The organism is Brevibacillus borstelensis, assembly GCF_036700025.1.
Classification (GTDB): Bacteria; Bacillota; Bacilli; order Brevibacillales; family Brevibacillaceae; genus Brevibacillus; species Brevibacillus borstelensis.
In genome coordinates, this window is record NZ_CP144922.1 from 1,644,559 (window position 1) to 1,759,901 (window position 115,343).

The 115,343-nt window shown below is 52.7% G+C and carries 103 protein-coding genes, 3 tRNA genes, 2 pseudogenes and 1 riboswitch (2 of these 109 only partly in view); of the genes and pseudogenes, 77 read left to right on the forward strand and 31 right to left on the reverse strand.

What is annotated here, in order from left to right; translation table 11 throughout:
* Positions 1 to 711, forward strand: the final stretch of a protein-coding gene (locus tag V5G20_RS07510; protein WP_338463318.1) for an S-layer homology domain-containing protein. The gene continues 807 nt to the left of window position 1, outside the view; only the last 711 of its 1,518 coding nucleotides appear in the window; its start codon lies off the left edge, out of view; the stop codon is at positions 709 to 711.
* Positions 712 to 898: 187 nt separating this feature from the next.
* Positions 899 to 1,882 carry an aromatic acid exporter family protein gene (locus V5G20_RS07515; protein WP_024983383.1) on the forward strand — a complete coding sequence of 328 codons (984 nt, stop codon included), beginning with the start codon at positions 899 to 901 and terminating at the stop codon, positions 1,880 to 1,882.
* Positions 1,883 to 1,984: 102 nt separating this feature from the next.
* On the opposite strand, the gene V5G20_RS07520 is transcribed toward V5G20_RS07515, so the two are convergent.
* Together V5G20_RS07520 and V5G20_RS07525 are read right to left on the reverse strand one after the other, a co-directional pair.
* Complete coding sequence (locus V5G20_RS07520; protein ID WP_122958518.1) at positions 1,985 to 2,245, reverse strand: hypothetical protein; 261 nt, start codon at positions 2,243 to 2,245, stop codon at positions 1,985 to 1,987.
* Positions 2,246 to 2,439: 194 nt separating this feature from the next.
* Positions 2,440 to 3,654: pseudogene (locus tag V5G20_RS07525) on the reverse strand (IS256 family transposase).
* A gap of 1,094 nt (positions 3,655 to 4,748) precedes the next feature.
* On the opposite strand from V5G20_RS07525, the gene V5G20_RS07530 reads away from it, so the two are divergent.
* The 7 genes from V5G20_RS07530 to V5G20_RS07560 all read left to right on the forward strand — a co-directional run bounded on the left by V5G20_RS07530 (position 4,749) and on the right by V5G20_RS07560 (position 12,808).
* Positions 4,749 to 5,804, forward strand: coding sequence for an ornithine cyclodeaminase family protein (locus V5G20_RS07530; RefSeq protein WP_327969803.1), 1,056 nt, complete (start codon positions 4,749 to 4,751; stop codon positions 5,802 to 5,804).
* Between the two features lie 23 nt (positions 5,805 to 5,827).
* On the forward strand, positions 5,828 to 6,949 hold the full coding sequence (locus V5G20_RS07535) for an aminotransferase (RefSeq protein ID WP_024983895.1): 1,122 nt from the start codon (positions 5,828 to 5,830) through the stop codon (positions 6,947 to 6,949).
* An 83-nt stretch (positions 6,950 to 7,032) separates the two neighbouring features.
* Positions 7,033 to 8,445, forward strand: a complete 1,413-nt coding sequence (locus tag V5G20_RS07540; RefSeq protein WP_172921170.1) for a YfcC family protein — start codon at positions 7,033 to 7,035, stop codon at positions 8,443 to 8,445.
* Between the two features lie 77 nt (positions 8,446 to 8,522).
* Entirely contained in the window at positions 8,523 to 9,680 is a 1,158-nt protein-coding gene (locus V5G20_RS07545; protein WP_039070497.1) for a M20 metallopeptidase family protein, read from the forward strand.
* A gap of 78 nt (positions 9,681 to 9,758) precedes the next feature.
* Positions 9,759 to 10,724 (forward strand): threonine ammonia-lyase, encoded by a 966-nt coding sequence (locus V5G20_RS07550; RefSeq protein WP_003388906.1) that lies wholly within the window; start codon positions 9,759 to 9,761, stop codon positions 10,722 to 10,724.
* Between the two features lies 1 nt (position 10,725).
* Positions 10,726 to 11,838, forward strand: a complete 1,113-nt coding sequence (locus V5G20_RS07555; RefSeq protein WP_003388907.1) for a mandelate racemase/muconate lactonizing enzyme family protein — start codon at positions 10,726 to 10,728, stop codon at positions 11,836 to 11,838.
* A gap of 85 nt (positions 11,839 to 11,923) precedes the next feature.
* Positions 11,924 to 12,808, forward strand: a complete 885-nt coding sequence (locus tag V5G20_RS07560; RefSeq protein ID WP_003388908.1) for a LysR family transcriptional regulator — start codon at positions 11,924 to 11,926, stop codon at positions 12,806 to 12,808.
* A 201-nt stretch (positions 12,809 to 13,009) separates the two neighbouring features.
* On the opposite strand, the gene V5G20_RS07565 is transcribed toward V5G20_RS07560, so the two are convergent.
* Positions 13,010 to 13,825: an alpha/beta fold hydrolase gene (locus V5G20_RS07565; RefSeq protein ID WP_003388909.1), complete on the reverse strand. Its 816-nt coding sequence runs from the start codon at positions 13,823 to 13,825 to the stop codon at positions 13,010 to 13,012.
* 305 nt (positions 13,826 to 14,130) lie between these two features.
* On the opposite strand from V5G20_RS07565, the gene V5G20_RS07570 reads away from it, so the two are divergent.
* The 9 genes from V5G20_RS07570 (at position 14,131) to V5G20_RS07610 (ending at position 26,370) form a co-directional block, all read left to right on the forward strand.
* Complete coding sequence (locus V5G20_RS07570; protein ID WP_003388910.1) at positions 14,131 to 15,309, forward strand: ROK family protein; 1,179 nt, start codon at positions 14,131 to 14,133, stop codon at positions 15,307 to 15,309.
* A gap of 56 nt (positions 15,310 to 15,365) precedes the next feature.
* Positions 15,366 to 16,457: an extracellular solute-binding protein gene (locus V5G20_RS07575; protein ID WP_171506452.1), complete on the forward strand. Its 1,092-nt coding sequence runs from the start codon at positions 15,366 to 15,368 to the stop codon at positions 16,455 to 16,457.
* Positions 16,458 to 16,580: 123 nt separating this feature from the next.
* Positions 16,581 to 17,657: an ABC transporter ATP-binding protein gene (locus V5G20_RS07580; RefSeq protein ID WP_003388912.1), complete on the forward strand. Its 1,077-nt coding sequence runs from the start codon at positions 16,581 to 16,583 to the stop codon at positions 17,655 to 17,657.
* A gap of 12 nt (positions 17,658 to 17,669) precedes the next feature.
* On the forward strand, positions 17,670 to 19,397 hold the full coding sequence (locus V5G20_RS07585; protein ID WP_003388914.1) for an ABC transporter permease: 1,728 nt from the start codon (positions 17,670 to 17,672) through the stop codon (positions 19,395 to 19,397).
* Between the two features lie 185 nt (positions 19,398 to 19,582).
* Positions 19,583 to 22,132 carry an NEW3 domain-containing protein gene (locus V5G20_RS07590; RefSeq protein WP_171506422.1) on the forward strand — a complete coding sequence of 850 codons (2,550 nt, stop codon included), beginning with the start codon at positions 19,583 to 19,585 and terminating at the stop codon, positions 22,130 to 22,132.
* 177 nt (positions 22,133 to 22,309) lie between these two features.
* Positions 22,310 to 23,818, forward strand: a complete 1,509-nt coding sequence (gene argH, locus V5G20_RS07595; RefSeq protein ID WP_003388917.1) for an argininosuccinate lyase — start codon at positions 22,310 to 22,312, stop codon at positions 23,816 to 23,818.
* Complete coding sequence (locus V5G20_RS07600) at positions 23,818 to 24,873, forward strand: N-acetylglucosamine kinase (protein ID WP_122957877.1); 1,056 nt, start codon at positions 23,818 to 23,820, stop codon at positions 24,871 to 24,873. The genes argH and V5G20_RS07600 overlap by 1 nt, the downstream gene beginning before the upstream one ends.
* 10 nt (positions 24,874 to 24,883) lie before the next feature.
* Positions 24,884 to 25,621 (forward strand): PIG-L deacetylase family protein, encoded by a 738-nt coding sequence (locus V5G20_RS07605; protein WP_024983902.1) that lies wholly within the window; start codon positions 24,884 to 24,886, stop codon positions 25,619 to 25,621.
* 44 nt (positions 25,622 to 25,665) lie between these two features.
* Entirely contained in the window at positions 25,666 to 26,370 is a 705-nt protein-coding gene (locus V5G20_RS07610; protein WP_003388920.1) for an aspartate/glutamate racemase family protein, read from the forward strand.
* 112 nt (positions 26,371 to 26,482) lie between these two features.
* On the opposite strand, the gene V5G20_RS07615 is transcribed toward V5G20_RS07610, so the two are convergent.
* Positions 26,483 to 27,400 carry a LysR family transcriptional regulator gene (locus V5G20_RS07615; protein ID WP_024983904.1) on the reverse strand — a complete coding sequence of 306 codons (918 nt, stop codon included), beginning with the start codon at positions 27,398 to 27,400 and terminating at the stop codon, positions 26,483 to 26,485.
* A gap of 144 nt (positions 27,401 to 27,544) precedes the next feature.
* Here V5G20_RS07615 and V5G20_RS07620 point away from each other — a divergent pair, with 144 nt between their 5' ends.
* On the forward strand, positions 27,545 to 28,018 hold the full coding sequence (locus V5G20_RS07620; RefSeq protein ID WP_003388922.1) for a DinB family protein: 474 nt from the start codon (positions 27,545 to 27,547) through the stop codon (positions 28,016 to 28,018).
* 80 nt (positions 28,019 to 28,098) lie between these two features.
* Here the strand turns inward: V5G20_RS07620 and V5G20_RS07625 are convergent, their stop codons facing one another.
* Entirely contained in the window at positions 28,099 to 28,482 is a 384-nt protein-coding gene (locus V5G20_RS07625; RefSeq protein ID WP_003388923.1) for a winged helix-turn-helix transcriptional regulator, read from the reverse strand.
* A gap of 141 nt (positions 28,483 to 28,623) precedes the next feature.
* Here V5G20_RS07625 and V5G20_RS07630 point away from each other — a divergent pair, with 141 nt between their 5' ends.
* From V5G20_RS07630 to V5G20_RS07730, 21 genes are all read left to right on the forward strand, one after another.
* Positions 28,624 to 29,142 (forward strand): DJ-1/PfpI family protein, encoded by a 519-nt coding sequence (locus tag V5G20_RS07630; protein ID WP_003388924.1) that lies wholly within the window; start codon positions 28,624 to 28,626, stop codon positions 29,140 to 29,142.
* A 270-nt stretch (positions 29,143 to 29,412) separates the two neighbouring features.
* Positions 29,413 to 30,501 (forward strand): putative 2-aminoethylphosphonate ABC transporter substrate-binding protein, encoded by a 1,089-nt coding sequence (locus V5G20_RS07635; RefSeq protein WP_024983905.1) that lies wholly within the window; start codon positions 29,413 to 29,415, stop codon positions 30,499 to 30,501.
* Between the two features lie 13 nt (positions 30,502 to 30,514).
* Positions 30,515 to 31,564: an ABC transporter ATP-binding protein gene (locus tag V5G20_RS07640; protein ID WP_172921169.1), complete on the forward strand. Its 1,050-nt coding sequence runs from the start codon at positions 30,515 to 30,517 to the stop codon at positions 31,562 to 31,564.
* A 77-nt stretch (positions 31,565 to 31,641) separates the two neighbouring features.
* The gene (locus V5G20_RS07645; RefSeq protein WP_422388000.1) at positions 31,642 to 33,402 is read left to right on the forward strand and encodes a putative 2-aminoethylphosphonate ABC transporter permease subunit; all 1,761 of its coding nucleotides are present in this window, start codon (positions 31,642 to 31,644) and stop codon (positions 33,400 to 33,402) included.
* A gap of 101 nt (positions 33,403 to 33,503) precedes the next feature.
* A complete protein-coding gene (phnX, locus tag V5G20_RS07650; protein WP_338463319.1) occupies positions 33,504 to 34,301 on the forward strand; it encodes a phosphonoacetaldehyde hydrolase in 798 nt (265 codons plus the stop codon).
* Positions 34,298 to 35,440, forward strand: coding sequence for a 2-aminoethylphosphonate--pyruvate transaminase (phnW, locus tag V5G20_RS07655; protein ID WP_338463320.1), 1,143 nt, complete (start codon positions 34,298 to 34,300; stop codon positions 35,438 to 35,440). Before phnX ends, phnW begins: the two co-directional genes overlap by 4 nt.
* Before the next feature lie 275 nt (positions 35,441 to 35,715).
* Entirely contained in the window at positions 35,716 to 36,501 is a 786-nt protein-coding gene (locus V5G20_RS07660; protein WP_024983910.1) for a DeoR/GlpR family DNA-binding transcription regulator, read from the forward strand.
* 91 nt (positions 36,502 to 36,592) lie between these two features.
* On the forward strand, positions 36,593 to 36,976 hold the full coding sequence (locus tag V5G20_RS07665; RefSeq protein ID WP_024983911.1) for a VOC family protein: 384 nt from the start codon (positions 36,593 to 36,595) through the stop codon (positions 36,974 to 36,976).
* A gap of 125 nt (positions 36,977 to 37,101) precedes the next feature.
* Entirely contained in the window at positions 37,102 to 37,764 is a 663-nt protein-coding gene (locus V5G20_RS07670) for an NUDIX hydrolase (RefSeq protein WP_172921168.1), read from the forward strand.
* Positions 37,765 to 37,784: 20 nt separating this feature from the next.
* On the forward strand, positions 37,785 to 38,852 hold the full coding sequence (locus V5G20_RS07675) for an NAD(P)H-dependent flavin oxidoreductase (RefSeq protein WP_024983913.1): 1,068 nt from the start codon (positions 37,785 to 37,787) through the stop codon (positions 38,850 to 38,852).
* A 385-nt stretch (positions 38,853 to 39,237) separates the two neighbouring features.
* Positions 39,238 to 39,888 carry a hypothetical protein gene (locus V5G20_RS07680; RefSeq protein WP_122957881.1) on the forward strand — a complete coding sequence of 217 codons (651 nt, stop codon included), beginning with the start codon at positions 39,238 to 39,240 and terminating at the stop codon, positions 39,886 to 39,888.
* Between the two features lie 105 nt (positions 39,889 to 39,993).
* Positions 39,994 to 41,376: an extracellular solute-binding protein gene (locus tag V5G20_RS07685; RefSeq protein WP_051925342.1), complete on the forward strand. Its 1,383-nt coding sequence runs from the start codon at positions 39,994 to 39,996 to the stop codon at positions 41,374 to 41,376.
* A 107-nt stretch (positions 41,377 to 41,483) separates the two neighbouring features.
* Positions 41,484 to 42,368, forward strand: a complete 885-nt coding sequence (locus V5G20_RS07690; protein WP_003388938.1) for a carbohydrate ABC transporter permease — start codon at positions 41,484 to 41,486, stop codon at positions 42,366 to 42,368.
* Positions 42,368 to 43,201 carry a carbohydrate ABC transporter permease gene (locus V5G20_RS07695; protein WP_003388939.1) on the forward strand — a complete coding sequence of 278 codons (834 nt, stop codon included), beginning with the start codon at positions 42,368 to 42,370 and terminating at the stop codon, positions 43,199 to 43,201. The genes V5G20_RS07690 and V5G20_RS07695 overlap by 1 nt, the downstream gene beginning before the upstream one ends.
* Positions 43,202 to 43,206: 5 nt before the next feature.
* Positions 43,207 to 45,075, forward strand: coding sequence for a cache domain-containing sensor histidine kinase (locus V5G20_RS07700; RefSeq protein ID WP_031931872.1), 1,869 nt, complete (start codon positions 43,207 to 43,209; stop codon positions 45,073 to 45,075).
* Entirely contained in the window at positions 45,047 to 46,645 is a 1,599-nt protein-coding gene (locus V5G20_RS07705; protein ID WP_338463321.1) for a response regulator, read from the forward strand. The genes V5G20_RS07700 and V5G20_RS07705 overlap by 29 nt, the downstream gene beginning before the upstream one ends.
* A gap of 14 nt (positions 46,646 to 46,659) precedes the next feature.
* Complete coding sequence (locus V5G20_RS07710; protein ID WP_031931870.1) at positions 46,660 to 48,276, forward strand: glycoside hydrolase family 3 protein; 1,617 nt, start codon at positions 46,660 to 46,662, stop codon at positions 48,274 to 48,276.
* A gap of 30 nt (positions 48,277 to 48,306) precedes the next feature.
* On the forward strand, positions 48,307 to 48,798 hold the full coding sequence (locus tag V5G20_RS07715; RefSeq protein WP_024983920.1) for a GNAT family N-acetyltransferase: 492 nt from the start codon (positions 48,307 to 48,309) through the stop codon (positions 48,796 to 48,798).
* A 175-nt stretch (positions 48,799 to 48,973) separates the two neighbouring features.
* On the forward strand, positions 48,974 to 50,143 hold the full coding sequence (gene nagA / locus V5G20_RS07720) for an N-acetylglucosamine-6-phosphate deacetylase (RefSeq protein WP_243014031.1): 1,170 nt from the start codon (positions 48,974 to 48,976) through the stop codon (positions 50,141 to 50,143).
* A 465-nt stretch (positions 50,144 to 50,608) separates the two neighbouring features.
* Entirely contained in the window at positions 50,609 to 51,106 is a 498-nt protein-coding gene (locus V5G20_RS07725; RefSeq protein ID WP_141334132.1) for a hypothetical protein, read from the forward strand.
* Between the two features lie 36 nt (positions 51,107 to 51,142).
* Positions 51,143 to 52,051 carry a hypothetical protein gene (locus tag V5G20_RS07730; protein ID WP_024983923.1) on the forward strand — a complete coding sequence of 303 codons (909 nt, stop codon included), beginning with the start codon at positions 51,143 to 51,145 and terminating at the stop codon, positions 52,049 to 52,051.
* Positions 52,052 to 52,195: 144 nt separating this feature from the next.
* Here the strand turns inward: V5G20_RS07730 and V5G20_RS07735 are convergent, their stop codons facing one another.
* The 8 genes from V5G20_RS07735 to V5G20_RS07770 all read right to left on the reverse strand — a co-directional run bounded on the left by V5G20_RS07735 (position 52,196) and on the right by V5G20_RS07770 (position 61,292).
* Positions 52,196 to 53,512, reverse strand: a complete 1,317-nt coding sequence (locus tag V5G20_RS07735) for a purine/pyrimidine permease (RefSeq protein ID WP_251247451.1) — start codon at positions 53,510 to 53,512, stop codon at positions 52,196 to 52,198.
* A 154-nt stretch (positions 53,513 to 53,666) separates the two neighbouring features.
* A complete protein-coding gene (locus V5G20_RS07740; protein WP_338463322.1) occupies positions 53,667 to 54,617 on the reverse strand; it encodes a nucleoside hydrolase in 951 nt (316 codons plus the stop codon).
* 57 nt (positions 54,618 to 54,674) lie between these two features.
* Complete coding sequence (locus V5G20_RS07745; protein ID WP_122957885.1) at positions 54,675 to 55,604, reverse strand: ABC transporter permease; 930 nt, start codon at positions 55,602 to 55,604, stop codon at positions 54,675 to 54,677.
* On the reverse strand, positions 55,594 to 56,664 hold the full coding sequence (locus V5G20_RS07750) for an ABC transporter permease (RefSeq protein ID WP_122957886.1): 1,071 nt from the start codon (positions 56,662 to 56,664) through the stop codon (positions 55,594 to 55,596). Before V5G20_RS07750 ends, V5G20_RS07745 begins: the two co-directional genes overlap by 11 nt.
* Positions 56,661 to 58,199 carry an ABC transporter ATP-binding protein gene (locus tag V5G20_RS07755; RefSeq protein WP_024983925.1) on the reverse strand — a complete coding sequence of 513 codons (1,539 nt, stop codon included), beginning with the start codon at positions 58,197 to 58,199 and terminating at the stop codon, positions 56,661 to 56,663. The genes V5G20_RS07750 and V5G20_RS07755 overlap by 4 nt, the downstream gene beginning before the upstream one ends.
* Before the next feature lie 24 nt (positions 58,200 to 58,223).
* Complete coding sequence (locus tag V5G20_RS07760) at positions 58,224 to 59,309, reverse strand: BMP family lipoprotein (RefSeq protein WP_338463323.1); 1,086 nt, start codon at positions 59,307 to 59,309, stop codon at positions 58,224 to 58,226.
* A gap of 46 nt (positions 59,310 to 59,355) precedes the next feature.
* Positions 59,356 to 60,288: a ribokinase gene (rbsK, locus tag V5G20_RS07765; protein WP_024983927.1), complete on the reverse strand. Its 933-nt coding sequence runs from the start codon at positions 60,286 to 60,288 to the stop codon at positions 59,356 to 59,358.
* The gene (locus tag V5G20_RS07770) at positions 60,285 to 61,292 is read right to left on the reverse strand and encodes a LacI family DNA-binding transcriptional regulator (protein WP_003388957.1); all 1,008 of its coding nucleotides are present in this window, start codon (positions 61,290 to 61,292) and stop codon (positions 60,285 to 60,287) included. The genes rbsK (V5G20_RS07765) and V5G20_RS07770 overlap by 4 nt, the downstream gene beginning before the upstream one ends.
* A gap of 355 nt (positions 61,293 to 61,647) precedes the next feature.
* On the opposite strand from V5G20_RS07770, the gene rbsK (V5G20_RS07775) reads away from it, so the two are divergent.
* Positions 61,648 to 62,553: a ribokinase gene (rbsK, locus tag V5G20_RS07775; protein ID WP_003388958.1), complete on the forward strand. Its 906-nt coding sequence runs from the start codon at positions 61,648 to 61,650 to the stop codon at positions 62,551 to 62,553.
* Positions 62,554 to 62,632: 79 nt separating this feature from the next.
* Here the strand turns inward: rbsK (V5G20_RS07775) and V5G20_RS07780 are convergent, their stop codons facing one another.
* Positions 62,633 to 63,175, reverse strand: coding sequence for a PadR family transcriptional regulator (locus tag V5G20_RS07780; RefSeq protein ID WP_003388959.1), 543 nt, complete (start codon positions 63,173 to 63,175; stop codon positions 62,633 to 62,635).
* A gap of 280 nt (positions 63,176 to 63,455) precedes the next feature.
* Here V5G20_RS07780 and sugE point away from each other — a divergent pair, with 280 nt between their 5' ends.
* From sugE to V5G20_RS07810, 6 genes are all read left to right on the forward strand, one after another.
* Positions 63,456 to 63,776, forward strand: a complete 321-nt coding sequence (gene sugE, locus V5G20_RS07785; RefSeq protein WP_003388960.1) for a quaternary ammonium compound efflux SMR transporter SugE — start codon at positions 63,456 to 63,458, stop codon at positions 63,774 to 63,776.
* A 162-nt stretch (positions 63,777 to 63,938) separates the two neighbouring features.
* Positions 63,939 to 64,922: an ABC transporter ATP-binding protein gene (locus tag V5G20_RS07790; RefSeq protein WP_003388961.1), complete on the forward strand. Its 984-nt coding sequence runs from the start codon at positions 63,939 to 63,941 to the stop codon at positions 64,920 to 64,922.
* On the forward strand, positions 64,889 to 65,773 hold the full coding sequence (locus V5G20_RS07795) for an ABC transporter permease (protein ID WP_171506418.1): 885 nt from the start codon (positions 64,889 to 64,891) through the stop codon (positions 65,771 to 65,773). Before V5G20_RS07790 ends, V5G20_RS07795 begins: the two co-directional genes overlap by 34 nt.
* Complete coding sequence (locus tag V5G20_RS07800) at positions 65,770 to 66,561, forward strand: ABC transporter permease (RefSeq protein WP_003388963.1); 792 nt, start codon at positions 65,770 to 65,772, stop codon at positions 66,559 to 66,561. Before V5G20_RS07795 ends, V5G20_RS07800 begins: the two co-directional genes overlap by 4 nt.
* A gap of 44 nt (positions 66,562 to 66,605) precedes the next feature.
* Entirely contained in the window at positions 66,606 to 67,661 is a 1,056-nt protein-coding gene (locus tag V5G20_RS07805) for a polyamine ABC transporter substrate-binding protein (RefSeq protein WP_003388964.1), read from the forward strand.
* 189 nt (positions 67,662 to 67,850) lie between these two features.
* The gene (locus V5G20_RS07810; protein ID WP_031931863.1) at positions 67,851 to 68,675 is read left to right on the forward strand and encodes an alpha/beta fold hydrolase; all 825 of its coding nucleotides are present in this window, start codon (positions 67,851 to 67,853) and stop codon (positions 68,673 to 68,675) included.
* A 74-nt stretch (positions 68,676 to 68,749) separates the two neighbouring features.
* Here V5G20_RS07810 and V5G20_RS07815 read toward each other — a convergent pair whose 3' ends face one another.
* Positions 68,750 to 69,640 (reverse strand): LysR family transcriptional regulator, encoded by an 891-nt coding sequence (locus V5G20_RS07815; protein WP_003388966.1) that lies wholly within the window; start codon positions 69,638 to 69,640, stop codon positions 68,750 to 68,752.
* A gap of 154 nt (positions 69,641 to 69,794) precedes the next feature.
* Here V5G20_RS07815 and dat point away from each other — a divergent pair, with 154 nt between their 5' ends.
* The 15 genes from dat (at position 69,795) to istB (ending at position 84,608) form a co-directional block, all read left to right on the forward strand.
* Positions 69,795 to 70,649: a D-amino-acid transaminase gene (dat, locus tag V5G20_RS07820; protein WP_003388967.1), complete on the forward strand. Its 855-nt coding sequence runs from the start codon at positions 69,795 to 69,797 to the stop codon at positions 70,647 to 70,649.
* 77 nt (positions 70,650 to 70,726) lie between these two features.
* A complete protein-coding gene (locus tag V5G20_RS07825) occupies positions 70,727 to 71,650 on the forward strand; it encodes a dipeptidase (RefSeq protein ID WP_003388968.1) in 924 nt (307 codons plus the stop codon).
* A 28-nt stretch (positions 71,651 to 71,678) separates the two neighbouring features.
* Positions 71,679 to 72,746: a P1 family peptidase gene (locus tag V5G20_RS07830; RefSeq protein WP_122957888.1), complete on the forward strand. Its 1,068-nt coding sequence runs from the start codon at positions 71,679 to 71,681 to the stop codon at positions 72,744 to 72,746.
* Positions 72,747 to 72,748: 2 nt separating this feature from the next.
* Positions 72,749 to 74,065 carry a serine hydrolase domain-containing protein gene (locus V5G20_RS07835; protein ID WP_031931862.1) on the forward strand — a complete coding sequence of 439 codons (1,317 nt, stop codon included), beginning with the start codon at positions 72,749 to 72,751 and terminating at the stop codon, positions 74,063 to 74,065.
* Between the two features lie 157 nt (positions 74,066 to 74,222).
* The gene (locus tag V5G20_RS07840; RefSeq protein WP_003388971.1) at positions 74,223 to 74,441 is read left to right on the forward strand and encodes a hypothetical protein; all 219 of its coding nucleotides are present in this window, start codon (positions 74,223 to 74,225) and stop codon (positions 74,439 to 74,441) included.
* Positions 74,442 to 74,611: 170 nt separating this feature from the next.
* Positions 74,612 to 74,941, forward strand: a complete 330-nt coding sequence (locus V5G20_RS07845; RefSeq protein WP_338463324.1) for a VOC family protein — start codon at positions 74,612 to 74,614, stop codon at positions 74,939 to 74,941.
* Positions 74,942 to 75,088: 147 nt separating this feature from the next.
* On the forward strand, positions 75,089 to 75,319 hold the full coding sequence (locus V5G20_RS07850; protein WP_003388974.1) for a hypothetical protein: 231 nt from the start codon (positions 75,089 to 75,091) through the stop codon (positions 75,317 to 75,319).
* A 271-nt stretch (positions 75,320 to 75,590) separates the two neighbouring features.
* Positions 75,591 to 76,661, forward strand: a complete 1,071-nt coding sequence (rsgA, locus tag V5G20_RS07855) for a ribosome small subunit-dependent GTPase A (RefSeq protein WP_338463325.1) — start codon at positions 75,591 to 75,593, stop codon at positions 76,659 to 76,661.
* A gap of 192 nt (positions 76,662 to 76,853) precedes the next feature.
* Positions 76,854 to 76,954: riboswitch (purine riboswitch) on the forward strand.
* Positions 76,955 to 77,140: 186 nt separating this feature from the next.
* Complete coding sequence (locus V5G20_RS07860) at positions 77,141 to 77,734, forward strand: xanthine phosphoribosyltransferase (protein WP_003388976.1); 594 nt, start codon at positions 77,141 to 77,143, stop codon at positions 77,732 to 77,734.
* Positions 77,735 to 77,840: 106 nt separating this feature from the next.
* Positions 77,841 to 79,148, forward strand: a complete 1,308-nt coding sequence (locus tag V5G20_RS07865; RefSeq protein WP_122957889.1) for a nucleobase:cation symporter-2 family protein — start codon at positions 77,841 to 77,843, stop codon at positions 79,146 to 79,148.
* 580 nt (positions 79,149 to 79,728) lie between these two features.
* A complete protein-coding gene (locus V5G20_RS07870) occupies positions 79,729 to 80,199 on the forward strand; it encodes a hypothetical protein (protein ID WP_338463326.1) in 471 nt (156 codons plus the stop codon).
* A 59-nt stretch (positions 80,200 to 80,258) separates the two neighbouring features.
* Positions 80,259 to 80,867 (forward strand): hypothetical protein, encoded by a 609-nt coding sequence (locus tag V5G20_RS07875; RefSeq protein ID WP_122957891.1) that lies wholly within the window; start codon positions 80,259 to 80,261, stop codon positions 80,865 to 80,867.
* Positions 80,868 to 80,954: 87 nt separating this feature from the next.
* Complete coding sequence (locus V5G20_RS07880) at positions 80,955 to 82,175, forward strand: IS256 family transposase (protein WP_025845625.1); 1,221 nt, start codon at positions 80,955 to 80,957, stop codon at positions 82,173 to 82,175.
* Positions 82,176 to 82,359: 184 nt separating this feature from the next.
* Positions 82,360 to 83,868 carry an IS21 family transposase gene (istA, locus tag V5G20_RS07885; protein ID WP_024985261.1) on the forward strand — a complete coding sequence of 503 codons (1,509 nt, stop codon included), beginning with the start codon at positions 82,360 to 82,362 and terminating at the stop codon, positions 83,866 to 83,868.
* A complete protein-coding gene (gene istB / locus V5G20_RS07890; RefSeq protein WP_227278642.1) occupies positions 83,865 to 84,608 on the forward strand; it encodes an IS21-like element helper ATPase IstB in 744 nt (247 codons plus the stop codon). The genes istA and istB overlap by 4 nt, the downstream gene beginning before the upstream one ends.
* A gap of 261 nt (positions 84,609 to 84,869) precedes the next feature.
* Here istB and V5G20_RS07895 read toward each other — a convergent pair whose 3' ends face one another.
* Positions 84,870 to 85,739, reverse strand: a complete 870-nt coding sequence (locus V5G20_RS07895) for a LysR family transcriptional regulator (protein WP_122957892.1) — start codon at positions 85,737 to 85,739, stop codon at positions 84,870 to 84,872.
* A 263-nt stretch (positions 85,740 to 86,002) separates the two neighbouring features.
* Between V5G20_RS07895 and V5G20_RS07900 the strand changes: the two genes are divergently transcribed.
* From V5G20_RS07900 to V5G20_RS07915, 4 genes are all read left to right on the forward strand, one after another.
* Entirely contained in the window at positions 86,003 to 87,175 is a 1,173-nt protein-coding gene (locus tag V5G20_RS07900) for a 2-methylaconitate cis-trans isomerase PrpF family protein (RefSeq protein WP_122957943.1), read from the forward strand.
* 155 nt (positions 87,176 to 87,330) lie between these two features.
* The gene (locus V5G20_RS07905; protein WP_170208330.1) at positions 87,331 to 88,332 is read left to right on the forward strand and encodes a Bug family tripartite tricarboxylate transporter substrate binding protein; all 1,002 of its coding nucleotides are present in this window, start codon (positions 87,331 to 87,333) and stop codon (positions 88,330 to 88,332) included.
* A gap of 41 nt (positions 88,333 to 88,373) precedes the next feature.
* The gene (locus V5G20_RS07910) at positions 88,374 to 88,850 is read left to right on the forward strand and encodes a tripartite tricarboxylate transporter TctB family protein (protein ID WP_327986160.1); all 477 of its coding nucleotides are present in this window, start codon (positions 88,374 to 88,376) and stop codon (positions 88,848 to 88,850) included.
* Between the two features lie 16 nt (positions 88,851 to 88,866).
* A complete protein-coding gene (locus V5G20_RS07915; protein WP_122957895.1) occupies positions 88,867 to 90,387 on the forward strand; it encodes a tripartite tricarboxylate transporter permease in 1,521 nt (506 codons plus the stop codon).
* 27 nt (positions 90,388 to 90,414) lie between these two features.
* Here the strand turns inward: V5G20_RS07915 and V5G20_RS07920 are convergent, their stop codons facing one another.
* The 3 genes from V5G20_RS07920 to V5G20_RS07930 all read right to left on the reverse strand — a co-directional run bounded on the left by V5G20_RS07920 (position 90,415) and on the right by V5G20_RS07930 (position 93,191).
* Complete coding sequence (locus tag V5G20_RS07920; RefSeq protein WP_327926059.1) at positions 90,415 to 92,145, reverse strand: protoglobin domain-containing protein; 1,731 nt, start codon at positions 92,143 to 92,145, stop codon at positions 90,415 to 90,417.
* A 210-nt stretch (positions 92,146 to 92,355) separates the two neighbouring features.
* On the reverse strand, positions 92,356 to 92,781 hold the full coding sequence (fosB, locus tag V5G20_RS07925; protein WP_035989751.1) for a metallothiol transferase FosB: 426 nt from the start codon (positions 92,779 to 92,781) through the stop codon (positions 92,356 to 92,358).
* 185 nt (positions 92,782 to 92,966) lie between these two features.
* Positions 92,967 to 93,191 (reverse strand): hypothetical protein, encoded by a 225-nt coding sequence (locus tag V5G20_RS07930; RefSeq protein ID WP_003388981.1) that lies wholly within the window; start codon positions 93,189 to 93,191, stop codon positions 92,967 to 92,969.
* 133 nt (positions 93,192 to 93,324) lie between these two features.
* Between V5G20_RS07930 and V5G20_RS07935 the strand changes: the two genes are divergently transcribed.
* The 4 genes from V5G20_RS07935 to V5G20_RS07950 all read left to right on the forward strand — a co-directional run bounded on the left by V5G20_RS07935 (position 93,325) and on the right by V5G20_RS07950 (position 94,301).
* Positions 93,325 to 93,801 (forward strand): hypothetical protein, encoded by a 477-nt coding sequence (locus V5G20_RS07935; RefSeq protein WP_003388983.1) that lies wholly within the window; start codon positions 93,325 to 93,327, stop codon positions 93,799 to 93,801.
* Positions 93,802 to 93,984: 183 nt separating this feature from the next.
* Positions 93,985 to 94,061 (forward strand) — tRNA-Arg (locus V5G20_RS07940).
* Positions 94,062 to 94,126: 65 nt separating this feature from the next.
* Positions 94,127 to 94,203 (forward strand) — tRNA-Pro (locus V5G20_RS07945).
* Between the two features lie 15 nt (positions 94,204 to 94,218).
* Positions 94,219 to 94,301 (forward strand) — tRNA-Leu (locus tag V5G20_RS07950).
* Positions 94,302 to 94,440: 139 nt separating this feature from the next.
* On the opposite strand, the gene V5G20_RS07955 is transcribed toward V5G20_RS07950, so the two are convergent.
* From V5G20_RS07955 to V5G20_RS07970, 4 genes are all read right to left on the reverse strand, one after another.
* Entirely contained in the window at positions 94,441 to 95,253 is an 813-nt protein-coding gene (locus V5G20_RS07955) for a HipA family kinase (RefSeq protein ID WP_024982838.1), read from the reverse strand.
* Positions 95,254 to 95,387: 134 nt separating this feature from the next.
* Positions 95,388 to 96,794, reverse strand: coding sequence for a nucleoside recognition domain-containing protein (locus V5G20_RS07960; RefSeq protein WP_039071064.1), 1,407 nt, complete (start codon positions 96,792 to 96,794; stop codon positions 95,388 to 95,390).
* Positions 96,772 to 97,500 carry a FeoB small GTPase domain-containing protein gene (locus V5G20_RS07965; RefSeq protein WP_003388986.1) on the reverse strand — a complete coding sequence of 243 codons (729 nt, stop codon included), beginning with the start codon at positions 97,498 to 97,500 and terminating at the stop codon, positions 96,772 to 96,774. Before V5G20_RS07965 ends, V5G20_RS07960 begins: the two co-directional genes overlap by 23 nt.
* 4 nt (positions 97,501 to 97,504) lie before the next feature.
* On the reverse strand, positions 97,505 to 97,747 hold the full coding sequence (locus V5G20_RS07970) for a FeoA family protein (RefSeq protein ID WP_003388987.1): 243 nt from the start codon (positions 97,745 to 97,747) through the stop codon (positions 97,505 to 97,507).
* A 286-nt stretch (positions 97,748 to 98,033) separates the two neighbouring features.
* Between V5G20_RS07970 and V5G20_RS07975 the strand changes: the two genes are divergently transcribed.
* Both V5G20_RS07975 and V5G20_RS07980 read left to right on the forward strand, forming a co-directional pair.
* The gene (locus V5G20_RS07975) at positions 98,034 to 98,405 is read left to right on the forward strand and encodes an ArsR/SmtB family transcription factor (protein WP_003388988.1); all 372 of its coding nucleotides are present in this window, start codon (positions 98,034 to 98,036) and stop codon (positions 98,403 to 98,405) included.
* Positions 98,406 to 98,866: 461 nt separating this feature from the next.
* On the forward strand, positions 98,867 to 100,954 hold the full coding sequence (locus V5G20_RS07980) for a heavy metal translocating P-type ATPase (protein WP_231504347.1): 2,088 nt from the start codon (positions 98,867 to 98,869) through the stop codon (positions 100,952 to 100,954).
* 164 nt (positions 100,955 to 101,118) lie between these two features.
* Here V5G20_RS07980 and V5G20_RS07985 read toward each other — a convergent pair whose 3' ends face one another.
* The 5 genes from V5G20_RS07985 to V5G20_RS08005 form a co-directional block, all read right to left on the reverse strand.
* On the reverse strand, positions 101,119 to 101,643 hold the full coding sequence (locus V5G20_RS07985) for a type 1 glutamine amidotransferase domain-containing protein (RefSeq protein WP_003388991.1): 525 nt from the start codon (positions 101,641 to 101,643) through the stop codon (positions 101,119 to 101,121).
* Positions 101,644 to 101,751: 108 nt separating this feature from the next.
* On the reverse strand, positions 101,752 to 101,913 hold the full coding sequence (locus V5G20_RS07990) for a hypothetical protein (protein ID WP_003388993.1): 162 nt from the start codon (positions 101,911 to 101,913) through the stop codon (positions 101,752 to 101,754).
* A 12-nt stretch (positions 101,914 to 101,925) separates the two neighbouring features.
* Positions 101,926 to 103,152, reverse strand: coding sequence for a Ger(x)C family spore germination protein (locus V5G20_RS07995; protein ID WP_327969796.1), 1,227 nt, complete (start codon positions 103,150 to 103,152; stop codon positions 101,926 to 101,928).
* On the reverse strand, positions 103,145 to 104,251 hold the full coding sequence (locus V5G20_RS08000) for a GerAB/ArcD/ProY family transporter (RefSeq protein WP_003388995.1): 1,107 nt from the start codon (positions 104,249 to 104,251) through the stop codon (positions 103,145 to 103,147). Before V5G20_RS08000 ends, V5G20_RS07995 begins: the two co-directional genes overlap by 8 nt.
* Positions 104,248 to 105,834, reverse strand: coding sequence for a spore germination protein (locus tag V5G20_RS08005; RefSeq protein WP_003388996.1), 1,587 nt, complete (start codon positions 105,832 to 105,834; stop codon positions 104,248 to 104,250). Before V5G20_RS08005 ends, V5G20_RS08000 begins: the two co-directional genes overlap by 4 nt.
* 209 nt (positions 105,835 to 106,043) lie before the next feature.
* Here V5G20_RS08005 and V5G20_RS08010 point away from each other — a divergent pair, with 209 nt between their 5' ends.
* The 3 genes from V5G20_RS08010 to V5G20_RS08020 all read left to right on the forward strand — a co-directional run bounded on the left by V5G20_RS08010 (position 106,044) and on the right by V5G20_RS08020 (position 110,599).
* Positions 106,044 to 107,690: a dynamin family protein gene (locus V5G20_RS08010; protein ID WP_338463327.1), complete on the forward strand. Its 1,647-nt coding sequence runs from the start codon at positions 106,044 to 106,046 to the stop codon at positions 107,688 to 107,690.
* A gap of 9 nt (positions 107,691 to 107,699) precedes the next feature.
* Positions 107,700 to 109,673, forward strand: coding sequence for a dynamin family protein (locus V5G20_RS08015; RefSeq protein WP_171506073.1), 1,974 nt, complete (start codon positions 107,700 to 107,702; stop codon positions 109,671 to 109,673).
* Between the two features lie 200 nt (positions 109,674 to 109,873).
* Positions 109,874 to 110,599 (forward strand): hypothetical protein, encoded by a 726-nt coding sequence (locus V5G20_RS08020; protein WP_003388999.1) that lies wholly within the window; start codon positions 109,874 to 109,876, stop codon positions 110,597 to 110,599.
* Between the two features lie 1,015 nt (positions 110,600 to 111,614).
* Here V5G20_RS08020 and V5G20_RS08025 read toward each other — a convergent pair.
* The 3 genes and pseudogenes from V5G20_RS08025 to V5G20_RS08035 form a co-directional block, all read right to left on the reverse strand.
* Positions 111,615 to 111,734, reverse strand: a pseudogene (locus V5G20_RS08025) (N-acetyltransferase); the annotation flags it as partial.
* Positions 111,735 to 111,807: 73 nt separating this feature from the next.
* A complete protein-coding gene (putP, locus tag V5G20_RS08030) occupies positions 111,808 to 113,274 on the reverse strand; it encodes a sodium/proline symporter PutP (RefSeq protein WP_003389001.1) in 1,467 nt (488 codons plus the stop codon).
* A gap of 360 nt (positions 113,275 to 113,634) precedes the next feature.
* Positions 113,635 to 114,117 (reverse strand): hypothetical protein, encoded by a 483-nt coding sequence (locus V5G20_RS08035; RefSeq protein ID WP_003389004.1) that lies wholly within the window; start codon positions 114,115 to 114,117, stop codon positions 113,635 to 113,637.
* A 265-nt stretch (positions 114,118 to 114,382) separates the two neighbouring features.
* Between V5G20_RS08035 and V5G20_RS08040 the strand changes: the two genes are divergently transcribed.
* Positions 114,383 to 114,592, forward strand: a complete 210-nt coding sequence (locus V5G20_RS08040; protein WP_003389005.1) for a cold shock domain-containing protein — start codon at positions 114,383 to 114,385, stop codon at positions 114,590 to 114,592.
* Between the two features lie 210 nt (positions 114,593 to 114,802).
* Positions 114,803 to 115,343 carry the 5' portion of a thymidylate synthase gene (locus tag V5G20_RS08045; protein ID WP_003389006.1) on the forward strand. The gene runs 254 nt beyond the window's last position, so the window shows 541 of its 795 coding nt (coding positions 1-541); its start codon is at positions 114,803 to 114,805; its stop codon lies off the right edge, out of view.

Consider the following 115,343-nt stretch of genomic DNA (forward strand, 5'->3'; position numbering starts at 1 on the left):
ACGTACAAAGGGAAACAGGCAGGCACATTTGAAGCCAATCCGGAGAAGCTTGCCCTCCGTTCGACCCAGCAGGTTACAAGCGACACGTTTGAAGTGGAATCCAGTCTCGAAGACGGCGTCACTGACTACGGAAACGTCATCGTAGCGTACCGCAACTCTCGCCCGAATCCGTTCGCTCTCGACGAGAACAACCAGTACAACGGAAAAACGTATGAAATTCTCTCCTCGATGCGGGATATATCCGTCACGATCACGCCAGAGGGCGGCGATCCGATCAGAGCGGGCTACGTTCCTTTCACGCAAGCAACCGATGGCCGCCAGGCGCCAAAGTTCCGACTGCCTGACGGACAGAAGCTGAAGCCGGGCACCACGTACACGGTGACAGCGGATTGGGCGACGCTGCAGAAAAACACGTTCGTCGCAACCGAGAAGGCGCCGCTGACGATTGAAGAAGTGAAGGCTGCGGATGAAAAAACGCTGTCTGTCACCTTGGCCGAAGATCCGAAGGACGAGCTTTTCGCCTTGCGCAGCATTACGCTGACAGCACCGGACGGCACCAAGCTCACTGCCGATTACAAGCTGACAAGCCGCAAGGGTCAGGTAGGGACATTTGAATTGAAAGACGGAGCGCTTGAAGCGGGCACGACATACGAGGTCGCTCCTGCAGGCGACTGGGCGATTGCTGATAGTGTCCGTGTAACGCTTGAATAGAATGTTAATCACCCGCACAAGTTTATGAATTCTATGCCGCGAGAGTCTCTCATGAAGAGAGACTCTCTTTGTTTTGCACGGCGTTTTTGATACTGTATTAGGAGGAAACAAGCTCTGCCGGACATGGCCGGGAAAAGGGACAAGAACAAAACAAAGATGACCAACCAAAGAAGGACGGAACAGCAATATGCCTTTAAAAATTGGATACCGAACGATAAAAACCGCAATTGGTACGGGAGCGGCGATTCTGATCGCTCAGCAGCTGGGCCTTTCTTTCTATGCCTCGGCCGGAATTATTGCGATTCTCTGCATTCAGGTGACGCGAAAACAGTCGTTTCGGACAGCGATCAACCGCATTCTCGCCTGCCTGCTGGGGTTGGTGGTCGGGGTTGCGCTGTTTGCCCTCCTCGGGTTTCAGCCTGTAGCGCTGACGCTGCTCATCCTCGTCTTCCTCCCGCTGGCTGTCCGCTTTGGCATTCAGGAGGGCTTCGTGACCAGCATGGTCGTCCTCTTGCATCTCTATTCTGCGGAGCGGATGGACGTGCCCGTCATTTTAAACGAGCTTGCCCTCGTTACGATCGGCGTTGGCGTTGCCTTGCTGGCCAACCTCTACATGCCCAGCCTGGAAAAGGAGCTGAAGGGCATGCAGGCGGCTGTGGAGCGGAATTTCGCGACGATTCTGCAGGAGTTTTGCTTTTACCTGCGCCACGGCCAAAGCGATTGGGACGGGCGCGAGATGATCGAGACCGAAAAAATGCTGGAGGAAGCAAAGCTGCTGGCCTGGCGCGATGTAGAGAACCGCATCGTCCGCAAAGAGGAAGACACCTACTACGAGTATTTCGTCATGCGGGAAAAGCAGTTTGAATACCTGGAGCGGATGCTGCCGATCGTATCGACACTTAGCGTGCAGGTGCCGCAGGGGCATCAAATCGCGGATTTTCTCGACCACCTGAGCCATTCCATCCATCCGGGCAATACGGCGTACCGCTTCCTCGACAAGCTGCAGGTGATGCGCGAAGAGATCCAAGAGGCGCCGCTGCCCCAGTCGAGAGAAGAATTCGAAACCCGCGCGTCGCTTTTTACCTTGCTGCGGGAGATCGAGCAATACTTGTATATCAAGCACAAGCTGGGCAGGAAAAGTCCGGTGAAGAGGAAACAAGATGGGTATTAAAGGGTGTAAACGACGTGCGCGTATGGAGTATTTTTCCGTATGCGCACGTCTGTTTATTTGTATTAGGATTTGCCATAACGCTTCAACCAGTTTCGAGTATTTTTACAGCGTTGACCAATACCATACGAAAACGATTAATCCCATAAGATCAAGAAATAGCGTTGCATACATAGATGCGTTGTTGGCTTTTCTCTTCATTTCGATCAAAGCTAATAGAAGAGACAAAAAATAGAGGACGATGAGGACATACATAAGCCATCCAGCAAGTAGCCAGTTTAAGTGAGTCCGTTCCAGCCAAAGATACGAAAGGAATCCTCCATTCGCCAGCAAAGCAAGAATAAATGAAAGATTGATTTTTTTCACGTATATTCTCCTCTCTATTGGGGGCTGTCAAGATTTTTGTGTAAACTCAATCAACCGATATATCAACAGGTTTCATCCCCCTAATTGGGACATCTTTTTCGGAGCCAATAGAGTCAAGGGCGTAAGGCGAAGCGAACCCTTGACGCGTTGGTGGAGAGAAGGATAATCCCTTCGGGGATGAAGCCTTTCATTTACTAACGGATGTACGGCTGTACCCGATCTTCAAAGAAAACGGATAGCTGTAAGAGAATCTGGCCCCAGTTCTGGACTCGTCCCGTCCATTTTCGCAGAACATCCATGGTTACGAGATATAACATCTTCAAAAGGGCATCGTCTGTGGGAAACATGGCTTTTCCCTTTGTCACCTTTCGAAGCTGTCGATGATAACTCTCGATGACGTTAGTTGTATAGATCAGCTTTCGAATCTCGGGAGGATATTTAAAGAAAGTGGCGATCTCGTCCCAGTTATTCCGCCAGGAACGAACCATCAAGGGATATTTACTGCCCCAGGTTTGTTCAAACTGCTCAAGCTCTTCCAACGCGGCTTGCTCCGTTGGAGCTTTATAGATGGGTTTTAGCTCGGACGTGATCTTTTTGAGATCCTTATAGGAAACATATTTGATGGAATTTCGGATTTGATGGATGACACACTTCTGAATCTCCGTTTTCGGATAACATGCTGAAATGGCTTCTGTAAAGCCACGAAGGTTATCGACGCTTGTAATAAGAATATCCTGGACCCCACGATTTTTCAGTTCATTGAGTACATGCAGCCAGAATTTTGCCGATTCATTCTCCCCAATCCAGATCCCAAGCACATCTTTATGACCGTCAAGGTCAATACCAATTACCATATAGGCGGCTTTATTGACGATAGCTCCGTCCTGTTTTACCTTAAAGTGAATGGCGTCAAGGAAAACAACAGCATAAACCGCTTGCAAGGGGCGATTTTGCCACTCTTTGATCATCGGTACAATCTTATTGGTTACATTCGATATGAGCGTTGGTGAGACTTCGATGCCATAGAGCTGCTGCAGATGGTCTTGGATATCGCGTGTGGATACGCCTTTGGCATAGAGGGCAAGAATTTGATCTTCGATCCCTGTCACGTTGGACTGATGTTTCTTTACAATGTTTGGCTCAAAATCACCCTCTCGATCTCGAGGGACTTGGATGTCAACATCCCCGTACTCAGAACGGACGGTTTTCTTGCTATACCCATTGCGGCTGTTGGTTGTCCGCTTGTTTTTCATGTCATGCTTGGCTTATCCAAGAGAAGACTCGATTTCAGCTTCCAGCATTTCTTGGATTGTGTCTGCGAATAGATCCTTTAACGCTGACTGTACGTCGTCCACTGACTTCATGTTTTTCTCTTTGATCCACTGCTTGATCTGCTCTTTTGACATCATAAAAATCTCCCAACCTTTCTACTCCTAATTGTAGTTTAGAGGTTGAGAGTTTACACAAAATATTTTACAGACTCTCGTGAAGCCAATGTGCAGAAAATTTGATCTACTGTACATCAACCCCAATTAGGCCTTCCAATTCCGTATCATATTATTTTACGAACGCCAGTATACCGGTCTTACGCTCCCCCAATGATACCGCCTATAAACGTTCACAAGACTGCCAGATTCCAGCACAACAAGAGGAAGTTTGATCGAGATGGTCGGAGATGGGAGCAATGATTGAACTTAACTAGGAACGCCTTCGGTTCGAGGAGTTTGGATTTCAACAAACCGCATTGATTCTGGATTAAGGAGTAAGTTAAAGACTGACTACATATCTTTCTGAAAATTAAGAGGTAACTAGAATTTTCTTCTTTATTATATCCCATCATGAGACAATACCTGAAGTGTAGCAACAAAAATCATTAGAGCCATTGGTTTTTTATTCAAAAGGGCGGACCAAACAGCGAATCGTAGTAGTTGTAAATGGATTGTAGTGGTATTTTTGGGAGATTCTATTATAAACTTTAGGACTAACTAATTAGGATTACAAAGGAGAGAAAACTGTGAAGAAAAGATATATGATAAGTTTTATTGCCTCTATTCTTATGATTATTTCTTCTTTAATAAGTTTGCTTCTAAGATTATCTATGTCTTTATCTATCGCTTTACCAACCCTTTTATTAGTGGGAGGAATCTGCTTCTTTATATCTGCCTTCGTATCCATGAAGAAAGAAAAGGAATAGACGAGTTTGATCGCGGAACAGAGAGTCGGAGAGCATTTGCCACAGTTCGATATACCCCCAGTCCACTTTGTCCCCCATATCCATATTTCACCAAGCATCCTCTCTGTACGGCTAGAATTGCCGCCAAGTATCCACAGGATCTGTGATTTCTTCTTTTGCAGCAATTACTCCCTACTTAATTGAGCCATCCACTTCCCCAAACCCCTAAATTTTCGCAATGGTTACCATTGCGATTTCTCATTTTTTCATAAATTTCAACTATGATACTGTAAAGCAAAGAACATCGAGAGAGGAAAGGAGTGCTGCGCGTTGTTGCCATTTCGCGTCATCAACCAGAAAACGACTGAACAAATTTTGGACATGGCCCGCGTCATCGAGACGGTGGAACAAGCCTATACGCTGAAAGCCCAAAAGGAGGCTACCCTGTTCCCCATGGTTTTCTACGAATTCGAGCCGGGCAAAGCGGATATGGACATCAAGTCCGGCCATCTGACAGGCGCCAACATTTTCGGATTGAAGCTGGTCTCCTGGTTTGGAGAAAACACGGAGAAGAATCTGCCTCAGCTGATCGGAATGGTCATGGTGCTGGACAGCCGGACAGGCGCTCCGCGGGGAATCCTCAGCGGCGAGCATATCACATGCATGCGCACGGGTGCAGCCGGGGGGATTGGCGCAAAATACTTGGCGAGACCTGAGTCTGAGCATCTGCTGATCGTCGGCAGCGGCCATCAAGCCCCTTTTCAAATTCTGGCCACGTTGATTGCCATGAAGCATGTAAAAAAGGTATCTGTATACAACGCCCGCTCCTACGAACGAGCCGCTGCGTTTTGCGAAAATATCCAGTCCAGGCTGCTCAATATGGTCGTCTCCCAGTTTAAAGGACAGGATGATCTCCTGAACGAGTACACCAAGCGCTGCCAGATCGAATTTGTTCCCGTAGAGAACATCGAGCAGACGACAAGAGAAGCGGACATCATCATCACCGCTACATCTGCCCGTCAGCCGTTGATCCGGAAAGAATGGGTAAAGCCGGGAACACATATCACCTGTGTCGGAGCGGACATGGAAGGCAAGCAGGAGATCGATGAGCATTTGTTTGCCGCAGCCCGCGTTTTTGTAGATGACGTCACGCAATCGGTGAACGTTGGAGAAATGGAGATTCCCGTAAAGAAAGGCGTCGTTACGAAAGAGACAATCGTAGCGGAAATCGGCGAAGTGATTCTGGGCCGGACAGCCGGACGGACGTCGCCTGAAGAGATTACGATCTTTGACAGCACCGGCATCGCCCTGCAGGATTTGCTGACCGCCAATCTTGTGCTTGAGGTGGCGGAAAAGACGGGTGCCGGTACGGTAGTCGAACTCTAGAAAAAGGGAGGAGTAAACAAAAGATGCAGGTAAAACCGTTTAAAGTCGAAGAGTGGATGAATGAATATGAAATGGACGCGGTCTACAACATCGCCGAGACATGCGTGGACTCTCTGACCGTGGAAGAATTGATCCGCCTGTCGGATGAGCCGGAGCGCTTTTTTGGCGAACTGGCAAAAATGAAGCTGACGTACGGGCATATCGAGGGATCGCCGGAGTTTCGCTCGCTGGTCGCCGGTTTGTACAAAACGATGAAGCCGGAAAATGTCATTTCGATGAACGGCGCCATCGGGGCCAACTTCCTGCTGCTTTACTCACTCGTGGAACCGGGGGACGAGGTCATTACCGTACATCCGACCTATCAGCAGCTGTACTCGGTGCCGGAATCGTTCGGGGCACAGGTAAAGCTCCTCGGGCTGCGTCCGGAAAACGGATTTTATCCCGATCTGGGTGAACTGAGAAGCATGGTTAGCCCGAAAACGAAGCTGATCTGCATCAACAATCCGAACAACCCGTCCGGCGCGCTCATGGGCGAAGAGATGCTGCGCGAAATCGTGGAAATCGCCCGCAGTGTGGATGCCTATCTGCTCTGCGACGAGGTGTATCGCGGACTGCATCAGGACCCCGAGGTCGTCGTTCCGTCCATTGCGGACCTGTACGAGAAAGGAATCAGCACAGGCAGCCTGTCCAAGGTGTTTTCGCTTGCCGGCCTGCGTCTCGGTTGGATTGCGGGACCGCTTGCCGTGATCAAGGAATGTGTCAAGCACCGCGATTACAATACGATCAGCTGCGGCATGATCGACGACGTCCTCGCCGTGCATGCATTGAAAAACTACGACAAGATCATGGACCGCAACCTCGGAATCGTCCGCACCAATCTGCAAATTCTGGACGACTGGGTGCAAAATGAACCGCTTATCTCGTATGTGAAGCCGCAGGCCGGGACGACAGCGATGCTGAAATACGAGCTGGACATCCCGTCCGAGGAGTTTTGCATCGACCTGTTCAAAACGACCGGGGCCTTCTTGACGCCGGGAAGCTGCTTTGACATGGAAGGCTATGTGCGGATCGGCTACGCGTGCGCCACAGACGTGCTGCGCGACGGTCTGGCAAAAGTATCAGAATATCTAAGGGCCCGCCGCTAAGTGCCGGCCCTATAAAAATACAATTGATTGCATAAATATAAAAATGTTATTATTAAAAAAAGTTTAGGGAGGGGAAACTGCTTATGGCGCAACCAGAAATGAACACCAAGCCTTCGCTTTCCAAGGTGAAAGAAATAAACGTCTTCGTCTTGCTCTTTGCCGTGCTGGCGATCGCGGTCGTCTTGACCTATCTGATCCCGGCGGGCGAATACGGACGCGTGGACGTAAACGGCAGAAGCGTCGTCGATCCGCAATCATTCCAATTTATCGAATCATCTCCGGTAAAGCCGCTTGGACTCGTTAACAGCGTCCATACCGGCATGGAGGAAGCGGCGGGCATTATCTTTTTTGTTTTGATTATCGGCGGAACCTTCGGTATTTTGACAGCAACCGGGGCGATTGAGGCTCTGATCGTCACGCTCTCACGAAAGCTGCAAAACCAGGAAAAATGGCTGATTCCGATCATGATGTTCTTCTTTGCCATGGGGGGATCATTGATGGGAATGGCGGAAGAAACGATTCCGTACATAGCCATTATGATACCGCTGGCAGTCGCTTTGGGATTTGACGCGATCACAGGGGCGGCGATTGTCCTGGTAGGCGCCTCCGTCGGCTTTACGTCGGCGATCATGAACCCGTTTACGGTCGGGGTAGCGCAAGGCATTGCCGAGCTTCCGACGTTTTCCGGGGCGGCGTACCGTATTGCCATTTTTGCCGTAATGTACATCGTCTCGGTCGGATTTGTCTACCGCTATGCGATGAAGGTGAAAAAGGACCGCTCACACGGGTTCTTCGGCAATTTTGAGGGGAAAGACGCCTCGGAGCTGCTGCGCGGCGATATTGTTCTTACGACGAGACACAAATGGATTCTCGGCTGTTTTGTGGTCAATTTTGTCGTTCTGGCCTTCGGCGTAATCAAATATGGCTGGTATATTACAGAAATTGCCGGACTGTTCCTACTCTTGGGAATTGTCATTGGGTTAATCGGGAAACTCTCGTCCAACACGATTGTAGAATCATTCATGAAAGGAGCCTCCGGCGTAATTGCAGGGGCGCTTGTGATCGGCGTTGCCCGCGCGGTCGTGGTCGTGCTGAACGAGGGCCACATTCTGGATACGATCCTCTACTATGCAGCAGCGTTGATCAATGAGATTCCGGCGACGCTGACCGCGTTTGGCATGCTTGTGCTGCAAACAATCATCAGCTTTATCGTGCCGTCCGGCAGCGGAATGGCCGCCTTGACGATGCCGATCATGACACCGCTCGCCGATCTGGTGGGCGTGACGAGACAAACCGCAGTGCTCGCGTACCAGTTTGGGGACGGGATTTCGAATATTTTCATCCCTACATCCGGGTACTTCATGGCGGGCCTGGCAATTGCCGGAATTCCGTGGATGCGCTGGATGAAGTGGATTCTGCCGTTGATCCTCCTTCAGTACGGCGTTGCCATCGCTGCAGTAGTCGTGGCCCAGCTGATCGGCTACGGGCCGTTTTAAGAAACATTGGAACAGGGGGATGTTTCGCGGACCAGCGAGCTTCCTGCCTGCATCATTTTTGCTAGGAGCGTGATTGCATGACTAGAGACTTGTGCACGCCAGAACTCGCCCAATGGGCTGTCGGCCACCGCCGCTACCTGCACCAAAATCCGGAGCTGTCCGGGGTGGAATTCGAGACTGGCGAATACATCAAAAAATGTCTGCAGGAGCTGGACATCGAAATTCTCGACTTTCCCGCACCGAGCGTCGTCGGCTTTTTGAAAGGAACCGAAGGGAAAAAGACGATTGCGCTGAGGGCTGACATCGACGCGCTGCCAGTCCTGGAGGAAGGCGAGAAGGATGGCTATATTTCCAAGCGCGAGGGCATCGCCCATGTCTGCGGCCATGACGGACATACGGCCGTGCTGCTCGCCGCCGCCAAATGGCTGTCGGAAAACCGGCAGGAAGTAAAGCCGAACGTGCTGTTTTTGTTCCAGTCCTCGGAGGAAATGCTGCCGAGCGGGGCGGAAAAACTGGTGGCCCAGGGAGCGGTCGACCAGGCGGATGCGGTCTTTGGCCTGCACCTCTGGCAGCCGCTGGAGAAAGGAAAGATCGGCATCACCTACGGCGCGATGATGGCGTCGGCGGACGATTACCGCATCGTCATCGAAGGAAAGGGCGGGCACGGCTCGATGCCGCATGAGACCATCGATCCGATCTACATCGCCAGCCATGTGATCGGCGCTTTGCAGGGAATTGTCGGACGCCGGATGAACGCCATCGAGCCGGCGGTCATCTCTGTGGGTAAAATCGAAGCGGGGACGACGTACAACATCATTCCCAACCAGGCGGTCATGTCCGGCACGTTCCGCTCGCATTCGGAAGCGACCCGCCGGGCTCTGGCGGAAGAAATGAAGCGGACCGTCGAGGGAATCTGCGCCGCTTTCGGAGCAAAGGGGACGCTGGAGGTCGACTGGGGCACGCCGCCGGTGGTCAATGACAAAGAGATGAGCCAGTTCGTGGAGCAGGTCGTGACAGAAAAGCTCGGAAGCGAGCTGCTTGTTCACGTCGATCCGGTCATGGGCGGCGAAGACTTCTCCCACTACTTGCTCAAAAAGCCGGGCGCCTTTGTGTTTGTCGGCATGAACGGCGAAAAGAGCGCCTATCCGCATCATCACCCTCGCTTCGATATCGACGAAGACGTGATGCCGACAGCGATCAATCTGTTCATTCAACTCGTCAAGCAGTTTGCATAAGGACTTGCCGACAAAGGTGACCTAATAGGCTCGCCCGGCCGTTTGCACAAGGAGTTTGCCTAAGGAGGTTTTTACAGGATGCTATCCGTTTCATTTTTCGATATTGTCAAAGCGCACAAGGATTTGCAGGGCCAAGTGACGAAGACGCCGCTGCTGCGTTCGGACGCTCTGTCCGGGGCAGCAGGCGCGGACGTGTGGCTCAAGCTGGAATGCTTGCAAAAAACAGGCTCGTTCAAAGTCAGGGGAGCGCTGAACAAAATCGCTTCCCTGAGCGAAGCAGAGCTGGCCAAAGGCGTTATCACCGCTTCTGCGGGAAACCATGCGCAGGGCGTAGCCTATGCCGCGTCCCTGAAAGGCGTATCCGCCCTGATCGTCGTGCCAAAGACGGCTCCGGAGACGAAAAAGGCCGGAATCAAGAAGTACGGAGCGGAACTGATCGTTCACGGAGACAACTACGATGAAGCAGAGGCGCATGCATACCAGCTAGCGGAGGAAACGGGCAGAACCTTCGTGCACGCATTTGAAGACGACCAAATCATCGCCGGTCAAGGGACGGTCGGACTGGAAGCGCTGCTGGAGGAGCCCGATTTCGATACGATCATCGTTCCGGCTGGCGGCGGAGGCCTGATCTGCGGGATCGCGACCGCAGCCAAGGCGATCAATCCCGCGGTGAAGGTGATCGGAATCCAGACCCATGCGTCGCCGCCGTGGTACTATTCGTTCCGGGAAGGACGCCTGGTCGATGTGGAGTACAGCGACTCGCTTGCTGACGGCCTGCACGGCGGCATTACCCAGGGCAACCTGGATCTGGCGCTGAAGATCGTGGACGACATACTCCTCGTCGAAGAAGAGCACGTCGCACAGGCCATGCACTGGCTGGCAAAAGAGCATCACCTGATGGTCGAAGGCTCGGGCGCAGTCGGCGTCGCAGCCCTGCTGCAAGGGGCCGTTTCGGGCATCGCGGGCAAAAAAGTGCTGACGATCGTCAGCGGCAGCAATGTGGACGCAGGCAAGCTGGCAAAGCTGATCGCGAGGTACGAATAGGATGACGCGGATTCGGTCCATCGACATTTACGCGATTGCGCTGCCGTTGATCCGCCCGTTTATCATCGCCTACGATACGTTCCGCGAGATGCCGACGATCCTGGTCCGGCTGGAGACAGACGAGGGAGTCGTAGGATACGGCGAGGCTACGCCGGACGAGCATGTGACAGGGGAGACCTACTGGAGCACAATCGAGGTCATCAAGCATCATCTGGGTCCGGCTGTGCTTGGAGAAAACCCGTTTTCCATCGAGCGGATTCACGACAGGATGAACCAGAAGGCAAAGGGAGTCCCGGCGGCCAAGGCAGCGATTGACATCGCCTGCCACGACCTGATGGGCAAGCTGGCGGGCCAGCCGCTCTACCGTTTGCTGGGCGGCCCTTCTCACGACGAGCTGGTCATTCCTTATGTCATGAGCATTCAGCCGCCGGAGGTCATGGCCCAAGAGGCCCAAGCGGCTGTCGCCGAAGGGTACGGAACCTTGAAGCTGAAGGTCGGGACGGACGTCGCCTCAGATGTTGCCCGGGTGCAGGCCGTACGCCAAGCAGTCGGGCCCGATATCAGGCTCCGGGTCGACGTCAACCAGGGCTGGGGGTACGCCGCCGAGACCTTGCAGGCGCTGAAGCATATGGAGGCGTTGGGCATCGACTGGATCGAGCAGCCGGTTCACGCCGACGACCTGGACGGCATGGCCGATATTCGCCGAAAGACGGCGATCCCCGTGATGGTTGACGAAGGACTTTTGGGAGACAAGGAGATGCGGCAGATCACCCAGAAAAATGCCGCAGACTGGATCAACATCAAGCTGATGAAATGCGGCGGTTTGTACCCGGCAGTGCGATTGAACCACCAGGCGGAAATGGCGGGAATCCGCGTGCAGATCGGTTCGATGGTGGAGTCGGCCGTCGCCACCGCGGCGGGAGCGCATCTTTCGCTGGCAAAGAAGAATATCTGGTCCAACGAGATGGTCGGCCCCCGGATGTTTGCCAAAGACGTGGCGGATTTCCCCGTTACCGGCGACCGCATCCGGCTTGGCGAATCACCGGGGCTGGGAATAGCAGTAAACGAAGAGACTGTTGCGTCTTTGATGCGCATTCACGTGAAATTGGCATAGCATAAATGAGCTCCATCGGGTACACTTTGGGGAATAAGGAATGAGCGTTTGACGCCTTCCAATTCGGACAAAGCGAGTGTAGACGATGGAGCTTCGTAATTTAAGGACCTTTCAGGTCGTCGCCGAACATTTGAATTTGACCAAGGCAGCCGAGCATCTGGGCTACAGCCAGCCGACCATTACCCTGCAAATCAAGGCGCTGGAGAGGGAGCTGGGCCATTCGCTGTTGAACCGGGTGGGAAAGAAAACATTCCTCACCCCGGCAGGCAAGGTGGTCAGGCAGTATACGGAGCAGTTGTTTTCCGTCATGCAGCTGATGGAAGAAGAGCTGAACCACCTGAACAACCCCTTTGGCAATCTGGTTGTCGCCGCTCCTGAATTTTACTGCACCCAGTACATGCCGCACATGCTGAAGTCATATCTGGAAATGCATCCGCAGGTGAATCTGCAGGTCATTTCCTGCAGCAGCCAGGAGGCGCTGCGCAGGGTGAACAACCATGAAGCCGACATCGGCATCATCGCCGGAACATGCGATCTTTCGGATATTTATGCAAGTGTGGTGGATCTGGAGGAGTTCGCGCTGGTCGCTACGCCGGAAATGATTGCCGGGCGCAGCTTCTCCGAGGTGCTGGAGCAGTATCCGTTCCTGTCCTACCAGGAGGGCTGCAACCTCGACGGGTTTATCAGCCAGTGCCTGGCGGAGATCAACTACTCTCCCCAATCCGTCATCAAGTGCACGAGCGAAGAGACGATCAAGCGGTCGGTGCTCAATCACACAGGGGTCGCCTTTCTCAGTACCGCGCTCATCCAGGCGGAGCTGCGTTCCGGAGCGGTAGAGGAGCTGCACCGTTTTTCCCGGCGTGCCGAGACGTCGATTATTTGCCTGAAGCGGCGAAAGGACGAGGCGGCGATTGAGACCTTCGCCGAGCTGGTGACCGATGTGTGGCAAAGCGTTCGGGAAAATCAGTAGGGCTTCGTATAACGTAAAAGAGCATCTCATCCAGAGATGCTCTTTTCAGCGTCTTTGGGAGTGGGTTTTGGGGCGGGGCAAGGTAAGATCAGGTCAGGTAAGGTAAGCTAAGTTAAGCTAAGCTAAGCTAAGTTAAGCTAAGTTAAGCTAAGCTAAGTTAAGCTAAGCTAAGCTAAGCTAAGCACTGACAGCTAGCCTGTTTTACCGTAGTCCATCGAGAAAATCCCGCACTGCCCGATAGAAGCCATTCGGGTCATCAGAGTGGACACCGTGACCGCATTCTTCAAAAACTTCAAGCTTTGTATTGGGCCTGCGGGAAACCATAAGCTTGGCCTGATGAATATCCATGACAAAGCTTTTTTTTCCGTGAATAAGCAAAATGGGGCAAGTAGAGGACAGCCAGTCTTCCCACCAGACACCATTTATGTTTTGTGTAGAAATATTCATCCCTCTTAAGTCGGAGCGAAATCCCCAGCCCTGTTCATCCTCAAACACGCTTTCCGAAAAGTAATCAATGGCTCTAACCCCTGCGCGCTCCAATGATGCTCTCAGTTCCTCCAGTGACGCGGAACGGCTGGGGAGCTTTTCGGCAAAGGACATGTCGGCATTGATCTCGACACCGATGTCTTCCACAATAACGGCTCTGACGAGTTCAGGATAACGTGCAGCAAATTGATAGCCGTTTACTCCGCCTAAAGAATGCCCCAGTATGGTGACAGGCTGTCCGCCAAGCTCCGTGTCAATAAGGCTAAAAATATCATTCAGGTAGCTTTCTCTGGAGTAATCCAGATCGGGAGAGTGCTCACTCCAGCCATGTCCGCGTTGGTCCAAACCGATCACCCGCCAACCCTCGATTTTGGAGGCGAAGTCTGAGTAGGTTCTGGCATCGTTCATATGTCCGTGCAGCATCAGTAAAATTTCTTCACCCTCACCCCCGAAATCAAGGTATGAGAGCTTCATCTTTCCCGATTGAAAGTACTTTCTTGTTGGCAATTGATTGTCTTTTGCGTGAAGCATTTCCTTTCCTCCCTTTCCCATCCGAATTGAACGAAATTTGATGGCAAGTCAACTGTAACGGATAATAGTGACAACTTTTGTCATGATTTAAAAATTTGTGTACAGCTATTTGGCATATCGCTTGACTCTGCTTGATAACGAGAAATGTGCGATAACGTAAGAGCTCTTCCCTGCGATCCAAGGAGCTGTTTTTGTCCCTACCGTCATATACATCTAAAGAGTTTGACTATTCAGCCTATAACAGGTATAATTTGGATAACTTTGTTAGTTAAATTAACTAACTCTTTGGTGGTGAATGGCAAAGCGTGCGTTCTTCAAAAAGAACAGGCAGCAGCAAGCTTGTCAAAAAGTGGAACAAGGAAGAGATATTGCAGCAGGTCATTTTGCATGGACAAATTTCCCGCGCCGACCTTTCCAAGGAGACGCAGCTCAGCCGTCCGTGTGTGTCGGCCCTCGTCGATGAAATGATTCAGGAAGGCCTCCTGCACGAGGTAGGCATGGGAGACTCGCGCGGCGGCCGCAAGCCGATTTTGCTCGAGTACAACTATCAGGCATACGCGATTGCCGGGGCTGTGTTCGAAGGCTCCACGCTGGATATGGCAGTAGCTGATCTGAAAGGACGGTTTTTGGGGCGTTATCAGAAGCGGCTGTCACAGCCTGGAAACGGGGAGCTGGTGATCGAGGATTTGGCCCAAGGGCTGGAGCGGCTGCTGGAGGAAAGCAGTCTTCCCGCTGACCGGCTGCTCGGGATCGGTGTCGGCCTGCCCGGCGTTACCCAGCGCGGGAGCGGTACGGTCAGCTTTTCGCCCAGCACAGGCTGGATGGGCTCGCCAATCCAGAAGACCATCGAGGAGCGCCTCGGGCTGCCTGTTATCATCGACAACGACGTAAACATGATGACCCTGGGTGAGTACGTCCGCGGCGTCGGGGTCGGCCACAGCACGGTCGTCTACATGTATGTAGGCACCGGGATCGGCTCCGGCATCATCCTGGACGGACAGTTTTACCGCGGGAGCCGGGAAGCGGCAGGGGAGATCGGCTTCATGATGATCGGTCCCGCCAATTCCAGAAAGGACGGAGCGTCGGGTGTTTTCGAGACGCATTATTCCGCTCCCGGCATCGCATGCAAGGCCAAGGGATTTCTCTCTGACCTTCAGGAAGGGTCGAGTGTCATAAAAGAGCTGATTCGGTACGCCGAGAAAGGACACGAGGAAGCCGTCCGACTTCTGGACGAAGTGTACCTCAACTGGGCATACGGAATAGCCAATATTGTCAGCATCCTGAACCCGGAGCTGTTGATCCTGAGCGGGGAGATGGTCCATATCGATGATAAAGGGGTGAAGCGGATTTCCGATTGGCTAAGTGAGTGGGTGCCCGTAGCGCCTCGTCTGGAAAAGGCTGCTCTTGGCGAACAGGCGGGCTTGATCGGTGCCGTCCACAGCGTTTTAGAGGCGTTCCCGTCCACGAGACTGCTGGACAGGTAACAGAAAAAAAGGGGGAGTTTGTTTTGAAACAGTCCAACAGCACACTGAAAAAATGGATGCGAGGCGTGTTTGCCAGCTCGCTGGCCCTGACGGTTGCGGCGTGCTCCGGCGGCGGACAGGAGGCGAAGCCGGCAGACAGCAACAATACTGGCGGGCAGCCGTCCGGCGAAGCGAAGCCTGCCGAACCGGAAGGCGACCAGAAGCTGATCATTTACACCGCACGCGACAAGAACATCTTCGAAATCGTCCTGCCCAAGTTCAATGAAAAGTATCCGAATATCGAAGTGGAGACGCTGGAGATGGGAGCGCAGCAGATTCTGGAACGCGTACGCGCCGAAAAAGCCAATCCGCAGGCCGATTTCTGGTGGGGCGGCACGCAGTCCGCTCTGAGCACGGCGGCGGATGAGGGCTTGCTGGAACCTTACAAGCCGACGTTTGCCGACAAGATTCCGGATTTGTACAAGGACCCGCAGGATCGCTGGTATGGAGAAATGCTGCTGCCGGAGGTCATCATGTACAACTCCGAGGCGCTCAAGCCGGAGGAAGTTCCGCAAGACTGGGATGAGCTGATCGATCCCAAGTACAAGGATAAAATCGTAATCCGCAACGTTCTGCCATCGGGAACGATGAGGACCATCTACTCTGCCATGATCTACCGACAAGGACCAGACACCCCGGAAAAAGGCTACGAGTGGCTTAAAAAGCTTGACGCCAACACCAAGGAATACACCCAGGACCCGACCAACCTCTACCTCAAGCTGGACCGCCAGGAAGGCGTCATCTCTCTGTGGAATCTGCAAGACGTACTGATTCAGAGCAAACAGAACAACCATCCATACGACTTCGTCTATCCAAAGAGCGGGGCACCGATCCTCGTAGACGGCGTCGGCTTGATCAAAGGCGCGAAAAACGCGGACGCGGCCAAGAAGTTTTACGAATTCCTGTTCAGTCCGGAAATTGCCGCCCAGCTTGCCAAGGAGCGCTTCCAGTTCCCGTCCCGCACGGACATCAACAAGGACGATCTGCCTGACTTCATGAAAAACCTCGAGCTGAAGCCGCTGGAGCTGGATTGGAAGGTCATGGCGGAAAAAGAAAAAGAATGGATGCAGCATTGGGACGAAAATATCAAAGGAAAAGGAAAGAAGTAACCGGTTTCACGGACAGCGACCAGACGGGGAGGCACACAAGTCGCTCCGTCTGGCTCTTGCATAGAGGTGGTCTTTATGCGATCACTTCCGGACCGGGCCCATTTTTTTTAGGGAGGACACCTGATGAGCAGCGTAACACTGGATCACGTACACAAGCGATTTGGAAAGGCCAAAGGGGTAGAAGATGTCCACATTCATATCGAATCAGGAGAATTCTTCACGTTTTTGGGCCCCAGCGGCTGCGGGAAAACGACTACCCTCAGAATGATCGCCGGCTTTTACTACCCGACGGAAGGGCGCATCTCGTTCGGCAGCCAGGATGTGACGATGCTACCGCCCAACAAGCGCAATACCGGGATGGTTTTCCAAAACTACGCCCTGTTTCCGCATATGACGGTGTTTGAAAATATTGCCTTTGGCTTGCAGGTTCGAAAAATGGCGAAAGCCGACATCAAAGAACGCGTGGAGAGGATCATGAAGCTGGTCCGTCTCGATGGGTACGGAGAACGCCGGATCGACCAATTGTCCGGCGGACAGCAGCAGCGTGTCGCTCTCGCCCGTGCCCTCGTCATCGAGCCGCAAATCCTGCTGCTCGACGAACCGCTGTCCAACCTGGACGCGAAGCTGCGGGAAGAGACCCGTTATGAAATCAAGCGCCTGCAAATGGAGCTGGGCATCACCACCATTTACGTGACGCACGACCAGGCGGAGGCGATGTCGATGTCAGACCGCATCATGGTCATGAACAGCGGAGTGGTGCAGCAAATCGGCACGCCGCACGAGATCTACCACCGGCCGGTGAACCGCTTCGTCGCGTCCTTTATCGGCGAAACCAATCTGTGGGAAGCGACAGTGACAGGAATTGAGGGCCAAAACGTCTATGTGCAGGTGACGCCCGACATCTCCCTGTGCGGCTCCTTGCAGCAGGCATCCCCGCAGGTTCGTTTGGCGGTCGGAGAAAAGGTAGCGCTTTCGATTCGTCCCGAAGCGGTTCGGGAAAGTGCGGGAGCGGACGGTGAGAACGTGGTGAGAGGAACCGTGGCGCTTGCCGAGTTTACCGGTGCATGCGTCAACTACGTGACCAGCGTCGGACCCCACCAGTTGAGGAGCATGTTTATCAATGAAGGAAGCGCTGTCAAACAGCCCGGGGAGGCCATTTCCCTGCACATTCCAAAGAACAGCATCTATTTTGCCGGATAAGGAGGAAAAGCGATGAGAGCAGAGCTGCAGCCAGGATCGGCACCCGCAAGGCGAATGTCGTTTACCTCTTCGCCGGCATTTGTGTATGTACTGGTTTCGCCGCTGTTTTTGATCTTGCTGGCGTACGTCATTTACCCGCTCTGGGAAACGTTTGTCGCCAGCGTCCACATCGATGGCGAGACGACGTGGAAAAACTACGTCCGCTTCTTCAGTCTGGAGCATACGGCCAATCTGGAGGCGTTGTGGACCAGCATTTATATATCCGTCCTGAGCGTCATCAGTTGCGGAATTGTCGGAGTGACGATGGCTTTTTTGCTGGAGCGCTACGAATTTCCGGGGCGAAAAATCCTGTCGGTGCTTGCCTTGGTGCCGATGGCCCTGCCGCCGCTGATCGGGGTGCTCTCGTTTACGTTTTTGTACGGTGAGAGCGGCATTTTCCCACGGGCGTTCAAGGAATTGTTCGGCCTGGCCCAAGTGCCGTTTTCCTTGAAAGGGATCTGGGGTGTTGTCGTCGTTCACACCTTTACGATGTACACGTATTTCTTCATGACCGCGTCGGCGGCGATCAAGGGGCTTGACCCGTCTCTGGAGGAAGCAGCCGCAAGCCTTGGGGCAGGGCGTTTTACCGTTTGGCGGAGAGTCATTTTGCCGATGCTCACCCCTGCGCTGGTCGCCTCGTCCCTGCTGGTGTTCATGATTTCGATGGCGTCCTACACGGCCCCGCTCATCTTCGGAATCGACCGGACGATGACGATGCAAATTTATCTCTCCCGAACGAATGGAGACCTGGACATGGCGGCGGCGCAATCGACGATTTTGTCGATCGTGTCGGTAGCCTTCCTCCTGTTGATGCGCTGGTATCAGGGAGCGCGGAATTATCAAAACCAGAGCAAGGGCGTCAGCGTGCACAGAACGGAAATCAAAAGCAAGACAGGCCGCTATATCTCGATCGTGCTGGCTTTTATCGGCATCGTCATCCTGATGCTGCCCATTTTGGTGCTCGTTTTGATTTCCTTCTCCGTGGACGGCACGTGGACGGTCCAGATATTGCCGCCAAAGTATACGGTGGATCATTATCTCGACTTGTTTACCGACAAGAAAACCTGGCGTCCGATCATGAACAGCTTGGAGCTGAGCGCGATTGCCACAATCGGGATCGTCCTGTTCGGGGTGGCGGCAGCCTATGCGATGGTAAGGCTGCGTTTTCGCGGAAAGACATTGCTGGACGTCCTGATTATGCTGCCCTGGGCACTGCCTGGGACGGTCGTGGCGGTCAACCTGATCGCAGCCTTCAGCGAGCCGACCGTGTTCAGCTTCAACCAGGTGTTGATCGGCACCTTCTGGATTATCCCGCTTGCCTACTTTGTCCGCCATCTGCCGCTCGTGTTCCGTTCGACGTCGGCTACGCTGATGCAGATGGACCCGTCTGTCGAAGAGGCAGCGCGAAACCTGGGGGCTACGTGGTGGTACAGCTTCCGGCGGGTTGTCTTTCCGATGGCGTTCGGCGGGATACTGGCCGGGACCTTGCTCGCGTTTGTCCAGTGTATCGGCGAGTTCGTGGCATCTATTCTGATCTTTACCCCGCGGACTACGCCTCTTTCCGTGGCGATTTTCCAAAAGATGTACTCCTTTGAATTCGGTACGGCATGTGCATACGGCGTCTTGCAAATCGTCGTGATCATCATCGTGCTGTTCGTCTCCAGAAAACTGACCGGCGACAAGGCGGGAACGGCGGTTTAAACAGGCAAGATGCCTAGCAAGTCCGCCGTCAACTGTTGGCGCTTTGATTACTCGTGCATTTCCGTTTTGCTTCTATGGGTCAATCCGTGGCGACAGCATGAACTCCCCTGCATGAAGGCCATGATTGATAATGCAGGAATTTCCTGCAGATAGATCATCTTACAGAGGAAATGGAGGAGGGTTCATTGAAAAAGGGGACTTTTGCCAAGCTGTTTTCCGTCACTACAGCCGTCGCGCTGGCCGGCAGTCTCGTCCTGCCGCTGGCGCCCCAGACCGCTCATGCCGACCGCGGTGTCGTCGACCTGTGGAAAGCGATCAAGCCGCTGACCACGATTGCCAGCGCCATGAACACAGGCGCGCATCCCGACGACGAGCACAGCGCAATGCTGGCGTACCTGTCGCTGGGCAAGGGAGTGGACACGTCCAGCATCATCGCCAATCGCGGCGAAGGCGGACAGAACGAGATCGGCAGCGAGCTGGGCAATGCGCTCGGCATCATCCGCACGAGGGAGCTGCAGGAGGCGTCCAAGGTCACCAATGTGACGCTGGGCATCCTCAGCGAACAGATTGATGATCCCGTCTACGATTTCGGCTTCTCCAAAAGCCCGGACGAGACCCTTTCCAAATGGGGAGAAGAGGAGGTCTATGAACGGCTGATCCGGAAAATCCGGGAGCTGAGACCTGACGTAGTCATTCCCGCTTTCCTGAACGAGCCTTCTACGCACGGACATCATCGCGCCATCAATGTCATCACGGTCAGAGCGTTTGAGGACGCAGCCGACCCGAGCGTGTTTCCCGAGCATCTGGCCCAGGGGCTTTCGCCGTGGCAGGTCAAAAAGCTGTACGTCCCGGCGTCGGCAAAGGACTATGACGTCAGAGTGCCTGTAGGCGAGTATGACGAGATTTACGGAGCCTCGTATCTGCAACTGGGCGAGGAATCCCGGTTTATGCACAAGAGCCAGGGGATGGGGCGGCACTATGATGAAGGCCCGAGCTACAATTACTACAAGCTGGAAAAGTCGGTCGTCCCGGAGAATAGAGGGAACACAGCAAAGGAAAAAGAACCCGATTTCTTTGAAGGCATTGCCTATACATTTGACGATCTTGCCGAGGAAGTGAAGAAAGCCGCAGGCGGTGGCAAGCTGGCAGCGGAGCTGTCCGCGCTGCAAAAGGATGCCGACCGGGTGATCGCCGCCTATCCGAGCTTCGCCAGGGTGGCAGAAGAAGTCCACGCGATGCTGGCCGACGTCAGGAAAACAAAGGCGGCTGTGGAGGCATCCGGTCTGGAGCGTGCAGTGAAGCAGGATGTGCTGCATCGGCTGGAGGTAAAAGAAAACCAGCTCAGCAAAGCGAGTGCGGAAGCGTTGTCGCTCGTAGCCAAGGTGCGCCCGGAGACGGGCGAGCTGGTCGCGGGACAGACGGCCAAAGTAACCGTAACGGCTTATAATGGCGGCCAGGTGAAATGGAGTCAGGTGAAGCTGAGCTTGCATGTCCCGGAAGGATGGAAGGCGCGGGCAACAGGTCCGACCAGCGTAAACGGTCTCGGATATAACCAGACGGCAAAAGCCGAATTCGAGGTGACGGTGCCAAGCAACGCGTCTTTGTTCCAGCCGTATCAAGAGCCTTTGATCACGGCGGATGTTGCGGTCACTGCCTTTGAAACGGCTTCTGTCACTCACGTCGTTCCTGCTGACGCGGTGGCCGTGCTGCCCGGCTTTGCCCTGTCGGTCAGCCCGGGCGCGACCGTGCTGAATACGCTCAAGCCGGAAGAGCCGATCTCGGTCAAGGTGACAGTCAAAAACTACAATCCGGGAGCAGCCAATTCCGCCATTTCGCTGGAGCTGCCGGATGGCTGGTCTGCTGAACCGAAGTCCGTGCCTGTTTCCTTCGCGGCCAAAGGTGAGACCAAATCGGCAGCGTTTACGGTGAAGCCGGGATCTTCGGTAAAGCCGGGCCAATACAAGGTAACGGCTGTCGCCCGCGGAAACGGAAAGGAAAGCCGCCAAGGCGCCCAGGTGATCCGCTATCCGCATATCGGCACCACATACTTTGTCCAACCGGCAGAGGTTGCGATCCAGGCCTTTGATCTGAACGTGCCGGAGGGCTTGAAGGTCGGGTACGTCTCCAGCGGCTTTGACAACATCGACCAATACTTGCGCCAAGTCGGGGTGGACGTCGTTTCGCTCAGCGCCAAAGACATCGAATCGGGCGATCTGAGTCAGTACGATTCGATCGTGCTGGGCATCCGCGCCTACGGATTCCGGCCGGAGCTGATTCCGAGCAATGCCCGCCTGCTCAAATACGTGGAGGACGGAGGCAACCTGGTGGTGCAGTACCACAAGCCGGAAGACAAATGGAAGCCGGAGCTGGCGCCGTATCCGATCACCATCGGGACGCCGCTGATCCAATGGCGCGTGACGGACGAGAATTCCAAAGTGACGATGCTGGCGCCTGAGCATCCGATCTTCAACACGCCCAACAAAATCACGGACGAAGACTGGAATCATTGGATTCAGGACCGTTCCGCCTACAATCCGTCCAAATGGGCGAAGGAATATGTGGAGCTGATCAAAAATGGCGATCCGGGCGAGAAGGAGTTTACCGGTACGTTCCTCACCGCCACATACGGAAAAGGGACGTATACGTACAGCTCGCTCGTCTGGTACCGTGAAATACCTGCGCTGGTGCCGGGGGCGATCCGGCTGTTTGTCAACATGGCCAGTCTGAAGCAATAAATATACAGCAAGCGATCGCAAAGAAAATGCGGGATACCCGACGCAGACAAGAAAGGCGAGAGAAGCGGGAGGCTGCCGTTTGCCGGCTGTCCTCCCTGTTTCCAGCCTTGGGGAAGCTTTAACCGAAGAACGTATATCCTCTAAAAAATAAAGAAATGGCCGGAAGGAGAAACACCGATGGATACCAAAGAACGGATCTTTCAGCAGGAGGGGGACCACTTCCCTGGAAAGACGTATGTCGAAGCAGTATTGGAGCCAGCCTTTACGGAAGCCAAAACCCATCTTTTGACGCCGATGATGGCGATCAACAAGGCCCATCTCATCATGCTTCGCGAGCAGGAGCTGATCACGGATGGAGAGGCCAAACAGATCGCCCGTTCGCTGCGCGGCATCGATCTGGAAGAGCTGCGTCGCTCCTCGTACACGGGACAATTTGAGGATTTGTTCTTTCAGGTGGAGAGCAAGCTTCTGGAGCTGGCGGGTGACGTCGCGGGCAATCTGCATCTGGCCCGCAGCCGCAATGACATGGGTGTCACCATTTATCGCATGGTACTGCGCGAGAAATTGCTGGTGACACTATCGTCAGCTATCGCCCTGAAAGAGCAATTGCTCCGGTTTGCAGATGAACACGCGGAAACGGTCATGATCGGGTATACGCATACACAGCAGGCTCAGCCGACGACCATGGCCCACTATATCATGGCCGTGGTCGATTCGCTGACGCGGGATATCCGCAGGCTGATCAGCGCGTATCGGACCTGCAACCGCAGCCCGATGGGGGCGGCAGCACTGACGACGTCCGGTTTCCCGATCAGCCGGGAGCGGGTGATGAAGCTGCTGGCCTTTGACGAGCTGGTAGAGAATGCATACGATGCGATCGGAGGCGCCGACTATTTGGGTGAAGTCGCTACGGCTGTGCAGCTGGCATCGATCAACCTGGGACGTACCGTTCAGGATATGCTGCAGTGGTGTACACAGGAGTTTGCCGTATTGAAAGTGGCAAGCCCCTATGTACAGATCAGTTCGATCATGCCGCAGAAGCGAAATCCCGTCTCTTTCGAACACATGCGGTCCCTGCTGTCGTCGGCGGCTGGCAACGCCAGTACCGTTTTGACGATGATGCACAACACTCCGTTCGGCGACATCGTCGATACGGAGGACGACATGCAGCCGTACGCATGGCGCAGCCTGTCTGTCCTCGATCAGATGTACCGGCTGATGGCCTGCGTGGTAGGGACGATGGACGTCAACAAACAGGGCTTGCTGGAGCGGGCCAAGGGCAGCTTTGCCACGGTAACGGAGCTGGCTGATACCCTTGTTCGGACGGACCGCCTGTCTTTCCGCACCTCCCACCACATCGTCAGCAGAGTGGTAAAAGAAGCGATGGCACGCGGACTTCGGGCCGATGAGATCGGGCTCGATCTCGTTCAGGAGGCGGCACAGGCCGTTATCGGAAGAAACATGAGTCTGACCGAGCAAGAGCTCAGGCAGGCGCTTGATCCCGTTCATTTTGTGGCGATCCGCAAGCTACCCGGGGGTCCCAGCCCAGATGAAATGAGACGCATGATCACCCATCGCAAGCAAGAAGGCCAAACCGACTCGGCCTGGCTTGCAGCGGAGAAGGAAACAGTTCGGCAAGCTATGAGCTATCTTGATCAGATCACGTCCGAATGGAGTGAAGCATGATGACCGTGACACGCATTCCCCTCTTGGCCGTAGACGGCGGGGGAACAAAGTGTCTGGCCGTATTGGTTGACGACTCGCAACAGATCGTGGCTACGGGTCGTGCGGGCTCCTGCAACTACCAGGGGATTGGCAAAGAGCTGGCAGCCCGGGAGCTGGAGGCGGCGATACGGGCAGCGCTGCAGGAAGCCGGAGTCCGGCAGGAGACAGCGAGCGCAGACGAACCTCCATCGACTCGCCGCTCCAGCGATCGCCAGACTCGGGAGAACAGCCCTGCGCTTGGGAAGGAAACGCTGGAAATTGAATGCGCGGTGTTTGGACTGGCCGGACTGGATACCGAATACGACCGGCGCGTAATTACGGAAATGGTGGTTGCCGTCTTGCAAAAGCTGCAAGTACATGTGCGCCATTTGCTGGTGGAAAACGACGGCTTCGCCGCCCTTTTGGGGGCCACAAACGGGGAGCCGGGAATTCTCGTCATTGCTGGTACCGGTTCGATCGCCTTCGGTGTCAACAAGGCTGGCGAAACGGCCCGATCAGGCGGTTGGGGCCATCGGGTCGGAGACGAAGGGAGCGGCTACTGGATCGGCAAACAGGCCGTTACGGCTGTGCTGAGGGCAGCGGATGGACGCGGAAGCCAGACTGTACTGACAGACCTGCTGCTGCCGCATATCGGTCTTGCTCACGTAGAAGAGCTGTTTAACTGGACATACGGTTCGGAATACTCCGTCGACAAGCTCGGGGAGCTCTCTCTTCTCGTCAGCCAGGCAGCCGACCGTGGAGACTCTGTTGCCCTCGGCATTTTGGAGAGGGCGGGAGAAGAGCTGTTTCTTGCGGCCAAAGCAGTGATGGAGCGGCTGGGCATGGGCAGAGAGCCGTTCAAAATGATCCTTCAGGGAGGCGTCTTGCAAAACGATGAGCGGGTCCGTTCGATCGTCATGCAGCGAATCCGCTCGGCGGCTCCCCAGGTTGTGATCGACAAGGCTCAAAACGAACCTATTTACGGTGTAATCGCCAAAGGATTGGCATATCTCAAAGGGAGAACCGAGAGACATTGAGGTGAAAAGCATGAAACGATGGATGTTTGTGTTTCCCCATCCCGACGACGAATCTTTTGCATGTGCCGGAACATTGGCAAGGTGCCGGGACGCTGGACATGAAACGTGTCTCGTTTGCGTCACGTCCGGCTGCAAGGGGCGTCCTGGTCCGTTTCCCATCAACTGCCGGGAAGAGCTGGCCCGGCATCGGGAGCAGGAGCTTGCGCGTGCAGCCGACGTTTTGGGGATCGGAAAGCTGGAGCTACTCCGTTATCCGGATGGCGGATTGTCAGCAGTGGAGCCGGAAGAGCTTGCAGAGCGCATTTGCCAGTTGATCGTGGATTGGAAACCAAACGTGGTAGTCACGTTTCCGCCGGACGGCGTGACCGGGCATCCCGATCATATCGCCGCCTCCAATGCTACCGTTGCCGCAGTGGAACGGGCGGAACAGCAACTGCAAAACGGGGAATACCCCTCGCTCTATTTCGTATCCATTCCGCATTACTACGACCATTGCCCCGACAAGGGACCGAGGCCGGCCGTCCCCATTACAGGAAAGGTGGACATCACGCTATACCGTGAACAAAAAGCGGAAGCGCTGCGTGCGCATCAAAGCCAGGAATACTCGGTCAATCGGGCTTATCCGGGCGTAATGAACGGAGACAGCAGCGTAATCGGTTGTTACGAATACTATACACTGGTGCGAGAGAGAGGCAGGGCCGTCACTCCGGTTTCCCCCGAGAAAGAGATTCCCTTGATCCACCTGTAGACTTATACTAAGGGAAAACAAATTGGTGAAGGGGGAGCGGGCTAATGAAGACGATTGGATTGATCGGCGGGATGAGCTGGGAGTCCTCCGCGGTGTATTATCGTTTGCTGAATGAGGCCGTAAAGGCGGAAAGAGGAAATTTGCATTCTGCCAAATGCCTGCTGTTCTCCGTTGATTTCGCAGAAATTGCGCATTTGCAGCATCAGGGAGAATGGGCGGAACTGGGCCGGGAAATGGTGCGTGCAGCCCAAAGACTGGAGGCCGCCGGTGCCGATATGATTGTGCTTTGCACAAATACGATGCACAAGGTCGCGGAGAAGATCGAGACACAGGTCCCGCTTCCCTTTATCCATATCGCTGACGCTACGGCTCACTCCATCAAGGCTGCCGGTTTAACGAGAGTGGGCCTGCTTGCCACCCGTTTTACGATGGAAGAGGAGTTTTACACGGGAAGGCTGAGGGACAAGCACGGCTTGGACGTGCTCATTCCTTCTGCGGAGGAACGGGAAGCCGTGCATGAAATTATTTACACGGAGCTATGCCAGGGAGTAATCCGGGAAGAGTCGAAAGGCAGGTATCTGGAAATAATCCGACGCCTGATCGAGCAGGGGGCCGAGGGAATCATCCTGGGCTGCACGGAAATCGGCCTTTTGATCGGGCAGCAAGACTGTGCCGTGCCCGTTTTTGACACCACCCGGATTCACGCGGAAGCCGCTGTCCGCTACGCTCTCGGGGACGATGCCGAATAAAAAGGAGGGGATGACGCAATCCCCTCCTTTTTTGTGGCAGCCGATTATGGAGAGTCCGCGTTTTCGACCTGTTCGAAAAGCGGCTCAGGCTTTGCTGACCTTATCCGGCAGCTTATGTAACCGATTTGGAGTGTTTTTTGGTATGGGCGATCGCTGTCTGGATATAGGCAGTCAACGTATCGATAAACGTTCGGGCTGCAAATCCCATGTATCTGTCCGAACGATGGACGATACAGATGTCCTGGCAAGGCGTCGGATCCAGAAGCGAGATGATCGCGATCTCTTTTCGGTTGAGATTTTCCAGCAGCAGTCGGGGCAGTACGCATGCACCGATCCCCTGCTCCACCAGTGTGAGCAGAGAGGACAGGGTGGTCGTTTCGATATGCGGCTGCAGACGGAAACCTTCCTGGAGACAATAACGGCTGATCACTTGCCTGACTTGATGATCCGGGGGAAACATCACCATTTTCAAGTGCTGCAGCCCGGCAAAGGGGATCGCTTTTTCCTTGGCGAGCGGGTGGTCTGCACGGATAGCCAAGGCAAATTCTTCGTGAAATAACGGCAGCACGGTCATTCGTTCAGCGGGGGGAGGCGTGGTCGTGACGCCAATGTCGATAGTGCCGCTGATGACCTGCTCCAAAACCTTCGTGGATTCGATGACGGATAAAGACAATTGCGGGTAGGTTCGGTGGAATTCCACAAGCAGAGCATCAAAGAGAAGATCCGCATCTCCGGGCAGAACCCCGATCGTGAGCGTTCCGCCTTGCACATTTTTCATTTCAGCAATGGCGTCGCGGGCATAGGCAAGATGGGAAAAAACATGGCGGCTTTGTTCCAGCAACACTTTCCCTGCTTCTGTCATCGCGATTCTTTTACCCATGCGATCAAAGAGCGGGACGCCTAACTCGCTCTCCAAAAGCTTGATCTGTTGGCTGAGATTGGACTGTGTGGTGCAAAGCTTCTCGGATGCCCTGGAAAAATGCATCTCCTCGCAAACAGCGATAAAGTACTCCAATTGTCGCAGCTCCATGTATCCCTCTCCCCGCAGTTATCATCACTTTCAGTAATCATTATAATCGGAAGCTGGCGATTGTAGAGTTTTTTTGAAAAGGGTACAGTTGTTTTGACAGGAAGCACACAGTCAATAACGGAGAATGAATGGAGGAATGGTCTTATGTCTCAAAACATTGTCAACACCGCAAAATCTGTTCGGCAAATCGTCCTGCACCAGGTTCAATCCATCCCCGAGGAGCTGTTCGATGCTCAACCTCCACAGTTTACCAATACGATCAGATGGAATGTCGGCCATATCGTCTTTTGCCTGGAATCCTTTCTCTCCCTGGGCTTCCCGGACACCTCACGCCTTCCAGAGTCGTATGCTGCCTTGTTCAATACGGGGACGAAGCCGTCCGATTGGACCGCTGAGCCTCCAACAAAAGAAGAGCTTGTCGAGCACTTGTCCGAGCAGCTTGCCCGCATCGCAGAGATAGCTCCCGGCAAGCTCGAGGAACCGCTGAAGTCGCCGGTGGAAATGGGACCGCTCCGTTTTACAACAGTCGGCGAGGTCGTGAACTTTGCCATCGTCCATGAAGCGATGCATTCCTCAACCATTTCCAGCTTGCTGAAAGTCGTGCAATACGGGAAATAAACGCAAGAAAACGCTTGGATGGTCTCCAAGCGTTTTTCCATGTCATGTTCATATGCTTCTATAACGAATGGACGTGTTGCCTAGACCTCGGAAGCATGGATCTGTTGCTTTAAATCCGCCATCCGCTTTTTTCCCCATTCATACATCATCTCGACGATCGGCAGCAGCGTCATGCCGAGCTCAGTCATGGAGTACTCGACCTTCGGGGGAACTTCCGGGTATACCTCTCTATGAACGATCCCGTCTTCCATCAGCTCGCGGAGTTGATTGGTCAACATTTTATGGGATATTTTCGGAAACAGCCTCTGGAGGTCGCTAAACCGATGCGGCCCCTCAACACCCAAGTGCCACAAAATGACGACCTTCCATTTTCCGCTGATGATGGACAGTGTAAGCTCCTTTTCACAATTGAAATCGCCATTTTTGAGCTTTTCCTGAATTTCTTTTCGCAATTTGTCTGACATCGCTTCCTACGCCTCCTTCTCCAATAGTAACATTTTTGTAACCATCGAACAAAAAAGTGCATGCTTCCCGCCATGGGCAAATGACGATAGGATGAGAGTATCTTTTGAACACTTGTTCACGATCAAGGAGGACATTATATCATGGCGAAAAAAGCATTGCTTATCATACCACCAGACCGTTTCAACGAGGATGAGCTGTTCAGACCGAAAGAAGAACTGCAAAAAGCCGGTATCGAAGTGACCGTTGCCAGTACAAAAACGGGTGTGATCACAGGAGACAACGCGGGAAAAGCGGAAGCCGAGGTCATCTTCTCGGAAGTGTCGGCAAGCGACTATGATGTCGTAGCGGTGATTGGCGGTTCCGGAACCATCGACCATCTGTGGGGAAACCAGGAGCTGATCAGCTATTTGAAACAAGCGTATGACCAGAACATTCTCGTTTCCGGCATCTGCGCAGGTTCGGTAGTGGTCGCAAAGACAGGCTTGCTTTCCGGGCGCAAAGGTACGTGCTACCCTGTTGACGTGATGATCTCCGAGCTGGCTGCAAACAACGTAGAGTACGTAGCCGAGCACGTTGTGGCACACAAAGACGTGATTACGAGCGACGGTCCAGACGGAGCTGTGGAATTTGGACAAAGCCTGGTGAAAGCATTGGCCTAAGCTGGCTAGTCCAGGTTTGTGTCGAAATCCGGTAAAAAACGTAAAGACTGTCTCTCGAAAACCAGATAAGGCAGCAAGCTATCGGCCAGCTTCAAACATGTTTGTGCATGTTTGGGGCTGGTCTTTCTTTAATTGGTCAACTAAGTTACAATAAAAAACAACAAAAACAAAGTAAAAACAATTTCTTAATACTTGATTCACACGTGATTTACAAACAGCCCGTATCATGAGAGGTGATGAAAGGTTCTGAAAAGAGAGGGAGAGGTTCATATGATGCGTTGGTTCCATCCTTTGCTTGCGTCCTTGTTGCTGCTTCCTGTCGCCGCAGGTTGCGGTCAGGCTTCAGGGACACAAACACAATCACAGCAATCCACAGTCTCTGCAGGAGGTGCAGCATCAGGCTCATCCGAGCTCACCGTCTACACGGCGTTAGAAGATGACCAGATCAAGTCGTATCTGGAATCCTTCAAGCAGAAGCACCCGGAGACAAAAATCAATATCGTCCGCGATTCTACCGGCGTGATTACCGCCAAGCTCTTGGCGGAAAAAGACAATCCGCAGGCTGACGTGATCTGGGGAGTAGCGGCTACCAGTCTGCTGGTGCTGGATCAGCATGGCATGCTGGAAGGGTACTCGCCGAAAGGAATCGAGCGGGTCGCTCCCGAGTTCAAAGACACGCAGGAGCCGGCCCATTGGGTAGGCATAGATGCCTGGGAGACTGCGTTTGCTGTGAATACGGTTGAGCTGGCGAAGAAGAACCTCCCCATTCCGCAGTCCTACGAAGACCTGATCAGGCCGGAGTACAAGGGAATGATCGTCATGCCCAATCCGGCATCGTCGGGCACCGGCTACCTGACTGTTTCCGCCTTGCTCCAATTGAAGGGCGAGGAAGAAGGCTGGGCCTATCTGGACAAATTGCATGAAAACATGGCTGTCTATACCCACTCCGGCTCCAAGCCGGCAAAAATGGCTGCTTCCGGCGAGTACCCGATCGGCATTTCGTTTGGCTACCGCTCCATTACCGAAAAGCAAAAGGGAGCGCCGGTCGAAGTCGTCTTCCCGAAAGAGGGCTCGGGCTGGGATGTGGAAGCAAACGCCCTGGTGAAAAAGCAAACGATCAAACCGGCAGCAAAGCAATTTCTGGACTGGGCGATTTCTGATGAAGCGATGAAGGAGTACAACAAGAACTTTGCCATCGTCAGCGTCAAAGGGGCAAGCAGCCAGATTCCGGAGGGCTATACGGTCGATCCGCTGCAGCAATTGATCAAAAACGACCTGAAAAAATCGGCTGAGAACCGCGACAAGGTGCTGGCTGAGTGGGAGAAGCGTTTCAACCAAAAAAGCGAGCCTGCGAACTAAGAGGAGTGCGAACATGACACAATCCTATTTATCCATCCAGGGCGTGAGCAAGCGTTTTGGATTGTACACCGCGCTCGAGCATGTTTCCTTTGCCATCAGCCAGCATGAATTTATCTGCCTGCTCGGCCCCAGCGGCTGCGGAAAATCAACGCTGCTGCGGATTTTGGCCGGACTGGAGCAGCCGACGACAGGCCGCATCGAACTGCACGGACAAGATATTACCACCCGCCCCCCGGCGGAGCGGGGAACCGCGATGATGTTTCAATCCTATGCCTTGTTCCCGAACCTGACCGTTGCCGAGAACGTCGCGTTTGGCTTGCGGGAGAAAAAATGGATGCGGACCGCCATCAAGGAAAAGGTGGCGGAGGTACTGGCGATGGTCGATCTGGAGCAGGCGGGAGGCAAATATCCGGCCCAGCTCTCTGGCGGTCAGCAGCAGCGAGTGGCTTTAGCCCGGGCCATTGCGCTCGCCCCCGATGTGCTGCTGCTGGACGAGCCGTTGTCCGCGCTGGACGCCAAGGTCCGTCAAAAGCTCCGCCGCGAGATTCGGCGTCTTCATGAAGAAACAGGCATGACTACGATCATGGTTACCCACGATCAGGATGAAGCTTTGACCATGGCCGATAAAATTGTCGTGATGGACCACGGGGAGGTGGTTCAGATCGGGACGCCGGAAGATGTGTACAATCGGCCGGGCAGCCCGTTTGTCGCCGATTTCATCGGAGCGATCAACTTTTTTGAGGGAACCCGTTTTGTCGGTCATCTCCCGGATGCAAACGCGCTTTTGGCGATTCGTCCCGAGCATGTTCGTCTGCTGGATCACGAGACGGAGTGCGGTATCCCTGCCGTCGTCGAAAGCGTAGAGTTCCGCGGTTCGTTTTACCGCTTGTTTTTGCAAGTGCAGGATGAGCAGGAAGCAACAATTCCTCTTCGCCTGACGATTGATTTGCCTGCCGCATCGGCGCAGCGAATGAGAGTAAAGCGTGATCAAAAGGTACTGCTGGAGCTTCCCCTGGAAAAGCTGCTGGTATTTGAACGGGACGCTTGGAAGGGTGCAGGGTGAGGAAAATGGAGACATTGCTGCACGCAAAAAGGGAAGCGGACAAGGCCAAGCAGGAGGGGACCCGTGAAGACCTGCGCATGGATGTGGACAGCAGCGCCCGCAATAGCGCCAGCAAGGAAACGATCTTCGATGCGGGGAGCCAGGGGAAAGCGATAAAGAGGGGCGGGATCGACAAAGCCTGGCAAAAGGGCGTCCTTGCCTTGCTCGTTATGGTCCTGGGGGTCGTTGTGCTGTGGCCCTTGCTGACATTGTTTGTCCGAGCCTTTTGGGACGAACAGGGACACTTTGCAGGCCTTTCCAATTTCATCGCCTATTTTTCCACACCGTCGCTCGTCCAGTCTTTTACCAATACGCTGTACATCTCATGCATGACGACGATTTTGGCGGTTGCGCTCGCTTTTTTGTTTGCCTACGCCTTGACACGCACCAGGATGAAGGGCAAGGCGTGGTTTCGTTCCATTGCTCTCTTGCCGCTGTTTGCCCCGACGATGATGCACGGGATCGGGCTTACCTATCTCTTTGGCAATCAAGGGTTGATCACGACCGGAATTTTCGGGCTGCTGCCGTTTTCCTGGGATATGGAGCTGTACGGTGCCACCGGGATCGTGCTCGCGGAAATCGTCTACGTGTTTCCGCAAGCCTACCTGATTTTGGCCGTCTCGCTGGCCTTTGCCGACTACCGCCTGTACGAGGCGGCCGATACCCTCGGAGCGCGAGGCTGGCGAAAGTTTTGGACAGTTACCATCCCCGGCGTCAAATACGGCTTGATCAGCTCGGCTTTTGTTTCGTTTACACTGTCATTCACCGATTTTGGGGCGCCCAAAGTCGTAGGCGGGCAGTATTCCGTATTGGCGACAGATGTGTACAAACAGGTGATCGGCCAGCAAAACATGACGATGGGAGCGACCGTCGGCCTTTTGTTGATCGCGCCTGCCCTGCTGGCCTTTGTCGTGGACCGGATCGTGCAGCGAAAGCAAAACGCTGCTGTCACGTCCAAGTCGCTGCCCTATCAGATCAAGGAAAACAAGCTTCGTGACACGCTATTCTTTCTCTATTGCCTGGGAGTCACCAGTCTGCTGCTGCTCTTGATGGGAGCGGTCGTCCTGGCGTCGTTTATCAAGGTATGGCCGTATAACCTGACCTTTACTCTCGGCCATTACGACTTCTCGCAGGCAGCGGGAGCGGGGATGGAAACCTTGTACAACAGTGTGAAAATCGCCCTCTGGACGGCCGGAATCGGGACAGTCTTCACCTTTGTCGCGGCTTACGTCCTGGAGAAAATGCAGGTATGGAACAGGCTTCGCCAGGCAGGCTACTTTTTGTCCGTGCTGCCGCTCGCTTTGCCGGGCCTGGTCATTGGGCTTGCGTACATTTTCTTTTTCAACAATCCGGCGAATCCTTTGCACAGTATGTACGGAACGATCTGGATACTGGTGCTGGCCAATGTCGTTCACTTTTTCTCCGTGGCCTTCATTACGGCCACGACTGCACTGAAAAAGCTGGACCCGGAATTCGAATCGGCTGCGGAATCGATGGGAATTCCCCAGTACAAAACGTTTTGGCGAGTTACTGTGCCGCTCTGCCTGCCCGCTATCATCGAGATGGCTGTCTACTTCTTTATAAATGCGATGGTCACGATCTCGGCGGTGGTCTTCCTCTACGCGGCAGACTTCAAGCTGGCCTCCGTGGCGATCGTCAATATGGACGATGCCGGAGACGTTGCCCCGGCTGCCGCCATGTCCGTCCTGATCGTCGTGACCAATATCATCGCCCGCGGCTGCGCAGAGTGGATTTCGTTTCTTCTGAAAAAGCGGACAAACAGATGGCAGGAAAGATAACGTGTAAAAACATGCTGTCCACTAAGGCATTGCATCCAGCAGCGCCGTTCCAGTTGACAGGACTTTTATGTACGAGATAACGCGAGAAAGCTGGTGAACATGTGTTGAAAGCAGTTGTGTTTGATTGGGCGGGAACAATGATTGACTACGGTTGTTTTGCACCGCTCGCCGTATTTATCGAGGTATTCAAGCGACAGGGGATCGATGTAACGCCGGAGGAGGCCCGCGAACCGATGGGCTTGCTGAAGCGCGATCACATCCGGGCGATCTGCGGGATGGAGCGGATTTGCACCCAGTGGGAAAAGCTCTATGGCAAGAAGCCGGAAGAGACGGATGTGGAAGCCTTATATGCAGAGTTTGAGCCGATGATGTTTACCGTCTTGGAAAAGTATTCGCTGCCGGTCCCGGGAGCGGTGGAATTGGCAGAGCGGCTGCGCGAGCGCGGCTTGAAGATAGGCTCAACGACCGGTTATACCGCAGAAATGATGAAGATTGTGGCAGCAGCAGCCGGGGAGCGCGGATATGCGCCAGATGCGATTGTCGCTTCCGACGAAGTGCCCGCCGGCCGGCCGGAGCCATGGATGTGTTATGAAAATGCAAAGCTGCTGGGAGTCTATCCGATGAGCGCAATGGTAAAGGTAGGCGACACCGTAAGCGATATACGAGAGGGAAAAAATGCCGGCATGTGGACGGTCGGAGTCGTGAAAGGCGGGAGCGAGCTGGGCTGGTCGCGTGAACAGGTGGCAGAAGCCGATCCGGTCTTGCTTGCACAAAAAGCCGCAGAAGCAGCAGAGCGATTCAAACAGGCGGGTGCACACTTCATCATTGATGAAATCGGCAAATTGGACGAGGTGCTGGATCAAATCGAAGACCGTCTGGCGCGTGGTGAAAAGCCATGACAGCTAGGAAAAGCGAGCTGCTCGCCATTAAAGAAAGCGGACCGGATAATCCATATCTGCTGCTGACGCCGGGACCGCTGTCCACCTCGCCGAGCGTCCGTGCCTCCATGCTCCGCGACTGGTGCACCTGGGACGACGATTACAACCAATTGGTCCAAAGCATCCGCTGCAGGCTTGTTTCTCTGGCTGCCGCGAAGCCGGACGGCTATACGTCTGTCCTGATTCAGGGCAGCGGAACCTTTTGCGTGGAAGCGGTGATCAGCTCGGCTGTCCCAAAGGACGGCAAGCTGCTTGTATTGACCAATGGCGCCTACGGAGACCGCATCGCCAAAATCGCAAACGTGCACGGGATTCCGATGGCGAGGATGGCCTTCGGGGAAATGGAGCCGGTGAACCCGGACAGCCTCGCGGAAAAGCTGGAACAAGATACGGCGATTACGCATGTAGCCGTCGTTCATTGCGAGACGACGACGGGGATGCTCAATCCGCTTGAACAAATGGCGCATGCCGTGAAGCGTTTCAACAAGATCCTGATCGTCGATGCGATGAGCAGCTTCGGCGGAATACCTCTCGACGCGGCAGAGCTGGGGGCTGATTTTCTCGTCAGCAGCGCTAACAAGTGCATCCAGGGCGTCCCCGGATTTGGCTTTGTCATCGCCAAAACGGCGTCGCTAGAGGCGTGCAAAGGACAGGCGCGCTCCCTCTCGCTCGATCTGTACGACCAGTGGGAAACGATGGAAAAGCAAGGCGGAAAGTGGCGGTTTACCTCTCCGACCCACACCGTTCGGGCTTTTTATCAGGCGCTCGTGGAGCTGGAGCAAGAGGGAGGCGTCGGAGCGAGAAACAAGCGCTATGCGGACAACCAGCGCCTGCTCGTTGAAGGAATGGAGGGCCTCGGCTTTTCCTGTCTGCTTCCGGCTCGCTGGCAGTCGCCGATCATCACCTCGTTTCGCTATCCCGATCACCCGGAGTTCCGCTTTGAAACGTTTTACGAACGCTTGAAACAGGCCGGGTTTGTCATCTATCCGGGGAAAATTTCGCAGGCGGAGACCTTCCGCATCGGGAATATCGGAGAAGTGTACGCCGAAGACATCGACAGATTGGTCCAGGCTGTTAAAGCCAGTATGTATTGGCGGTAAGAAGAGAGAGGCGGCCGTGGCCGCAATAAGGCAATGACTTGGCGAGGCTCCAGGAAATCGGCGGGACAGGGCCAGGAATCCTTGATTGTATCGCCCAATTCCTCTACAATTCTCAGAGAGGGGAAAAATGGAACTGAACGGGTACGATTCAATCGCGAGAGGGCCAAGGACGGAGAAAGGCTGTGCTGGCTTGTCTCGCAGAATCTGATAGAACGGGACAACATACAAAAAGAATTTCCGGATAAATGGTAGAGCGGGGCAGGGGGCGTAACGGCGTGTCGTTGAACGGAGAAGAACGGAAAAAAATCATACTTCAGCTGCTGGATGCACAGGGCAAGGTGCGCACCAACGATTTGGTGGAGGCGCTGCAGGTGTCTTCGGAGTCCATCCGTCGCTATCTGGAAGAGCTGGAGGCGGAAAAGAAGCTGAAGCGCGTGTACGGAGGGGCAGTGAAGCTGCGGCAGGAGAGGGCTGAGCCTTCCCATCTGTCGCGAGAGGTGCTCAGAGCCGAGGAAAAGAAGCGGATCGGACGAGCGGCGGCAGCTCTGGTGCAGGATCAGGATACGATCATTATCGATGAAGGAACGACGCCATTGCAGATGATCGAATTCCTCGTGGATAGAAAGGAGCTGGTCATTATCACCAGCTCGGTCACTGCTCTTTCCATGCTCGTAAGCTATCAAAATCAGGGACTTCTGTCCGCCGAGCTGTTTTTTCTCGGAGGCAAAGTGAACGCCAAGCACCACCGCGTTGCGGGCCCCTTCGCCGAGAGCATGATGAGCAATTTCTACGTGGACAAAGCCTTTTTGTCCGTTGACGGCATCATGATGGACAGGGGGATCACCTGCTACGAGCTGGAGAGGGCTTTGCTTGCCAAGCGGTATATCGAGCATGCCAGTGAAGTGATCGTCATGGCCGACCATTCCAAAATCGGTACGAGCACCCTGTGCCAGGTGTCCGATCTGTCTGCGATCGACATGGTGATCTGTGATGAAGCGGCGCCGGAGGAATGGCTGTCCGACCTTGAGATGAACCGTGTAGCATGGATAAAAGCGGAATAACAGGTAAACGAAATCAAAGAGACGTGGTATCCTGAAACTAGGAGACTTCGTCTTTTTCTTTGGGCCACGAACCGCGATGGGAGGAAGAGAGATGATAGACAGACTGGACCATCTTGTGCTTACCGTAGCAGATGTAGAGGCAACCTGTGCATTTTATGAAAAGGTGCTGGGCATGACGGTTGTGACGTTTGGCGGTGGGAGGTTTGCGTTGCAGTTTGGACGGCAAAAAATAAATCTGCATCAAGCCGGGCAAGAGTTTGAGCCCAAGGCCAACAAAGCTGTTCCGGGTTCTGCCGATCTTTGTTTGATCGCTTCTGTTCCGCTGGAGCAGGTCATGGCACATCTGGAGACGTGCGGAGTCCCGATATTGGAAGGGCCGGTAGACAGAACGGGTGCTGTCGGGAAGATCCGCTCGGTCTATTTGCGCGATCCCGATCAAAATTTAATTGAAATATCGGTTTACATAGAGGCCTAGCTGCAGGTCATTCCGATCACAGCAGGACAGACAGAAAGGAACGGCTTGTAACCGGGGTGGAGTATGATCGTCCCAGCTCTATTACCCATGTTTTTCAGGCTGCATGAAATGGAGGCTTGAATCAAATGGCGGACGGAACAAACAGGAATATGGACAAAACGATTGCCGAAGTGGAAGCGGTACTGGGCAAGCACAGGCCGGGAATTATGGGAGAACAGGATTTCTCCCGTTTCAGCGTACTGGTCCCGCTGGTCAGAGGGGAAGATGGGCAATTGTGTGTGCTGTTTGAAAAACGGGCTGCAACGATGCGCAGACAAGCCGGGGAAATCTGCTTTCCCGGCGGCCGGATCGACCCGGAGGATGCGTCCGAGTGGGATGCCGCACGCAGGGAGACGAGCGAGGAGCTGGGATTGCCTCTGGAACAAATTCATTTCGTCGGCATGCTCGATACGCTGGTCACCCCTGCATCCTGTATATACCCCTTCGTTGGATTTCTGGATTCCCTTGAGGAGCTGCATCCGAATCCTGCGGAAGTAGGCGAAGTGTTTTTGGTGCCGCTGGCAGAATTGCTTGCAACAAGCCCTGATATCTACCAGGCGAAAATACGGGTCGAGCCTGGCCCGGATTACCCCTACCACCTCATACCGGGCGGAGAAGACTACCCGTGGCGGTTTGGCTCTGTCTCCCACTACTTCTACCAGCTTAAGGGACGGGTCGTGTGGGGGATGACAGCACGGATTCTGACTCATTTTATCGATTTGCTGCGACGGGCAAAAGAGCAGGAATGACCAGAGAGGAGCGAGCATGTATGTGGACCGGCAACGAAGTGACAAGCAAACTCGGAATCAAACTGCCGATCATCCAGGCGGGGATGGCGGGAGGAACGACGACTCCGCAGCTGGTTGCAGCCGTCTCTCAGGCTGGCGGACTGGGCACGCTGGGAGCGGGCTATATGAGCGGCGAGCAGATTCGCACAGCGATTCGGGCCATTCGCGAACTGACCGACAAGCCATTTGGCGTCAATCTGTTCATTCCGGAAGAAGAGACAGGCAAAACAGTCCCGGGCGAAGCAGTCCGGCAGATTATGAATGAAACGAGGCGCCGTCTGGGCATCCCCGAGGACCCGGAGCTGGGAAAGGTAGCAGAGCCGTTTGAAGAGCAGATGGCCGCTGTGCTGGAAGAGCGGGTGCCTGTGTTCAGCTTTACCTTTGGCCTTTTGGACAAAAGATGGATGGCTGCGTGCAAGCAGCGCGGAATCGTCGTCATCGGCACAGCCACGACAGTACGGGAGGGCGTGGCCCTGGAAGCGAGCGGCGTGGACATGGTGGTTGCCCAGGGAAGCGAAGCAGGCGGGCACCGCGGCTCGTTTTTGCCGGATTCGCCGGACAATCTCGTCGGATTGATGGCGTTGGTTCCGCAAATGGCAGACCGGCTTTCCATTCCGGTCATTGCCGCTGGCGGCATTATGGACGGCAGAGGAATCGCCGCTGCCTTCATGCTGGGAGCGCAGGCCGCTCAGCTGGGAACTGCGTTTCTCCTTACGGAAGAGAGCGGCGCCCATCGCTTGCACAAGCAGGCGGTGCTGTCGGCCAGTGACGAGGCAACGGTCCTGACCACGGCCTTTTCCGGAAAGGCGGCCCGCGGCGTAACCAATGAGTTCATGCAGCTGCTCGCCCCGTACACGGAAGAAATCCCGGCGTATCCGGTGCAAAACGCTTTGACCCGCGATATCCGCCAGGCGGCATCCAAGCAGGAGAGAAGCGAATTTCTCTCGATGTGGGCCGGGCAGGCCGGGGCGCTGGGCAGAGCGATGAGTGCGGAAGAGCTGGTGCGCAAGCTGGTGGAAGAGACGGAAGAATTGTTGGGGAAGCGGTGAGCCACCCTTTTTTGAGCTGTCAGCCGGCGGCGGATGCAAAATTGTAAGGATGGTGGCCGGTGTCCCGAAAGTCTCTCGGGTTCTCACTGTTGGACCTATCGGGCAAGGATTTATCGGACAACGAATACACGAATGGCTTCGCCGATTGACCAGGCGAAGCTTTTTTCTACTTTGTAAAAGTCTAATTTCGCTAACGCGATAGAGGGTGAAAGTATAAGTGCAACTAAGACCACGCCAAAAAGCTTGGCGTAGCCAAGTTTTCTAATTCCCTGCCGGCAAATCCGACATACTCTCAGCCATCGGTCAATTGTTTCGCGGATGGTTATTGGTTACAATGGATTCGTTCTTGTGGACAGATTTACGGGAGACAAAGGAGACAAAGTCGATGAAAAAATGGCTCGGACTTATTCTTGTAGCTGGATTGGCCGTTTCGGCAGCGGCTTGCACGCCGGTAGAGAAGGCACCGGAGGCAGCCATGCAAGTGAAGCCGGTCGATTTATTTGCAGGCGATGCGCAAAAATTCAAACCGTTCTTGGGACTGATGTCCGGCGCGGTTCAAGTAAAATATCGCGGAAAGAGCAACGAGATCAAAACTACGCTGGAAGTATGGGAATACGGCAAAAAGACGCAGACCCTCGGAGAGCTTGGGGAAAGCATCAGGGACAAAGATGGAAAAGAGGGCAAAGAAGAGCAATACAGCTTTGACGGGGAAGCGATCTTTTCCGTAAAGGGCAGCCAGGGAGAGGACCCGAACAAGACGCATTATGAAATCACGGTTGCCCTCATCGATAAAAACGGCTCAACCAGCAGTCAGCTTGATTGGGTCGTGGATGCCAAGCAGGTCGCCAGCAGTCCGATCGAGCTGGCAGAAGAGCTGAATTTGCAGGAAGGCGAGCGTGCCGCGGTATGGGGCATGCAGGCGACTGATGAACAAGTCATCAAGACCGTTGATTTTACACCGGAATCATTAAAAAATGCGAAATGGGCATTGCTCGTTTTCATGTCGGCCGGGTCTGAGGAAACACCAGCGCCGTAGAGTTTTTTCCCCCTGTTTGTAAAGAAATTTCGACCTACCTGCCAAAAATTTTCAAATCTATAATGATCGTACAAAGGCAAAATCAGGAAAAAAGGGGGGTCTGAAATGAAACAGGCAATGAAACATGCATGGAAACAGGCGGGAGCCCTGTTGTTGATGTCATCGATGCTGGTCGTCGCCGCCTGTAGCAGCGGCGGCGGTGCCAGCACAAGCACACAGCCGCAGGCGCCGGCAGGTTCGACGACACCTGCCGACAATTCTGGAAGCGCTGTCAAAAAGGAAGTCACCCTTTCGCTCAGACATACGCAAATCAAGGAGACCAGCAAAACGAGACTGAAGATTCTGGAAGATGTCGTCAAAAAGACAGAAGAAAAAAATCCGGGTCTGAAAATCGAGCTGGAAGGCATGGATGAAAACGTCAACCGCGATCAAAAGCTGAAGGCGGAGATGGCGGCAGGGAATCCGCCGAAAATCTTCGAGATGTTTGGCGGAGCCGATACGAAGCTGTACGTCAAGGCAGGAAGACTGCTTGATTTGACTGACTTTCTGGTCGAATCGGGCTTGAAAGACAAGTTTGTCAACCTCGAAGAGTTCACGGTCGACGGCCGCGTCTACGGTCTGCCGATAGGCGGGTACGCCGAAGGATTTTTCTACAACAAAAAGCTGTTTGCCGAGCTGGGTCTCAGCGTCCCGAAGACATGGGATGAATTTATCGCTGTAAATGAAAAGCTGAAGGCAGCGGGAAAAGTGCCGCTTGCCCTGGCGGCCAAGGACGGCTGGGTCAACGCGATGCTGTTCAACACGATATTGGAACGAAATGCCGGGATGCCGGCCATCGAAGGGCTGGTCAGCGGCACCCACAAGTGGACTGATCCGGAAATGGTGAAGGCACTTTCCGACTATGCCTCCCTGGTGAATGCCGACTACTTTACCAAAGGGGCGCTCGGCTTGCCATACTCCGATCAGGGAGCCCAGTTCCTGCGCGGAGAGGCCGGCATGGTCTTCACCGGAAGCTGGGATGCCACTCGCTACAGCGGCGACGAGGCGGGCGATCTGAAAGGGCAGATCGGTTTCTTCCCCTTCCCGGCGGTCAGCGGAGGAAAGGGCGACCAGACCTCGATCAACGCTGGTTACTCCAACGGCTTCGGCTTCTCCAAAGACCTGACCGAGGAGCAAAAACAGATGGTCTATGCCTTTATCAAGGAGCATTTCAACGAAGAGGTGCAAAAACGGATGCTGGTCGAGGATCGGGTGCTCCCGTCGATGAAGCTGAGCGATCTGTCCGGTGCCGATCCATTGATTACCGAGGTCATCCAGACGATCAACAACGCCAGCAGCACCTGGAGAGCGTATGATGCTGTCGTGCAGCCGCCGGTCAAGCTTGCCGTGGAAAATTCCCTGCAGGAGCTGATCGGCAAGGTGAAAACGCCGGAGCAGGTAGCAGAGCGCCTGCAAAAAGAGCAGGACAAGGCCAATCAGAGCAAATAAGCATTCCAAAAGGCCATAAATCAGCATGAAAAGAGGAGCCACTTCGCCCAGTCAAGTGGCTCCCTCTCTTACCCGATCATGCTTACTGGTGAATATGGAGGCATAAAATGAACAACGTGTTGACAAGGCCGTGGCTTTTTCTTATGTTTTTGCTACCAGCAATTGGGTTGTACGTTGTATTTATGGGAATTCCGCTGGTACAGTCTCTCTATTACGCCTTTTTCCAATGGGACGGCGTAACGGAGATGACCTTTGTCGGACTGGACAACTTCGCCGGGCTGCTCGAAGATGAAGTATTTCGCCGCTCATTTTTCAACAACGTGTCCTTTATCCTGTTCAGCACCTTCATCTCCATGCCGATCATCGTGGCTGTCGCTCTGCTCTTGAGCCAGGTGAGACGGTTTCAAACCTTTTACCGTACCGGCGTCTTTCTCCCGACCGTCCTCTCCACGGCGGTGGTAGGGGTCCTGTGGCTTTACATTTACCATCCGGACGCAGGGCTGCTGAACAATTTTCTGCGCCTGCTGAAGCTCGACTCCCTGACCCAGTATTGGCTGTCGGATCCCAAGTGGGCGATGATCAGCGTTTTGGTCGCCAATGCCTGGCAATGGACCGGTTTTTACGTCGTGCTGGTGCTGGCGGCGATACTGGGAGTGCCGCGTGAGCTGACGGAGGCGGCGGAGATTGACGGGGCCAATGTATGGCAAAAAACGTGGTTTATCACGCTGCCGCTGATCCGGCCCGTCCTGGTGGTCATCTTCTTGCTCAATGTTTCCGGCTCGATGAAGGCGCTCGACATCATCATGGTGATGACAGAAGGCGGACCGTTCCAGACGACCGATGTGCTCGCCACCTACATGGTCACGAAGGCATTCCGCGAATACGAATACGGCTATGGAAGCGCGATTGCCGTCGTGATCTTTCTGCTCACGCTGCTGTTTGCCTGGATCATCCAGCGGGCCAACAAAAAAGAGCAGGAGGTGGAGCTCTGATGCGCACCTGGCTGTACCGCCGGAATGTCATTCCCCACATGCTTTTGACTGTATACGTCCTCGTCACCTTGTATCCGCTCGTCTGGCTGGCGATCTCGTCATTGAAGACGCAGCGGGAAATTACAGAAAGCCCCTGGGGACTGCCGTCGAGCTTTCAGTGGCAAAACTACGTGGAAGCGTGGAAGACGGCGAAAGTGAGCACGTATTTCTTCAACAGTCTCTACATCAGCACAGTCTCCTGCATCTTGATCGTCATCATCGGCTCGGCGGCGGCGTTTGCCATCACGCGGATGAATTTCCCCCGGTTGAGCAACTGGGTCTATCAGTTTTTTCTGCTCGGTCTGGTCGTTCCGGGCGGGGCGCTGCTCATCCCGCTCTACCGGCTGCTGCAGGAGATGAAGCTGATCGACACGCACTTGTCCCTGATTTTGATCAACGCCACATTCGCTCTGCCCGTCACGATCTTTATCCTGTCGGCTTTTATGAAGGCCATCCCGAGGGAGCTGGAGGAAGCGGCGATTGTAGACGGCTTGGGCGCGTTCGGCTTGTTTGTGCGGATCATCCTTCCAGTGACGATGCCGGCGATCGTGACCGTATTTATTCTCAACTTTATCAATGTGTGGAACGAATTCATCATGGCACTGCTGTTTCTCTCCAAGGAAACGCTGCGGACCCTCCCTGTCGGCATGTCCGTGTTCAAGGATGCGTTTCAGACAAACTACGCGCTGCTGTCCGCGGCGGTCATGTACAGTGTTGTGCCCGTCGTGATCGTGTACCTCTTTTTGCAGCGAAAAATCATTGAGGGGGTAACGGCGGGCAGCGTGAAAGGATAAGCCGTATGCTGCGTAACCTGCGCCATAAATTGATTGTCGCGTTTATCGGATTTATCATCATCCCGCTCTGCCTGCTCGGGGCAGTCACGTATGTTCTCTCGCAAAACGCCATTCAGCAGCGCTACGGCGAGCATACGGAAGAGACGCTGAAGGCTTTGGGCAGAAATCTCCAGTACGTTTTATCGGAGATTGGCAATGTCTCCGATGCCGGGATCACCAGCCCTGCCCTCCAGCCGTTTCTCACGGCCAACTCAACCTCGCAGGCCAACGAGCTTCTGGAGACGAACGAGGCGGAGATGGCACTGCGCCGCGTTTTTTTCATCCACCCGGCTGTGCAGTACGTAGCGTTGTACCGGCTCGATGGGCGCATGTTCAAAACGTTTCGCCCGCAGGGGCAGACGATTCCGTACGAGACATTTATCCATCATCCGATTGTCGGGCAGGTCATCGAGAAAAACGGCCACCCCGTGTGGATAGGTCCGTATGAACAGCCTGATCTGAGCGCAAACGACAAGGTATTTACGCAGGTGCGTCTCGTCAAGGACATGAACAACTTTGACGACAGGGCCATTCTTCTGATGGAAGTGAAAATAAACGAGCTGCACCGGATGTTTTCCCAGACGCCGCTGTCCTATCGGCAGAACGGCCGCTATCTGATCGCGAACAAGCAGGGGGCGGTTCTGTACGATTCGCGAACGGAGCTGGGCGGCACCAACCTCTTGAGGTCAGCTCCGTTTCAGCCGGATCTGGAGTATCAGAGCTATCGGGGCATGCTGCAGGACGAGGACAGCCTCTTTTCTGTCTACAAGCTGCCCGCGAGCGAATGGTACCTCGTTTCCGTCGCTTCCTGGGCGACTGTCTCCCATGACAGTACGACGATTGCCCGCTGGGTCGGCGGGGTCTTGCTGCTTTCCCTGATCGCCGCACTCCTTTTCAACATGCTGTTCGTCAACAGAATCACCCAGACGATCATTCAGATCGTGCGTTTGATGAAGCGGGCCGAGCGGGGGGACCTCACCGTTCGGGCAAAGCCGTCCGGGGACGACGAGCTGACGAGGCTGGCCGGAGGGTTCAACAGCATGGTCGGAACGATCCAGCATCTGCTGGAGGAGGTGAAGCGGGAGCAGGAGCGAAAAAAGCGGGCGGAGCTTGCACTGCTTCAGGCACAGATTCACCCGCATTTCCTGTTTAACACGCTGGAGTCGATCAATGTACTGGCGATCCAGAATGAAGGGCACAGGGTAAGCCAGATGATTTACCGGCTGGGCAATATTCTCCGCATCAGCATCAGCGACCGGGAGCACATCCCGATCAGGCGCGAGCTGGAGCATTTGCGCAGCTATCTGGAAATTCAATCGTTCCGGTTTGAAAATCTGTTCTCCTACGAAATTCAGATACCTGTTCATTTGTATGAGTACTCGATCCTCAAGCTAACCCTGCAGCCGCTCGTAGAAAACAGCATCCAGCACGGCTTCGAGGGAATCAGCCGGCCCGGATTCATCTCCATTACAGCGGAAGAGAGACAGGACTCGATTGTTCTCACTGTCCGCGACAACGGCAAGGGAATGACCGCAGACCAACTGGCCCTGCTGGCTGAGTCCGGCATGAGGAAGCAAGCGGAAGGGCAGGCAAAGGGGGCTACAGACGGCCGTCTGGCGAGGGACCGGAACGCGGAAAATGTCTCTTTGCAGGGACGCTCGGACCGCCGGGGCCTGGGCGTGGCCAACGTCGCTGACCGGATACGGATTTCCTATGGAAGGGCGTACGGACTCTTTCTGTGCAGCATGCCGGGCGAAGGGACGACGGTGCGGTGCGTGATTCCGAAGTACAGTCAGGAGGAGTTGCATGAGGCTGAACGTCATGCTGGTGGATGATGAGATTCATATTCTGAAAAATTTGAACATGGTCATCCCGTGGGAGATGCTGGATATGCAGGTCGTCTCCCTGGCGCAAAACGGGGCCGAAGCATGGGCCGCCTTTCAGGAGCACCGGCCTGATCTGATTTTGTCCGACATTCGCATGCCGATCATGGACGGAGTCTCTTTGGTCAAGGAAATTCGCGACGCGGGAGAGGCGTGCGAGGTGATCATGCTGACGGGCTTCACCGATTTTGAGTACACCCGCTCGGCGATCCGCTACGGTGTCAAGGACTACATCGTCAAACCGATCAACTATCAGGAGCTGCATGAGGTGATCGAGAGGGTAGGCGGGGAAATCCGCCAGCGCAAGCAGGCCCGCTTGCTGGAGGAAAAAGTGTGGCGGGAGTTTACCGAGCTGGCCAAGCAAAAGTACTTGTTCGATGCGCTGATGGGGCAAGCGGCAGGGCATAGCCATTACACAATCACGGGGAAAACGCAAGCGTGGGGGGAGAAGTATGCAGTGTTCGTCGCCGATCTGGACGATTACCCGCAGCTCGCTCGTCACTGGAGCCATGAGGAACGCAACCTGTGGAATTTTTCCGTGCAAAACGTGCTCCGCGACAGCTTTTCCTCGGTTGTGGGAAAAGAGAGTGCCTTGGTCCTGACAATGCGCGAGGGCGAATGGTGTTTGCTGGCGTTGAGAGAAAGTCCACTGGAGGAAGCGGAGATACGCTCCTGGGCAAGCCGCCTGCAAAAGGCCGTCTCCCAACACCTCGCTTTCTCGATCAGCGTCGGCTACTATACGGAAATTGTTGCCGTGCCGGAGCTTTCCGCTGTCTACCAGCAGGTGAAAAAAGCGATTCACTTCGATCTCGCACGTCACGAGAAGGCGATTTTTGCTGTAGAGCCGGAGACATCGCAAGAAAGCGCCACCGGGTATAACTGGTGGAGTCTTCTCGAAGAGCTGCTGTCCGGTTTGAAGCGGCATGACCTGGCCTCGATCAAGCGGACGCTTTCCCGCATGCGAGATGACCTGCAGCCTACGTCCAGATATTCGCTGACGCGGACGGAGCAAATCCTGCGCTATTATCTGCTCCATCTGGTGCGGGAGATGAAGGACATGCAGATTATCACCGGACAGCTTGAGGAGCTGGTCTGGATGAAGCTGGAGCGGGCGCAGGGGATCAGGGAGCTTTTGCAGGTCATTCATCAGGTCCTGGAGGACAGCATCCGGGAAAGCGTAAAAAAGAAGACCGGCGACGTGCTGATGATCAGGGCGATGGAATACATCCAAAAGCACCTCACCCGGGATTTGGGCGTAGAAGAGGTGGCCGGGCATCTCGGCATCAGCTCCAGCTACTTCAGCCTTTTGTTCAAGCAGCATACGCGGCTCACTTTTGTCGAGTATTTGACACAGCAGCGAATGGAGCGTGCCCGTTTTCTCCTGTCCATGAGCGGAAAAACCATTCATGAAATCAGCCGGGAAGTGGGCTATCCGGACCGGCGGTATTTTTCCAAAGTATTTCAAAGGAACATCGGACTTACGCCGTCGGAATACCGCGAGCAGGCAGCACAAAAAGAATGAGGGAGTGGAGCGAAATGAGAACGATCGGAGATTTGAGCTTGCGAGAAAAAATCGGACAAATGCTGGTGTGCGGCTTTGACGGCCACCAACCGACGGACGGGATTCGCGACTTGATCCGGCAATACGGGCTGGGCAACATCATCTACTTTAGCCGCAATGCCGGCTCGGTAGAACAAGTGCACAGGCTTTCAAGCGAGCTAAAGCAGTGGGCGGCAGAGCACAGCGACATTCCGCTGGGCATCGCAATTGATCAGGAGGGCGGGATGGTAACCCGTGTGACGAACGGAGTCACGCCCTTGCCGGGAAATATGGCCATTGGAGCTACCCGGGATGAGTCTGCCGCTTTTGAATTGGCCAGGATTAGCGGAAGTGAACTTCGTTTATTAGGCATAAATATAAACTTTGCTCCCGCAGTGGATATCAACAATAACCCGCTCAATCCCGTGATCGGCGTCCGCTCCTACGGGGAAACGCCGGAGCTGGTGAGCAGGATGGGGGTTGCGGCGGTTCGCGGCTTCCAGTCGGCGGGGATCGCGGCGACGGTGAAGCACTTCCCCGGACATGGGGATACGAGCGTGGACTCGCATTTTGACATACCAGTTCTCCCGCTTGATCGCAAGCGCTTGGAGCAGCTGGAGCTGGTGCCGTTCAAAAAGGCGGTGGAAGCGGGAGTAGACATGGTGATGACAGCGCATATCGTGCTGCCTGAAATCGAGCCGAAGAAGCTGCCGAGCACGTTGTCTCCCGCAGTCATTACCGGTATTTTGAGAGAAGAATGGGGCTATGACGGCATCGTGATTACCGATTGCCTGGAGATGGACGCGATCGCCGCTCATTACGGTGTGGGGCCGGCTGCCGTCATGGCAGTCGAAGCAGGAGTCGACCTGATCATGGTCAGCCACCGGTACGACCGTCAGCGGGAAGCGTTTGAGGCCCTGCTGCAAGCCGTTATAGACGGCAGAATCTCTGAGGAGCGCATCGACCGATCCGTCACGAGAATCTTGCGGCTCAAGCAGCAGCGAAAGATGGAGGAGGCCATGCTTCCCTGGGAAGCTGTCGAACCCCGGCTGGAAGCAGCGGAAGAGCGGCGGACTGCCGAGCGGATCAGCGAGCAAAGCATCACGGTCGTAAAGGATGAAGGGAAGAACCTGCCGCTGCGGAGAGGAGCGGACACATGCGTCATCTGGCCGGTGGTCAGGGCGGCCAACGACGCGGACGAACGCTACGCGGACAAGGAGACGCTCGCTTCTTACCTGAGCAGTATGGGGATGCAGATTGTTGAAAACGTCGTAGCGACGAACCCGACACCCGAAGAGATCGCACAGGCAGTCGCCTCCAGCAAAGGCTTCGGGCAGGTCATCGTCGCCACGTACAATGCCGCCTTTTTCCCCGGGCAATCCAAGCTGGTCGACGAGCTGCTCGCCGTCCACGGAAAACGGCTGATCGTCGCAGCCATTCGCAATCCGTTTGATTACTCCCTCTTTCCCGAGGCGGGGACGTATGTATGCAGTTATGAAAGCAGACCGCTCGCCATGCAATCGCTGGCACGGGTGCTCACGGGCCGCGTTTCGCCGACGGGAAAGCTGCCGGTCACGCTGTCGACAAACTTTGCCTTCGGCTGGAGAGGGTAGTTGCGTTACAATAGAGGAGGACAAGGATCGATGAACGAATTTCAAGTCAGAGCGATTACACCGGAAGACAGGGGATGGCTGGCGGGCTTTTTGGAACAGCAGTGGGGCAGTCCGCAGATGGTCTACGGGGATCAAGTGTACCATTGCGACCAGCTTCCTGGTTTTGTCGCCCTGTACGGGGAAAAGACAGCGGGCTTGGTTACGTATACAGAGACAGGGGATGGTTGGCAGATCGTCTCCTTGGACAGCCTCCGCGAGGGAATGGGGATCGGCAGTGCCCTCATGCTCGCGGTAGAGCGGGCGGCTATGCAAAATGGAATAAAGCGGATATGGCTTTTGACGACCAATGACAATCTGAACGCGCTGCGTTTTTATCAAAAGCGCGGCTACGAATTGGTCGAGGTACGGCGAAACGCTGTGGAGCAGGCGAGAAGGCTGAAGCCCTCTATTCCCGTGATGGGCACGGACGGCATCCCTTTGCGAGACGAGATCGAGCTGGAGAAGCCGTTGAAGCTGGAATAACTGGTAAAGCTGGAACAGCTAATGAAGCTGGAGGAACCGTTTAAGCCGGAACAGCTGATGAAGCTGGAATACCCGGCGAGGCTAGGGCAAACCGTTTGCTTCCCCGTCAGGCGCAAGTCGCTCACAAGGCAGAAATCGTCTCAACACTAGCAGCATACGCATGGAGGGATACACAATGTCAGATAGATTTGCCCTGCGGGGAAGGGTGGTAGCGAACGGACAGGACATCCTGGACGGACTGGTCGTGGTGAATGGTACTGCCGTTGAGTATGCCGGAACGGCAGACGGGTACGGAAAGGAATGGCCGGAGCAAGTGGAGCGGGTGGAGAACGGCTTTATTTGTCCGGGGTTTGTGGATATGCATATGCACGGGATTGCCGGCAGCGACACGATGGACGGGACTCCTGAAGCGCTGCAGACGATTTCCCGTGCGCTGGCGGGCTATGGCGTCACTTCGTTTTTGGCGACCACGATGACCGCTCCTTATGCTGATTTGGAAAAGGCGATCCGCAATGTGGTGGCAGTATCTCGGCAGGGAATGGACGGAGCATCCATCGTCGGAATTCATCTGGAGGGGCCGTGGATCAACCCGAGGTACAAAGGAGCGCAAAAAGAGGAAAATATCGCAGTCCCCAAGCTGGAAGATGTTCGTCGTTTGCACGAGCTGGCCGATGGTCTTATGAAAGTAGTGACGATCGCACCGGAACAGCCCGAGGCGACCGAAGCGATTCAATGGCTGAAGGAGCAGGGGGTCGTCGTTTCCGCCGGGCATACCGGCGCCAGCTTCGACCAGGCAGGGAAAGCCGTGGAGAGCGGCGTCTGCCACTTCACCCACTGCTTCAATGCGATGACGGGTCTGCATCACCGTGAGCCGGGAGTCGTCGGCGCCGCCATGTATCACGAGCAGCTGAGCACCGAGCTGATCGCCGACGGCGTGCATGTGCATCCAGCCGTCATGCGGATTTTGTACCGCGTCAAATCGGCGGCGCGGCTCGCGCTGGTCAGCGACTCCATGCGCGCGGCCGCATTGGGCGAGGGCACGTACGATCTCGGCGGACAGGAAGTGCATGTCCGCGGTGCGGAAGCCCAACTGGCAGACGGTACCCTGGCCGGGAGCATCCTGACGCTGAACCGCGCCGTGCAAAACATGGTCGTGCTGTCGGGAGTGCCGCTTGCAGAAGCAGTGGCGATGGCATCGGAAACGCCTGCCAACATCCTTGGGCTTGGCACGCAGAAAGGAAAGCTGCAAGCCGGGTTTGACGCAGATCTGGTCGTGCTTGGGGACGATTTTGAAGTGCAATCTACTTATGTAAGCGGAAGGCTTGTTTATCGGGTGCAAAAGTAGAGTGACTGGGCGCTGTTTCCCTTTCTGCTTGGTAAGAGATTGCAGTCCAGTGATTAGCTTAATAGATAACAGTGAAAGACCGCCTAACTTATTAAGCTAAAGGCGGTCTGTTTTTGGGTAAAAATAAACTTTTAGATTTATATATTAACATTAGTCCAATATAGCCTAACTTCGAATGAGTGAAAAAAACAAGACTTGTGCATTCTTGATTAAGGCTCTATTTCGTTTTCAGACGTAAATTGCAGTAGTGTCTGGGCAAAGGTTTCAAAAATCTTATAAAGGCTACTTTATACTCGGAGGGATGCGCGAAACGACTGAAATTGCAAAATAATGACCAAATATGGATTATTATGTAACATTCTCTCTTTTGCAACGTTAATGTAAATAGGAGGTGGTATCTACTATGTAATAACAATATGTTAGAGAATTAAAAAATATTAATTACGAAAGGTGGTAGCAAGATTAATGAAAAAATTTTTATCGTTAGGTTTAGCTCTCTCACTTGCGGTTGTTGGTAATTTTACTTTAATTGAAGGTGCATCTGCTAAAATATGTGACAACGACCCTACGTCAAGTTCAGGTTGCACCCATAATTACGATGGTTCTTGGACCTATAAAAGTGGCCAGTCAGGTAGTTATAACAAGGATCATCGCGTAATTTCAGAGCGAGGAGGTACTTGGTATGAATGGGGGATGGGGAGTCTACCAGCAGGACGTGCAACATTAGAAGTATACTTAGCAAATGCTGATTTCACAAATAGGGAAGCTATGTACTATATATTGCACCAAGGTTTGACATATGAGGAATATGTTGGTTCAGTCAATCAATATTCAGCTAGATCGGGTTGGAATGAAGTGGGGACCATGAGGCTAGATTCGGGTAAGACATGGGTTATTTTATATGGTAAGGATGAGAGTGGAAGATCAAATACCCAAACAGGTGCTGACGCTGTTTCTCTGTGATAAAAACGAATATAAATGAAAGGGAGGTTTTAACAGATGAAAAAGAAATTTGTAGCCATTCTTGCAACTTCCTTAGTAGGTCTTGGATTGACTGGATTTTATACACTGAAAGGGACTGCAGCGGAATCTACATCAAACGAAAGTAGTCAACAATACTCTTCACTTGAGGCGAACTCCACTAGTCATTCCTTGGTTTCCGTTCAAAATAAAATGCTGAATGCAATTGATCATTATCAAAGTGCTACAGGTTCTTACAGGGCTATACTGACGCCAATTGGCGTGGATGAGATAGTAGATTTTGAGGTTTATCGGGGAGCAAATCCTCGAAGCCATGTCAAAGTAATGGACAACAAGAGCAAAGTACTTAAGGAAACAGCTTTTGACGGAAACATGTTCATGTCGATTAATCATACCAATAAAACATATTTACAAAACAAAACAGCAACTCAACAGCAGACTGTGGCACTCGGCCAAAACACTCCTCGCTCATATAAAAATGATCAAGGAGAATTGGTATTCGTAAAAAGGCAGGACCCCGCTTTCTCAGGGGTGGCAAATGATGTATTATTCCCTCAAGACTATGCGTTTTGGTTAACACCTGACAATCATAAAGTAGTAGGAGAAGAAAAACTGTTAAATCGTACTTCAATCGTCATTGAAGGGGAGCATGACGATCCAATTTTGGCTGAAAAACATCAATCTACCCATTTTAAAATGTGGATAGATAAAGAAACGGGAGTATTGCTAAAATTAGTAGAGACAAATAGTAAAGATGAAGTTACGAACTCCATAGAAGTCCTTTCTATCGAGTTTGATAAACAGCAAGATGTTTCATCCTTGTCCAAAATGCAAGCTGTTCCTTCTGACTATAAAGATGTTTCGAAAAAGTTGAGGGATCGTGAAAATAGAGAGCAGAAAAAATCCGAGAAGGAAAATGAAAATTGAGTACGGAGATCATTTAGTAGGGCAGTTCCAAAAGTCTATCTGATGTAGACGAAAGGGACTGCCCTTTCTTCAGTGCGTAGGAGCTAGGCTTCCCTAAGAGTAGTTAGCCAGTTTTTTAAATCAAAACTACATACAAAAACACTTTTAATCCACGCTTTGTTTTTTCGTTGATTCACTACTCCTCTCCCTCCAAACCTGCTCCAGCCCCATCACAATCATCGTCCCAAACAACAGCCCGTTGCCCAGCGTATACCGGATGACCGACGGCAGCTCCTGAAAGACAGACGGCGGGAAAAACATCGAGCCTACACCAAAGAGCAGGCCGATCCCGATGATGGTCAGGCGGCGCTGGTCGAGCTGTGTCTGGACGAGCGATTGCAGGCCGATGCCGACCATCTGGACAAAGGAGGCGAGTACCGCCGCATACGCGACCGGGCCGGGAAGCATGGTCAGCAGCCGGATCACGCCGGGGAAGAAGGCAGCAGCAGCCATGATCAGGCAGGCCAGGAGAAACGGAATGCTGCTCCTTTGACCAGTGAGCCGAACGAAGCCGGCCGAGCCGGATAGAGGCACCATTCCAACTGTCGAGAAAAGGGCGGACAGCAGATGGGAAAAACCGCCGACTACCGAGCTGCGGGAAAGCTCCGCAGGCTCCAGTCCGGGCGTTCCCGTTTGCACCTGCTTCATCGCCGCGATGCTGGCGAAGGTGTTGGACAGCAGGATCATGACGATCAATATACTCGATGCGGCCATGCCCGGATCCCACAGCGGAGCTCCCCAGGCGAGCGCTTCGGGAACCTGGAGCAAGGTCTCGGCAGGGGCCGGATGCTTCCATATGCCCGCTATGTAGAAGGCCACGCAGCCCGTCAGGATGCCGATCAGAACCGCATAGCTTTTCACCCAGCCCTTTCCGCGAAAAGAGAGAACGAGGACTGTGGAAAAAACGAGAAGAGCGAGCAGTGCCGACGTCCAATTCGCTTTCGCCGGATTGCCGCTCACACCGGCCATTCCCTGCAAAAACGTTCCGCTTACCTGCAGGGCAAGCAGAAGCAGGTATACCCCCGATACGAGCGGAGTAAACAAGGGAAGCATGCGGCGCACCAGTCCGGTCACCCCGAACAGGATGAGCAGTACGCCTGCCGCGATCATGCCGGATTCCAATAGCTGGAGCGTTTCGGATACGTTGGCGCCGGTGCGTACAGCGGTCTCTCCCATGATGATAAAGACGACGAGCCAGGTGCCGGCCGGTCCGTCCACGATGGGGAACCTGTGGCCGAGCCAGCCCTGCAAAAAAGAACTGATCCCGACGATAAAAAAGGTCCGCTGCATCAGTCCGGCAATGTCCGGGTCGGGCAGATGAAAGACCTGGCCGATAACGATAGGAAGGGCGACTGCATTGGCCAGTAAAAATACCAGCCATTGCAGCGCCCCGATCCCGTGGTTTAATCCTTGTTTGTTCATGTTCACTTTAGCTTATCTCCGTTTAGTCGAATTTGATTATTCGAATCGTTCGGTATGTGATTCAGGTGATCGGGTGACAAAGAGGGTCCGACGTTATTTGCGATCCGTGAACTTCTCATGAAACACGCGATCGCTTAAAAGGAAGCGTCTCTTGTTAAAAGACGGACAGCAGATGATGAGGAATCTTCTCCGCATCCACGTCTACGCAAACTTCGATTTCATGGCCTTCGCTCGGCTTGGTGCGCAGATCGGCCACAACCGAACCGGCGCAGTACACACCCTCGGTCTCGATACTGACTTTCATCGTTTGCGTGCGAACCACCCATGGCATACGCGCTACGAGAACCGTAAGCGGATCATGCGTCGGGCAAGCGTCCATCAGGTTGTCTACTTGCCAATAGAAGCGGAAATAATGCTGCAGGGCGTCGTTCATGTACTGCACGATCGGCTTGTTTTCCGGGCGGCAGTAGCCTGCGGCTGCATCGAGGTGCTGCTGTGTCAGTCTGACCTTCATCGTAACGTCCAGTCCGACCATGGTGATTTTCAGGCCGGATTTCATAACAGCCGCGACTGCCTCAGGATCGCCGCGGAAGTTGGCTTCCGCTTTCGGCGTCACATTGCCGGGAGCAAAGACCGTTCCGCCCATGATATAGACGCGCTTCACTTTTTTCGGAAGCTCCGGATCGATCTCGAGCGCTTCCGCCAGGTTGGTCAATCGGCCGAGGGTGACCAAGGTCAATTCCCCGCCCAATTCATTTGCCTTGCGGACGATAAACTGAGCTGCCGACTCGGAGAGTGCCTGCTGCTCGGAAGCGGGCAGGTCCACGTCTCCGATCCCGTTGTTCCCGTGAACGTGGGAGACCGGGCCGGCCCATTCGCGGGTGAGCGGCTTGGCAGCTCCCATGGCTACCGGGACTTCATAGCCGGGATTGGCCAGCTTGATCAAGCGCAGAGTGTTGTCAGTTGCCTGCGCCACACTGGCGTTGCCAAATACCGTAGTGATGCCTTCTACTTTGACATCTGGCGCTTTCAATGCGTGAAGGATCGCGAGAGAATCATCAATACCGGTGTCTGCGTCGATGAGCATTCTGATTACGTCTGTCATGGAATACCTCCAAAAAGTTCATTCCCCGATCAAAAGGCGATGGGGAATGGAATGAATTTACGTAAATAAAGTTTTGCGATGCTTGCGGATGGCGTAAACAACGAGCGCGACGATTGTTACGATGTACGGCACCATCTTGATGAATTGGCTCGGAATGACATTTCCGGGTGTCGTTTCGATAATCATCGTCATCGCTGTTGCCAGCGCAAACACGGCGGAACCGGCTAAAATTCCAAACGGATTGCGGTTTCCGAAAATCACGACGGCAAGCGCCAAAAATCCGGTACCGGCTGTCATGTCGCGTACGAACATGCTGGTCATCCCCATCGAGAGATAAGACCCTGCCAAGCCAGCGAAAAAACCGCTCCAAACGAGAGCCGAGTACTGAATCCGCACGACCGGAATCCCGAGAGAGCGAGCAGCGCCCGGTTCTTCCCCGGTGGCACGCAAATGGGTTCCATAAGGAGTGTGGTACAAAAGGTAGTAGCAAAAAACAACTGCGAGAATAGAAACCCAGACCATCAAGTTATGTCCGCTCAACAGCTTCCCGATGAATGGAATTTGATCCAGAAACGGAATCACGACATTGGGAATGGACACTGGATTCTCTGGTACATAGCTTCCGTGGGAATCGTACAAAATGCTCATCATCAATACTGTAATGCCGGCACCGAAAATATTGACGGCAAATCCGGTGACGATGATGTCCACGTTCATTTTCAGCGAGAAGAACGCCATCGCGTAGCTGACAATCATTGCGGCAAGCACGCCGGCAGCCATCCCGATGATCCAACTGCCTGTAGCAGAACCTGCAGCGACCGAAGTAAATGCGGATACGAGCATCAGTCCTTCGATCCCGATGTTGATTACACCGGCACGGTCGGTCATCAGACCGCCCAATGCCCCGAGCAGAATAGGGGGCATCATCCGCAGGAGGATGACAAACAGCGTTAAGTTAATGGTTTGTTCCCACAGACTACTTAGCAACGCGCTCACCTCCACGGGACGACATCAGTTTGCGCTGTTTCAGGTAAGCGAAGATCGCTTGAGAAGAGACGAAAATCACCAACAATGCTTGAATAATGATTGCCAAATCTCGAGGAACGTCGCTGTTTGCCTGCATGATCTGGCCGCCTACCTGCAAATAGGCATAGAAGAAGGCCGACAGCAAAACAGCGATAGGGTGGTTGCGAGCCAAAAGAGAGACGATGATTCCGTCAAATCCGAGGCCGGCAGAAAAGTTGTCTTTCAACGTTCCGTGAAGGCCGATCACTTCGACGGTACCGCCCAGACCGGCAAGTGCGCCGCTGATGGCGATACTGAGAATCAGCACTTTTTTCGGCTTGATGCCGCCGTACTCCGCAAACAGCGGGTTTTTCCCTACTGTGCGAAGCTCATAACCGGTTTTGGTCTTGTAGAGCAGCAGGTATACAGCCAACGCTGCCAGCAGCGCAAGCAGAAAGCCCGCGTGTGTAGGGAATCCGTCAAAAATGGGTCCCAGCTTCGCGCTCTCCTGTACGAACGGGAGACGGGCAAAGCCGCCGCTGTCCGGTGCCTTGAAAACGTAGTTCAGCAAATACGAAACAAACAGCGTGGCGATAAAGTTAAACATCAACGTAGATACGATCTCGTCGGCTTTGAAATAGGCCTTAAGCACACCGGGCAAAAAGCCGTACAAAGCGCCTCCGATCAGTGACGCCAAAACTACGAGCGGAATGTGTATCCATGGAGACATTTCCGGCAGATAGACGGCCACCAAAGCACCGGTCAACGCACCGATATACAACTGACCTTCTGCCCCCATGCTGAACACGCCGCTTTGAAAGACGACGACAATCGCCAGACCAGTGAAGACGAGAGGAATCATCCGGTTGAGAATCGAACCAAAGCTGAACAGCGTCGTGAACGGTTCGATCAGCAATGCTTGCAGCGCCGCGACAGGCTCATCGCTCACGAGAAAGATGACGAAGATACCGATGACCAGCGCCGCGACAATAGCCAATAAGATACCGAGGAGATCGAGGTATACTGCACTTCGCTGATTCATGTGGCACTCGCCCTCTTTTCTTGCTTTTTAACGCCCAACATGTAGAAGCCGATTTCTTCTTCGGTCAGGCTCTCTGAATTTTCCAAAATAACGGCCAGCTCTCCATTGTAGAGAACCCCGATCCGGTCGCTCAGGCTCATCACTTCTGACAGGTCGGCAGAGACGAGCAGGACCGCTGCTCCTTCGTCGCGCTTTTTGACGATCTCCTTGTGGATGAACTCGATGGAGCCGATGTCGACGCCTCGCGTCGGCTGGGCGGCGATCAGCAGCTTGGGATTTTTGGAAATCTCCCGGGCGACGACGATTTTTTGAATGTTTCCGCCTGACAGTGCCCCCGCCAGCGTATCGCGGCTCTGGGTGCGAATATCAAATTCCTGGATCAGCTTGTCCGCATGCTCATTGATTTTCTTTTGATTGAGAAAGAGACCGCGTCGAAACGATTTGTCACGATACAAATCCAGGATCAAATTTTCCTTGATAGAGGAAGTCAGGCAGGCACCTCTGGTCTGTCGATCTTCCGGAATGTGGCCAATCCCGATGTTGCGAATTTCTTCGATGCTTTTTCCTGCCAAATCTTGGCTGAGAAAGGTAATGCGGCCCTTGAAGTTTTTGCGGAAGCCGGTAATGACTTCGATCAATTCAGTCTGGCCGTTTCCTTCCACACCGGCGATGCCGAAGATTTCACCAGCTCGCACCTGGAAGGAAATATCGTTCAACACCTGCTTGCCCGTTTCTGATACATAGCTGACCTCATCGAGTGAGAGAACGGTCTCTTTGGGCTTGGCGGGCTGCTTTTCGACCCGCAACAGCACATCCCGTCCTACCATCAAGCGCGAAATCTCTTCTTTGGAGGTTTCGGAGGTAATCAGGGTAGAGATGGTTTTTCCTGCACGCAAAACCGTGATTCGGTCGGAAATTTCCATGACTTCATTCAGCTTGTGCGTGATAAAGATGATCGTATAGCCTTGTGACACCAGCTTCTTCAAAGATTGGAACAGTTCATCCGTTTCCTGAGGGGTGAGGACCGCGGTCGGCTCATCGAGAATGATGAGCCGCGCTCCACGGTACAAAACCTTCAAGATTTCTACGCGCTGCTTCAGGCCTACGGAAATGTTCTCTACTTTGGCATTCGGATCGACCTTGAGGCCGAACTCTTGAATCAGACGTTGCGTTTCCGCGATGGCTTTTTGATGGTCGGACAGGACACCCTTTGTCGGCTCGGAGCCGAGCACGATGTTTTGGGCGACAGTGAAGGAGGGGACCAGCATAAAATGCTGGTGCACCATCCCGATTTCGTATTTGATCGCATCTTTTGGACTCTTCAGAACGACTTTGTCGCCCCGGTAAAAAATATCCCCTTCGGTAGGGCTCTCAAGACCGAACAAAATCTTCATCAGTGTCGATTTTCCTGCACCGTTTTCGCCTACAAGTGCATGGATTTCGCCTTGTCGGACGGAGAACGAAACGCCTTGATTGGCTTTTGTGCCATTCGGATACACCTTGTGTATATTGCGCATTTCCAGCAGGTCAGCCATGGCGTACCTCCTAATTCATCTTGATTAATCTTGTTTAATCTTGATTTCTCCGCTGACTACTTTTACTTGAAGCTCGTCCATCTTGTCGCGGATTGCTTGCGGAACATGCTCGTTGTACAGATCGTCCTTCGCCAGGCCTACACCTTCTTCGTAAATACCGAGAGACTCGTTTTGGCCGAATGGCAGGTCGCCTTTTTTGTACAAATCGACGGCGCGGTAGATCGAGTTTCCAACGTTTTTCAGCATAGAGGTAAGAACGTGACCCGGTTGTACCATGTTTTGGTTGCTGTTGACACCGATTGCATATTTGCCGGATTCTTTAGCCGCTTCCAGACCGCCGATACCTGCAGGACCAGCAACGGTGAAGATGATGTCAACGTTTTGGGAGTTGTATTGGGCCAGGGACAGCTCTTTGCCTTTTGGCGCATTGTTGAAGTCGCCGACAAAGGAAGAGATGACTTTTACTTCAGGATCGATAAACTGTGCGCCTTGCTCATAACCAGCTTTAAAGTCGTTGATGATCGGAATGTCCATACCGCCGAGGAAGCCGATGGTTTTATCCGGGTTGGCCGCTTTCAAATCTGTGCTCGTAGTTACCATCGCGGCAAAAGCGCCAGCCAGGAAGGAGCCTTCGCGTTGGTTGTATCTCACAGAGTAGATGTTTGGCACATCGGTAATGGTTTCATCAAAATAGATGAACTTTTGCTCAGGATAACGCTTGGCCAGATCGATCGTCGTTTCTTTCATTTGGCTTGTCCCAACGACAATGACCTCGTATTTTTTGCTTGCGACCATGGATTCCAGACCGGTAGGCCAGTCGGATTGGTTAGCTCCGCCTTGAACGGTTTTTACTTCGATGCCCAGCTCTTTTTCCGCTTTGTCCAGTCCTTCTTTCGCGGAGTCGAAGAACCCGCTGTCTCCCAGGTTTCCGCTTACATAGTAGCCGACAGACAATTTCTTTTCTGCCGATGCATCTGTTTTTGCATCGCCTTTGCTCGCCTCTTTCGGCTTCGCAGCGTTGTCAGCTCCGGAACCTCCGCCGCAGCCGGTCAAGGCCATGGACAGAATCAAAAGACTTGCTCCAATTTTTCCCAACAGACTTTTCTTCATGTTGTTTCCCCCATTTTTTATATGAAAATTAGTGAAACCGATGGAATTATTCCGGCTGCAGGAGCTGCAATGCGAACGCTTTCACTTCATCCAGCGTTGGCATTCCAGCCTGTGCGCCAAATCGGGTAACGGCAAGTGCCGATACTTTTCCGGCAAAGCGGACGGCCTTGTCCAGTTCGTAGCCGATTGACAGGGCGTAGCCAAGGCCAGCGTTGAAAGCATCGCCGGCGCCGGTCGTATCCATGACCTGCACATGATGGGCCGGGACGGATACGAGATTTTTCCCCGACTCCTTGTACACAGAGCCTGCTGCGCCAAGTGTAGTGACCACACAGCGGGGACCCATTTCCAGGAGGGCATCGATTGCTTTTTCGAGGCCGTCTCCATAAGGGTCAATACCGGTGAGCAGGTAAAGCTCGGAGCGGTTTGGCGTCATGTAGTCGACAGACTGCATCAGGCCCAAAGGAAGCTTTTGAGCAGGTGCTGGATTCAAAATGACGGTTTTCCCGTGCCGCTTCGCCAGCTGTGCCGAAGCGACTACTGTCTCCAACGGTATCTCCAGCTGGAGGAGGACCAGATCGGCAGCGGCAATTGTCTCCTCGAGTCCTTCGATATTCTCGGGCAGGCAAAGTGCGTTTGCCCCAGGAACGACGACAATGTGATTGTCATCGTGAGCAATCATGATAGAAGCAAGACCAGTAGGAGCATCGGAAGTCTTGGTCACGCGCTTGGTGACGACCTGGTTGTCTGCAAGCGACTGTGTCAGCGCTCCTCCGAAAGCGTCGTCACCAACCATTCCGACCATGACGGTATGTGCTCCCAGCCTGGAAGCGGCTACGGCCTGATTCCCGCCTTTGCCGCCGGGGATGAAGTGAGCCCTGGTGCCTGTAATGGTCTCTCCCACTTGTGGAAAACGGGGAGCTTCGACGACGATGTCCATATTCAGACTCCCGATGACCACAATGTTTGGTTGTCTCATGGTGTTTTCATGTCCTTTCTCGTAGAGCCTCTTGCGATCAATTCCACATCGAATTCATAGATTTGATTGTCAACAGCCACTCCCTCGATTTTTTGAATCAATAAGCGGGTCGACAATGCTCCCATGTCATAAATCGGCTGAGAGATGGTCGTCAACTCCGGCTCGGTAATTACGGTCAGCTCGATGCCGTCAAAGCCGCACAGGGCGACTTGATTCGGAACGGACAAGCCCATTTGCTGCAATTTTTTCAAAGCCCCGAGCGCCATCAGGTCATTGCCGGCAAAGATGCCGTCCACGTCGGGATGACGGGCCAGCAGATGTTCGACGGCCTCCATCCCTCCGTTGATCCGGAAGTGGCCGGGGACCATCAGGCTCGGGGTAAACCACTCAAAATGACGGACGGAGTCCTCGTAGCCGAGCAGTCGCTCTTTTCCTGTCGCCGTTTCCTGCGGTCCGTAGATGTGGGCGATTTTTTTGCACCCGATCTCCAGCAGATGGCGGACAGCCAGGGTCGCTCCCTCGTAATTCTTGGAGCGGACGACATAACAGGAGGCTTTTGAAGGAGCACGATCGAGAAGGACGAGTGGAATGCCGGCTTCGTTCATGGCGCTGATATCGGCCGCCTTCAATGAATGCGTGGCAAACAGAATGCCGTCAACATACCGTTTTTTCAGCACGTTGATATACGTTTGCTCTTTGCCGGAATCGTTGTCGGAGTTGCAGATCAGTACGGTATACCCGTACAAACGAGCGACGTCTTCCACTGCACGGGCCAGCTCGGAAAAAAACGGGTTGGAAATATCGGGCATGATGAGTGCGATCGTTTCCGTTTTTTTGCTGGCCAAGCCTCTCGCCACTTTGTTCGGTTCGTAGTTCAACATTTTGATGGCCTGCTGCACGGCCTGTTCCGTTTCTTTGTTGACGTAACCGTTCTTGTTGATGACACGGGAGACAGTTGCTACCGAGACACCGGCGAGCTTAGCCACATCTCTAATCGTTGCCAATCAGCACCATCCTCTTTGTAATCAGGATTGCAATGAAAAACCGATTACATATTGATGAAAAAGGGTGAAAACCTAGATTTTTCAGGCGTTTGCGAGTGTTTTTGATCATTGTGTGTAACCGGTTACATATCGGATAGGTCTAATAGTAAGCGATTAAGGATAATCTTGTCAAACATAAGATTCAGAATTTTTTGTTTCCATTATTTAGAAAATTTATGTAAATCTCTCCTCTGGCAAGGATGGAGTCCGACAGGGAAAACGATCGGACTGATCGGAATCAAAGGAAACGAAGGGATGAGAAGCGAAAATGGAGAGAATGAGAAACAGGCGATGTTAGAAAGCGGGGAAATCAGAGATGAATATTGTTGTTGTCGGCAGTCTCAATATGGATCTCGTATCGCACGTCCCTCGCTTGCCGAAAGCGGGGGAAACGATTACGAGCACATCGTTTCAAACCATTCCGGGAGGGAAGGGCGCCAATCAGGCTGTAGCCGCGGCAAGGCTGGGCGCTAACGTGCATATGATCGGAAAGGTGGGCTGCGATACATATGGGGACATGCTGCTGGAAAGCTTGGCTGATTCACTCGTAAATACAGGAGGCATCGGGAGGGAGGGGACGACGGGAATGGCCTTGATCAACGTCAGCGGCCGCGGCGAGAACAATATTGTGCTTGTTCCGGGCGCCAATGGCATGATGGGAAAGGCGGACATTGATCGGCACATACGGCTGCTGGAGGGCTGTGACGTTCTGTTGGTTCAACTGGAAATCCCGCTTGCAGTCGTGGAATATGCAGTCAAACTGGCGCATGATAGGGGCAAACTGGTTGTTTTGAATCCGGCTCCCGCCCAATCGCTGTCGCCTTCGTTTTTGCGGCATGTCGATACGGTCACTCCCAATGAAACGGAGCTTGAGCTTTTGTCGGGAATGCCCGTAGAGACGCTGTCCGAAATCGAAGCGGCTGCGGAAAAGCTGCTCGGACTAGGTCCGAAGCGTATCGTTGTGACGATGGGAGAGAAGGGGGCGCTCATCGTCAATGCGGATGGAGCGACACACATCCCCGCCCTTAAAGTGCAGGCGGTGGATACGACGGCTGCGGGGGATTCCTTTACGGCAGCCTTTACCGTCGGAATGGCAAAGGGGATGACCGACGAAGAGGCGGGCACATTCGCCAGCAGGGTTGCGGCGATTGCCGTGACCAGGCACGGAGCGCAGCCTTCCCTGCCGACCCTCGCGGAGGTGGATGCCCTGCAGGCAGAATAAACATGAAAGACAGGGAACGGCTGCAGCGGCGCCACCACAATGGAACGCTGCAGCCAGGTCCAAGGACAGGCAGCGTAAATTAAGCCTGCTGATCCAGCAGCTCCATCACCCAGCGGCACCAGTTCAGCTCCTCGCGCATACTGCTAACTCCCCTGCTCAAGAGGATGTATTCGCCGAAATACGGTGAACCGTGGTCTTGAGGCGTACCGTCGCAAGCAAGCTTCAGCTCTTCCAAAAAGGTTTCATACATGTTCAGTTGTTCCAGGCAATGGGCTTCTCTTTCTTCAAACAGCTTTCGAGCGGTGTTGCGGTCAGTCAGCCAGAGGCAATACGTTTTCAGAAACAGCTCGTCGCGCAGGACCGGCTCGGAGGTGGACTGGGTCAGCCACTCGCGAAGTGCAGTCCGCCCTTTTTCTGTAATGGAATACACTTTCTTGTCTGGCCGATCTGTCTGCGGAACCCGCGTAAATTCCAAATAGCCCTCCTGCTCCATCTTGGCCAGCAGAGGATAGATTTGACTGTGTTTGGCCTGCCAGAACGGTTGCAGTTGGAGCATCAGGTCATAGCCGGAGCTGGGTGTACGCGCTACCAGTCCAAGCAATCCATACGCCAGAGTGTTCAAGGGTGTACCCTCCTGATTCCTATTAATAGCGTAATTATATAAAGAGAGGACAGGGGTTTCAACCGAGCCTTGAGCTGTTGAAAGCCTCTTTTTTTGACGTTTCGCTAAATTGCTGGTAGTAGTGTGTGTAAAGAATGGATAGGTTATTTTCAGCAGGTGGGCCGCAAAGGTCACTGAGCATGCTCTCTCGCGTTCTTGCAGGCCGAAATATAACCCTGGCCGGGTATCAGTTCCTTCGGTGTTTGAAACAATAAGGGGGAACATCAGGAGGGATGGCAGCATGGCTTGGGTTTATTTGGTGATTGCGGGATTGTTTGAAGTCGTTTGGGCGATCGGGTTGAAATACAGCGAAGGGTGGAGCAAGCTGGTGCCGAGTGCAATTACTGTAGTTGGCATGGGCATCAGCTTTTACTTTTTGTCTATGGCACTCAAAGCGCTTCCAATCGGGACGGCATATGCGATTTGGACGGGCATTGGCGCGCTTGGAACGGTCGTTGTCGGCATGATCGCATTTGGGGAGCCGAGCAATATCATGCGGATCGTCTTCTTGCTTTGCATCATTGCGGGGATTGTCGGATTGAAGCTGACAGCCGGAGGGTGATTGAACGGTCGGGAAGCATTTTTCTTCAGGAGCAGCAAGGTTTTCTCCTGTCGGCAAAAAAAGTTTGCGCAACCTTTCGAAACTGTTTACAAAACGTGTCATACACGATATATTTACCTAGATTGGTATGAGCAAATAGACATATTGTGAGAAGATGACCGAATGAAAACGATGATAAATCTGGAATCAATTGAAAAACACTTTTCCGGTTCTGTCGTGGTTCCGCCACTCTCCCTTTCCATCCAGGAAGGGGAATTTCTAACGCTTTTGGGGCCAAGCGGCTGCGGGAAGACGACACTGCTCCGCATGATTGCCGGCTTTGAGCAGCCGACAGCGGGGGAAATTTACCTGGACGGCAAGGCGCTGACCAGCATTCCTCCCTATCAGCGGGACATGAACATGGTTTTCCAGCAATACGCCCTGTTCCCCCACATGAATGTCGAACAGAACATTCTGTTTGGACTGAAGATGAAGAAAGTAGAGGCGGCGGAGCAACAGCGGAGGCTGGAGGAAGTGCTGCAGTACACGCAGCTTGTCGAGCTGCGCAAGCGTACGCCGAAGCAGCTCTCCGGAGGGCAACAGCAGCGGGTGGCGATCGCGCGGGCGATCGTGAACAACCCGAAAGTGCTGCTGCTTGACGAACCGCTGGGAGCACTGGATTACCAGTTGCGAAAAAGCTTGCAGCTTGAGTTGAAAAATTTGCAGAAAAATTTGGGCATTACATTTATTTACGTAACGCACGATCAAGAAGAAGCGATGGCTATGTCTGATCGCATCGCCGTCATGAACAAAGGGCGGATCGAGCAAATTGCCACGCCGGCAGAAATCTACAATCATCCCAAGACGCTGTTCGTCGCTACCTTTATCGGGGAGAACAATATTTTCAGAAGCGGCGATGCCAGCATTGCGGTCAGACCGGAGAAGATCAAGATCTATCCGAAAGATTCCGAGCTGGACAAGCATCGCAAAAACGGCACGATCACCGATATGGTTTTCCTCGGCAACATGAGCAAGCTGTTTATCCGCCTCGAGAGCGAGGAGATGACGGTGCTGGCTCATGAGTACGCGACAGAGAGCCGGGGCTGGCAGGCAGGGGATCAGGTGGCGATCGGATGGTCGCAGGCAGACGAGGTGATGCTCACTTGAAAAACGGAAAGCAGTTGAAGATTTTGGCGCTGCCGGCTTTCGTTTGGCTGGGGGCGCTCTTCGTCTTGCCGATGTTGATGATTACTGCGCTGTCTTTTATGAAGCGCGGAACATACGGGCAGGTCGTCTATGAGTTTACGCTGAACAACTACGCCCGGATGATCGATCCGCTCTACATTCAGATTTTTTTTGACACCTTTCTCGTAGCGGTGCTGACAACGGCCATTTCTCTCGTGTGCGCCTACCCGATGGCTTACTACATTTCCCGCATGGATCGGTCTGCCCAGAAGATCTGGCTGCTGCTCGTCATGATCCCGTTTTGGATCAACTTTCTGGTCCGTTCCTACGCCTGGGTCATCATCCTGCGTTCGCAGGGAGTGATCAACACGTTCCTGCTCTCGACCGGATTGATTCAAGAGCCTTTGCCCTTGCTGTACAATTTCGGCTCGGTGATGGTAGGGATGGTGTACACGCTGCTGCCGTTCATGGTCCTGCCGATTTACGTTTCGCTGGAGCAGCTCGACAGGCGGAAGCTGGAAGCCGCCTACGATCTGGGCGCAACGCCGTGGAAGACGTTTTGGCACGTAACCCTTCCCTTGACGAAATCGGGTGTCATTACCGGCTCGATTCTGGTCTTCGTCTCCTCGATCGGGATGTTCGTCGTGCCCGACGTGATGGGCGGAGCGAAGTCCGCGCTGATGGGAAACGTCATCCAAAATCAGTTCTTGTCAGCTCGTGACTGGCCGTTCGGGTCTGCTCTCTCGATCGTCCTGATGCTGCTGTCCATGGTGTTGATCTACCTCTACTACCGCGCGGTCAACGCCGCCGAGGCAAAGGAGGGGACGGCATGAAAGCGCTGAGACATCGTACAATGGCCGGATATTCCTGGGCCATGCTCGTCTTTTTATACTTGCCGATCGCTGTATTGATGCTGTATTCGTTCAACGACTCGCGGATCAATGCTGTCTGGTCGGGCTTTACCTGGAAATGGTACGTATCTTTGTTTGACAACAGGCAGGTCATGGAGGCTTTGTGGAACAGCCTGAGCATCGCCTTGATCAGCAGTGTGCTGGCGACTGTGTTTGGCACCGCTGCCGCGCTTGCGATGAAGCACTACTCGCTCAGATGGAGAAGCGTGTTCAACGGGCTGACCTACTTGCCCATCGTTATCCCGGAAATCATGATGGGTCTGTCTCTGCTGGTCTTGTTCAGCCAGATTCATCTCGAGCTGGGCAAACTGACGCTGATCATGGCTCACGTCACCTTCAGTCTGCCGTACGTGATCGTCATCATCAACACGCGGCTGGCCGACATGGGCAAGGAGCTGGAAGAAGCGGCGCAGGATCTGGGCGCGACTGCGTGGGAGACCTTGCGTCACATCACGCTGCCTTTGATTTCACCCAGTATTATCGCCGGGTTTCTGATGTCCTTTACCTTGTCGCTGGACGATTTTGTTATCTCGTTTTTCGTAGCGGGTCCCAATTCGACGACCTTGCCGCTGTACATCTACGGACTGGTCAAACGCGGTGTATCTCCTGAGGTAAACGCCCTGTCGACGCTGCTGATCGTCTTTACTGTACTGCTCGTTGTTGCGGCTGAGTTGTTCCGCCGCAAAGATTCCAAGTCGCTCACTTTTTAAGTGGACATACACCCAAACAAAAGACTGGAGGTTGAAAAAGAAAGATGAAAAAGTGGAAATCCCTGATGATTGGCGCCGTGGCCGCCGCTCTTGCCGTTACTGCCGCAGGCTGTTCTTCTTCTTCTACCGAAGAGGAGCAGGTGCTGAATATCTACAGCTGGGCAGACAACTTCAATCCTGACGTGATCAAGGACTTTGAACAGAAGTACAACGTCAAGGTAAACTACGATATTTACGGCAGCAACGAAGAAATGCTGGCGAAAATCCAGGCGGGCGCATCCGGCTACGACCTGATCCAGCCGTCGGATTACATGGTAGCCACCATGATCAAGCTGGGGCTTCTGGAAGAACTGAACAAAGAAAATATCCCGAACGAAAAAAATATTGTTTCTACCTTCCAAACGCCGCCGTTCGACCCGGGCAACAAGCATTCGCTCGTCTACACCTGGGGAATTACGGGAATCGCGTACAACAAAAAGTACGTGAAAGGCGAGATCACCAGCTGGCAGGACCTGTGGAATCCGGAGTACAAAGGCCGTGTCATCATGCTCAACGACCCGCGTGAGGTCATGGGCGTCGGGCTGATCAAAAACGGGTTTTCCAACAGCACCAAGGACAAGGGCGAGCTGGAAAAAGCATTTGCAGACCTAAAAACGCTTTTGCCGAGCGTAGTCGCTTTTGACACGGACAACATCAAGCAAAAAATGATCGCAGAGGAAGCGTGGATCGGTACAGTCTGGTCCGGCGACGCAGCGATCATCAACGGCGAGAACCCGGATGTCGAATACGTCGTGCCGAAAGAGGGCGCAACGATCTGGGCAGACACCCTGGCAATTCCGAAAGGCGCCAAGCACAAGGAGCTGGCGGAGAAGTTCATCAACTACCTGATGGACCCGGAAGTAAGCGTGAAAAACTACGAGTGGATCGGCTACAGCAATCCGAACGAAAAGGCCTATCCGCTGCACAGCGAAGAATACCGCGCAAACAAGATGATCTTCCTGGATAAAGAGGACATGGCTCGCGCAGAGTGGCTCGTTGACGTAGGGGATACCCTCCAGGAGTACGACCGCTACTGGACAGAGATGAAGAGCGGCCGCTAAGAGACGAGTGGCTTCGTTGTACAGGATGGGACATAAGGTTTGACAACAGCAGCAGCCGAGCAGAAAATTTGTTTTCTGCTCAGGCTGCTTTTTTCGTTGCGCGATAAAATTGTGAAAAATATATGTTCCTTCGATATTTTCTGGATATTTAACGGCATCTGTGAGATAGTGAAAGGGAGGTGACAAAAAATGGGAAAAACTTCAGGGAGAGCAGCGGGGTTTATAGAAGCAAACGGCACGTCTTTTTACTATGAAGCGTGTGGCGAAGGAGAGCCTCTTCTATTGATTCACGGTCTCAATTTGGACACGCGGATGTGGGCCGAGCAGCTTTCCGCCTTTTCCGAGCGGTATCGGGTCATCAGCTTTGACCTGCGAGGGATGGGACAGACACCGAATGCAGAAGAGCCGTTTACCCTCTACGATGATGCCAGAGCAGTGCTGCAAGGACTCGGGATAGCCGCGGCTCACATTGTCGGCCACTCCTTTGGCAGTGTAGTCGCACAGGAGCTTGTCCTGGCCTACCCGGAGATGGTGAAAAGCCTTGTGCTCGTATCTCCGACCTTGACAGGGTATCCGCGGTCTGAGCGAAGGATGCAGGATTTTGCCCGCTTTGTCGAAATCTATGAAACAGGTACAAAGGAAGAGACCGTAGAAATGTCGGCCCGGATGTGGTTTGACGGGCCAGGACAAGCAGCACGGGATGAAAGCCAGCAGGCGAGAGCAAAGTACCTCCAAATGACAGCGCACGCTTACGATCTGCCGCAGCTGAAAAACCCGCCGCTCTGGCTTGCGCCTCCTCCGATTGAGCGACTTGAAGAGATCGCTGTGCCTACGCTGGTGATCGCTGGGCAGAAAGATTACGAAGACTTCCAAAAGATGGCGGAGGAGCTTGAAGCGCGGATTCCAAACGCTGAAAAAATCCTTCTTCCAGACTCGGCCCATCTCCCGCCAATGGATCAAGCCCCTGTATTTAACCGGATTGTCCTGTCGTTTTTGGAACAGGCACGACAGTAATGAGCTGTTTCAATCGGCCTATCTGCAGCGTTTTGCAGGCGGACAAGCATGCAGTCAGGCAGTCAAGCATGCCGTCATCCTTTGGTCCGGTTGGCAATCAAAAAGTCAATAAATGTCTTTGTAATTCCGTTTATCGTCGCGTCTTTGTGGTAAATCAGCTCAAAATTCCGATTGATATGCGGCAGGCTCAGCACTTCCACTTCCTTTAAGTCAGCCGCTGCTACTTCCTCCTGAATCGAGAAACGCGGCAAGAAGGCGATTCCCAGTCTCTGCTTCACCATGCGTTTGACCACTTCGATATTGTCCGCTTCCATCACAACATTGTTCTCTAGCTGATAATGGCTGAACGCTCCATTGACCAGCGTCCAGTCCAGAGATCCCCTGTTAAACAAAATCAGCTTTTCTCGCGACACGTCCTCAAGCGTAACTTGTGTTTTGTTTTGAAACGGGTGATCCGGATAGACAGCCAGCACCATTTCGTCAGGCATGAGCTGGACCCGCTTGATTTGGGGATGATTCACTGCTCGCGCGATCCCGAACGACACCTCATGGCGCAGCACCATCTCCAGGACTTGATGGGAGTGACCCGTGAAAATTGTCAGCTTGATCTTGGGGTAGAGCTGCGTAAATTTTTCCACCAGCTCTGGCAAAATGTAAAAAGCGGCCACGAATACAGCGGAGATGACCAGCTCGCCTTCCAGACGGCCGAATGAACGCTGGATCGCCATCTGCCCGTCCTGCAGCGATTGCAGTACGCTCTTGGCGTATGGGAGAAAAACATCCCCCTCCCGCGTGAGAAAAACGGTATTGCCGGAACGCTGGAACAACTTGCAGCCCAGTGTGTTCTCCAGCGCTTTGATCCGCATGCTGACGGTCGGCTGTGACAAGTACAAAAGATCGGCTGTTTTGCTGAAGCTGCCGGTTAGTGCGACAAAAATAAAAGCTTCGATTTGTTCCGCATTCATGTTGAACCCCTCATTGAAAATGTTAATAACGCATATGGCATTATTCTATTGGATTCGTGCGAAAAAATACATTACTTTGAAAGGGAGGATGGCTGCTTGCCGCAAGCGGCCAGGGAAACACCGTTACTTATCTAACTGAAGGAGGATAATTGAGATGAGCGTAGCTTATTTTAACGGTACATTTGTTGATTCAAACGATCCGGTGGTTCCAATAGATGAGAGAGGACATCAATTTGGCGATGGCGTCTACGAGCTTATAAGGATCTATAATAGCAAGCCGTTTATGCTGGAAGAGCATCTCGACCGGCTGTATATGAGTGCAAAAGCGATCGCATTGCCGTTTGACCAGGAGCGCGAGAGCTTCAAGGAGATCATCTTTCAGTTGATCGAGCGAAGCGGTCTGGACAATTTGGATGTCTATATGCAAATTACAAGAGGCATGGCTCCGCGCAATCACCTCTTCCCGGATGCGCCTGTTTCAATTTCGATGACAGCCAAGCCTTTTCGCAGCATCCCGCCAGAGCTGAGGGAGAAGGGAGCAAAGGCAATCCTGCATCCAGACGAACGCTGGATGAATTGCTATATCAAATCGCTCAACCTTTTGCCGAATATTTTGGCGAAGCAGGAGGCGCACAAGGCAGGCTGCCTGGAGGCGATCCTCCATCGGGATGGAAAGCTGACCGAAGGAACCAGCACCAATGTATATGTCATCAAGGATTCCCGTATCCAGACCACGCCGCTGTCCCGCCATATTCTCGCAGGGATTACGCGAATGGCTGTTCAGAAAATCGCTATGGAGGCCGCAATACCCTTTGAGGAGAAGCACGTGGACATCGAGGAGCTGTACGAGGCAGATGAAGTGTTCATCACCAGTACAACCAACGAGGTGATGCCAATCGTCCAGGTTGGCGACAAGCTTATTGGAGATGGACAGCCAGGGCCGATGACCCGGTTGCTCCAGCGGCACTTCCAGGAATTGACGACGACAACGGTGTCTGCTGACGCATAACGATCTAAACGAAGCACTCCGGATGGTCGATTTGTTGAAAGAGCCTGATATACCTGCTCGGAAAGGAACGATAAGCGATGAACATCGTAGATTTTCACTGTGATGCCCTTTATAAAATGTGGAAAAGCAAGGAACCTCTTTCATTCAGGGATTCTGCTGAGCTGCACACCAATCTGGAGCGTTTGAAGCAAGGGAGGGTAAAGCTTCAATGCTTTGCCCTCTACGTGCCGCCGCAATTGAAATCCGAGCAGCAATTTCAAGCAGTGCTGGACCAGATCGACTACTTTTACGAGGAGGTCCTGAAGCAGCCCGAGATGAAGCACGTCAAGGAATGGGCCGACCTCGACACTCTGGGGGACGGCGAGATCGGGGCGATGCTGACGCTGGAGGGCGTGGATGCGATCGGCAATGATTTGAAAAAGCTTCGCATCCTGTTCCAACTCGGCGTGCGTTCTGTCGGGCTGACCTGGAATTTTGCCAACCTGGCCGCCGATGGCGCATTGGAAAAGCGAAATGCCGGCTTGACAGCGTTCGGTAAGGAAATCGTCCGCTTAAACAACGAGCACAAGGTGCTGACCGACGTTTCCCATCTGTGCGAGCAGAGCTTTTGGGATGTCATGGAGCTGGCGGACTATCCGATCGCCAGCCACTCCAACGCCAGGGCGATTTGCGACCATCCGCGCAACCTGTACGATGAGCAGGCCAAAGCGATGTTTGACAAGGGCGGGATGATCCATATCGTCTACTACCCGCATTTTGTCAAGAAGGGCGGGCAGGCGACGATCGACGACCTGATCCGCCATATCGACCACTTTTGTTCGCTGGGCGGTGTCCGCCAGATCGGCCTTGGCTCCGACTTTGACGGGATTGAAAGCTTTGTGGAGGGGCTGGAGCATGCAGGGATGATTGACAACCTGCTCAACGAACTATTGAAGCGGTATTCAGAAAGCGAAGTGCGGGGCTTTGCCAGCGAAAACTTCCTGCAGCGGCGCCCGCGTTAACGAAGAGCAGACAGAGGGGCTTTTGGATATGAATCGGAAAAAAATTCGCGATCGCGGCATCGTCATCGGGAAGCTGCCGACCGGCAGGAAAAATTGCTTGACGGATGTGGAGGGCGTCCTGGTAGGACATGTGACGCTTGATTATCCGCTGGAATCGGGCGAAGGGGAGTACATCTGTACAGGAGTGACAGCGATCCTTCCGCACAGCGGCAGCCTCTTTCGCGAAAAGGTGACAGCAGCAAGCTATGTGTTCAACGGCTTCGGGAAGACGACCGGACTGGTTCAGGTAAACGAGCTGGGGGTACTGGAGTCGCCGATCATGCTGACCAATACGTTTTCCGTACCGGCTGTCACCCAGGGGACGCTCAGCTACATGCTGGAGCAAAACAGCGAAATCGGCGATACCACGGGGACGGTCAACATCGTCGTGGGAGAATGCAACGACGGCCATCTCAATTCGATCAGGGCGTGTGCAGTAAAGCCGGAGCATGCGATCGAAGCGATCAGACGGGCGTCGGCGGAGCCAGCGGAGGAAGGGGCCGTCGGCGCTGGAAAAGGAATGGTCTGCTTTGGACACAAAGGCGGGATCGGAACCTCCTCGCGGCTTATCCGGACGCAAGAGGGGGAGTACACGGTAGGCGTACTCGTGCTGAGCAACTTCGGCAAGCCCGAAGACTTCCAGTCTGAGCGGTACGAGTGGCTCCGTTCGTCAGGGGTCCGCCCGCTGGACAACCCGCCGGACGGATCGATCATCATCGTGCTGGGCACGGACGCGCCGCTCAGCGACCGCCAACTGCTCCGCGTGGCCAAGCGGACGGGCATCGGACTGGGCCGGACGGGCAGCCATTACAGTCACGGCAGCGGCGACATTTGCATCGCCTTTTCAACAGCGCATAAAATCCCCCATGCAGCGGAGCAGATAACGGAAGCGAGGACCCAGCTTCGCGAGGACCACCCGGTAATGAATCAACTGTTCGCCGCAGCCAGTGAAGCGACGGAGGAAGCGATCCTCAATTCTCTTTCTCAGGCCGTCACGACGACAGGGAGAGGCGGCCGGACGATTTATGCGCATCCATTCGCCGAACAGGGGGAATAGCCGTGAGTGCAGGCCAGTGGCCGCTTTTTGAGGAGTATATGTCCCGCAAAATGGAAGAGGAGAGAATCGCAGGGGCGGCGGTTGCCGTCTCCCGGCATGGAGAGCTGCTGTTTCAAAAAGGCTTCGGCGTGCGCGATCTGGAAACGAAGGAACCGGTCACGCCGGATACGGTATTTGGCATCGCATCCGTGACGAAGTCCTTTACGGCGATGGCGGTCATGCAGCTGGCAGAGGAAGGGAAGCTGTCCATCGAAGATCCGGTCAACGCTTATTTGCCGGAATTTTCTCTGGCATCGCTAGAGGACACCTCCAGCGTCTGCATTCATCATTTGCTGAGCCACACGACCGGCCTTGCGCCGATTCGCCGCAGAGAGGAATTGTGCAGGCTGTCGGACCATCTGGAGTACCTGGCCGGGGAGCCGCACGAGCTGCTGGGCAGACCGGGCGAGTATTTCAGCTACTGCAACGACACTTTTTTGCTGCTGGGGCTGATTGTCGAGAGAGTGACAGGGCGCCTGTTCCGCAGGCATGTGACCAGCAGGCTGCTTGACCCTTTGGAGATGAACCGCTCCACCTTTAGCCTGGAAGAGGTGAAACGGCTGTCCGACGTATCGGTTCCTTATGTCAAGGATTCGGACGGCAATGGCCTGAAGAGGGCGGACTGGCCCCTGCTGGGCAATTATGAGGTAGGGGGAGGCATCCGCTCCAATGTCCGGGATTTGCTCAAATACGGTCAGCTTTACATAAACGGCGGATATTGCCAGGGGGAAAACATCGTCAGCGAGGCTTCGCTCAGACGGATGTGGCACCCGGTCCACAAGATCGGCAGAAACACGTACTACGGGTACGCGCTGAAGTCGACTCTAGGCCGGGAAGGAATGACGCTTGTCGAGCACGGGGGCTCGCAGCCGGGCGTTTCGTCCCACTTCGGCTTTGTGCCCGAAGAGGGAATTGTCGCGGTCGTCTTGACCAATGTCGCGGATGTGCCCGTCCGGGATTTGTGGCTCGCTGCTGTCCGCAACGCCCTGGGCCTTCCGTTGGAGCAGCAGGAGAAAGAGCCGGAATACGAGGCATCTGTCGAGGAGCTGGAGCGCTTTGTGGGCACCTATGCCTGCGCGGAAGGCAGCAGCGTACGTATAACCTTTGCAGGCGGAATGCTGCAAGCGGAAATGGCCGGCGAACAGTTCGCGCTTCGGGCGAGTGACAGCCGTACGTTGGTCATCCGGAAGCACGAGATGCCGCTTCCGTTTTTCTGGAAAGAGGGAGAAAAAGCATGGGCTGTTCTCCTTGGTTCTCGGATGTTGACGAGAAAGAAATAGCGGTTCGCATGGGCTTGTTCGCATGCGGAAACAAGACCTCTTTGGAGGGCGAATGCAGGCACGAATGCTCTGTAGTCCGCTCTTTGAAGGGGTTTCTTGCTTTTATCAGGCGTGTTCGTTATAATGGGAACAAATGTTCTTGTGTGGTGGTGACATCATGAGAAGCGAATTGGAGCGATATTGCCAGCGGCAGCAGACGGTCGAGCTGATCTACTTGAGCCGCTCCGGCGAGACGACCAAGCGAGCTGTAAAAATTATTGCGGTAAACGGAGACCGGATAAAGGCGTACTGCTATACCCGCCGCGCATACCGGGTGTTTTGTCTGGCCAACATCCTGGCAGTTGCACCTCGCGACGATCAGGCAGCGGGCATGTGAGGAGGCCTGTCTGTTTATTCTGGGGAACCTATGCGTAGGCACGGTCATCCGTGTGCAGAATGTATGGTATATGGTATGGTAAATACGGCTACATTCATCTTTGCGACTACATTCATTTACTACAGGAGGCACATCGTTATGATTAAAAAATTGCTACAGTGGCTGTTTACGTGGAGGATCAGGCGAAGGCTCGCGAGTTTTGGACCGAGAAGGTGGGGTTTGTCGTACATCGAGACGAGCCGATGACCCCCAATGCCTCGTGGCTGGAAGTCGGTCCAGAGGGAGCCGAGTCGCATCTCGTCATCTATCCCAAAGCGATGATGCCCGGATCTGAGCAGATGAAGGCCTCGATCGTATTCGAATGCGAAGACATCGACAAAGCCTATCAGGAAATGAGCCAAAGGGGCGTAATCTTTTTGGAGGAGCCAAAGAAAATGGCCTGGGGCAGCTTCGCCCGGTTCAAGGATGCGGATGGAAACGAATTTCTCTTGAAAGGCTGATACCACTGTTGCTCTATCGTTCTGTGACTTGCGGCAGCATGGCGGGTGCGGGCATTGCGTAAACCAGCATTGCGTGAACCAGAACTGCAACTCGTGCTATACTGTTAGGACAGGTAGAAAATAACAGAACGGAAGGAGAGCGATGGAGTGGAGATCTTTATTGGCGTACTTGTCGCATTTGTGCTGCTCATCGGATTTATGTCGCTAGCCTTTAAGAAAGAAGGACCTGGAAGACGTCATGCCTCCGGAGGAGACTCAGGCGGAGCCACGTCGTTTTACAATGACAACGACAGAACCCGCGATTCCGACAGCTCCTGGGGAGACGGAGGGTCCAGCGACAGCGGCGGGGGAGATGGCGGCGGCGGTGGTGGCGACTAGGCCGTTTTAAAAAATTTCATGCCGCCGATGGAAGCTGTCAGGCATCCGTGTTACAATGATTGGGAAATCATGACGTACGGATCGGGGAACCGGTCTGAAAGGAGAGATGTTTTATGGTGTGCATGATGATTGTCGAGAAGAGCATTGCAGCAAGGGTCACAGGAAAGATCCTCCTTTCAGTCGGGCAGTAACCGTTCTTTAAGTGAGGATTTCCTGTGGCCGGTTTTGGAAAGACATCCAAATCAAAACCGAATGCAGGAGGAATCCGCACGTGAACCAATATCTAAAGTCTTTGGGTTGGAACGATTTTCTTGCCGGCCATGTTTCCCCTTTTATCGAGCAGGGATTTGAAGTAGGGCGTATCGCTCTTGAACATAAAAGGCTGTATCGGATTTTAACCGAACACGGCGAGCTGTTGGGCGAGGTTTCCGGAAAGCTTCGCTATGAAGCCGCTGGCCGAGAAGACTACCCCGCTGTGGGCGACTGGGTAGTGATCAGCGCCCGGCCTCATGAACAAAAGGCCACGATTCACGCGATTCTGCCGCGCAAAAGCAAGTTTTCCCGAAAGGCTGCCGGCGAAGGCGTCGAAGAACAGATCGTCGCTACCAACGTGGATACCGTTTTTCTCGTGAACGCTCTAAACAACGACTACAATTTGCGCCGCTTGGAACGCTATCTGATTTTGGCTTGGGAAAGCGGAGCCAGTCCCGTGATTGTACTGAGCAAATCCGATCTGTGCGACGACCTGGAAAACAAGATCGCCGAGGTAGAGTCAGTGGCAGTCGGAGTGCCGGTCCATGCGATCAGCTCGGAGCAGGGAGAGGGGCTCGATGCCTTGGCACCGTATTTGGGAGAGGGGAAGACAGTCGCTCTTCTCGGCTCTTCAGGTGTGGGGAAATCCACCTTGATCAACCGCCTGTCCGGAAGGAATGTCCAGCTCGTCAAAGAAGTACGCGAGGGAGATGACCGCGGGCGGCATACGACGACCCATCGCGAGCTGTTTCAGCTGCCTGGCGGCGGCCTGATGATCGATACGCCGGGGATGCGCGAGCTGCAGCTCTGGGAGGGAGACGAAGGCTTTCGCGATGCCTTCGACGACATCGAGACGCTGGCCGCCCAGTGCCGCTTCAGCGATTGCCTCCACGCCAAGGAGCCCGGCTGTGCGATTCGGCTGGCGATCGAAGAAGGCACACTGGATCGTTCCCGTTTTGACAGCTACCGAAAATTGCAGCGAGAGCTGGCCCATCAGGCGCGCAAAGAGGATGCCAGGATGCGGGCAGCCGAAAAAGACAAATGGAAAAAGATCAACATGGCTCTCCGGCAAACGAAGCCGAAGCGGTAGTTGTCTGCCGCGTCTGCAATCACAATCGGATCGGTGCCTTTTACACACCGGATCACATTGGCCCCCTTTGCAAGGCAAGGGGGTTTTTTCTATGTATGGCCGTTTCATTTTCAGCACGGGCTCGTGCTTTTCCTGAATCCAAAAAAATACGCTTGCCCCTTTCATAGCGGATATGATAGATTTGTCAGTATCAATTGAACATAGCTGATGACTCGTATAATTTTGGGAATTGGCCCATGAGTTTCTACCGGGTGACCGTAAATCGCCTGACTACGAGTGAACGAGCGACCAGGAGTTAGTCCTTTACCCGTAGCGGGAAACAGCCTCCTGCTGTCGCTTGCACGTTTTCGTGACCCCTGAAGGGATGTGCCCGGAGGGACAGGTTTCACTTGGAGTCGGTTTGAAAGACCGGCGAGTGGACTGTCTCGTCTGGGCTTTTTTGTTTCCATATAGATGAAAAATGGATAGGAGGAAATCGTGTGAAAGAATTGCAAGAGCGAATCATTCGGGACGGGCGAGCGCTGTCCGAAACTGTATTAAAGGTGGATGCTTTTCTTAATCATCAGGTTGATGCGGAGCTGACGATGAAAATTGGGCAAGCATTTGCGGATCTTTTCCGTTCGGAGAAAGTGACCAAGGTCCTGACGGTGGAGGCGAGCGGTATTCATTTTGCTCTTGCAACGGCGTATGCGCTGGGGGTTCCATTCGTTTACGCGAAAAAGAAAAAAGCGGTGACACTCTCCGATGACGTGTACTCTGCGCCTGTCTATTCCTTTACCCGGAAGGAGAACTACCAGATCAGCATCGCCAAGCAATACCTCAGCGCAGAAGAGCGCGTCCTGATCGTGGATGATTTTCTGGCGACAGGAGCAGCTTTGGTTGGACTGACACAAATCGTCGCAGATGCCGGCGCTCACCTCGTCGGCGTGGGTGCTGTCGTAGAAAAAAGCTTCCAGGAAGGAAGAGGATTGCTGGAGAAAGCAGGCGTCCGGGTGGAATCGCTGGCACGGATCAAGTCGATGAAGCCGGGAGAAATTCATTTCGTAGAGACAACGCCGGTTCACACATCCTAAAAGCACCACATGATACATGCTGCTGTCGTGATCAATCGCGATTTACAGGTACTGTATAGCAAATCAACATATCCTGCGCAGTCAATAAAGGAGAGGAGTTACGTTCATGTTGTCCAAACAAAAAACGCTCACGCTGGGCATGCAGCATGTGCTGGCGATGTACGCCGGAGCGGTCATCGTTCCTCTGATCATCGGGGATGCGCTGAATTTGACCCCGACGCAGATTGCATACCTGATCGCCGCCGATTTGTTTACCAGCGGGATTGCGACACTGCTGCAGGTGATCGGTACGCGCTATACCGGCATCAAGCTTCCTGTCGTTCTGGGCTGTACCTTCACAGCGGTCGGACCGATTATCGCCATTGCGTCGTCCAGTAACCTGGCCACGGCCTATGGAGCCATTATTTTATCCGGATTATTTGTCGTGCTGGCCGCTCCGCTGTTCGGCAAGCTGCTTCGGTTCTTTCCTACCGTTGTACAAGGTTCCGTGGTTACGATTATCGGGTTGTCGCTGATTCCTGTGGCAATGAACAATGTGGCCGGAGGAGCGGGCAATCCCGATTTTGGACATCCGCGCAATCTTCTCTTGGCACTGGGGACACTGGTTGTCATCCTGCTTGTCAATCGCCTGTTTAGTGGCTTTATTCGCGCTATTTCAGTGCTGATCGGACTTGCAGCAGGCACGCTGGCCGCGTACTTCATGGGAATGGTCAGCTTTGAAAGCGTGGCATCCGCTTCCTGGGTGAGCGTCGTTCAGCCGTTTTATTTCGGCGTACCTGAATTCAATATCGTTGCCATCGTGACGATGATTCTCGTCAACATTATCAGCATGGCGGAATCAACAGGAGTTTACTTCGCATTGGGCAAGGTGACCGATAAAGAAGTGACGAAGCAAGATGTCGTCAAAGGGCTGCGCGGGGAAGGCGTGGCGATTGCGCTCGGCGGTATTTTCAATGCGTTCCCGTATACGGCCTTCTCGCAAAACGTAGGGCTCGTCTCGCTGACCGGCATCAAAAGCCGCGACGTCATGATCGGTGCTGGCGGAATCCTCGTCGTGCTGGGACTTTTGCCGAAGCTGGCCGCCCTGACGACGATCATTCCCGACCCGGTGCTCGGAGGAGCGATGATCGCGATGTTCGGGATGGTTGTAGCGTCCGGCATCAACATCCTGTCCCGCGTGGACCTGCGCCAAAACGAAAACCTCCTCATCGCGGCCTGCAGCATTGCTGTAGGACTCGGTTCCGCAGCAGTTCCAACGATGTTTGACCAATTGCCGAACATGCTGAAAATGCTGATGCAAAACGGCATTGTCACCGGTTCGTTGACCGCGGTTATTTTAAATATCGTGCTCATTCATACGAAGAAAGAGAACAGGCAGCCTGTTCCGGCAGCCTCGACTGTTCCAGAGGTGTGAATTTATTTTCGTTTCAAGAAAAAAAGATGCTCCCATGGTTTTACCAATGAGGAGCATCTTTTTTTCTTGGGACAGAAGAACGTGTGAAATTGGGAAATTACCCAAAAAGGGAATTCTTGGAGGTGAATTTAGGGCTAAATAAGTTCGACATTTTTTGTTCATTGCTCGAAAACCCAAACAGAAATAAATACCGTAGCATATTATCTTCTTAATAACAAATAACCCGTAAAGTAGCACTGTTTTTGATTGCCTTAAAATCAATGATAATTTAGTCAATTTCCATTAATGTTACTTTTTTGTAACCAAACATTACCTTTATTTTACTATTATGGGTTTTGGATATAGCTCACAAAGAATTGTCGAAGTGGCTTACTTCTTAGGTTATTACATCAGCTTATTAAATACAAATGGTAAGGAGGTGGCCATCTGGAAATATATCTAGTTAGGTTTTCTTGTTTTTAGATATCACCAAGTGAAACTAATGGCAAAAAAGTAAGGGACCATCGATCAAGACTTTTTAGTAGGTTATTTGTGTAAATAGGTAATTGCCTTAGGGTTAAGTAGAAAGGGGATTGTTAAAATGAAAATTGGAAAAATTAGTTTGACGATACTACTTACCTCATTTTTTGTCTTAATATTTAGTTCATCAAGTTTTGCCAAAACAAAAGAAGGCGGAGATTCTTTTCTATCACACTTTTACCATCCAGACTGGGGGTACAAAAATATCTATTATACAGTACATACTATTGAGGAATATTATGTCTATACAAAATATGATGAAGTTGAGTTGGATCATCATCATGCAGTAGCTATCGGCAAAACTAGCGGATACCCCTATAGTCTGGAACTTTATGTTTCAGGAGTATACAAAGATGACGCTGGAACAATTGGAAAAATTAATGCTTCTGATTGGAGATGGAGAGATCGGTTAACAGATTATATAACCGATCGTGGTGAAACAGTATATGGCGGGGGGAATACAAAAACTTTTTATAGTACCGTAACCGACAGGCCAAAAGTTACTTTTACCAGTGGTGCTGTTGCAGACTGAATCTATTATGGCAGTACAGATGAAATAAGAATGTCGTTATATTAAAAGGAGTGACAAGTATGAAAAAGACGTGGGTTTTGCTCTCTGTGGTTGCCGTTGTGTCGCTAGGCAGTATCTCATATTCATTAGCAAACATTGAATTAAATGACCATGATAAAGGAACTGAATTCGCCAAGTATTACAAAAAAGCTTTGGAGAAAAATAATGATAACAAAATCACTATAGATACCGAATCCGAAAAAATCAGCCAAGATGAACTAACAGATAAACTAGCAAGGTACCAAGCATATTCAAAAGCTTTTGGCATCAAGCTAACTGAAGAAGACGCTATGAAGAAATTAGAAGAAAGAACAGTTCTTGCGGAATATGCAAGAGAACATGATATTTACCCTACAGAAGAAGAAATTAAAAAGCATATCAAGGAAATGGCTGATTCCTATAAAGAGCATAAATATGATGTTGTTGCTGGTATCATTGAAGGACTGGATATTACCGAGGATGAGTTCTTCTTTGAATTCTCAAGAGACGGTTATGAAGAGGAGTTGGTACGGTTGAACATACTCAACAAAATAAAGTCGGAGAATGAAATGTTAGATGGGGAGGATGAAATCGAGTATCACAAAAGGATGTTAAGTAAACTTAATGATTTGATAGAAGAATTAAAATAGATCATAATGCGGGACTGTAAAATATTCTGTGTAAACTCTCAAAACCTATTACAATAAGAGAAAGGTTGGTTTGAGAGGATGACACCTATGGCGAGATTTAGTAAGGAACAAGTGAAGGCGTTTGTGAAGGAAAACAACCTCAAGACGATGGACGATGTGCAGTCGGCACTGAAGGAACTGTTTGCAGAAACGCTGCAGTCGATGCTAGAGGCGGAGCTTGACACGGAACTCGGCTATGAAAAGCACGATGTGAAGCGAAAGAAAACAACAAACAGCCGTAACGGGAAGACAAAGAAGACGGTGACAAGCGAATACGGCGAGGTGGAGATCGCGGTGCCACGTGACCGTAATGGCGAATTTGAGCCCGTTATCGTGAAAAAGCATCAGTCTACCGTTACCGGCATTGAGGACCAAATTATCGCCATGTATGCCAAAGGTGTCAGCACACGGGATATTCAGGACCATCTGAACCATCTGTATGGAATTGACGTTTCTCCTACCATGATCTCCAATGTGACGAATAAGATCGTGCCACTCATCAAAGAATGGCAGAACCGACCGCTACAAAGCATCTATGCGGTTGTATTTATGGACGCCATTCACTACAAAGTCAAGCAAGACGGTGCTATTGTGAACAAAGCGGCTTATATGGTCATTGGCATTGATTTGGACGGCAACAAGGACGTATTAGGCATGTGGATTGGAGAGAATGAATCCTCAAAGTTCTGGCTGAGCGTACTGAACGACTTACGGAACCGTGGGGTTCAGGACATTCTCATCACCTGCGTGGATAACCTAACGGGCTTCTCTCAGGCCATCTCTGCCTGCTATCCGAATACGGAGATCCAAAAGTGCATCATTCATCAAATCCGCAACTCGACCCGTTATGTTTCTTACAAGGATCTTAAGAAAGTGACGGCGGATTTAAAGCCAATCTACAAAGCGGCAACAGAAGAGGCTGCCTTACTGGAATTGGATCGTTTTGAGGAAACATGGGGTAACAAATATCCCCTCATCGTTCGCTCTTGGCGTACCAACTGGGACGAGCTAGCTACTTTTTTCAAGTATCCACCAGAGATTCGTAAATTGATCTATACGACCAATATGATTGAGAGTTACCATCGGCAACTCCGAAAGGTGACGAAGGGCAAGAGCATTTTCCCCACCGATGAAGCCCTGCTCAAAATGCTCTATTTGGCTACCATGGACGTCACCAGGAAGTGGACTGGACGAGTGCAGAACTGGGGGCAAATGCTCCTCCAGCTCTCCGTTTTCTTCCCGGATCGGATCGGCCAATACTTACGCTAGTTTTTTATTCCAAAAGGGTTTACACAAAATACTGGACAGACCCCATAATGCGAAGCCCCTTATGTGAATGCTAATCTAATAATTGACCACCTAGTGGTACATTGCTCATAAAAAAGTTGACCACCTGAGCACCTCTTTCCTGTATCTTGAAGTTGTCGGACCACAAGATATAGGAGGAAAGGAAATGCTTCAGATGGCTAATTACGAGTTTATCAGGAAACAACACATTCTGCTAGGAAAGTCGATTCGCCAAATTTCTCGAGAGACCGGCTATTCCCGTCAAGTGATACGAAAGGCTTTGAAATCCTCTGAGATTCCTGTGTATCAGCTTTCAAAACCGAAGCCAAAGCCAGTCATTGATTCTGTCAAGCCCATCATCTTGGAGTGGCTGCATCAAGATGAACAAGCTCCCCCGAAGCAGCGTCATACTGCCAAACGCATTTACCAGAGACTCGTTGACGAACATGGATTCACCGGCGGTGAATCTACTGTACGACGCTACGTCAGAGAGTTGCGGGTTTCTCCCCCTAAAGCATTTGTCCCTCTCGATTTCCCGCCAGGGCGCTTTGCTCAATTTGACTGGGGTGAGGTTACGGTTCATTTACAAGGGAAACAAGTAAAGGTTCAAGTCTTTTGTATGCGTTGCACATACAGCAGAAAGATTTTTATCAAAACATTTGCTCATCAGAAGCAAGAGGCTCTTCTCCAAGGTCATGTAGATGCTTTTGAATTTTTCGGTGCTGTTCCCCAAGTCATCACATACGACAACCTGACAACAGCCGTTAAGAAGGTATTGGAGGGTAAAAATCGCGAGGAACAAGAGCGATTTACTCAGCTACGTGCCCACTACCTGTTTGAAAGCTATTTCTGTGATCCCGGAAAAGGGCATCAAAAAGGCCAGGTGGAAAACCTCGTACAGTTTGCTCAGAGGCAATTTTTTACCCCTGTACCCAGTGTTTCTTCTCTGGAGGAGCTCAATCAAATCCTCCTCGAAAAATGTATCTCTTACGAGAATACAACCGTTCCAAGGTCTTCACTAACGGTTGGAGAAGCATTTGCTCAAGAGTTGCCTATCATGCTTCCATTGCCTCCACGGCCATTGGATTGTTTCCGTGTTGTACCCGTGAAAAGCAATACGCTATCCATGATCCACATTGAGAAAAATGCCTATTCCGTCCCCGTTTCCTATGCATCGACCCAGCTTACTTGCCGAGTGTTTGCTGAAAAAGTTGAGGTGTATCACGGAAAAAGCCTGATTGCGACGCATGAGCGGTGTTTGGAAAAGGGAAAGGAGATTTTGCAATACGATCATTATCTGGATTTACTTCTTATTCGTCCAGGAGCAGTTCTTTATGCTAGACCATTGCATCAGGCAGGATTACCCGCCATTTACCAAAAGTTCTTGGACAAGTGCCGCAACCGACCAGGAGGGATGAAGGAGTTCGTTCGACTCTTGCTTTTGCACCGTGAATTCGATACTTCTCTTGTCGAAGAAGCACTGGAGGAGGCCTGCCAAAAAGGGATGTTCCAATATGATGCCGTAAGGCAATTATTGTTTCAGCGAACATTGCCGGAACACCGTCTACCCCAACTCTCGTTGGTGGAGGATAGCTCTGTTCCACGTATTCAGGTAAAGGCCCCAGATCTTAGCCAGTACAATCGTTTGTTACAGAAAAGGAGTGTGGTTCATTGAGTACGAGTTTCTTGCTTGAAACCTATGCGAAACGCCTTCGCTTACCTGCGATTAAACGTGTCTATAAGGAAATTGCCCATGATGCTGCTGAACGGCAAATTCCCTACGAGGAGTTCCTCTTAGCCCTACTAGAGCAAGAAGTTCAGCAAAGGGATGCTAACCAAATCGCCAGTCGCATCAAGCATGCCAAATTCCCTTCTATGAAAACGATCGATCAATTTGAATTCTCAGCCATTCCGTCTCTCAACAAGCCCAAATTGCTTCAACTGGCTCGCTGTGAGTACATCGAAAAGACAGAGAACATCATGTTTATCGGAAACTCTGGCACTGGCAAAACTCATCTCTCCATTGCACTCGGGAAGGAAGCTTGCCATCATGGCTATTCCGTCCAGTTTTGGACTGCCGCTAAAATATGCAATGAGCTTATGGAAGCTCAGTCCCAAAAGCGAATTCTCCAGCTAGAGAGGCAATGGTTGAAAACAGATTTGATTATTTTGGATGAAGTCGGGTTTGTCCCTCTCAGTCGGACCGGGGCGGAGTTATTATTCCAATTTTGTGCGGCCCGCTATGAGAAAGGAAGCATGATCATTACCAGTAATCTGGAATTTACGGAATGGACACAGATTTTCAAAGATGAGCAAATGACGTCAGCCCTGGTTGATCGGCTTACCCATCGTGCCCACATCTTTGCAATGAATGGGGACAGTTATCGCTTTAAACAGAGCATTCAAAGATCGTGATCATGAAAAAGTTACCCACCCGACGGGTGGATTGATTTTTGCCATGGTGGTCAATTTTTTGATGAGCACTGTGGTCAACATTTTGGTTGACATTCACACCCTTAGAACAAGGGGAGCAATCAGTATGTGACTTCAACAGTTTCAAAGGTGTAAACGGACAACGCTCCAATTGGATAAGCAGAAACAAATACGAACACACAAAAAAGATACGAAGGGTGCCCCGCCGTGAAAACACGGATGGGCACCCTTTTTTTGAGCCTTTCATCTGTATGGATGTTCTCTCTCCTCCAAGAAATTTACAAACGCTTTGACCACGGAAATCTCCAGGGATTCGTTGCGAAAGATCATCCAGGTTCTGCGGACGACGGGGACGCCATCCTTCGTCGTGCAGCGGGTGACGTACAAATCTTCGTTGGGGTCCAGCAAAATGCTGGGCAGGATCGCATAGCCGAGGCCGTTTATCACCATTTCTTTGCAGGTCTCCATTTTGTCTACCTCCATGGAGATCAGGGGCGGGTCAGAATAGCGTTCATGCCACCAGTTGTCGATCAGCTTCTTTAAGGAAGTATCCGTGTTGTAGTAGATGCGGGACAGATTGGGCAGGTCCTCGATGTCGATTTCGTGCTTGGAAACGATGAAAATTTCTTCGTCCATCAGCAGCTTGCGCTGATCGGGCCAATTGTAATCGCCGCGAATGATGCCGAGATGCACTTTTTGCTTGTAGACGGAGTTGATGACCTCCTCACTCCATCCGGAGGTAACGTTAAATTCTACATCGGGATACTGCCGGTGGAAGTCCTTCAAGATAGATGGAAGCTTGTAGCGGGCAAAAATGCTGGAAACGCCCAATCTCAAGGTTCCTTGCACTTTGTCGCCCATGTTTTGCAGGGCTTCTTTTGTCTTGCGCAGATGAAGCGTCATGTCGCGGGCGTATTTGACCAAATGCTCACCCTGCGGCGTGAAGGTAACGCCTCTTCTGCTGCGATAGACGATGGTAATGCCAAACTCCTGCTCCAACTGCTGCAGCCGGTAAGTAAGCGCCGGCTGCGAGATGCGAATTTTCTCCGCAGTTTTGGTGATATTCTTTTCGTCGTACAGCGTCGTTAATATGACCCAATCTCTGTCATCCATATGGTTCCAACTTTCTTTCAATAAAAAAAGTAGTGAAATTGGCTAAAAACGGAATGGAAAAACTTATCGTTAATTGTACAGAAAAGTCATGAATGATCAACATTCTTTTTTAAAACGAAAAACAAAAACATAAAAAATACTTATGGATCTTTATAAAAAATAAGTATTTTTTTTATTGCTTTTCTTTGGCTACTATTGTTGTAGAGTTAAACGAATATTCATTCTCTTTAATCTGTACTATCATGAAGGAGTTGGAACAACAGATGTACGTTTATGGGCAAATCTATCGAATCCCAAGCACGTTGGTGCGCGGGGGTACCAGCAAGGGGCTCATCTTGCGTACGGTTGATCTCCCCAAAGACCCGGTTGCCCGCGACCAGGTGATCCTGAAAGTGTTCGGCAGTCCCGGAAACAACCAAATCGACGGGATCGGCGGGGGAACGCCTCTGACGAGCAAGCTTGCGCTCATCGGACCGCCTGCCAGCCAGGATGTTCACATCCATTACACATTCGGGCAGGTCAGTCTGGAGAAAAAAGTGATTGATTACCATGTCACCTGCGGGAACATGGCGTCGGCAGTCGGGCTGTATGCGGCGGAAGAAGGATACGTGGAATTGCAGGAGCCGTTTACACGAGTTCGCATCTTCAATACCAACACGAACAGAGTGATTGAAGTGGAGGTCCCGGTCGTAAACGGGCAAATCCAGTACGAGGGGGACTTTTCCATCGCAGGAGTGTCTGGCACCGGAGCGAAAATCATGGTGAATTTTCTCGATACGGGGGGAACCTTTTCCGGCAGGACCTTGCCCACTGGAAATCCGATAGACACCATCGCATTGGATGACGGCAGAAAATTCCCGGTGACGATCATCGATGCGGCCAACATCCTCGTGTTTGTTTTGGCACAGGATGTCGGAGCGACCGGAACAGAGCTGTCCAAGGACCTAAACGGAAATGCCCGCTTGCTGGAAACGCTAGAGAAGATTCGCGTAAAAGCCGGAGTGATGCTCGGAATCATTGAGGATGAAACGACGGTCACCCCTGCGACACATGCTCTGCCCAAGATCGCGATGATATCCGCAGCCTGTGATTATCAGACCGAGGACAAGCAAATGGTACGGGCGGACAGCCTCGACCTTTTGGGACGCTATCTTTCCATGGGGACGCTGCACAGGGCTTTTGCAGTCAGCGGTTCCATCGCTTTGGGAGCGGCCGCGAACATTCCGGGCACCCTGCCGAACCGGTTGGCGAGGGGCACGGAAGCCGGCCTTCGGATCGGCCATCCCACAGGGACTTTGTACGTAGAAGCGCAGGTAGAACGAGAGGGGGAGGACTGGAGTGTGAAGCGGGCCGCCGTTGGACGGACTGCGAGAAGGCTGATGGATGGGTATGCCTACGTTCCGGTCTCGTCTTTGACAAGCGTGGTTCAAGCGTAGCGGCGAAGGGACGGGGGTTTCCCCGCCTCCGCAGAAAACAGTCGGCTCTTTGCAGACGACTGGAAGCGGTTTCAGCATGATCGGTTCAACCCCGATTAGTTTCATTATGATTCATCAATACCCTTATCCCGATTTGGTTTATGAGGAGGACTGACATGAAACGAACAGCGATCTGTTTATCGCTTACACTTGCTCTTGCCTTTAGTCTTATCGGCTGTTCCAGCCAACCGTCGTCTACGGCTGGCGGTTTGACGGAAGGCTACCCGAAACAGCCCATCGAGATGGTCGTTCCTTTTGGCGAAGGCAGCGCAAGCGACACATTTGCCAGAAAATTCGCCGACTTGCTGAACAAGCAAACGGCTCAGCCGGTTCAGCCGCTCAACAAGGATGGCGGCGGCGGTCTCGTCGGACTTCTTTACACATACAAACAGAAGAATGACGGATACACCCTATTGGAAATCACGCCTTCGCACGTCATTGCCGATGTGCTGGGAAAAGGGAAAAACATCAAATTGATGGAAGATTTCGAACCTCTTGCCCGGATCCAGAGCGATATTTACCTGCTGTCCGTCCCGGCAAATAGCGGGATCAAGGACTTCGACGACCTGGTAAGGCAGGGCAAAGACAAGGAAATATCCTTCGCCGGCATCAGCCCGGGGGGGCTGGACGACTTGACATTGAGCGCTCTGGCTGATGCCACCGGAATCAAGATCAAGTTCATCCCTTACAAGTCCGGTTCAGAGGTCAAAGCGGCGGTTCTGGGCGGAGAAGTCGACGTGTACTTCGACAAGCTGATCTCAGCGGTGTCATACATCCAAAACGAGAAGGTAAGGCCGATCGTCGTGCTGCATGATGAACGGGTGACGCAAATCGAAGAGTTGAAGGACACCCCGACAACGGTGGAAAAGGGGATTGATTTGACGATAGGCTCCTGGCGCGGATTTGCCGTAAAAAAAGATACGCCAGCCGAGGTGAAGCAGTATTTGATCGACAAAATGAAAGCGGTTTATGAGACGGACGAGTACAAGGAGTTCGCCAAACAAAATTTGGCAGATATTCGCGAGGGGTTCCTCGGCCCGGATGATTTCAAAAAAGAGTGGGAAGAGCAGTATCAAATTTTTGACAAAATTGCCCAAAAAACCGGGCTGAAAAAGTAGGATAAGCGGTTTTCCGCCGCTCTTCTTCGGAGGTGACCATAATGGGAGAAATCGTGTTTCATGTTCTGCTGATTGGAGCAATCGGCTACTTTTTCAAAGAGTCGCTTTTCATCGATACGGCGCGGGCCAGCGATCCGATCGGCCCGGCAGGTTTTCCGCAAGGCATTTTGATCCTGGCGATTCTGCTAGCTCTTTTCTCGTTTTTCCAGACAATCCGAAAGAGAAAAAAGAGTACCGGGGAGCAGCATCGGCCGCCTGAGCTTTCCAAGGAGTTTGTCGGGCTGCTGGTCAGCATCGCCGCCTTCGTGCTCGCCGTGGATATCATTGGCTTTCTGATTGCCTGCTTTCTTCTGCTGCTTGTTCTTCTCTTGCTGCTCGGAGAAAAAAAGGTGGGAAAGGTAGTCGGCCTATCGGCGGTCATTTCGATCAGCTTTACGCTTTTGTTCGGCAATCTGCTCAGTGTTCCGCTGCCAAGAGGAGTGGAAGCGCTCAAAACGCTGAGTTACTACATCTACTGAGAACGGGGAGAATATCATGGACATCAATTTATTTGCCGAGGGTCTGGCGACGACCTTGTCCCTTGGCAATTTGGCACTCATCCTGCTGGGCATGCTTCTGGGAGTGCTGTTCGGGTCGCTGCCCGGCATCAGCTCCTCCATGGCCATCGTGCTCATGCTTCCGTTCACCTATTACATGGGAATCATTCCCTCTATCATCCTGCTCGTGTCCATATATGCAGGGGCAGCGTACGGCGGCTCGATTACCGCGATCCTGTTCAATACGCCGGGCACTCCCGAAGCGGTCGCCACAACGTTTGACGGTTATCCCATGGCCAAACAGGGCAAAGCGGGGCGGGCATTGGGTTTGTCTATCAGCGCTTCTGCTTTTGGCGGTATCTTTTCCGTATTTGTCATGCTGTTTCTCTCTCCGCCGCTGTCGCAGGTGGCACTCAAAATCCAGAGCGCCGAGTATTTTGCTCTCGCATTTTTAGGCATAACGGTCATTTCCGCCATCGGTTCGAAAAACATGACAAAAGCGCTGATTTCCGGTTTGCTCGGGATTGCAATTGCGATGATCGGGATTGACCCAATCGTCGGCACGGAGCGTTTTACGTTTGGCCAGATTGAGCTTTTGAACGGGATCGAGTTCATTCCGATCATGATCGGCGCTTTTGCGCTGGGCGAAGTGCTGAATCAGGTGGCGGAGAGAGCAAAGACACAGAACTTTACGACCACCGAAAAAATCAAGCTGGAAGGGTACAAGCTCAAAGATTTGTTCGTCCATAAGTGGTGCGTGTTAAAAGCCTCCGTGATCGGGACCTTGATCGGAATCCTGCCGGGGACCGGCGGTTCGATCGCTTCGATTGTGAGCTATGGAGAAGCGATGCGGTCCAGCAAAAACAAAGAGAAGTTTGGCAATGGAGCAGAAGAGGGCGTGATCGCGCCGGAAGCAGCCAACAACGCCGCGGCCGGCGGAGCGATGATCCCTACGCTGGTGCTCGGGATTCCCGGGAGTCCGACCACCGCCGTTATCCTTGCGGCGCTGACTCTTCAGGGCCTACAGCCCGGACCGCAGCTGATGACGGAGCAGCCGCTGATGCTGTACTGCATTTTCTTTGCGATGCTGATCGCCAGCGCCATCACGTTTATCGGTGGGCGCGTAGGCGTCAGAAGCTTCGGTCTGGTTCTCAAGCTTCCGTATTCCATACTCGCCTCGATCATCATCGGCTTGTCCGTCATCGGTTCGTACGCGGTTTCCAACAACATGTTTGAGGTGTGGCTGATGCTCGCGTTTGGACTGATCGGGTATTACATGAAAAAGTACGAATTCTCCCCGGCTGCGCTGATTTTGGGGTTAGTTCTGGGAAAGATGATGGAGGAAACCTTCCGTCGGCAGCTCCTGATCACCGACGGAGACTTCACTTCTTTTCTCACGCAACCGATATCGGCGGTCATCTTGCTGATGGCTGCAGTGTCGCTGTTGTACCCGCTTCTCTCAAAATCATTTTCACTCGGGCAAAACAAGCGTAAACCCCAGGCAACTGAAGTGAAGTAAATGGGCTTCATCGCTGCCAGGACATGCCTATAAGCTGTCAGCCAACTCATCCAGGCACCGGATCACCGCTTCGGACACCTCTTCCAGACGGGAGAAAGCCGCTTGTGCCTCCTGGTGTCTGCCTTCCTTTACATGGAAGAAGATAGAACGTACCAGCTCGTGAAATTGGCGATGCGGCTCCTCGAGCTTTCGGAACGTTTCCAGAGAGCCGAGCGAGCCGTTTTCTTTGGCCGCGTCGTACCATGTCCCCAAGCGGCATTGGTGATGGTTGACGAGTTCATTTTCTTCGATCTGGTGGTATCCGAGCATGAAGTTGTAGAGCCACCACTTCCACAGCAGGTGATCGGTCTTGACGATTCGCAGGTAGTGCTTGTCCCGCAGGGAAGAGGTTTGGCTGATGCTGAGTTTATGCAATTCGTTGACAGCGACGCCGATGTCGTACACGTTCTGGCCGGCGGTGGACACATTGGCTGCGATCAATTCCATGTTTTCCTGAACGCTGGAGACGCGCCTGGTTATGTCGGAGGTGGCGGCGGACTGTTCTTCTGCGATGGCCGCGATATGTTCCGTAGAGCGGCTGACCTCTTTGATGCTCTCCACAATCAGGTTGAATAGCTGAATGGCCTCCCTTGTATGGGCGACTCTTTCATCGATCTGTCCGGTCATCCGCTCAGCCGTTTGGCCTACCAGATTGGCATCCGACTGAACATTTTGAATGGTGGCGGTGATCGTTTGGACGGAGGATTTTGTCTGTTCCGCCAATTTCCGGACCTCCCCGGCCACGACCGCGAAGCCCCGTCCTTGTTCCCCCGCCCGCGCTGCCTCGATCGATGCGTTGAGGGCGAGCAGATTCGTCTGATCGGCGATGGAACGGATCATCTCCACGACCTGGGATACTTTGTCAATCGACTTTTGCAACTGGGCGATTTTCGCTTTGGTTTCGTAAAATTCTTCTGCCATGGCCAAAAAGTCGGTGAGGGAGGAGGCGATAATTTCCTTGCCCCTGTCCGCTTGTTCCATGGCGGACAGGGCATTTTCCGCTACCTCGGCTGACGATTGGGCCACCTTTTGAACGGACAGGGAGAGCTGCTCCGCAGCGGTGCTCACATTGCCAGCCTCGTCGGTGGTGCGGCCGAGCCTGTCCAGTACGTGTTTGATTTTATCGATCTGCATGACGAGCTCCAGCACATTGCCCAGCCGGTCAATTACCTTGAAGTCGTTGTCCGCCTGATACGATTCCAGCACGATTTGAGAGTCGAGCGTTATGACCTTGAGCAGTGCGAGAAGGGCGTCAGACAGCTCCGCGGGACGTTTGGCGTAAGCGCTGACGATGGCTGGCACCAGATGTTCGTAGACACGCAAATACGAGCCCATGTACCACTCAGGGGCCAATCCGATTTTGCTATGAATGACACCGATTTTTTCCCGGCCGGCAATATAGTCCTCAGTCAGTTCTCCCGTGGCGAGCGATTGCAAGTAGCGGCGAAAAGAACCGGACAGCCGCTCAATCGTCGTGTTTTGGTCGATGATCGACAGAAGCTCGGGAAATTCGCCCAGCATGCGGTAATGCTGATCGGTAATGACAGGCGTTACCTCCTGCAAGAGTGGCTGCAAGCGACGGATCATCTCCAGATCGTGATTGGTCAGATGCAAAAATTTGACCTTGCTCTCAATTCGCTCGGGGGGCTCCACGTCGCTATCCTTGATCGGGAAGGCTCTGCTATTGGATGCGATTGAATTCGAATGTTTCCATAACATGAAAAATACCTCCGCTGTCGTAAAAATGACCTATTCCTGACAAGGAGATAGGCCGGTTTTTACACTGTTGTCTCTCACCGTTTTATTTGTGGGGAAAAAAGCTAATAAAATAGTTCTTTTGAACTAGTCTACCATGGATGACAAGCGGGAAAAAGGAAATTTCTCATGAATGGGAAGATTTTGCCACTAATTAGTCCGTAGCGTTTGGTATTAGTCAAAAAAAGTCATGTGAGGCTTGGTTTCCCGGTAGTAAGCCAGCCGATCCTCCCTGGTGCCGGTATGCAGCTCAAACTTGTGGCCATCCGGGTCTGTAAAGTAAATCGACAGCTTGTCCCGCTCATCCCGCTCGCGCCCGGGCAAAATGGCAGCACCCGACGCTATGAGATGATCTTTCCATTCTTCAAACTGCTTCTCCTCCACAGAAAAGGCGATATGTGTGTACGACTGGTGAATTTCATTGCGGGGGATGTCTGTCTCTTCATTTAGGGCGAGCCACAGGCCGTTTAAGTCAAAGTAGGCCAGCTTTCGGCCACGGACAAGCAGCTTGGCTCCAAGTGCGTCCTGATAAAAGCGGATGGAACGCTCCAGGTCGGAAACAGAAAAAAGCAAATGATTGATACCTTGCAGTTGCAACATGCGAATACAGCCTTTCCAATAGGTTTGCTTCTGCTATTGTAACTGGGTGAACGTGCAGAAAGCAAAAAGACACCCCTGACTTATGCCAGGTCGGAAACGCGCTGATTATCGGTTGTTTCCTTGCAAAAAGCTCTTGGGTCTCTGGGAAAGGCAAAGGGCAGACCGCCACGGATCTGCCCTATTTTTCAGGCTTGCTGTCCTTGCTGTTGAGACTGTGTCTGGATCGTCGATTGCACCTGGGAGACCATCGTTTGCGCCTGGGCAATCTCTTCGGAAGCTTGCTTGAGTGCTTGCTCCGCCAATTGCGGGTTGGCGGCGGACTGTTCAATCGCCTGCGTAATTAGCGTTTTGGCAAGAGTAGCGGATACCTCCGCCTTTTTCAATTGGTCGGTGTTGATTTGTGCTGGCACGAGCACCATTCCTCCTGTTCGTCATCATCTGTCTCATTTAGATTGTCCGCCCGGAGGAAAATTATGTGGCATGACAGCAGCACAACCGTGCAGAAGGACAGATGCATACCTTTAAAACAGGAGGTGTTTGCGGATGAACAAAGCATGGATACGGGCGATTGCAAGGGCCGAGGATTCGTTTTGGACGATCGTCTTTTCGGCCAGGAAGCGAATCGGGGAAAGAGGAGTTTTGCTCCCGGAGCGCTTCAATTCCAAGGTAAAAATCAAGCGGTACTTGCAAAAAAGCATGTCTGCTTGTCTGGCGGAGCGAGTGATCCGGAATCTGCAATTGAGAAGGATTGGGGGACGTCTGGCCATACCCGTAGGGGACGGAATTGGAGCGCCGCCCATTCTCAAAAAGAAATTGCTCTCTCATGCAAAAGGCAGGGTGACGATCGCCGTCTGGTTTGGCTTTGACAAGGACGACCGGTTTTTCCGCGTGTATCAATTGCGCCGAAACGCAAAGGGACAATGGATTGTTTACGGACGCCATCCATTGGACTATCCGTTCAACCGATCTTTTCGAAAGGTATCGACGGGCTGCTGCTCTGCCTGTATCAATTGCGCGTAAATGAGCGGCAGCGGTCTTCCTGTACTCGCAAGCGAAACCTGCCTGTATCGGGGTGAAAAAAGCAGTCTTCCCGGGATGCAAGGGGAAGGAAATGAGGAGGTGGTAAAGATTTTACTTGCTTTTTTACATAAAAACATGTATATTATTGAATTGTCGCCTAGGTGCGACAAAATCAGACAAAATGTGCCCTTAGCTCAGCTGGATAGAGCGTTTGACTACGAATCAAAAGGTCGGGAGTTCGAATCTCTCAGGGCACGCCATTTGCCTCAAAAAGCTGGTTTTCCGAAAACGATATCTTTTCGGGAACCTGCACCACAGTCAATGTCGGGAAGTAGCTCAGCTTGGTAGAGTACTTGGCTTGGGACCAAGGGGTCGCAGGTTCGAATCCTGTCTTCCCGACCATCGAATTTCATACGTGCCGGTATGGCGGAATTGGCAGACGCGCGCGACTCAAAATCGTGAGGGAAACCGTGGGGGTTCAAGTCCCTCTACCGGCACCAATACATATTGTTTGCAAGGTGGGAAACAGTGATCAACTCCTGTTTCTCATCTTTTTTTTATCGAATATTTTCTGTACACGGCTGGTCGGCAGGGAGATGATCCGCTGCCTTTTCAGGAGCGCTTTCGACTTGAGCAGCTTCAGGTAGCAGGCCGGATGTGGGCCAGGACATCGTTCATGATGGCGGGCAGCGTTTTTTGTCTTGCGCACAATAACCTCTTGATATAGGCTTTCTCCGATTTTTTCAAGTATTTTTGCGGTACCTTGTTTATGGCTCTCTTGATATCCTGGGGAGACAAGGCTTGTATTTTTTCAACCATTTGCGAAACCAGTGAACGTTTGTCCGATGTGAAGCGTTTTAACCCGGCTGGAATGCGCAACTGCTTTTTTCTTCTGTTGGTACGGGGAAAGAGGGCCCCGCTTCTCTGCGGTCGGCGCGCTTTTTTGGTCTTCCACCTCTCCGGCGATCCAAACAGAGCAATGCCGTGATCGATCAGGTACCAACGGTAGCGATCATCGGCTTGATTGCGGTATAGAATCAGGTTTCGGTTGGTCCGATCCGGATTCATGATCCAGGCATCGAAAACCGCAAGCTGAGCCAACAGGTCTGATTGATGGACATGCTGCTCCGGGTTCCGGTGAACCTCTGGCGAAGCTTTCTTCCACGGGATCACTTCCTTTGCCGTGGCTTTCAAGGAAACAATCCCCCGTTTTTTCCATCCTCTTCGCCCTTTTACTCTGATCTCCTTTACCTTGGCTGCGGGGAGTCCGACAAGCTTGGCAAGCTCCGCTGCGATATACTCGTTTGCGAGCAGAATACGATAGTTTTTCCGCTGTCTGGTCACCGGGAATTTAAAATACCCCTGCGTTCCCTCTCGGTTTTTCACGATCCATATTTCTCTTCCGTATCTGTTGCGAAGAACCTTTTTGAACTTCCATTTCCATCGTCCCACAATGGTCCTCCTGAAAACATAAGTTTCATACAGTGTATGTGACGAAAGGTTATTTGGAGGTGAAAAAAGAAGGAAGGCGGCCAATAAGGGCCGCCCAAAATCGTTTGCTTCCATTTTTTCTTGTCGAAAAGGAGTTATACCCAGCCAAATGCATAGGCAATCTGTGTCGTTGCATACGTGACCGCAATGGCGATGCAAAGCGGAATGGCTGCCGAGAGCACCGTCCATTTGACGCTTTTTGTTTCTTTGTAAATAGTAAACAGCGTGGTTCCGCAAGGGTAGTGCAAAAGCGAAAACAACATCATGTTCAGCGCCGTAAGCCATGTCCAGCCGTGTGCCAGGAAAATATTCTTGATGTTCGCCGTGCTTTCCAGATCGACCATCGCGCCGGAGGAGAGATAGCCCATCAGGAGGATCGGCAAAACGATTTCATTGGCAGGCAGGCCGAGCAGAAAGGCCATGATGATATAGCCGTCCAGTCCGAGCGCGTGAGCAAATGGATCAAAGAACGAAGCCATATGTGCAAGGATGCTGGCATCTCCTACCGTGATGTTGCCCAAAATCCAGGTGATCACCCCTGCCGGTGCCGCAACAATAATCGCGCGGTTGAGAACACTCAGCGATTTGTCCTTGGAGGCGAGGAGGACGGTTTTCAGAATTTGCGGCTTGCGAAACGGCGGCAGCTCCAATGTATAGTGCGTCGGTACACCGCGCAGCGCAGTCTTGGACAAAATCCAAGAGACGGCAAGCGTCACGACGATGCCGATCAGTACCATTCCCATCAGGACCAGAGCTGTTACGAGCGTGGTGTACTGACTGGCGACGCCTGCAGCCATAAAGAGGGAGGCCAACAGGATCAAGGTAGGCCATCTGCCGTTGCAGGGAACGAAGTTGTTGGTCAGAATCGCGATCATTCTCTCGCGGGGCGACTCGATGATCCGCGTCGACAGAATCGCAGCCGCATTGCAGCCGAATCCCATGGACATGGTCAATGCCTGCTTCCCATGGCCCCCCGAGCTTTTGAACAAGCGGTCCATGTTAAAGGCGACTCGCGGCAAGTATCCGAAATTTTCCAACAGGGCGAAGATCGGAAAGAAAATCGCCATCGGCGGAAGCATGACGGAGACGACCCAGGAGGTCCCGCGATACAGCCCCAGAACCAGAACGCCGTACAGCCAATCCGGCGCATGAACAGCCTGGAATCCGGCAGTCAAATAGTCTTCGATTACGCCAAAGAAAGAGGCTAGCATCGAAGAGGGAACGTTGGCACCAGCGATCGTCAGCCAGAAGACCACGCCAAGAATGGCCAGCATGATGGGAAAACCCCAGATGGGAGAAGTCACGATGCGGTCGAGACGATACGTCTGCTCCAGCCTTTTTTTGTCCTCGTACTTTACGGCTTCGTGGCATATGGAATGAGTCGCTCTGTAGATGTCGCCGACGATCTCGTCGCGGATCGACTCTCCGTTTGCCAGCCTTTGCGCCATTGCATAGAGAGCATCTAGCGAATCCGGTTTTTCAGTGGCAAGAGGCGTTCCCAAGCTGCATCACCTCCCCGGCTTCCGCCGCTGGAGCGCCCGCAGGCGACTTCAGTGTGGAGATGAGATCCGTGTCGCCGTCTAGGAGGCGAAGCGCCACCCAGCGCGGAGGAAACCGGTTCCCTAAAAGGCGGACGACGTGAGGCTCCAGCATTTTGATTTTTTCTTCGATCTCCCGGCTGTACACGATTGGCGCAGGCTCAGGGATCAATTGTCCTGAAGCGACTTGCCCGACTTTTTCCAGCAGTCCGTCGATGCCGATTTTTTTGCGGGCCGAAATCGTTGCGACTGGTACGCCAAGCCGTTCCTGGAGCTTTGCGACATCGATGCGCACGCCCAAACGCATGGCTTCGTCGATCAAATTGATGCAGAGGACGACCCGATTGGTCATTTCCATTACTTGCAGCGCAAGATTGAGATTACGTTCCAGCGAAGTCGCATCCAGGACGACAACAGTAACATCGGGCTGTTCCAGAATAATATAGTTTCTCGCCACTTCTTCGTCAGTGGAGTTGGAATACAGTGAATACGTGCCGGGAAGATCAATGATCCGATATGCCTGGCCTTGGTATTCAAAATGGCCGGCAGCCATCGTGACGGTCTTTCCGGCCCAGTTTCCCGTATGCTGGGACAATCCGGTCAGGGCATTGAACAGCGTGCTTTTCCCCGTGTTTGGATTTCCTGCCAGAGCGATTGTTTTTTCCATCATGTGATTACACCTCCAGCAATTCTGCGAAGATCAGACCGCTTTCCTCTTTTCTGAGGGCAATCGTTGTATTGTTTACGCGAAAGGCAGTCGGGTCTCCGAGCGGGCTTTTTTGCAGAACTTCCACCACGTTTCCGGGGACAAACCCCAGATCGAGCAATCTTCTGCGAAGCACCCCTGTGACTTCCAGCTTTGTCAATCGGAGCTTGGTGCCGGTTTTCGCGTCGAGCAAACGGATTGGTGATGACATGGACACCTGCCTCCTTCTAAATAAAAGGCAAATTGCTTCCTCTTCCTTACACTATGAGCAATTGTCTATATGTTTCTCTTTAAAATTTAGTATAGACCAATATTTTTCGCTCAGCAACAAAAAGTTTACCGAGTGCAACTTTTGGGCCGGGTCTTCTCCGTCATGCGTAAAATGGGGCTGCGAGCAGGGCCGCGAATGCTCATGAATGATACAGTCGCGGACGACACCTTGCGCGAATTTTGCTATACTGACAAAAGAGGGTTTATTGATGAGGGTGGTGTGTTGGATGGGTCAGAGCGAAATGCAGGAAGCATGCGATGATACGTGTCAAGGGTCGGAGGCTTTGGACGCCGCAAGACTTGAGGATAAAATGATAGATGATCAAACGGCTGTTGATTTGGCCGATCTCTTCCGCGCACTGGGAGATCCGACGCGGGTCAAAATCATTTACGCGCTGCTGCAGCAGGAATTGTGTGTCCACGATATTTCGACGGCATTGGGGATGGGGCAGTCGGCTGTATCCCATCAATTGCGGTATCTGCGGAATTTGCGGATTTTAAAGCGGCGCAAGGTGGGCAAGACGGTCTTCTACTCGCTGGATGATGACCATATGGAACAAATTTTTGTTCAGACCCTGCAGCATCTGAAGCACGAATAAGCAAAAATAGCAGATGTTTTAGGAAAACTCGGTATCTGCCGGGTTTTTTTATTGGGAAAAGGAAAGGACATGCACTCAAAAAAGCTGACGAGGCTATTTTGCGAAATCTTGCCATGGGAGAAAAAAGGGTGTTGACTTTTCGGACGATGGAAAAATATGATAAGGGTGAGATTTCAAATATGAACAATTAATCATATGTTGGGGTGTTGGAGATGTCCAGAAAACCTGGTTGTTGTGAGCCCCTGGTCCAGTCAGAGACGCTTGTCAAGGCAGTCTCACACGGAAGTGAAGCCGCTCCAGGCTCACAGTCTGCCTCATGCTGCAGTTCACATAGTCATTCGCACAGTCATCACGATGGGCATCATCATCATATGCACGATGGGGAAAAAGGTCCGGATGCCGCGGTAGCATCGGCCGATATCCAGGGGGACGGGCAGCGAACTGTCTTTCGCATCAGCGGCATGGATTGCGCAGACTGTGCCCGCGGCCTGGAAAAAAAGGTAGGGGCGCTCGCGTCTGTCTCTCAAGTGGTGGTCAACTTCGGCGCTGCCAAAATGACTGTGCTGCACGAAGAGAACGCTGAGGAGGCGATTGTTCGGACAGTCAAACAGGCCGGTTATGACGCGGTACTGGAGAAGGACAAGAAGCAGCTGGAAAACAAGAGCTTCTGGCAGCAAAACAAGAAGGCGTGGTCGACGCTGATCTCCGGTTCCATTTTTCTCGTGGCGTGGACGCTTGATCTATGGGCCGGGATTCCGGAGACCGTCATCACCTTGCTGTATGCGGCAACGATTGTCATCGGCGGCTTTCGCATTGCCAAGAGCGGGATATACGGCTTGAAGTCCAGGACGCTTGGCATCGATTTTTTGATGACGATTGCCGTTCTCGGCGCTGCGGCTATTGGTGAATGGGCAGAGGGGGCGGCTGTTGTCTTCCTGTTTTCACTTGGGGAGACACTGGAGGCGTATACGATGGATCGGACGCGTCAGTCTCTCCGCAGCCTGATGAAGCTGGCGCCGGAGGAAGCGGCCGTCATAAGGGAGGGGCGGGAAGTAAGACTTCCTGTCGAGTCGATCCATGTAGGGGAGATCGTCCTCGTCAGGCCCGGCGAGAAGATCGCGATGGACGGTACGGTCATCGAGGGTGTTTCCACGGTCAATCAGGCCCCGATCACAGGAGAATCCGTGCCGGTCGAAAAGAACGCAGGTGACGACGTCTTTGCGGGCACGATCAACGAGCAGGGCGCGCTGAAGATCAAGGTAACAAGGCGATTTGAGGAGAATACCTTGTCCAAAATCGTCCATCTGGTGGAAGAAGCGCAGGCGCAAAAAGCTCCATCGCAGCGGTTTGTGGATGTGTTTTCCCAGTATTATACGCCGGCAGTGATCGTGGTCGCCGCTTTGATCGCCGTCGTTCCCCCTTTGTTTCTGCAGGAGCCGTTTGAGCTCTGGTTTTACCGGGCACTGATGATGCTGGTAGTGGCTTGCCCGTGTGCGCTCGTCATTTCCACGCCTGTTTCCATCGTGTCTGCGATTGGCAACGCAGCCAAACACGGCATTTTGATCAAAGGCGGGGTCCATCTCGAACGGCTGGGCGCGATCAGCACCATCGCATTTGATAAAACGGGAACACTCACAGTTGGGAGGCCAGAAGTGACAACCGTCATCCCGCTGGAAGGAAGAGATGAGGCTGAGGTAATGGCCATCGCTGCTTCTCTGGAAGCGATGTCCGAACATCCTTTGGCAGCTGCGATCCTGCGGCGGGCACAGCAAATCGGAGTGAGGCCCATGCCGATCAACGGTTTTACATCAGTGACGGGGCGCGGTGTGCAAGCGACTGTGGACGGCAACGACTACTATCTGGGCAACCCACGCTGGTTCCAAAATGAGCTTCATTTTGCGCTCGACTCTGTACAGTCGAGAATCGAGGCGCTGCAGCAAAAAGGTCAGACACTGATGCTGCTTGGTTGCGGACAGCAAGTCATCGCCCTGATCGGATTGGCTGACCAGGTGCGGGAGGAGAGCGCTTCGGTCGTCGCCAAACTCCGGCAGCTGGGCATAAAACAGGTAGCGATGCTGACCGGGGACAACAGAGGAACGGCCCATGCCGTAGCGGAGCGGTTGGGGCTGACCGCGTACAAGGCAGAACTGCTCCCGGCCGACAAGCTTTCTGCGATTCAAGCGTGGCAGTCCACCTCGAAGGGCGTAGCCATGGTGGGGGATGGAGTCAATGATGCTCCGGCTCTGGCTGCGGCAACAGTGGGGATCGCGATGGGCGGAGCCGGCTCGGATACGGCGATGGAAACCGCCGATATTACACTGATGGCTGATGACTTGTCCAAGCTGCCATACGCGATTGGCCTCAGCAGGCGGACGCTTCGCATCATCAAGCAGAATATCGCATTTTCTCTGCTCGTCAAAGTTGTCTTTCTGCTGATGATTCTGTTTGGCTACTCGACGCTCTGGATGGCTGTGCTCGCCGACACGGGAAGCTCGCTGATCGTGATTGCCAACGGCATGAGACTCCTGCGCTCAAAGGATGGAGGATAAGACCGCGCCGCTTGCTGGAAAAACGCCTCGTATGCAGCGAGGTCGTCTTGCCGGGCATTTGGCCCATCCGCATACGATAAAAGACAGCAGCCGAAAGCAATAGCAAAAACAAAAGCCACCTTCCTGAAATACAGGGGTGGCTTTTGCCGCTTCAAAGGAATGGCTTATACACCTGCCAAGCGATCGCAAAATGCTTTTGCGTAAGCCGGCAAATCGGGCGGACGTCTGCTGGAAACAAGATGTCCGTCGACCACGACTGGTTCATCCAGCCAAATCGCGCCAGCGTTTTCCATATCGTCGCGAATGCCTGGCGTCGAGGTAACCCTGCGGCCATCCAGGATTTTTGCGGAGATCAAAACCCATCCTGCGTGGCAGATCTGTCCGATCGGCTTTTCCCGTTCGTTCATGCGGCGTACAAAAGCGAGCACTTCCGGATAGCGCCTCAGCTTGTCGGGCGCCCAGCCGCCAGGTACCAGCAGACCGTCGTATTCGTCGATGTTGATGTCAGCAAAAGCAAAATCCGCTTTTGCAGGCACGCCGTATTTGCCCGTATAGCTTTTGCCGCTGACGGGACCTGCCAGATGAACGACTGCTCCTTCCTCCTGCACTCTGTAAATCGGGTACCACAACTCCAAGTCCTCAAATTCTTCATCAACCAGGCATAAAACCTTTTTACCTGCAAGCCGCATCGAAAATACCTCCCCCAAGCGATGTTTGTATGCCATTATACATGAATCAAAATCAACTTGCGCTGTTCTTTGCAGGCTTCCCTTGCTCAGCCGGAAAAAAGGGGGAGGTCATTCCCCCTTCTGACCGGTGCTTCCATTTTTCCACGGCGGATCGCCATATTGGTGAAGCTTTTGAGAAGCCTTGTAGAACAGCCACGGGATCAAGATGGACAAAACCGCCCCGAAAAATGTCAAATAAGGCGGCAGAGTACCGAATATCTTTCTGAGCATAAACCGATCCTCCTAACGGATTTCCGTCCTGTTCACCGACCCTCCATTGCGGATGTAGACAACGGCCTTCACTTCAATCTCGCTGGAGGCAAACAGATTTCGGCCGTGGTCCCAGTCCTCTTTGAGTTGCTTCCACAGATCAGGATGGGTTTGTTTTACATATGTGCCCAGTCCCAACACGTCGGTTTTCATTTTCTTCTGCACTTTGCGGATGGCATCATGTGAAAGCCTTTCAATCTCTGCCGCGATTGTCTTTTGAAGGTTATCCATGATGCGACTCTCCATAAAGTCCAAGCGCTCGAAGGACTCGGCGATTACGCCCTCGCATTCGATGAAAAACTGAAAACGCATGCGTTTTTTATCCCGGACGTCGGCCTTGATCGTTCTTTTCGTTCCCTGAATATTGAAGATCACGAGATTGTCTTTCACTTTGGTTTTCAGCAGCCCTCCCTGGACGTTTCCCAAGAGAAAGTTCAATCCTTCCGTCTCCTCCTCTCCGAGAAAGCCGATCATCTTGTTTCCCTGGCCTTGAAATACGGCAGCGCCTGCTACTTTCACTTCATTGTTGGCGGCGACAATACGCGGGAGGACAAAGCTGAACTCGTTGATCATATCTTCATGTACTTCCCCCAAGCGAACCTCGGGGATCATGCGTGCTGTGCGGTCTGTATTTTCCGCAACAGAGTTGATGTAGAGGGAAGGGAGCTTTTCCGTTTTCGGTTTTACCTCCAGGACAGGCTTGGCCTTCCCTTTGGAGATCATGACCTTGCTGGTCCCCCTCAAATCAGGATCGCGCAAGAAGTAATCGAGAACATAAGCAAACGTATTGGGCGATTTCGCCACTTCCTCGGAGACGATGACAACCTTTAAATGTTGATAAAACGGTGAACGGCTTGTCCGGACAGCCAGCTCACGCGAGATTTCGAACAGAGAATCTCCCTCAGACGTCAGGTTCTGGAACGGGTCGCCCGTGCTGCTCTGGCTGCCGCCTCCTCCTTGCGAGTTTGAGACAAGTCCTCCCGGAACGACGAATTGATGCGTAACGAGATACCGCCGTTTCCCTTTCGGTTTGTCCGGAGCCTCCTTTTCTGCCTGTCTTTCCATCTCTTTGGAGGACGGCAAATCAATTCCAACGCCGACTACAAAGCCGCGTTCCTCGATTTGTACCTGGTCCCAGCAGCCGGAGAGGAGGGAGACGGATAATACCGCCACTAAAAGGCGAGCCGAGCTTTTACTCATCTCCCCGCACCCCCCTCCATTTGGCGATCAGCAAGAGAAGAATCGGGACCAGGTAAGTGATGAATATTCCAAAATAGACGAGCTGGTCCCCCAGCGAGAAAAACTGAACCAGATTTTGCGGCCAAAGCGAAATCATGTAGACCAGAGGGGAGATGATCAAAAGCCAGGTGAACTTTCTGACGTTCGGGAAAATCGATCCCAGGTTGAAAATCGCCAGATCGAAAAAGACCGTGCAGGAATTGAAAATCGTCATGATCCAGATGGTGAAAAAGAGCGACTCCACACGTTCGATAAACCCTCCGGGCACTTCGACGTCTTTGGCCAGTTCAATCGTCGGGTAGGTCAAGTTTTTCACCACCTCAGCGGAGAATACGCCGATGACAAAAATGTAGATCGTCAGGTACAGGAAAATAGGGATCAACAGTCCTTTCACGACGGCCTTGGGAGCGTCCTCGGCCCGGGTCATCAGCAGCGTATAAAAAAGGACGACCTCGTAGCCGGAAAACGACAGATTGACTTCTTTTGAGCCTTGCAAAAGGGCACCTAATCCGGTAGTGAACAGCGGTCTGACGTTATCCAGCTCGAGCATTTGGATCGAATAGAGCTGCACAACGGCACTGATCAGCAGCACAATCGGAAAAAACAGCATGTTCAGCCGCAGCAGGGCGATCCGTGTGCCAGCCACAGCATATTGAACGATCAGCAAGAAAGCGAGCGTAATCACTTCAACAGGAGTAGTCGTAAACAAATACTGCTTGGCGATATTGCCGAGAGCCCTGGCTTCAAAAGAAACAAACAGCAGGAAGTAGATGCCGACAAGAAAAGTAATGACCTGTGCGACGGGCCGGCTTACGATCAGGGACGCATATTCAAAAAAAGAGTTTGCGGGAAAGCGACTGGCCAATTTGCCCAGCAGCCAGCCGATCACCGAAGCCACCAGACCGGAGATGAGGATCGAGATCCATCCGTCGATCGAACCCGTCTTGGCAGCCAGAGTCCGGGGGAAAGTGAGAATGCCCACCCCGATGACGACATTGGCGACAATAAACACCATCTCTTTTTGTCCAATCTTCTGATCCGCGTAGGGTAAGGTGTTCATTGCGATCTCCCTGCTTTCATGCGGGTTTTGTCTTTCGTTTGCAGCATGTCCGGCCGTTTTTTGAAGAACGTGATAGGAGCGCGCAGGATGTAATCTTTCCAGTCGGAAACAAGCTGCGGAGCAAGTGGTGCCAGGTAGGGCACACCAATGCTGGTCAGATTGGTGAGATGGATGACGATGAGGATAAAAGCCAGAACCACGCCGTAGAGGCCAAACATGGCAGCGGCAAGCATGGCGCCAAAACGGATCATCCGAAAAGCGATGGCCAGATTATAGGAAGGAATGGCGAAGGAAGCGATCGCAGTAATCGCCACGACAATGACCATGACAGGGCTGACGATCCCGGCGGAAACGGCTGCCTCGCCGATGACAAGCCCGCCGACGATGCCTACCGTTTGTCCGATCGGCTTTGGCAGACGCAAGCCCGCCTCCTGCAGCAGCTCCATGGTGGTTACCATGATCAGGGATTCGACGGCAGCCGGAAACGGAACGCCGTCCCGGGTGGCGGCGATGGAAAAGGCGAGATCCGAGGGAATCAGTCCCGGATGAAAGGTGACCAGCGCGATATAGAGGGCTGGAGAAAAGACGGCCAGATAAGAGGCCAGGTACCGAAGCACCCGCGCAAGCGAGCCTACCATCCACCGTTCGTAAAAATCCTCGGGAGAATGAAGCATGATGCCCAGTGTAACCGGAGCCAAAAGCACCATGGGGGTACCGTCCAGGATGATGGCAACACGCCCCTGAAACAGGGCCGATGCGACTTTATCCGGACGCTCCGTGTTTTGTACTTGCGGAAACGGCGACAAGAAATTATCCTCGATCCATTGCTCGATATAACCTGACTCCTCCACCTGATCGATGTCAATGGTGGAGATGCGCCGTTTGATTTCGTTTACGATATTCGGATGTGCGATGTCTTCGATGTATGCGACGATCAGGTCTGTTTTGCTCCGCCTTCCGACAGTAGTGGCGTCAAAACGAAGCTTGGGATCCCGCACACGGCGGCGGATGCGGACTGTATTGTCCCGGATGTTCTCGTTGAAGCCGTCTCGAGGTCCGCGTACGAGACCTTCCGAAACAGGTTCTTCGATGCCACGCGTCTCCCAGCCCCTGCTGTCAATCAAAATGGTTGTATGGGAACCGTCCACGAAAAAGGCGGTATCTCCCACCAGCATGGCGTCCAGGACTTCCTCCATGGTGGTTCCGGTTTTCACCTCAATAATGGACAGCACTTCATTGAGCATAAAAGCCATGATATCTTCGTCGGGTGCCGGGATAGCTTTGCCGGCGGGAGACATCAGCAGCTGTATATGTTTTACTACCTTGTCGTGAACGAGCTCGCTGTCTACCAGTCCATCGATGCAGGCTACAGCGCAAGCCCGTCCGCTATTGTCGATCAGAAATGGACGGATGATCAGGTCTTGCGGGTTCCCCAGGCGCTGTTTGATGATATCGAGATTTTCCTGCAAGCTTTCGGAAAGCGGAGTTTTATTGGAAGCCTGTTGATCAGAATGGCTGCTTTGCTGTTTCCGGCAAGATGCTATTGCTTCGTTTTTCCATTTTTCCCATACTCTGCGAAACAATCGGATTCGCCCCCCTCCCTTACAGGAAAAATGTGAAAGTTCTTATTGGGATTTTTTCCAATCTGCAGGAAAGTATGCGGGGCTGTCCTGAAGACAGATGCGTTTTCCTCTGTTCTCAAACAGTTCCAATGGAAACTTTCGCGCAAAAGAATTGATCAACCGGGGGAGGTATGATACATTCGGCATGGTAGAGTAGGAGAATGGAGAGGATGGTACAGGTGCAAAGTCACGTCATGGAGCGGGCAGCGGATTTCGCCCAGCTTGCTGATCGACTGGAACGGATGGCGTCGTCTATTGAAGAGACAAAGGACGATGCGACACCGGGGAAGCTGCTTCAGCTCGCGGAGAAAACACGCGGAGCGGAGTTGAATATCGCATTTTGCGGCCACTTTTCGGCCGGTAAGTCTACAATGATCAATACACTGTTGGGAGCCAGTCTCTTGCCTTCCAACCCGATTCCGACCAGTGCCAATGTTGTCAAAATCCGCGGCGGCGAAAAGGCGGCGCGTGTATACACGCATAATAACGGCGTGCTGACCTTTGACCCTGACACCGAAATGGAAAAACTCAAGCAATTTGCCGTCGACGGCGATACGGTTGAGTGGGTGGAGGTCTCCTATCCGGGGACTATGCTCAATGAGAAGGCCAGCTTGCTTGATACGCCCGGAATCGACTCTACGGACGCGGCTCACAAAATAGCGACAGAGTCGGCTTTGCACTTGGCGGATGTCGTCATTTACATGATGGATTACAACCACGTGCAGGCGGAAGAGAACTTCAATTTTACCAAAACGTTGAAAGACCGCGGAAAGCCAGTTTATCTTGTTATAAATATGATTGACAAGCATATCGATTTTGAACTCGATTTTGACAGCTACAAGGAGAGCGTGGAAGAGGCTTTCGCCACGTGGAATATTGAACCGGACGGGATCTTTTACACGTCGCTGGCGGAGCCTGATCACGAGGAAAACCAGTACGAAGCATTCCGGGCGTTGCTGGAGCAGCTGATCGCGGACCGCGAAAAGCTGGTCAGCAAAACGGTGGCGGACGCTGCCGAGCATTTGATCGAGGAACACGTTCAAGTGCTGCGCAGACAGAACGCTGCCGAGCGCCAGGAGTTGGAAAACAGGCTGGATGAGCTGCAGCTGCCCGCTTTGGACAGCCGGGATGCCGGTCGGGTAAAGAACGCCTTGCAAACAGCCGAGGAAGCAGCAAGCGAACTGGCGAGCCGGGTGGACAAGGCGCGCAAACAGATGGAAAAAGAGCTGGCGGCGCTGCTGGACAATGCCCGCCTCACCTATTACAGCACGAACGAGGCAGCGGAACAGTATTTGGAAAGCCGCAAGCCGGGCTTCAAGATGGGGTTGTTCTTTTCCGGGAAAAAGACAGAGGAAGAGCGGGCGAGAAGATTGGACGTACTGCTTGCAGACTTCCGCGAAAAGGTAGCGGCCAATCTCGATTTTCACTTCAAGGAGCTGCTCAGCAAATTTCCGGAGCAATTCGATCTGCGTGACGAGGCTTATCATGCCGCAGTCCACGCCACGACGATCGAGGTAACAGCCGAATTTCTCGCCTCCCACGTAAAGGATGGGGCGAGTACCCGCGAGTATGTCATGAATTACTGTTCGGACATTTCGAACGGTATCAAGACAGAATACCGCCGTGCCGGATTGGGCTTGATCGACCAGGTAGCAGCGCTCATCAGGAAGCAGACCGAACAGGAAAGCATGGCGCTGCAAAAGCAGCTCGCGGTGCTTCGTGAGCTGATGCAGATCCACGCCCGCCTGGGGCAGCTTTCTGCGATGGAGCAGGCTGCACGGCAACGATTGCAAGCGATTTTGCGTGAAGGAGCGTAACTTTCAATCATGAACCAGCTAAAAGACAAACTGATCGCTGCGGCACAACGTCTGCAGCAGGCAAGCAGGGAGATTCAGTCAATACCGGGGATGCAGGCGCAAGCCGAGACCATGCTGGAGCGAGCCGAGCGCTTGCAGGCCAATCGTTTTACCGTCGCCCTGTTCGGAGCATTCAGCGCAGGGAAATCGTCGTTTGCCAACGCCTTGATGGGAGAGCTGGTCCTGCCGGTTTCGCCGAATCCGACGACGGCGGCGATCAATAAAATCATGCCGCCGACAGAAACGCATCCGCACGGCACGGTTCGCGTCGTGCTGAAAAGCCGGGAAGCCGTAGAGCAGGACGTCATTCGCTCGCTTGCGATTTTTGGCCTGGCTGCCTCCGATCTGGAGGAAGCGTTGGCAGAGCTGAACAAAATCGATGTTTCCAGCATCCCGCCGACGGCCAAGCCGCATTACACGTTCTTGAAAGCGGTCACCAAGGGCCTCGGCGAGATGTCCGCTCACCTGGGCGGCGAGCTGCTCGTCGACATGAAAGCCTTCAAAGGGTTTGTGGCAAAAGAAGAAAAGGCTTGCTTTGCCGAATATATTGAACTGTTTTATTCTTGTCCGCTCACCGATCAAGGGATCGTGCTGGTGGATACGCCGGGGGCCGATTCGATCAACGCCCGCCATACCGGTGTCGCCTTTGAATATATGAAAAATGCCGACGCGGTTCTGTTCGTTACGTATTACAACCACGCCTTCTCGCAGGCGGACCGCGAATTCCTGCTCCAGATGGGGCGTGTCAAGGACACATTTGACATGGATAAGATGTTCTTTCTCGTCAATGCCGCCGATCTCGCGGCTTCCGAGGAAGAGCTTGCCGGGGTTGTTGCCCATGTGGAGAAAAACCTGTTGAGCTGCGGCATTCGCCATCCGCGCATTTATCCGGTTTCCAGCCAGACCGCCTTGCTGGCCCGTATGCACGAAGCCGGGAAGCTCGCAGGCTCTGCGGAAAAGGTCTACCGTCAGCGCACAGGCACGCCGGAGGAGGAGCCGCTCGCTCCTGCAGAGGAAGCCCTTCGCCTGTCGGGCATGGCCGTGTTTGAACAGGATTTTCTTCGCTTTACGCTGGAAGAGCTGACGCAAATCGCTGTCAATGCAGCGATGGGCGAAATACGCCGGGCACACACCACCCTCGAAGAATTCATCCGCATGGCAGAGGCTGATGAATCGGAGCGCGACGCCAGAAGGCAGGCAGCCACGAAGGCTCGCGAAGCGGCCCTGGCTGCTGTGGAAGGCCTGTCGATTGCCTCGGCGGAACGCGATTTGCTGAAAGAGCGTGAAGAGCTGGTGTACTATGTAAAGCAGCGCCTGTTTTTCCGCTTTAATGAACTGTTTAATACCGCCTTTAACCCGGCCGTACTGAAAGAGGACGGCCGCAATATGAAGCAGGCGCTCCAAGGCTGCCTGGGCGATCTGCTCCGGTCGATCAGCTACGATCTGGCTCAGGAGCTGAGAGCGACGACCTTGCGTCTGGAGAAGTTTCTGGGCAAGCAGGGAGCGGCTCTCGTGCAGCAGTGGCAGCGGGACGTTCAGCAGTACGCATCCGGCTTGACGCTGGCGCCTTATCAGCCGCGAAAGGTGGAAACCTTGTCGTTTGCCGATGAGCTTCCGGTCTCTCTGGCAAGCCTCCAGCCATCCTTGTCGCTGTTCCGCAGCGCGAAAGACTTTTTTGAACAGGATGGCAAGGCCAAGCTGCGCGAGGATTTGGAAAAACGCCTGCAGGAACCGGTATCTGCCTACCTGAATACAGGAAGTGCCCAAGTAGGCGAGCAATTCGCGTCGCTCTTGACGCAAATGGTGGCCGAAGAACGAAGCCGCGTGGCCGAACAGGTAGAAGCGTACTTTACCGGCATCTTCGCCGCTTTGGACATGAATCTGGACATAGATGAGCTGAAGGCCAAGCTGGAGCGTGTGGCTTCGCTCATCACGGAAGCATAAGGTTTTTTAAAAGGGAGAGCAGGAGTCAGGGCGACGGCGCGGAAGAAGCCGTCCCCTGACTTTTTTGCGTTTAGACAGTCTTTGTAAGGTTCAATATATTAGAATTATATCAATTAAAATATCAGGTTATCTATTGACACTGTAGTATTTAATGTTAGAATTTAAAATGTTAACTAATATTGGTAATAGAGGGATTAATTATGAATCAATCGATGAAAAAAATTTTAGTTACAACACTCACTTCATCAATGGTCCTCTCAGTTACTGTTCCTGCAATGGCTTCTACAAATTATTCAGCTTCTAAGCAGATAGTTGTTGCTGCTAATGTATCTACTAACCAATATTCTGTAGATTTTATTAAGAAAATTGACAGATTTGTCAAAGTTGATGAAAATACATTTCAATTCTTTTTAGACCCAGTAGTACAGAACAGTTTTTCTCAAGAAGAAATTGAGCAAGCTCAAATTATAATCGACGAATCAAACAAAAGCATACGGGCCATCTTGGATGAAGGGTTTGAATTGATGGTAACACCTAGTGGTACGGTAAAAGCCAAAACCTCTGATTCTGTAGGAACCTTTAAAATGGTTGGAGACATAGACACCAGCAAATATTTTGATTGGGATTATGAATGGTGGGGATTCCGTTTATGGATAAGTCCAAGATTGGTCTCAGAAATTCAAGATTATAATGGATATATTTCTGGTACAGCTGCTCTTGCGACAGAAGTTACTCTAGACTTGTTGAAAAGAAGAGGTATTCCTGTCCCAGAGGATCTAAAGGGGAAACTCAGCATATTTGCGGGAGCCTTAGTTTCGTTTGGTGTCACCGCATTTTATCGCGCGTATAAAGACACTGGGGTATTTTACCATCATGGCATTATTCAAAAGGGTTTCTATAGTGAAGACAATCTTCCGGCTTTTTAACTTACAAATAATAAGAGGGGTGAGATAATTGGGGAAATTTCTTAGATATTACACAACTCAGAGAAAATATAAATTTGATTTGATTATCCTACCTCTTATAATTATTTTTGCAACATTTACATCTGACCAAAATGCATCTTTATTCAAGTACTTCATTAGTTACTTCACGATTCTGACTATTTCTTTAATAGTAACGTACATCATGTCTAGAAAAAATTAAGAGCATACCTAATCTATATGGAGGAAAAAAATCGTTAGAAAATGACTTATGGATTCTTCACCTGATGTAGTATTCATTAAGGAATCACTTTTGTTGATTTAATTGCTTATCTCTTTGATACACTCCTTCAGAGTTGATGTGATTAGTCAGCTTTGGAGGGAGTATTTTTTTGTTTAAGCGAAATATTGGGAATTATTTGTTTTCACCTTTTGAAATAGTAATTACAAAAAGAATCTTCGTCGAAATAAAGTAAATATAACAAATAAGTGGAATTGGATATTTTTGGGGGGAGTACACGAAAAGGGCAATGCTCTCAAAAGTAACTGAGAACCAACTCGTTTAGGTGCAAAATGAGGCAGATTCCCTTTAGCGTAGGGTAGAAATGCTATTTGATGTTTAATTTAGGTGTTGCATTCTGGGATTATCTTGGTGTGATTCCACCGTAAAATAATTTGCCCATTAAGAAGTAGCAGTAGTTTTCCATAAAACTATTAATTAAGCAAAGAGTTACCACCAATTTTCTTTTTCATCCTTGCTCTACCCGAGAAATGCCAGTACAAGTACAAAAGCAGTAGAGATGAAACAGGAGAAAAAAGTGAAGGGTCTTTGGGACACTGCCCAGGCTCGCATGCAAAAGCGGAACCCGAATTTGCGTCCAACCTCTGAGATGCTCCCAGAATCGGCTGCTTTTGGACGCAGGTTCCGCTTTTGTATACGAGCCGGACAGTCAATCTCCCATGCAGGTGTCCCACCGAACCCTGAGCGTTTTCTCCTGTTTCATCTCCTCCACTGCAGTCAGACCTGAGCTCTTTTCCTCGTCTCCCACTCTTCCCGCAAAATCCCCATCTTGATCGCATCGTAATACTCGCCCCGAACGATCCGCGCTTTTCTTACACGGGCTTCCTCAATCATCCCGCAGCGCTCGGACAGCCTGAAAAGCGGAGAAAGCCCCTCGGCGTACATGCAGCCAAGGGGCTTTCGGAATCATTTATTTCGTAAATTTTTGATAGCTGTCGAATTGCTCTTGGATCTCTTTCGCAGGCTTCTGTGTCAACAGGCTGACTACGACAATGGCGACCAAGCTCACGGCAAAGCCCGGGATCATTTCATAGAGGAGGTCTTTCAGTACGTCAGATTGGGTCCAGAGAATGACTGTCGCCGCGCCTGCCACCATACCGGCCAGCGCCCCCCATTTGTTCATCCGCTTCCAGTACAAGCTGAGCAGGATCAGGGGACCAAAGGATGCGCCAAAGCCGGCCCAGGCATATCCCACCAGATCGAGGATCGTGTCGTTTTTGCTGTAGGCGAGAAGCAAGGCGACCAACGATACAACCAATACAGACAAGCGCCCGACAAAGACAAGCTCCTTATCTGATGCCTCGCGGCGGAAGAACGTCTTGTAAATATCCTCGGTCAAGGAGCTGGAGGTTACCAGCAGCTGGGACGAGATCGTACTCATGATCGCCGCCAGGATCGCTGCCAATAGGAAGCCGGTGATCAGAGGATGGAACAAAATTTTCCCCAGTTCGATGAACACAGTTTCCGGATCAGTCAGTGCAAGGCCCTTCTTGGAGTAAAAGGCGATGCCGACCAGTCCTGTAAACATCGCGCCCACGATGGAAAAGATCATCCAGCCCATGCCGATGAAGCGGGCCTTTTTGATTTCTTTTACCGAGGAAATCGCCATAAAGCGGACGATGATATGAGGCTGTCCGAAGTAGCCAAGTCCCCAGGCGAAGAGTGAAATGATTCCGAGCAAGCTGGTGCCCTTGAAAATATCGAGCAGTGCGGGATTGATTGCATGGATTTCCGTAAACGTAGGACCGATGCCGCCTACGTGGAAAATAGTGACAAGCGGTACCAAAATAAGTGCGATAAACATGATCAATCCTTGCACGAAGTCAGTCCAGCTAACAGCGAGGAACCCGCCGAACAATGTGTAAGCGATTACGACAACAGCGACGATCCAAAGGCCCGTGTGGTAATTCAGATGGAATGTGTTTTCAAACAGTACGCCGCCGGAGACGAGTCCGGAAGAGACGTAGAAGGTAAAAAAGATCATGATGACCAGCCCGGATACCAGACGCAAAATGCGGGAGGCGTCCCCAAAGCGGTTTTCCAAAAAAGCGGGAATGGTAATCGAGTTGTTCGCCACTTCTGTATAGGTTCGAAGGCGAGGGGCAACATACAACCAGTTGGCATAAGCACCCAGCGTCAGCCCGATGGCTATCCATGAAGCGCTTATTCCTTGGGCAAACATGGCCCCCGGCAAGCCCATCATCAGCCAGCCGCTCATGTCGGAAGCGCCGGCACTAAGCGCCGTGACAGCCGGACCGAGCGTTCGTCCGCCCAACATATAGTCGGTCAAATTGGAAGTGCGTTTGTAAGCAAAGTAGCCGATGAGCAGCATGCCAACCATGTAGACAACAATAGAAGAAAGAAGCTGCAGGTCCATTTTTTAGCACTCCTTGATCATTTTTAATAATTGTAAACAAATTGTGAACGATTTATACTTTACCACGGTCATGTATAAAAATCTACTGCTAAAATCAGAAGATTCGATAACGTAAGCGCTTAAATTTTTTTTATCGAGAAAAGCCTAGAAAGTCTGTACCGATCATCTTGTGACAACGCTTCTTGTAATTTTTTCCGCCGGGTCGGTTTCCATGAGAAAGAGACAAAAGAAACCTGCATCGGGTACGCAGGTTTCAAGTCCATACTGGTTTTATATTCGCCCCGCAACGGTTCGGTTCGGGTCATCAGCCAAGAGAAATCGATGCTCGAAAGCAGGCTCGCACAGGCTCCTTAGCTTTTTTTACTGCACCTGGATTTGTCCGTTCGTATCCAGCGAGACGTTAAATTCCTTCACCACCTGCGGTTCCTCGCCTGGATTGTTCAGGTTTTTCTTCAGGACCTTGAATTTTCCGTCGCCGGTCAACTGGCCGGTATATTCAACGCCGAACAGGTCCGATTTGTAAAAGCTGAAGCTGGCCAGCTCCGTTTTTTGCAGCTCTTCTGCCAGCAATGTCCCGTCACCGCTGAACATCGCTTTGCGCAAAGGCTCAGACGATTCGTATTTCTGCTGCAGGTAGCTCTTCAATTGCTGTGCGATCTCGGATTCTGCCAATTGTTTCCCCGCTTCGACGACCTGCTTGCCAGCTTCAATCGCTTGTTTTCCGGTCTCTACAGCCTGCTTTCCGGTTTCTATCGCTTGCTGGGCAGTCTGTACCCCTTCCGATACCTCGGAGCAAGCGGTCAGCAGCAAGCTGCTGAGCAGGACGATCACCATTTTGCGCATGTGAGGACTCTCTCCTTTTCTGTCGAATATTTATCTTGTGAAGCTCTTTTGCGCCTGACACTCCTTTCAGCATTGTAACATAGACGGACGGGGAAATGAGTCCGACTCTGGCCGGAGATTCACCTTGGTCCAAAGGGAAAGCCGCGCTGGACTTATGCCCCTTCTGGCACACGAAAAAGCGCTGTTTCGTTGTCTCCACTTTCTCCGCTCCCGCATATGCTATGGTATGAAACAAAGCTGTTCCGAAGACAGGGAGGAAACAACGATGCAGGGGAAAGTCAAATGGTTCAGTAAGGAAAAAGGCTACGGTTTTATTGAACGAGACGGGGGACCGGATGTGTTTGTCCATTACTCCGCGATCAGCGGCTCAGGCTACCGCAATCTGGAGGAAGGCGAGCTGGTTACGTTTGAAATCGTCAATGGCCAGCGCGGTCTGCAGGCGGCCAATGTAACCCGCGCCACCAACGGATCATAACCAAAACAACACGCAAATGAAAGCCGGTTGTTCCATCAGGAGCAAACGGCTATTTTTATGATCCGCGTCCAGACTTTCGATTTGCTGTGGTCCCCTGCGGACGTTCCGCGCTCTTTTGAATTCACCAGTCCTCTGCTATAATGATGATGGTTTTCTTGGCGCGTGAGAAGCGGCATTTGTCATGACCAGATTTTGAAAACGAGGTGGCTTATGAAGGCTTATTTGGAACTGCTTCAAGATATATTGGACAATGGTGTAAAGAAAGAAGACCGTACAGGCACAGGGACGATCTCCGTCTTCGGAAGACAACTGAGAATGGATCTTCGGCAAGGATTTCCGCTTTTAACCACAAAAAAGGTGCATATGAAATCCATTATTCACGAGCTTCTCTGGTTCTTAAGCGGGGAGACGAACATTCGCTATTTACATGACAACGGCGTTACGATCTGGGATGAATGGGCGGACGAAGAAGGCAACCTGGGGCGAGTGTACGGTGCTCAGTGGCGTACCTGGCTTGGTCCAAACGGACAAGTCGTCGACCAGATTGCAAACGTCATCGAGCAGATTCGGACCAATCCCGATTCTCGGCGTCACCTCGTCAGTGCCTGGAACCCAGCCGAGGTGGAAGATATGGCGCTGCCGCCTTGCCATTACGCGTTTCAGTTCTATGTGGCGAATGGCCGCCTGTCGTGCTTGTTTAACATGCGGTCGGTGGACACCTTCCTCGGATTGCCGTTTAACCTCGCTTCGT

Coding starts and splice junctions, on each gene's coding strand:
- V5G20_RS07515 (WP_024983383.1), top strand. CDS start 899: ATGCCTTTAAAAATTGGATACCGAACGATAAAAACCGCAATTGGTACG.
- V5G20_RS07535 (WP_024983895.1), top strand. CDS start 5,828: ATGCAGGTAAAACCGTTTAAAGTCGAAGAGTGGATGAATGAATATGAA.
- V5G20_RS07540 (WP_172921170.1), top strand. CDS start 7,033: ATGGCGCAACCAGAAATGAACACCAAGCCTTCGCTTTCCAAGGTGAAA.
- V5G20_RS07545 (WP_039070497.1), top strand. CDS start 8,523: ATGACTAGAGACTTGTGCACGCCAGAACTCGCCCAATGGGCTGTCGGC.
- V5G20_RS07550 (WP_003388906.1), top strand. CDS start 9,759: ATGCTATCCGTTTCATTTTTCGATATTGTCAAAGCGCACAAGGATTTG.
- V5G20_RS07555 (WP_003388907.1), top strand. CDS start 10,726: ATGACGCGGATTCGGTCCATCGACATTTACGCGATTGCGCTGCCGTTG.
- V5G20_RS07560 (WP_003388908.1), top strand. CDS start 11,924: ATGGAGCTTCGTAATTTAAGGACCTTTCAGGTCGTCGCCGAACATTTG.
- V5G20_RS07565 (WP_003388909.1), bottom strand. CDS start 13,825: ATGCTTCACGCAAAAGACAATCAATTGCCAACAAGAAAGTACTTTCAA.
- V5G20_RS07575 (WP_171506452.1), top strand. CDS start 15,366: ATGCGAGGCGTGTTTGCCAGCTCGCTGGCCCTGACGGTTGCGGCGTGC.
- V5G20_RS07580 (WP_003388912.1), top strand. CDS start 16,581: ATGAGCAGCGTAACACTGGATCACGTACACAAGCGATTTGGAAAGGCC.
- V5G20_RS07585 (WP_003388914.1), top strand. CDS start 17,670: ATGAGAGCAGAGCTGCAGCCAGGATCGGCACCCGCAAGGCGAATGTCG.
- argH (WP_003388917.1), top strand. CDS start 22,310: ATGGATACCAAAGAACGGATCTTTCAGCAGGAGGGGGACCACTTCCCT.
- V5G20_RS07600 (WP_122957877.1), top strand. CDS start 23,818: ATGACCGTGACACGCATTCCCCTCTTGGCCGTAGACGGCGGGGGAACA.
- V5G20_RS07605 (WP_024983902.1), top strand. CDS start 24,884: ATGAAACGATGGATGTTTGTGTTTCCCCATCCCGACGACGAATCTTTT.
- V5G20_RS07610 (WP_003388920.1), top strand. CDS start 25,666: ATGAAGACGATTGGATTGATCGGCGGGATGAGCTGGGAGTCCTCCGCG.
- V5G20_RS07615 (WP_024983904.1), bottom strand. CDS start 27,400: ATGGAGCTGCGACAATTGGAGTACTTTATCGCTGTTTGCGAGGAGATG.
- V5G20_RS07620 (WP_003388922.1), top strand. CDS start 27,545: ATGTCTCAAAACATTGTCAACACCGCAAAATCTGTTCGGCAAATCGTC.
- V5G20_RS07625 (WP_003388923.1), bottom strand. CDS start 28,482: ATGTCAGACAAATTGCGAAAAGAAATTCAGGAAAAGCTCAAAAATGGC.
- V5G20_RS07630 (WP_003388924.1), top strand. CDS start 28,624: ATGGCGAAAAAAGCATTGCTTATCATACCACCAGACCGTTTCAACGAG.
- V5G20_RS07635 (WP_024983905.1), top strand. CDS start 29,413: ATGATGCGTTGGTTCCATCCTTTGCTTGCGTCCTTGTTGCTGCTTCCT.
- V5G20_RS07640 (WP_172921169.1), top strand. CDS start 30,515: ATGACACAATCCTATTTATCCATCCAGGGCGTGAGCAAGCGTTTTGGA.
- V5G20_RS07645 (WP_422388000.1), top strand. CDS start 31,642: ATGGATGTGGACAGCAGCGCCCGCAATAGCGCCAGCAAGGAAACGATC.
- phnW (WP_338463320.1), top strand. CDS start 34,298: ATGACAGCTAGGAAAAGCGAGCTGCTCGCCATTAAAGAAAGCGGACCG.
- V5G20_RS07665 (WP_024983911.1), top strand. CDS start 36,593: ATGATAGACAGACTGGACCATCTTGTGCTTACCGTAGCAGATGTAGAG.
- V5G20_RS07670 (WP_172921168.1), top strand. CDS start 37,102: ATGGCGGACGGAACAAACAGGAATATGGACAAAACGATTGCCGAAGTG.
- V5G20_RS07675 (WP_024983913.1), top strand. CDS start 37,785: ATGTGGACCGGCAACGAAGTGACAAGCAAACTCGGAATCAAACTGCCG.
- V5G20_RS07680 (WP_122957881.1), top strand. CDS start 39,238: ATGAAAAAATGGCTCGGACTTATTCTTGTAGCTGGATTGGCCGTTTCG.
- V5G20_RS07685 (WP_051925342.1), top strand. CDS start 39,994: ATGAAACAGGCAATGAAACATGCATGGAAACAGGCGGGAGCCCTGTTG.
- V5G20_RS07690 (WP_003388938.1), top strand. CDS start 41,484: ATGAACAACGTGTTGACAAGGCCGTGGCTTTTTCTTATGTTTTTGCTA.
- V5G20_RS07695 (WP_003388939.1), top strand. CDS start 42,368: ATGCGCACCTGGCTGTACCGCCGGAATGTCATTCCCCACATGCTTTTG.
- V5G20_RS07700 (WP_031931872.1), top strand. CDS start 43,207: ATGCTGCGTAACCTGCGCCATAAATTGATTGTCGCGTTTATCGGATTT.
- V5G20_RS07705 (WP_338463321.1), top strand. CDS start 45,047: ATGAGGCTGAACGTCATGCTGGTGGATGATGAGATTCATATTCTGAAA.
- V5G20_RS07710 (WP_031931870.1), top strand. CDS start 46,660: ATGAGAACGATCGGAGATTTGAGCTTGCGAGAAAAAATCGGACAAATG.
- V5G20_RS07715 (WP_024983920.1), top strand. CDS start 48,307: ATGAACGAATTTCAAGTCAGAGCGATTACACCGGAAGACAGGGGATGG.
- nagA (WP_243014031.1), top strand. CDS start 48,974: ATGTCAGATAGATTTGCCCTGCGGGGAAGGGTGGTAGCGAACGGACAG.
- V5G20_RS07725 (WP_141334132.1), top strand. CDS start 50,609: ATGAAAAAATTTTTATCGTTAGGTTTAGCTCTCTCACTTGCGGTTGTT.
- V5G20_RS07730 (WP_024983923.1), top strand. CDS start 51,143: ATGAAAAAGAAATTTGTAGCCATTCTTGCAACTTCCTTAGTAGGTCTT.
- V5G20_RS07735 (WP_251247451.1), bottom strand. CDS start 53,512: ATGAACAAACAAGGATTAAACCACGGGATCGGGGCGCTGCAATGGCTG.
- V5G20_RS07740 (WP_338463322.1), bottom strand. CDS start 54,617: ATGACAGACGTAATCAGAATGCTCATCGACGCAGACACCGGTATTGAT.
- V5G20_RS07750 (WP_122957886.1), bottom strand. CDS start 56,664: ATGAATCAGCGAAGTGCAGTATACCTCGATCTCCTCGGTATCTTATTG.
- V5G20_RS07755 (WP_024983925.1), bottom strand. CDS start 58,199: ATGGCTGACCTGCTGGAAATGCGCAATATACACAAGGTGTATCCGAAT.
- V5G20_RS07760 (WP_338463323.1), bottom strand. CDS start 59,309: ATGAAGAAAAGTCTGTTGGGAAAAATTGGAGCAAGTCTTTTGATTCTG.
- rbsK (WP_024983927.1), bottom strand. CDS start 60,288: ATGAGACAACCAAACATTGTGGTCATCGGGAGTCTGAATATGGACATC.
- rbsK (WP_003388958.1), top strand. CDS start 61,648: ATGAATATTGTTGTTGTCGGCAGTCTCAATATGGATCTCGTATCGCAC.
- sugE (WP_003388960.1), top strand. CDS start 63,456: ATGGCTTGGGTTTATTTGGTGATTGCGGGATTGTTTGAAGTCGTTTGG.
- V5G20_RS07790 (WP_003388961.1), top strand. CDS start 63,939: ATGAAAACGATGATAAATCTGGAATCAATTGAAAAACACTTTTCCGGT.
- V5G20_RS07795 (WP_171506418.1), top strand. CDS start 64,889: ATGGTCGCAGGCAGACGAGGTGATGCTCACTTGAAAAACGGAAAGCAG.
- V5G20_RS07800 (WP_003388963.1), top strand. CDS start 65,770: ATGAAAGCGCTGAGACATCGTACAATGGCCGGATATTCCTGGGCCATG.
- V5G20_RS07805 (WP_003388964.1), top strand. CDS start 66,606: ATGAAAAAGTGGAAATCCCTGATGATTGGCGCCGTGGCCGCCGCTCTT.
- V5G20_RS07810 (WP_031931863.1), top strand. CDS start 67,851: ATGGGAAAAACTTCAGGGAGAGCAGCGGGGTTTATAGAAGCAAACGGC.
- V5G20_RS07815 (WP_003388966.1), bottom strand. CDS start 69,640: ATGAATGCGGAACAAATCGAAGCTTTTATTTTTGTCGCACTAACCGGC.
- dat (WP_003388967.1), top strand. CDS start 69,795: ATGAGCGTAGCTTATTTTAACGGTACATTTGTTGATTCAAACGATCCG.
- V5G20_RS07825 (WP_003388968.1), top strand. CDS start 70,727: ATGAACATCGTAGATTTTCACTGTGATGCCCTTTATAAAATGTGGAAA.
- V5G20_RS07830 (WP_122957888.1), top strand. CDS start 71,679: ATGAATCGGAAAAAAATTCGCGATCGCGGCATCGTCATCGGGAAGCTG.
- V5G20_RS07840 (WP_003388971.1), top strand. CDS start 74,223: ATGAGAAGCGAATTGGAGCGATATTGCCAGCGGCAGCAGACGGTCGAG.
- V5G20_RS07865 (WP_122957889.1), top strand. CDS start 77,841: ATGTTGTCCAAACAAAAAACGCTCACGCTGGGCATGCAGCATGTGCTG.
- V5G20_RS07870 (WP_338463326.1), top strand. CDS start 79,729: ATGAAAATTGGAAAAATTAGTTTGACGATACTACTTACCTCATTTTTT.
- V5G20_RS07875 (WP_122957891.1), top strand. CDS start 80,259: ATGAAAAAGACGTGGGTTTTGCTCTCTGTGGTTGCCGTTGTGTCGCTA.
- V5G20_RS07880 (WP_025845625.1), top strand. CDS start 80,955: ATGGCGAGATTTAGTAAGGAACAAGTGAAGGCGTTTGTGAAGGAAAAC.
- istA (WP_024985261.1), top strand. CDS start 82,360: ATGCTTCAGATGGCTAATTACGAGTTTATCAGGAAACAACACATTCTG.
- V5G20_RS07895 (WP_122957892.1), bottom strand. CDS start 85,739: ATGGATGACAGAGATTGGGTCATATTAACGACGCTGTACGACGAAAAG.
- V5G20_RS07900 (WP_122957943.1), top strand. CDS start 86,003: ATGTACGTTTATGGGCAAATCTATCGAATCCCAAGCACGTTGGTGCGC.
- V5G20_RS07905 (WP_170208330.1), top strand. CDS start 87,331: ATGAAACGAACAGCGATCTGTTTATCGCTTACACTTGCTCTTGCCTTT.
- V5G20_RS07910 (WP_327986160.1), top strand. CDS start 88,374: ATGGGAGAAATCGTGTTTCATGTTCTGCTGATTGGAGCAATCGGCTAC.
- V5G20_RS07915 (WP_122957895.1), top strand. CDS start 88,867: ATGGACATCAATTTATTTGCCGAGGGTCTGGCGACGACCTTGTCCCTT.
- V5G20_RS07920 (WP_327926059.1), bottom strand. CDS start 92,145: ATGTTATGGAAACATTCGAATTCAATCGCATCCAATAGCAGAGCCTTC.
- fosB (WP_035989751.1), bottom strand. CDS start 92,781: ATGTTGCAACTGCAAGGTATCAATCATTTGCTTTTTTCTGTTTCCGAC.
- V5G20_RS07935 (WP_003388983.1), top strand. CDS start 93,325: ATGAACAAAGCATGGATACGGGCGATTGCAAGGGCCGAGGATTCGTTT.
- V5G20_RS07965 (WP_003388986.1), bottom strand. CDS start 97,500: ATGATGGAAAAAACAATCGCTCTGGCAGGAAATCCAAACACGGGGAAA.
- V5G20_RS07970 (WP_003388987.1), bottom strand. CDS start 97,747: ATGTCATCACCAATCCGTTTGCTCGACGCGAAAACCGGCACCAAGCTC.
- V5G20_RS07975 (WP_003388988.1), top strand. CDS start 98,034: ATGGGTCAGAGCGAAATGCAGGAAGCATGCGATGATACGTGTCAAGGG.
- V5G20_RS07980 (WP_231504347.1), top strand. CDS start 98,867: ATGGATTGCGCAGACTGTGCCCGCGGCCTGGAAAAAAAGGTAGGGGCG.
- V5G20_RS07985 (WP_003388991.1), bottom strand. CDS start 101,643: ATGCGGCTTGCAGGTAAAAAGGTTTTATGCCTGGTTGATGAAGAATTT.
- V5G20_RS07990 (WP_003388993.1), bottom strand. CDS start 101,913: ATGCTCAGAAAGATATTCGGTACTCTGCCGCCTTATTTGACATTTTTC.
- V5G20_RS07995 (WP_327969796.1), bottom strand. CDS start 103,152: ATGAGTAAAAGCTCGGCTCGCCTTTTAGTGGCGGTATTATCCGTCTCC.
- V5G20_RS08000 (WP_003388995.1), bottom strand. CDS start 104,251: ATGAACACCTTACCCTACGCGGATCAGAAGATTGGACAAAAAGAGATG.
- V5G20_RS08010 (WP_338463327.1), top strand. CDS start 106,044: ATGGTACAGGTGCAAAGTCACGTCATGGAGCGGGCAGCGGATTTCGCC.
- V5G20_RS08015 (WP_171506073.1), top strand. CDS start 107,700: ATGAACCAGCTAAAAGACAAACTGATCGCTGCGGCACAACGTCTGCAG.
- V5G20_RS08020 (WP_003388999.1), top strand. CDS start 109,874: ATGAATCAATCGATGAAAAAAATTTTAGTTACAACACTCACTTCATCA.
- putP (WP_003389001.1), bottom strand. CDS start 113,274: ATGGACCTGCAGCTTCTTTCTTCTATTGTTGTCTACATGGTTGGCATG.
- V5G20_RS08035 (WP_003389004.1), bottom strand. CDS start 114,117: ATGCGCAAAATGGTGATCGTCCTGCTCAGCAGCTTGCTGCTGACCGCT.
- V5G20_RS08040 (WP_003389005.1), top strand. CDS start 114,383: ATGCAGGGGAAAGTCAAATGGTTCAGTAAGGAAAAAGGCTACGGTTTT.